The sequence below is a fragment of the Vibrio sp. B181a genome (assembly GCF_030248375.1).
GTDB lineage: Bacteria > Pseudomonadota > Gammaproteobacteria > Enterobacterales > Vibrionaceae > Vibrio > Vibrio campbellii.
The window spans coordinates 1-115,343 of sequence record NZ_JAHGAD010000022.1; the positions used below are offsets into that span (position 1 = coordinate 1).

Here is a 115,343-nt window from a genome sequence, read left to right on the forward strand (position 1 = left end):
AACTATCTTGAAAAACGCCGTAACCGAGTCTTGTAAATGTTCTTTTTTCAACGTTCGATTGAGATAAGCAATATCGCCTTTGCTAACTTCAGCCTCATTAGACTCAATACGAGCAAATACCTGCTGTAGAATCGATTCTGGTTCGCTGATTTCAGGGATAGAGAGGTAATCTAGTAGCTGGGTCAAACTGACATGGTTCGGAAAATCCGCAATCAGCGCTATTGGTAAATATTGAGCGACAACTTTCGATTTTTGATGATCCACAACAGAAAATAGATTCTCGAATTCTTCCTTATTAGGGTTGAATGCTGTCGTAGCACAGAGTTGCACGAATGTTTGAAGTGGGAAAGAATTTGCTAAAACAGGATCAGCTATGACAGCCTTTGCTGCCAATGCCTTAATTTCAGGCGTTAGAATACTTTTCTGAATACATACGGCGACTTGAGCGGGTACGTCATCAAAATTATCAAACAATGTCTTTGCTGCACGGACTCGGATCGCAGAGGGTAACAATTTGTCCCACTGCGTCTTTATAAGCTTCTCTTCAAATAATTCTGGTGTACGAATCTGACCGCTGTTGAGTTGAGCGAGTAAAGTCGGGGATTCTAGCTTTAAAGTGGTGCAATGAGATAAAACCTGTGAAATTTGACGCTCATTGTCCGACTCTGAAGCAATCAACTGACCAAGCTTTTGCCAAACAGCACGCTCCACCATCTTGATAAGGCTAGTGTTACGTTTCACAAATTGAACAAACTGAGTATTGAGCGACGGTGAACAGACTTCACTCATGGCATAGAGTTTAAAATCTGCTTCAGAAATAACCGCAAACGCATCATTGCGCTCGGAAACTAGCTTCGATTGGGTAAAGCAGATGATGTATCTGCCGGGATTTAAATCTTTCGTCGTTGGTGCATGGTAATAGATTCGGCTAAAACCATTTTCAACAGTAAAGTTAAAGCCAGAATTATTTTTAGTGCGCTGAAACGCGACCGAGGTTGTTACATGGAACTTGTCATTCCAATCAAGAAAATGAGGACCCGACAGGATATTTTTCATCATTTTTTCTGCTAATTTGCAGGTCGCTTAAATGAAAGCTAATTGAGTCTTTCAGTGGAGCGTAAGCCTACACGATGGATAAATAATTTTTTTGCTTCATTGCTGAGCCATTATGGCTACCAACCACTCTCTATCCTTGAGGCATCGATTAAAACATATGTAATTTTAATCGCAAACAACACCCCATTCTATATAGTTATTAAGTCACTGAATATAGAAAAAGGGCTTTTGACTAAATTTTGTGAAGTTTAAGGCAGTGAAACCCTCATGCAAATGATACATGAGGGCTAAGTTGTTTACAGTTGACCGGAAAAGGCTTTTTGGGAAAGAGAACTAAATAACTCGTTCAGTTCAGTCAGACTAACTATCTGAGTACTGACACGACTGCGTACTGCCTTGACTATTTCCTCATATCGATTCTGTAACTCAATTGGTGGCAACAATAACTTTATATTTTGTAACTCCTGAGCATTAATATTTGCCATGCCAACAATGCTCTTACACATCCCTGATAGAACTTTCTTACCGTGCCCTGAGTTCAAGTAACCTGATAAATAGTAGGTATTTCCCATCTCGTTTGCACGAACTCTTACCAAGTATCCTGCAAATGCCATTGGTAGCTCTTCTTCGTATACAGCTGTTTTACCTACAAGCTCACGGCTATTCGTCCTATTAAACAAGAGGTCTCCCTTATGAACTAGGTACTTAGGCAGCTCCTTTTCTGTCAGGTCTATATACTTGAGGTCAGAGAAGTCCCAAGAACCTTGATATGTAATGTTGCCCATACGCAACACTGGATACTCGCCCTCAGACTCCGAAGCCTTGCCTGATGTTCCGTAATTAGCACTTTCCACTAAGTCGCGGATCGTACCTAAAGGAAACCCCTTCGGATTGTTCACCGGATCACCAAACATCTCTAAAAACACGCTGCGCAGGAACTCATCAGCTAGAGCTATCGCTTGTTTGCGTTTTTGGCGAATCGCATCGGCTTTATCCAAAATCGTGGCGATGCGTTTTTGTTCTTCTAGTGGGGGGAGAGGTAGCTTAATTGCACCCATTGTTTTCTTATTAACAAATTTAACTGTTCCACCAGTTAAAAAACGATCATAATAATTAATGGAAAGCAAGTAGTCGAAGTAATATTTCAAATAAGAAACATCCAGTTGCTCATGCTTTACTCTAATGAGAAAAACATTCCAAGCAAACATAAAATCTTCACACACACCTACAATAACTGATTTACCAATTGTTCCAATATTGGAGAATAGTAAGTCACCTTTTTGGGGTATATATTTAGATTTGTACTTCTCGTAGTCTTCACTTCCTAAAAACTTAACATCATAAAAGTCAATGTCGTTGCTTTTTAGGTGTTTAGCTTGAATGATAGGAACACCGATATCGGCATAGTTTACTTTATCCGCAGCTGTATTTATTCCTTGATGCATAATCTCAACTAAATCAGATAACTCTACAGCCTCCCAACTCATAGCATCGCCTCCAGCTCATTAAGATCTTTCAGGATCTCATTCTCCAGTGCTTTGAGTTTGTTCAGAATCACTTTCGGGTCCTCAAACGTTTCTTCTTGATAGACCACTTCTTTGTAGCGGTTGATAGAGAGGTCGTATTTCTGCGCTTTAATGTCTTCTGCTGACACCATAAAGGCTTTTTGGGTTTTGTCGCCAAACTCTGCCGTTAGTGCGTCTTGGTTGTTGGCTTGGTACAGCTCACTATAACGCTTCCATTTTGCCAGTGCGTCTGGGATGTCGTTATCTTTAATTGGGTTGCGTTTGTCATCCAACGAGTAGCCGTCCGCAGTCATGTCGTAGAACAGGACGTTATCGGTACTGCCGCCTTTGGTGAAAATCAAAATCCCCGTTGAAACGCCCGCGTACGGTTTGAATACGCCGCTTGGCAACGAAATCATCGCTTCAAGTTGGTTGTTTTCGATAAGGTCTTGACGTAAATCTTTGTGTGCTTTTGAACTACCAAAAAGTACGCCATCTGGCACGATAGTCGCACTGCGACCACCAAGCTTCAACATACGTAGAATTAACGCCACGAACAACAGCTCGGTCTTCTTGGTTTTCACCATAGACAAAACTTTCGGGTTCACCGATTGTTCGTCTAAACTGCCTTTAAAGGGAGGGTTGGCAAGGATCTTATCGAAGAAGTCGTGTTCTTGGTCTTTTTCAACAAAGTTCTTGTTTAAGCTGTCTTGATAAGTGATGTTGGCACTGCTCACTCCATGCAAAAGCATGTTCATTGCCGAAACACGCAGCATGGTGCTGTCAAAATCAAAACCCCAGAACATATTGTTGTTAATGTGGTCTTGGTACTCATGCAGCAAATCACCGGTATAAACTGGGTTACCATCTTCATCTTGGTAGATGCTTTCTTTGCTTGTATGTGTGCGTGTTAGGTATTCCATCGTACGAGATAAGAAACCCGCCGTACCACAAGCAGGGTCACAGATAACATCCGTTGGTTGTACATCGAGCATTTCTACCATCATGTCGATGATATGGCGAGGCGTACGGAACTGACCGTTAATACCTGCAGACGCAAGCTTACTGAGTAGATATTCGTATATATCACCTTTTACATCACTTTGACCAAGTGGCAGTTTATCTACCATATCCACCGCTGATCGAAGTACAGATTCGCTGCGAATTTCGACATCAGCATCTTCCATAAACTGCGCGATGTCAGAACCACTAAGCTCTACTTGAGAAAAGTGTGGGAACACGTTATTGCGCAAATGTGGTAACAGCTCAGCACCAGACATATGAACAAAGTTTTGCCAACGCAGTTGTTGCCCTTCTGGTGTCTCTGGGAATTGACGCTTAAATGGCTGACCAGTACGTTTTGACTTTTTCTCTGCGGCGGTTTCCTGCATGTCTAACATACGAGAGAACATCAAGTAGCTGATTTGTTCAATGACTACCAGTGGGTTAGTCACGCCTCCAGTGTGGAATTTATCCCATAAGCTGTTGATGTCATTACGTAGTTGACCAGTTAACATAGTGTTCTCTTTGTTTGTGATTTGCGGTGCTATTTACGAAGGAGCTGGCTGCGTTTTCGCAAAGTACTCGTGTTCGTAATAGGGTTAAACGTGAATTATCGGATTCTACACCGACAAAAGGAGATCGTAACCTTACAATCTCCATAATTTGTTCGAAGTTCGGGCGGTTAAGCCACCCAAACGAACGGAGGTTAATTTAGGTTGCTGAACAATGTAAATACCGCGGCGCTACTACCGCCTGCAACTAATGCGAAATTGCTGACGAATTAGTGAGGCAGCAAGAAAGGTTCAATCAGCGCTTCTAACTGATCTGCGGTGGCATCATTGAAGATATCCAGCCCTTCCCCATTGGTGAGCTTGTCAAACTGCCCTTCGTACAGGTTCGCCATTTTGATCCGTCCGTGTCGGCAAATAAACCCTTTGAGCTGGTTTAAGAACTGCACTTGAATGTAGGACAACTGGTGAGTCTGCATAAACTCGGTAAATCGTTCATTAACTAACTCGGCATCGAGCCCAACTAACTGAATGAGTGTTTCGCTCAGTTGCTCTGGCGTATTACCATAGAAGGCATTCAACGCATTCACATCAACACCAGGATGCTGGGTAAGAATGGTCGAAGTGAGCGACTTTAACTCTTCTTCAGTCACAGGTTGATTCTGATGAATCTTTTGTAACACAGAGTTGTTTGCGAGCATGGTTTCAAGAATGTCTTTAATACGTTTGCGATACACCATCGCCTCACTCTCATCACCAATCACCACAACGCGATCGTTTTCAATCACATCACCGTCACCCGCGCGTGTTGTTGGCGTAGCATCATAAACGGAGGTTTCTCGCTTCTTGTACTTCATGATACCGCGCAAGTTTCTACGCGTCGTTTCAAGCTGCTCTATAGACAATGAATCCCAGTATTGTTGGGTTTGAACTTTTGCAATCTCATCACCTTGCTTACGAACATCAGTAATATTGACCGCTAGGTTTTGCAATCGTGAAATCAAATCAACTTTGAGGTTTTCGATATCACTACTGCCAGTTAAGTTTGCCTTTTCAACTTGCGCCATCAATCTGTCGAGCATTGAGGCGTCTTTGTCTTTTAATGTGCGCGAGCCCATTAAAGGAGCCATCTTGGTTTCGAGTATGTGTCGAGTCGAACCGTTCATTTCAAGGAGCATATCGGTTTCTTGCAGCTGTTTGACCGTGCGAAGCTCGCGACGAACGGCAATGGCGCCATCAGGCAAGTCACAGATGTCTGCTTTCATCTGGGCACAAGCGAGCTCAAAGGCAGCTACATCGGCTTTTTTCATCGCTTCATCAGCCAGTTCAAGACGCGCCTCAAAGAGCGTTTGCAGTAATGAACGGCTTTGCCCCGTATCAGCTTCGACGTATTCTTCTTCAAAGTAGGCAAAGTTGCCATAATGGTCGAAAATCAAGAACTCTTCTTTGTCTTGCCCCGGGCCAAACAAATCTGGACACAGACGCGTACCACGACCAATCATCTGCCAGAATTTTACCCATGACTTAACCGGGCGAGCAAACACAAGGTTGACTACCTCTGGCACATCAATGCCGGTGTCCATCATGTCGACGGAAATAGCAATACGGAAATCGTTGTTTGGGTTCTTAAACTCGTCGATACGGGCTTCTGGGCGATCCACTTTGTTATGGATGACCTTACAAACTTTGCTACCATATTGTGGATACAACTCTTCACAGAATAGTTTCTCAAGCTGCTCGGCATGCGCTTGGTTCTGGGCAAAAATGATGGTTTTACCCACTAGCGAGTTGGTCGCATCTTTTATCCCGTTTTCAATCAGGTTTTCGAGTATCGCACTGTCAGTTTCGACACTGAAAATCTTCTTGCCAATATCTTTGCCTTTGATGGTGGTCTTTTGTGCTTCTTCTTCGCCTAAGTCTTCCTCAAGTTGCGCCTGTTGCTCTGGCGTTAACTTGCTGTAGTGAATCCCATCGCGAAGGAACTCCGTGGTGAACTCTTTCACTCGAAACGGATTCAAATAACGTGGCTCATGGGAGATGGCTTCAGCTAAGTCAAAGTTAAAGGTTGGGTCGCCATTTTCACAGCCAAACAGATCATAAGTGTTGCGTGCAATGAACTTAACTGGCGTAGCCGTAAGGCCGACTTGAATGGCATCAAAGTAATCAAAGATATCACGGTAGCGATTGTAGATACTGCGATGTGATTCATCGGCAATAATTAAGTCGAAGAAGCCAACATCTAACTGTGAGAATCGGTTCATCATGCCAGGGTACGTGGAAACAAAGACACGTGCAGAGGTGTCGATTTGGTTTTTCTCGCCAATCACGCAACGTGGTTCTGTAGGGAGGTAATCTTTGAATGCACCATCGGCTTGTCGGCGAAGCTCTTTTCGGTCACACAAAAACAGAACCCGTTTTACCCAACGTGAACGCAGCAATAGCTCCACCAGCGCAATGGATACACGCGTTTTCCCCGTACCTGTTGCCTGAACAATCAAGGCTTTTCGACGTTGATTCTGTAACTGACTGGTTACTGCCTTAATCGCTTCTATTTGGTATGGACGACCCGCGATGTCCACATTTGGGTTGAGAACTTCTAGGTTTGGCTCTTTGTACTGGTGTTGGTACTGCAAGAACTGAAGACTTTCTTTCGAGTAAAATCCGAAAATCTGGCGGTAGGTATTGTACTGCTTGGTGTCCCAAATACAGATTTCATAACCATTGGTGTAAAACACAATAGGTACGGCGCAATCGAACTGTTTAGCTAAACCCTCTGCATAGTAACGCGCTTGCTCACGACCTTTTTGTAGATGCTCACGCGCACGCTTGGCTTCGACAACCGCAAGTGGAGTGCCATCATCGTTCCACAGAACGTAATCTGCATAACCAATACCCGTGGCTGTAGGTTGGTGTTTCACTTCTACTTCGATACCAACGCTTTCTTTGTCATTGATGTCCCAGCCAGCTTGTGCAAGTTGAGTATCAATCAGTAACTGGCGGGTTTTGTCTTCATCCCATTCCAAGCTATTTGCTGTTTGTTGACTGCGAGCTTTCGCTTGTTTTAGCTGTTCTTGAGTACGCTCTGCTTTTGATTCTGCAGCTTCTCGAGCTTGGCGTTCACGCTCTAGCTCTTTCAACAAGGCTTCTTGTTGCTTCTCGTTCTCTTCAACAACTTTTTCTAATTGTTTTTGCGATAAGTTTGAGCTTAACGCTGACTCTGGATACTTAAGCTCTTGAAGATCAGATACTTGGAAACCATAGTAGTTGATTGCCATGTATTGAGATAACGAGTGTGCAGTGCCAAGCGCCGCGTATGCTTTACGTACGTTGCCATCTCCGCCATGGGCAGTCTCGTTCCCCTCAATTCTTAAAAAGTGGAGTTGATCTCGTAAGCGAGATTCGGTTACCTCAACAAAAGCGTCATTTTTCAACAACTCCATAAAGGTTGCTTGCGGTAAACGTGGTAAACCATCAATAGAGTAGATCTCTTTAGTCACCTCTTCGGCAAAACCGCGAAGACGCGTTATCGCACTTCCAGGATCAAGGTGGAGTATTTGCTCAGCTAGATGACCTAAATTGGCCAATTTTTCATTGTGTTCACGAATTAGCTCAAAGTTCAGAGATGTCGACATAAGAGAATACCTGTTGATAGAACCTCGTACCTTATACCAAAATTTTGTGAGTGATTCGATGATCTATACGACTTTATATGCCTATGAATTACTATCGTAATGACAAATTGTTTCATACCCTCACAATCGACACATCACAGGTACATTAATGCTCTACGTATTGTCATGTAGATCAGCAAGTGAAAACTACATTTAGAACAAACGCCCCTTAAAGGAGCGTTCATTAGTGGACTGACGATATAGTGACTAGATTAAGCACAGGATGTTCGGTTATTAATTAAGTACGATTCCGCTTTTAAGCTTGCCAACACATAAACGGTTATAAAAAACACCAGAAGTATTGGTGTACGTCATGATATTGCTATTAATAGCAATCGTCGCAATCTCTGCACCACCATTATATGATTGAATAAACAACAAGTTGTGTTTGCTGCCACCTTGTCTTACGTTAAAAAACTGACCAGAGTATAACCCCGTCGTCATTTTGTACCCTTCGTTGTCTTTGGTAATGGAGTAGTTCATTGGACCAAAGTAATTATCTTCCCAAGGTACGTAATCTTGGGGGTTACCTACAGGGTCGTAGCCAACAGCTGTGCATTTAATTGAAACAAATTGCCCTTCACTAACAACCATGTTTGCTGATGTAGTAAAAGCGATGAGGGGCAGCACAAGGGCTGCAAATAATTTCTTTTTCATTTAATCGTCTCTTTAATAACCTGAGAGTGCGCGATCCTGAGACCCGTCTCGCATTGCCGAACGACATTGCATTTGTTCACCGCGAGTTAGATTACGTCGTCCTAGCTCTTCCATTGCCGCTTCTTCTCCACCTTTCCACTGCAGTTCCAACTCTAAATTGGTGTAACGACCTAGTGTGTAGCAGATATCATAGGTTTGGTACTCGCTTGCTTTACGCATTGGTGCAATCAGGGAGCAACCCGAGGTCATTGAAGCAAGAAGAGCAATTACAATCAGTTTGTTCATTGAGTTCCTTACTGATTCTTGATGTTGTTGTAAATCAAGCTTTCAGTCAGGTCACTAGAATAAGCACCTTCATCATTGCCATTGATGTTATTGATCACCGTGTCTGTGGTGTAGTCATAAGAGCCATCAGATGTTGCACCATTTTCCGCCGATGCATTCGTGTACGGGTTGCCATAATCAATAGTGACTTCACCGTTGTTAATAATGACCTCTGCAAAAGCACAGGAAGAGCTCAAAGCAACAAGGAGTAGTGTTTTTTTCATTTAGTAAATCTCAAATAAAGCCAGTGGGAACAGAACACTGTAGCTTTCGATTGATGCCTAACATTAACCATCAATCGAAAACGCTCACCGACAAACTATTGAGTTTGAAGGTTGAAGACTTAGAACGCCCCCATAGCTTGGAAGGAGGCGAATCATAATGAGAATAAAGACTGACAATCGACTTATATTTTCTATAACCCAAATATAAACAACATTAAGTCCTTGTTTATGCAGCTTCCAATCGAGAAATAATCGCTTCCAAAGGCAGGTCTTTCTCTTTAATCATTGCAACCACTTCCGCAATGTCTTGGTCACGGTTCATCGCTAGAGCCTGATTGATATCATCAATAAGCAGCAGTGCCTCTGCTTTGGACAATTGACGTAACAACGAAATACGGTTGTTTGGAGACATAGCCATCAACTCGGAGGCTGAACTACCTTTTTGATGGTTCTTATTGTTGTTCATATTGACCTCCGGTTGTGGCTGTTCTCCCACCAAACTGTTTTCCTTTTTAGGATCTGGTTTGGCAGTACCTTCCAACTTAATGACGTTGTTAGTTAAGGATTCTTTTGTTGCTTTAGATTGAGAATCATTGTTTTGATACTTTGTTTTGCTCTCTAACAATTCTGCGTAATAAGCCAACGTCGGCATCATAAAATCCAAATGCGTTAAGATTTTTGATTCGATCGTCTTCATCTCTTTTGATTTGATGTACACACCCTGCTTACGAGCTTGAAGCGCCAGTGATACTGCGTGTTTGATAGCGGATAGACGATATTCGCCCACTTCATTTAGAGATTTGGTTGCCAATACTTGTTCTTCTTCTTTCGACTTCATCGTGTCGATGCGAGCACGCAATGACTTCACACAGGTTTGGATTAGTCGGTCTTGTGACAATTTAATTGGATTTGGCAATTGCATCTGTGGCGCGAAGTTTTGTGTACTTTCGCCTTCTAGCTTACTTGCCTTCACTTCTCGTTTTACTTCGGCCATGAAGTTGTTTATCGATTTGCAATCCGAGGGCGTCGAACCAGTGAAGATCGGCTTTGCTACCCCATCAATTAATACTTTGAGATGGTTAGTCTGTGTTCTGTCGTAAGAAAATGGGGTATCCGCGCCTAAATAGTCAGACAGAAATTTAATCGCGCGTTTTTGATATTTGCTGAACGTTGCTTGTTTACACATAAAAAATACCTCTCAATGAATCGTTTCGTTGGGAGGCATAATATGAGTTTGAGAGTAATGGTGAGATTCGTAAGCTTGTGATTTTTACTTTTTCAAGGACACATTGCCAAATACAACCAAGATTCAAGGAGGGATTAGTGACTATCAAAAAGGAAGGAATGACTACTATGGCAATAAGTTATAAGCACTAGCTCTTTGTATGCAAACAAAAACGCCCCAAGGTTCACTTGGGGCGTTTTTATTAATTGGTTCTCAGGAAAATTTTGTCTGCTTTATCGCGACCTTATTCCCAATCAAGAATAACCTTGCCTGACATACCGCTGCGCATTACGTCGAAGCCTTCTTGGAAGTCATCAATCTTGTAGTGGTGCGTGATGATTGGTGATAGATCCAGACCAGATTGGATTAGTGAAGCCATCTTGTACCAAGTTTCGAACATTTCGCGACCGTAGATACCTTTGATCACCAAGCCTTTGAAGATAACTTGGTTCCAGTCGATACCCATGTCTGATGGTGGAATACCTAGTAGTGCAATACGACCACCGTGGTTCATTGTGGTTAGCATTGAGTTGAATGCCGCTGGGTTACCAGACATTTCTAGACCTACGTCGAAGCCTTCTGTCATACCTAGCTCAGACATGACGTCTTCTAGCTTCTCTTCAGCAACGTTTACTGCGCGTGTTACGCCCATCTTACGAGCAAGTTCTAGACGGTATTCGTTCACGTCTGTGATCACTACGTGGCGAGCACCAACGTGCTTCGCAACTGCAGCAGCCATGATACCGATTGGGCCAGCACCAGTGATTAGAACATCTTCGCCTACTAGGTCGAAAGAAAGCGCGGTGTGTACTGCGTTACCAAACGGGTCAAAGATAGACGCTAGATCGTCAGAGATGCCTTCAGGGATCTTGAACGCGTTGAACGCTGGGATCACTAGGTATTCAGCGAATGCACCTTCACGGTTAACGCCCACACCAATCGTGTTACGACATAGGTGAGTACGGCCGCCACGACAGTTACGACAGTGTCCACACGTGATGTGACCTTCGCCAGATACGCGGTCACCGATTTCAAAGCCACGAACTTCCTGACCAATCGCAACCACTTCACCCACGTATTCGTGACCGACAACCATAGGCACTGGAATTGTCTTTTGTGACCATTCGTCCCAGTTGTAGATGTGTACGTCTGTACCACAGATAGCGGTTTTCTTAATTTTGATCAGAATGTCGTTATGGCCAACTTCCGGTTTATCAACCTCAGTCATCCAGATGCCTTGTTCAGGCTTTAGCTTTGATAATGCTTTAATTTTCATAGTATTCACCAAACATTGCCCCGCTCTATGCGTGACAAAAAATTCTTTCATCTAATGCGTTTAAAGAAGAAATAAAGGCTTTGCCCATGAGCCGACTCAGAAGAGTTGGGAAAGCCTTTTTATCTTTAAACATAAACTCTTTCTCCTTCCTATTTAATCCCTCCCCTCTGTTTTAGGAGGAGGCTAGGAAGAGGAAACGAAACTTAGATGATGCCCATGTCCTTACCAACTTGGATGAACGCGTCGATTGCACGGTCTAGTTGCTCACGAGAGTGCGCTGCAGACATTTGAGTACGGATACGCGCTTGACCTTTTGGTACAACAGGGAATGAGAAGCCAATTACGTAGATGCCTTTCTCTAGAGCGCGCTCTGCAAATTCTGCTGCTACTTTTGCGTCACCAAGCATGATTGGAATGATTGCGTGGTCAGCACCACCCATTGTGAAACCAGCGCCTTCCATGCGAGTACGGAAGTGTGCAGCGTTTTCCCATAGGCGGTCACGTAGGTCGCCACTCTCTTCTAGTAGGTCTAGAACGCGGATAGAAGCGCTTACGATTGCTGGTGCAACAGAGTTAGAGAATAGGTATGGACGAGAACGCTGACGTAGCCAGTCAATGACTTCCGCTTTACCAGACGTGTAACCGCCTGAAGCGCCACCCATTGCTTTACCTAGCGTACCAGTGATGATGTCGATACGGTCAACCACGTTGTGGTGCTCGTGCGTACCAGCACCTGTTTTACCCATGAAGCCAACAGCGTGAGAATCATCAACCATCGTCAATGCGCCGTACTTCTCTGCTAGGTCGCAGATAGCTGGAAGGTTTGCGACTACGCCGTCCATTGAGAACACGCCGTCCGTTACGATAAGAATGTGGCGAGCACCTGCTTCTTTCGCAGCGATCAGTTGTTGCTCTAGCTCTTCCATGTTGTTGTTTGAGTAACGGAAACGCATCGCTTTACATAGACGAACACCGTCGATAATTGACGCGTGGTTTAGTGTGTCAGAGATGATTGCGTCTTCTTTGCCTAGAATCGTTTCAAATAGGCCCGCGTTTGCGTCGAAACATGATGTGTAAAGAATCGTGTCTTCTTTACCTAGGAACTTAGAAAGCTTCTGCTCAAGCTCTTTATGGATGTCTTGAGTACCACAGATGAAACGTACTGAAGCCATACCAAAACCGTGCTCGTCCATACCCGCTTTACCCGCTTCGATAAGCGCTGGGTGGTTAGCAAGGCCAAGGTAGTTGTTCGCACAGAAGTTCAGAACTTCTTCACCAGTTGAGATTTTAACCGCTGCTTGCTGTTGAGACGTGATGATACGCTCTGCTTTGTAAAGGCCTTCCGCCTTCACTTCTTCAATTTGCTGTTCAATCTGTTGGTAAAATGCAGAAGACATTCGCAATTCCTTCCTGTTTATTTTGTCGAGTTTTTACTCGATTAGAATGAGGTTGAGCCTTTATGTGACGGGCATCACAGGCATTTACTTATCAATTAAGTGTAGTGTAATTCAAGGAAGGAAAAACGATTATCCCTCAAGGTGGAAAAGCATTAATGAATCCGAGGCACGAATCCAATTAATGCTTTTCTATGAGGTTGTAATGAAAGGAGTTATAGCCAAGTTGGCTTAGCTAAAAGCGCTTCAAAGTCCTTAGCGGGTAATGGTCGGCTATAGTGGAAACCTTGTCCGAACTCACAGTTTAGGTTTTTCAGGTAATCCACATGACGCTGTTCTTCGATGCCTTCTGCGACAATCTTTAGATTCAGCGCTTTCGCCATCGCAATAATCACGTTCACAAGCTCACGGTCAGATTCGTTCTCAAACATGTTCTGCAAGAAGCTGCGATCAATCTTAAGGCGATCAAACGGGAACTTCTGTAAGTAACTCAGCGCCGAGTAACCCGTGCCGAAATCATCAATGGTGAGCTTAGCGCCCAGTGCTCGTAAGTTATCTAGCATCTCCATCAGGTCGCTACTGTGATTGAACAACAGGCTCTCTGTCACCTCTACATCAAACAATTCAGGTGACAAACCCGACTCTTCTATGTGCTGCTTGATCTGTTCGAAAAGTCGATCGCAGTATCTAAACTGCACACTTGAGAAGTTTACCGACACAAACAGAGGAGCAACGTCCTGCCACTGTGCCGCCTGTTGGCAAGCTTGACGAATCGCAAAGTCGCCCAGTTGATGAATCAGACCGTTCTTTTCAGCGATGGAGATAAACTCTTCTGGATTCACAAAGCCAAACTTCTCGTCGTTCCAACGCATCAGAGCCTCTGCACCAACAATGACGCCGCTATCGAGATCGATAATAGGTTGGTAATACAGCTCCAGAAGATCATGAGAAATGGCATGACGAAGACGACTTTCTAGCTCTAGGAAGCGCTGCAAATCTTGGTTCATGTTGTGATCATAGAAGCAGAATGCATTACGGCCATCTTGTTTCACTCGGTACATCGCCATGTCCGCACACGCCAGTAGCTGCTCTGCATTGTCGCCATCTTCAGGGAACACCGACATACCGACACTCGCCGATAGGAAGAACTCGTGGTTTTGCCAAACGAACGGCTCGTTGAATACCGACAGCACGGTAGCTGCAAAACGTTTTGCGCTGTCGGCATCTTGTAAATCAGGGATAACCAACAGGAATTCATCACCACCAATGCGTGCCAACAAATCGGTTTTACGTACTGCGTTGTGCAATCGCTCTGCCGCCAGCTTTAACACTTCGTCACCAACGAAGTGCCCCATTGAATCATTGATTTGTTTAAAGTGGTCAAGGTCGATAAACATGACCAGTACGTTTGATTTCATTCGCTCTGCGCGTGACAACTCTAAATCCAAACGTTCAGAACCATAAACACGGTTAGGCAAACCAGTAAGTGCATCATGTTTGGCTTGATATGCCAGTTCCATCTCGGACGATTTACGGCGCTCAATTTCACTGGTTAAACGCTCGTTTTGCTGAGACAAGAAATCTTTACGCTTTTTCTCTTCTTCCAGTTTGATTTTCAGTTCGACGCGAGTGTTATTAAGCGTGAATGCGTACAGTAGCCCAACGACAATCATGATAGCGAGAACACTCAAACCATTGATGAACAGACGAGAGGTGTAGATGTCACGTTCACTTAATGACTCAAACCACGCCATTAATTTAAAGTGATGATGTTCGATCGGAACTTCAAAGTAGATTTTTTGCTTTAACTCTTGAGCTAACGCTTCTGGTGCCGTGATGTTTTCTTGTTCGAGTTTGCGACTGATCGAGTCCCACACTTCCATTTCAACATCATTGATCTTCAGCACCATACGACTGTAGCTGTCTTCGTGTTCCTGATTAGTCAGTTGGGAAATCACCACTTGTTTGTTGATGTCTGCAATCAAGTAGCCAACGGGCTTACCAGAAAACATCACTTGCTTAACCACTTGAATAAGGACTTTGCCGCCCTCTCGTATCGCTCTGACTTCTTCAGGGTGATCGTGCTCGTTAAGCAGTCGGGAAGTGTCTATACGGTGATCGGTTTTTTCGCCAGTGGTCACAATAGTAGAGCCATCTAACCCGATTAGTGTCAGCTTTTTATAGATGATTTGATTATTGACGGTTTTCGCTTCTGCTTTCTCTTGGAGCTTACGCTTCAAATTGATCAAGCTCGCGCCTAACCCGTATTCCATCGACATCCCGGAAGCAAGGTTGGCAAAAAAAGTCTGCACCGTTTTATCGGTGGATAAATGATCGACATCTTCGCTGGCAAGCGTAAATAAATTATCAAGGGTACCTGCGTAACTTTTCACCTTTAAGTCGAGTTCTCGGTGTTGTGAATCTTTTAATTTATTTTGACCTAAACTCGTTACCGTAATAATCATCGCCAAGTAGAGCGACACTAAAATCGCACTAATGGTGATGATTCTTTGGCTTGATATTTTTTTTACAGACTTTCTCATATATCTTTCTTACTATCTTCTAAGAAGTAGTCATTATAGAAATAGTAAATAGATGGGTAGTATTTCTCGACCAAGGCTTGGTAGGTCCCATCTTGCTTAATTGAATTCAAATATTGGTTAAATGCGGCTTTTAGTTCAGGAGAGCCCTTACGGAAAGCCACTGCCATTTTTTGGTTTTCTGAAATTGGACCAATGACTTTGATCTCACCTGGCCACTTCTCTAACGCAATCAATGTGTCTGCCACGTCCAGCAACGTACTCTCGGCATCGTTTTTCATGATAGCAGGCACCATCTCATTCAAACGACGCTGGCCATCGGGCAGGATCACCTTCGCACCGGTGTCATATAAGTTGTAAAGGTTTGGATCTAGGCAAGAGTGCTCCATCGCGAGTACTTCGCGTCCGTTAATGAGCGCTTTCACTTTATCAATGTCTTGTTCCACGGAGCCTGTTGGTGTGATCGGCGTTAACGTTGAATCTGTTCGAGCGATCAACCATACCGCAGAAGGAAAGTAATCATCTGAAAAATCGATCACGTTTTTGCGCCAGTCGAGGATAGTCACACCATTCGCAATCAGGTCACCTTCCACTGCCATCTTCTCACCAACGACAAGCTGCGCATCTTTGTACTCAACTTGCTGGCCTGTCAGCTTACCTACTACGTTGTTCCATTGCGCTGGTACGTATTGATAGCGAACGCCGAGAGATTTTGCGAATCCTTTTATGATATCGACATCAAGACCGGTCAGTGTTTGCATTTCGCCTTGGTCAATGTACGAAACGAAGTTCGCGTAAGGTACACCGATATGACGTAGCACACCTCGATCTTTGATGTCTTGCAGATCGCCAGCCGAGACAGAAGTCGACATAAATGATGCCACCCCAATGGCAAGTGCTGTCATGGTTCGTTTGATTGTTTTCACTGACATGGTGAATATCCCTCTCTTCTACAAAGCGCCCATTAAAGGGCGCTTTGACAGTTCAACAAGGTTAGAACGAGTAGTAAAGATCCGTAATCGCTTCCACAAGACCTTCCACATCTTTCTCATCATGGAATAAATGAGTCGAGATGCGCAGTGCTTGCGTTTCGTAAGCGTCCTCTTTGTACAGCTTGAAGTTTGTTGTACGGATGATGTATCCGTATTCTTCACGAAGACGGTCACGGAACAGAGTCAATCGCTCTTTATCTGTCACATCGCTTAATGGGTTAAACGTTGTTAGACCACTGGTTAAGCCTTCCACGTTTGGCGAATACATCTGAGCATGTGGTAACGCTTCGTTAAGCAGCGTCTTACATAGATCGCTCAGCTCTAGTACACGCTCTTGAATGCGGTCACGGCCAATCTCATCCCACATCTTACAGCTATCAGCAAGTGCTTGTTTTGCTGGGTAGTTGTCGTTACCAATGTATTGCATTTGCAATTGCTTGCCTAGGTGATCAGCGTGAGAAAGAGAAGAGTTAATCAACCACAGTGGATTTTCACGATCGCTCCAGTACTCATTCAAACGGTTGCCGTTATCACGTACGTACAAGATACCTGTCGCGCCCGGACCACACTGCCACTTATGGCCAGATCCTGCATAGAAGTCACAATCCATATCGTGGAAGTCTAAGTCGAACATACCGACAGTGTGCGCACCATCAACTAATGTTGGGATACCGTGCTGTTTTGCTAGAGAACAAATCGCTTTGGCTGGCAGCGTTGTACCTGTTTTGTAGGTAATGTGAGAGAAGACGATGAGGCGAACATTGTGGTGCGCTTCAATCGCTTCACGGAAGGCTTGAATGTAATCTTCTTCTGAAACCTCTTCCGTGCCAGTGAAAACAGGAAGTTGAATTTCAACGACATCGACACCGAAGCGGTGTTTTGCCACATTCATTGGCGACGTTGCAGCAACGTGTTCGTGGTGAGTAGTTAGGATTACATCACCCGGCTCGAAATGTAGACCGTTGATGATTGAACATAAACCGTCGGTAGTGTTACGACTCAAAATGATTTCGTCTGGATTAGCACCAAAGCCTGGTGCAACGTCTGTCACCATTTCAGAAACATGAGGCCAAGCGCCAAACTTGTCTTTCATATCCCACGGGTACTTAGCAACAATTTTGTTGTTGTCTTCGTATCCTTCAAGAACATGTTTTGGCATCGAACCCGTCGTACCAATATTCATGTAAGTCGTTCGTTTATCCAATACAAACTGCTTTTGAACTTTACGCCAAAAGCGCTTATCGTTCTTTTTACCTAGACGGCTCCAGTCGATATTCGGTTCCTTTGCTTGAACAGCACCAGAAAACGCTGAAGCACTGACGCCAGCCACAACTGCACCAGTTGCACCTTTTAAAAAATTGCGGCGGCTGCGATTAGTCTGAATAGATTCCTTGTCGCTCATCTTTTCGATCCTTGTCGGAAGTTTAGCCATATTATAAATTATGAATCCGTAACTATCTGTTACTAAACTATTATTACCTAATAGACCTATAGTTTATGGGTTCTCGCTGCAATTAAGTGACTTTAGTTCCACTTTTTCATCTCGGGTGATGATATAAGCAACATTTTATACAACATTAAATAAACAACTAAACACATAACAGAATATTCATTAAAACACTTATTACCAATATAAATCACAAATCAATTTATAACTTCCCTTAGAAATACAAATTAATAATTTGTAATATTTAAATCACAAATTAGACAACAAGGTTAATATCGCTTCTAGCACGTTAAATATGTAACAATATGTACCTTTTGGTTTAATTTGATTTGCATATAGTCTTTGAAAAAAATTTAATCAATTATTCAAGATAAACATACTAAGTTGTCAAATTAGCTATTTTGGCGAGGCGTTTTTCCTAAAGCGAGAAGCCTTAAAATAGAGGCATAGAAAAACACCCAGTAGGAGGGCTTTTGATGAATGGAGCACAGAGAGACTACGCTGAGAACAAAACGTTCACACGGCTCTCAACGTAAACTTCTGTTGGTACAGACACGGCGTATCACTGGTCTCAAGATAACTGTGATGCAGCATTAATATCGATTGGACAATCTTCGTGCCTATCCCTAAAGAACCGCTCTCTGCTTCGTGCTCGATATGATTAACAAAGGTAAAATGGATACGCGATTTATCCTCACTCAAACGCGCTTGGCAATGAACCTCCGAACCCATAGGACTATGGCGCAGCGCATTTTCTAGCAGATTAAGCACTAGGCGCTCTAGTAGACCTTTATCACCTACGGTTTGAATCTTATCGTCGACATCCATTTTCAATACGACTTCTTTGCGAGAAAACTGGCTCTGCATCGTCTCGGTACATTCGATCATCAGTGCCTCAAGATCGACAGGTCGATACTCGTAGTTTGGTATTGGCGCTTCTTTGCGCGCCGAATCAAGCAATGAGTGCAATTGCGTTGAAAGCTTCTCACAATTTCGAAAAGCCACGTCAATCAGAGGATCGGATTCCGGATGCTGCAAACGCCACGTTTCCAAGTACCCAAGTACGCTCGATAGCGGTGTTTTCAAATCATGGCTAAGTTGCAACAAGCTTTGGCGACGATGAGAAGATTGATACTCTAACTGTAAAAACTGCTGCTGAATGTGCTTCGCCATCATCTGGTAAGAGTTCGCGATCGGCACTAACTCCGGCACTTGACGAGTAAAATCGGGTTGTAGACGAAAATCATGCTCTGCTTGCTGTTGAAGCTGATTAGTGACGCGCTCAATTGGGTTCAACAAGCTGCGCTTTACCAGAACATAAGCGCCCAATGCAAAGCCTAAAATCGACACTAAAACTAACCCCGCTAGCGCAATATAAGGTGTGTCGACCTGTGCGTTGGCGATGGCATCATGTCTGGTACTGCCAATCACAACATAGAGATAACCCAAGGTCGATCCGAGCTCTTCAATCGCGGCAACGGAAAACACTTTGTGCTCACCACGATTACGAGGGTCTTCACCCAAAATAGGAAAGGGTTCGTCATTTAAGAATTGCTTGATGGGCTGGAGATCCACTTTACCCATGATCTCTGCCCCTTCTGGTGCTGCATGGGTAGTGATGTTGCCCTGACTATCAAGAAAGTAAATTTCGAAATCAGGACCGATCAGCATGAGCGTATGAAAGATAGATTTAAGCGCTTTGGGGTTGTAATCGGTCCCTATCATCAATGGGCTATCATCGCGCATATGGCTTGCAAGGTCTTTGTGCAAGCTCTGCTTGGTACGCAACTCAATCGTCTCTTTCTGCCAATTGTAAGTGAGGCCTATCACCATTGCTGCCAACAAAAACCATAAACTTGTGAATATCACTAAGCGAGATTTGAAGCTCATTTTATCGCCTCCCTAAACAGCAACATTGATTGTGAGCGTGATTGAGAACATGACAATAAATAAATTCAACAAGTCATTGTCTAGGTTGAAATTTATACCCAACACCCCAGACGGTCTGGATGAAATGATGATCAGAATCAGACAAAGACAACTTGCTACGTAAGCGGTTGATGGTGCTACACACGGTGTGGTGATAACCGGAATGGTTGGTGTTCCAAACGTGGTCGAGCAATTCATCTTTGCTATAGACTCTACCTGGACGCGTCGCGAGGAATTGAAGCAAAGTAAACTCGGTCGCAGTGAGGGTCACGTCCTTGTCATGCAAAGAGACTTGATGCAACTCTGGAATAATTCTTAACGGACCAAAATCCATCGCATCTTCTACGAGGTTTTTATCTGTTTGCACTTCCGTGGTATGGCTAACACGACGCAGTACATTGCGGACTCGCGCTTGGAACTCTAATACGCTAAATGGCTTGGTAATATAGTCATCCACTCCAGCTTCTAAGCCGTCGACTTTATCCATCTCCCCATCTCTGGCTGTCAGCATAAGTACCGGACTCCAATCTTGTTTCTGGCGCAAATAATGGCAGACGTCGAGACCATCACCGTCTGGCAAACCTCTATCAAGGATCAATAAATCAAAAGATTGCTGTTGATATTGCGCTTTAGCCTCAGCGATATTCGTTGCTCTCAACACTTGATGCCCTTGAAACTTGAGATGCATTTGAACCAGTTCCGCCAAATCATCATCATCTTCCACCAGCAAGATATTCGCGACTAAATTGATTGCCTGTTGTTCCATGGTCCTTTCCTTGCCTTCAAGTATCCTCACTTTGCACATGACCGGAACAGGTCAGAAATCCTTTCAAAAAAGGTTCCGATGACGCCATGAGGGATGCGCTTAGTACAAGCACTTTGGAAAGGAGACGTCATCGGAGCCTGTTTTATTCGACTCGAGTGATGGTGACTTTCGCACCAGGGTTCAAGAAGCGGTGGTTCGCAGAGAGCGCAGAATTTGCTAATCCGTCATCTTGGCTAATAACACCAGCATGGAAAGCAACGACATCATTGTTATCATTACGAGCAGCATTAAAGCCTTCACCACCACCTGCGGGCCCCGGAATGGTGGCTGCAAGCTCATCGTTCAGCTCCGTACCGGCATCCCAAACGTTCATGCTCATTTGATAGCTTTCACCGACCGCTAACGATTTTAGCGACAGCCCTGTTTCACCAACAAAAGCATCGTTGGTATTCACAAACATAGATGCCACAGACAAGTAACCGTAACGACTAGGGTCAACAGTGATGGTGACTGCATCTGAAGCCCCCGGCAGCACCAATCCGTTACCTGACACGCCTTGGTAAACATCGTCATTACGGCTCATCAGATTAATTAGCTCTGCGTTACTGCCACCCTCAGCAAGGTGCTCAAGTTCGACCGATGCGGCTTGGCCAATTTCAAACAGTTGGTAGTCACCGTTATGAGTGAGCACTGCCAGCGGAGACATAGGTTGGTTCGCGGTTAGATTAGCGACGTTGACAGTGTAGCGGTACGACTTAACTACATCGTTATCATCATCGCTTGGACAACCGGCGAGCAAACCGACCGAAGCTGCCACGAGTAAGATTCTGACTTTCATACATCCCCCTTACTTCACAACGATGGTGATGGTCGCAACTGGGTTCAACCAACGATGACTGCTGCTATCTAGATCACTGATGCCGCCTGTTGGGTTGCTGTCACCCAAGTTACCCGGATGCACGTGCACTTTGTCATTTGTTACCGTTGCTTCAACGCCTGTGCCGCCAGAACCAAAGGTAATGAAAGGAGGGTTTGGCATGCTAGACGCAAGTTCATCGTTCGCCTCTGTACCGGCATCATAACTTCTTAGTGTTGCTCGGTATGTACCCGCTTCAGTTGGGATTTTCCAGCTGTCTAGCCCCACAAAACCATCATTGGTTGGCAGCAACATCGCGCTAAGAGAAAGATAACCATGGTCACCACTGTCCATAGTGAAAGTGGTTGCAACGCCTGGGTTTAAAATACCGCTTGCTGGGTTTTCTACCACAACCCCGCCCGCATTACCGATGAGGCTTGCAAGGCCAGAGATATCACCACCTTCTGCCATTGCTTCTAATTCTGGGGTCGCGACTTCACCCGTTCTGAACATTTGAAGATCAGAGCCATGAGCCGCAACAATCAGTGGTGTGAAGTAGATACCTTTGGTTGCGTTGGTCACGGTGATTTCCAATTCCGCCGCGTTCACTGATGCAGAGCCTAGTGCTATCGCGACTGAAGTCATGACGAGTCCAAATTGGGTACGTTTTTTCATTGTGATTCCATCCTTTAACGAGGTTTGAACTACCCAAGCCCATGTGTACGGCTTTACTTCTTTGTTCGTGACTTGGGTAGGTTAAGCATTACGTTTCGAACGTTTTGCGTTCTTGCCTCTAAGAATGACGAGCAAATCTATCAGCAACTTCATCGAAATCTCATAAAATTCTCACAAGTGCTGTTCAATCTCTCTCAACAGTAATTTATTGCGCTAATACCACTATTTACTCTTAACTCACTTACCATCTACAATATGCCATTCTCTATTTACACCCGACTCTCTTCATGATTCAGAACGTGTTGTCTGCCTACTATGGCGAAATCTATGGCATTGCTTTTTTCAACCATTACCTGAGTAACTACGCACGTAGTGAACAGCCACTCCTTTGGCAAACCTTGATTGAAGTGGAAGAACTCACCGCAGAAAAGCTCAAACCTGTTTTGCTTGCAAATGACATGGATATTGAAAACCGACACCAAGAGATGCTGGATAAAGGCTTGGCAGATGCAACCAAGTGGATCGGTTTACCATGGCAAGAGTTGGTGGCGACTCTTTTGAAGTGGGTAGAACCTTATGAGGTCAAGTATCGAGAGTGGTATGAAGAAGTGAAAACTTCACAGCAATATTCAATCACTGAGCGAGAAGCGATCGAGTTGATTGCAGACCATGAAACGGCTATTTATCACTGTTGGCAGCAATACCACTCTGGAGTATCTGGTTTGCCTGCGCTCGACGCGTTTTTGACAAAATATCGCTAAAGAGAGACGGGCACACTTGAACCATGTGGAGTCGTGCAAGACAATGTCTCCATTCATTTGCGCACCACTGACTATTTATGGTTAACCCAAAACTTATCGCCCTACTCCCTGATCTCGCTTCGTTTATCTTAGTGGTAAACGAAGGTAGCTTTACTGCTGCCGCCAAACAACTCGGTGTGACACCGTCAGCACTCAGTAAGCTGATCACGCGCCTAGAACAAGCGCTCTCAGTAAAATTGTTTGAGCGCACCACTCGCAAATTGATCATCACGCAAGCAGGGCAAAAAGTTTACGACCAAAGCATTGCCATGGTGAACGCGGCTCAGCAAGCGGTTGAATTGTCGGCGGAAGATCATGCCGAGCCCACTGGTGCTCTCACAGTGGCGGCTCCCGAAGCCTTTCTTAATTCTGTGCTTCAGCCATTTGTGCTGCCATTTCTAGATCGCTACCCAAATATACAGCTCAAACTGCGTGCTGCCGATGGTGAGATTGATCTGTTTCGCCAAGGCATCGATGTTGCGTTTAAGCTCACCGACAAACCCGATGAGAACCTGGTACTCAAAGAGATCAGTAAGACCAATCTGGTGTTGTGTGCTTCTCCAGATTACCTCGCCAAGCACGGTATGCCAGCGCACCCAACCGAGCTTGAACAGCACGACTGTATTTACCTTGCAGAGAACGACAAAGACAACATCTGGTCATTCTTTAAAGAAGAAGCCTTTCATTCCATTGCTGTGAGTGGCCGTTATGCCGTCAACCATTCACAAATGCGCTTAAATGGCGTTAAGTCCGGCTTAGGAATTGGGATCTTTCATGACTTCGTGATTAAAGACGCGTTAGAACAAGGTGAAGTGGTGGAAGTTCTACCAGATTGGATGATAAAAAGTAATTACCACGGTGCTATCGCGATGCAGTATGCACAAACCAAGTACATGCCTGCTCGCCTGCGCGTGTTTATCGATTTCGTTAAGGAGCATTTAGTCTCCGAGGATACTAACCATGCTTGAGCTAACCATGTTTAAGGCCATTCATCACGTTGCGATCATTTGCAGCGATTACCCAAGGTCAAAACGCTTTTACACTGAAGTGTTGGGATTGAAAGTCATTGCTGAGAACTATCGCGAAGCCAGAGACTCATACAAGCTTGACCTCGCCTTACCTGACGGCAGCCAAGTTGAACTGTTTAGCTTTCCAGACGCACCGGAGAGACCGAGCTTTCCCGAAGCACAAGGGTTGAGACACCTTGCGTTTTTGGTTGATGATGTTGAGCAAGCAAAAGCCTACCTCGAATCGAATGACGTTGAAGTTGAGCCAATTCGGATTGACGAGTTCACAGGCAAAGCATTTACCTTCTTCCAAGATCCAGATGGCTTACCGCTGGAGATTTACCAGAAATAAAAAGAGCCAGCACTTAGCTGGCTCTTTTACTATTCCACTCTTCTCTGTGTTGCTAATTCAACGCTGTTTTCAGCTTCTCGACTCGGTTGAACAGCAACCAATCCAATGCGAGAACCGTCACAATCGCCAAGCCGCCCATCGGGAACGCCAGACACAATACGACTAACGTTGCCAAACCAAGCTTCCAAATGCCATCTTGCTGAAACTTAGGTGGCGCATCCAATGCAGCACTGCGACTTGGTCTACGAATCCACCACATCACCACACCTGTGATTGAGATTAAGATGAACGCCAAACAAAACACTACGTTAAGCACTTTGTTAAGCACACTGACATCGCCTTGGTGCAATGACACACCTGCAGCCATAAACTTAGCGAACAGACTGTAATCTTGCCACGTCACGTCCACCAGCAAACGACCGGAATATTGGTCAAAGTGACTGGTGCGATCTTGCCTTGGATCGGAAATATCACCGCCCATAGAGTTAGCTGCGATGGTGTAAACACCTGTTTCAGAGCGTGGCAAAAACAGCTTATAGCCCGTAAAGCCCATCATTTCCGCTTTATGGACGATGTCATCAATAGATAGCGCGTCTTGGCTGCCTGCGTATACCATCTCTTCCTTCATATTGGCATGATCATGAGCGGGCTTGTCTTTTGACTCAGGCACAGCAGCAAGCTCTAAGTTCCATGGCATTTCTTCAGACGCACCATGATTTAGATCTTTGTGTGTCAGTATCGATTCTGGTTTCTCGCCCCATGTGTAATAAGTTGGGAAGGTATTCCACGCCTGCACCATTTTTGCTCCCCAAACTCCTGCCCAAGACAGACCTGAGATTAAAAAGAACAGCAACACAATCGACAACACGCCACCTAAGTTCGCGTGTAAATCTCGCATCAAAATACGAGTACCGCTGCCGACACGGATTTTCATAAAGCCTGCTCGGCTTGCGTTATCTCTTGGCAGCCACAGGTACAAACCAGACACCAAAAGTAAAATGCCCAAACTTGCGGCAATTTCAATTAAACGGTCGCCTAGGTCACCGATGAGCAACGTGCCGTGAATGCTGTTCATCAGTTCATAGATGCTATCACCACGGTCAATGGTGCCTTGCACGTCCCCTGTGTAAGGATTTACTGCAACAATCAGTGAGCTGCCTTCTTGATTTTGAATTGAGAATCGGTTGGCAAGATCGGCCGTTTTAGCAGGTACAAATTGAGTGACATTAAAATCGGGATAGGTCTGCTTTACGGTTTCTAATTGGGTGGAGACAGGAACAGTTTGCTCTTGTGGTGAAACTTGTAATGTCGCCTCGTATCGAGCCAGTTCGATTTCATCATCAAACAGCATCACGAGCCCTGTAAGGGAAAGAATGAGCATGAACGGGATAACGAATAATCCTGCGTAGAAGTGCCATCGCCACGTCATAAAGTAGATGGACTTTGCGCGCGAGGCTTCCTTGAGTTGAGGCTTTGCCGAGTTTCTCAACATATGTATTTTCCTTTTTTCATAGTTAAACGCCCAAATTTAGCCAAACGCATCCAGCACATACTTCTTGGGTATGCGGCGTTATTTGACTTAGATTCGGGAGTACCACTGCTCGAAGTGGCAGTGTTGTGTGACTTTACTTGTAATTGTTTTTGTTATGAGAAAAGGGAAACAGGTGGCGCGCGAGGAACTGGCGTTTCAAATCGCACACTTAGAGCCAAATAAGTGTAACTGTCAGAAATCACCGAGCTCAGTCGTGAAAGTATCGGTGTCGTTGGAAGTGTATCGTGATGAAAAGTCGAGAAATGGCTAAAAGGACAAGGCTTGCCTTTGTGGCTGACAGAGTTGTCGCCCTCTTCTATCTGAACCAATTCAAAACCGTTAAGCGTACATAGCGTCGCCCACACGCCCATGCTGTTACCATGAGCATTGATAACAGGCATCAGCGTCACTAGCACCCAACTTAGAGCACTAGCAAATAGCATGGAGCGATAAAAAGGAATTAATCTACGCATAACGGTGACTTAACAAATTTCACACAGCGTAACCAATTCTGAGTGGTAGCTCAAAAAGAGAATCAATAAGTGGATTCTGCCTCACAGGTTTTCTTGAACACCTCGATTGACAGGCACAAAAAAGCCCGCCGTAGTGGCGGGCTGATATCGTATTCTTTCAAATAACTCAGTGAGCGATTAGCCGAAAAGCTTGCTCCAAATGCTTGGGTTACGCTTGTCGTGATACTCTTCACGTAGGCTATCGATTTCACGCAGTTGGTCTTTCGCTTCTTCTAGCTTGCCTGCATCAAGGTCCGCTTCAATCTTGTCTAGCGTTGCCGTCAGCTTGTTAAAGCCTTCTAGGTAGATATCGAACTTCTCTGGTGGGTAATTACCACGCTTAGATTGCTCAACGATCGCTTGCAAACTATCAATCGCAGATTTCATGGTGTCAACATCAGACGCTTCTGCCGCCTGTTTGAATTCCATCTTCATCTGCTTCATGTTTTGTTTTAAATCGACGGCTTCTGCCATTGCGTATGTTGAGCCCAACGCAATTACACACCCCAATACTAAAGGACGTAACATCTTCACTTCTCCATTGAATACCGAATTCTCAGTCGGCTTTTTAATGCGAGCAGTGTAAAGCAATCCCTTAACACTTGCATAACCAAAAATGTAATCAAGTTTATGCGTTGCGAATCTCGTCATACTCTGCAATTGGCTTGCGGCCACGTAGCTCTAAGAAGGCTAAGAATTGTTGCGCGGAGTGAGTGATAACCTTGCTGCTGTCGATGCCGACTCTATCCATTAACTCACTAACCAAGCTTAGGTTACCCACATCGTGGCAGAAGTGCGCATCACTGCCCGTAGTGAAGAAGACACCGAGATCCTTACCGATTTGTGCGATCTCATGACAGCGGTCCACACTGCCCACTCGGCTGTTGCCTTTCAGTGTGGTGTTATTGATTTCAATCGCGACATTGTGCTCTTTTGCACACTTCAGCACGACTTCAAAATCAAAGTCAAAGTTGGGGTTACCCAAATGACCTAGCGCATCAACACGACCGTTTTTGATGATGTTCAACAGCGCTTCAGTATGCGTAGCGCTGTCCGCTGGGCGAAATACTGGCTCGTGAAAGCTAGCAATCACCCAATCCAAATTGCGATCAACGCTATCTGGAATATCGATGTCACCCTGAGTATTCATAATGTTGGATTCAACGCCGCGGATAATCGCAACGCCTTCAAGAAAACGAGGCAATATTTTTTGGTTAGAGAAGAACCAGTAATGAGGCGCCCCCGGCATTGACTCAGCGTGATCGGTCGTACAGAACATATCGAGTCCGTTCTCTTTTGCCGATTTCGCGTTTTCAATCAACGTACTATAAGCGTGACCGCTGGCGTACGTATGCGTGTGGGTATCAACCTTAAGTTCCATCATCTACTCTCTTGGTGCGCAAATTGACGGCCATTGTATACCCACAAGCAAGCTGTCGTCAGCCCAATCTTAGTTAGCAAGCTAACCTTACTCTTCGCTGATGGTTTTGATCAAAGGCAGTGCCTTCTCCCAGCCGTGATTGAACATCGACACAAAATCACTGTGAGTATAAATGGTGATACTCAACAATAAGCGATCATCTAACGTGTCGATCTGATAGATCTCTCGTGATCCGATCCACTTTGAGGCTAGGTCGCCATCCAATTGCTGCCGATTATCTGGATTAAAGATGGCAACGTGATGAAACTCGAGTTTGTGTAACGGCTGCACTGTATCAATGACCGCCCTAGTCCCCCCCATATCAGGGTCAAAAAAGGTAATATCACAACCCTCTTCCCATACACCATCAAATCGAGATTGAGGTGAAAAGGCTTGCGCCCATCGTTTGTATAATTCGACATCGGTCAGCACGCTCCATACGCGCTGAGGCGTCGCGGCAATCTCGACGTGATAGTTTAAAGTCAGCATATTTTCTCTCCCAGCACCTTTCTTGACGCTAGTTCAATCTAGTGAAAAATCAAACAGGCACTGACGTTTACACTTCATTTGTCACAGCTTGCTAGGCTAAACCTATCCTTAAGGTGTTTTAGGTCGCAGTAAATGTATACGGCGTGCCGAGAACCGAATCCAGAAGGTATTCATTACCGTCGCTAGGACAATTAAACTGATGCCCATAACCTGAATATCACTCATTTGGTCTTCAAAGAACGCCCATTGCCACACCGCGGTAAACAGCAGGTTGGTGAATATAAGTGGTGCTAATTGAGATCCACTACTTACCAGCTGATACGCTTTTGAACGAAATACCTGCGTATTAATAATCAGCAATGACATCAAGAATATGAGTGCGGTATTGGGCGTTTCAAACGTGTTTATCGACAATGAGTTAGCCAACACACTCGAATCATTGACCAACACGAGTGGCAAGATAAGTAGAGCAGCAACACCAAAGGTCCAAAAATTGATTTCTAGTGGTGATAGACCGCTCTTACTTGCTTTATATAGAGTCAATTGAGAGCCTGAGTTCAATAACCCACCAGCAAGCCCCAGTAATAAGTCAACACGCCACGTAAACTCTCCATCCGCTCCTGCCAACAAAACGACACCAGAAAATGCCATCACAAGTGCGACTATCGTCGAGATGCGGATTTGTCCACGCATAAAAAGCCTCTCCACAATGGGCATAAACAGTGGCCCGGTCGCGAACAGCACTACCCCTTCAACCAGAGTCAACGTTTGTAGAGAGGCGATAAAACATAACTGACACATACCAATGAAAAAAGCACGAAGCAAAATCGGTTTAATGGTATCGATGGTTGGTAAGTTGAGATTCCTAAAGCGCAGCATGACCAATAAAAGGAGAGCTGGAGTAAAGAAGCGTAAAAAACTGAACATGGTCACGGACAAATCGTCACTGAGCTGTTTTGCTAATAGTCCTGTAACAGATAAGCTTAATGTAGACATCAACATAAAGATGACGGGTTTATTTTCTTCTTTCATTGGATACTCCTTAATTCACGGAGTATTTTAAGAAAAGGCACAAGCGAGAAATAGCGAGTATTTTTAAACGCTCATGTAAGTAAAACTTACAAAACAAAGTTGTTTGAAGATGAAAAAAGAAGGCATTAGGAGTAAAGATACCATGCGCAAGTTAGTCCCTTTGAAGTCCATCTACGCCTTTGTCGCGGTTGCCGAGACAGGCAGCATGACAGAAGCCGCTCAACTACTCTCTGTAAGCCATTCCGCTGTGAGTCAAGCCATCAAATCTCTCGAAAGCCAAGTGAATAAACCTCTGTTCGATCGAGTCGGTCGCCAAGTTCGTCTCAATAACGACGGCAAAAAGTATTACCGCAAAGTCGCCCCGGCGCTTGAGCAGATCGTTGATGCAACAGAAGCGCTCCTTCACGACCAAAATTCAAAACGGATTACGTTTAATATGGCCAACTCTCTGGCCCTGCATTGGTGGATTCCTAGAATGTCGAGTTTACAAGATTTCGCTCCGCAACTTGATGTTCGCTTATCCAACCTTATTGGGCAGTTCAGTTTGGAACAAGAAGGTATTGATGCTGCTTTAGTGCACGGTAGCCCTCAAGAGTGGCAAGATTACTACTGCGAGAAGTTGAGCGACGATGAGTTAGTCCTGGTGTGCAGCCCAGAACTATTAGATCAACCAAATAGCCAAGACATCAAACAGCTGTTATCAACCTACCCGATTATTGAAGTCACCAATGACCGCCGCAAGCACGATTGGCAAATCTGGCAAGAACAAACAGGCATAGAAAGGCCAAAAGGAAAAAAACCGGTTACCTTTGACATGTCCATTCAAGCAGTACAAGCGACCATTCGCCGTCTGGGCTTGCTAGTCACACATCGATTGTTCGTAACAGATGACATCAAATACGGCCAGTTGGTAGAACTAGGGCGGCCTATCGTTAATCCATCCCAACAATTCTACTTGATATGTCCACCACATAAACTTAAGCATGAAGCCTTTCATTTGTTACGTTCTTGGCTACGACAAGAATTTAGTCAAACGAAAGTGTAACTTGTTGAGTATTAGCTAGGCATTAAGACATTTATTCGTTTTCTAGGTGAATAGAATAATGCCGGAATTGGTATAAAGTAAGAAGAGTACTTTCAAACCCAAGGACGGTTTTATGCGGTTGTATCATGTTTTTCTGAGTAGCGTTTTACTCATGGGACCACTGGCTGTTTGTGCAGAAACGGCGAATAACGGTGACAACTCTGATTTCACAACATTTATTATTGGCGGCCAACAAGCCTCTGCTAATCAACTCCCTTTCTTTGCTCGCCTAATATTGCACCGCACTGGCTCACGTCAGTTTGCCAACATCTGTGGTGGTACGATCGTCAATGACCGCTACATCATGACCGCTGCACACTGTGTAGAATCGGACGTATTTACTGATGATTGGACAATCAATGAGCTTCGAGTCTTAGTGAAGAACCCAACCATGAATGATGTGTTTGTGGAAGAGTTCAAAGACGTACGTTCGATTACGATTCATCCAGACTACAATCCCAATGACCTGTGGATTAACGATATCGCCATTTTGGAGCTCACTCGTCCAATCACTGATAACGTTCAATCTATCACTTTGCCGCAAGACTTTGGTGACTACAGTAACCAGTCGGTGTATCAGATCTTCGGGCTTGGACAAACGTCAACCGACGACCAAACAGGACCGAATTACCTTCGCTGGGCAGAAATTCAGCCGCTCACCGATAGCCAATGTATTTCACTGGTGCCCGACTTTAACTCGCAAGAAAGTTTGTGTGCGAATGGCTTTCCAGACCGTGATTACACAGGGATTTGTAGTGGCGATTCGGGCGGGCCATTAACCTACCAGGATAACAACGGTAATTATCAGCAAATCGGTATTGTCAGTTATGGCTCTTCTAGATGTGAATCCCCAGCGATTCCAAGCGTATTTACCGAAGTGTTGAATTACACCCCGTGGATAGAAGCACAAACCAGCGCTGGAACAAAAACGACTTATGATGCCTCGCTTGCGGCAACCGAGGATTATCATAGCGAGGGAGACTCCGGTTTTGACCCAGAAGATACCACCAGTAACGACTTTGGCAGCAATGACAACAGTGGGGGTTCTATCGGGCTCGGATGGCTCGCATTAGGCGGTCTACTCACGTGGGTAAGACGCCGAGAAGCCTTGTAGCACGTGGCTTTAACCTTAGTTACACTTTTTAGAATAAAAACTCTATTTATCGAAATTTTCCTATTCATTCCATGCCGATAATCCTGTTATTATCGGCTACCCAACCACTTTCAGATCAAACTCATGAATAATGCTGCATCGGATCGCCGTATTAAAGTTAAAGCGATGCTGTTTCTGACGCTTGGTGTCACCTTCTCTGTGTTTGCCGGATTTGCCCTTTCGCAGATGTTTGTCATAGAAAAAGATGCATTCCAGCTTATCTCGGTGGTGAGTTCGGTTATGGTGGTGAGTTTTTTGCGCTATCAATGGCGAGCCTTGCCTGCAATTGTCTTGAGCTTGTTCGCCTACTATGCCTTTACTGGTCGAAGCCCTGAGCATGCCTTGTTGTATTCGCTCACCGTTCCGATCTTACCTTTTGCGTTTTCAAGCCTATTTCACTATCTAAACAATCGCTCGCTACATCAACCAGCCGCACAGCGGATCAGCCTGTTTTTTGTCATTATGGGCTGTTTATTTCCTTTCGCGAATACCATCAAAATCATGTTGGTGAATACCTTCGTTGATGGCCAGTTTTTAAGTCCTGATTTTCTGTTTTATGCCACGTTAGGCAATTACTTAACTCAACTGTTGGTAACACCTATTTTATACGTACTGGTGAGCCTGTTGACGGATAACGATACCCAGTCTTACCTCGCTTTGGATAAACGTTTAAGAATCTCTAATAGCCGTTGTCGAGGCTATTTAGCGTGGCTCGTGAGTTGCATCGCGATTTTCATTGCTGCCGCGCTTTCTTCCACCTCTTTCATGCTCAATTCGCTCAGCTTCTTCGCCGTGTTGCTTGTCGTCGTTGGCTTGGCAAAACACGGCTTGATTCGGCCACTCTTTGTCGGCTCGCCATTTATCTTGTTGATAATCAATGACGGTATCAGCCACTACAACCAAGCATTAATTGGAGACAAACAGTTCTACGGCTTATTGATAATCATTACTGTGCTTACCACCTTGGCGTATTTACTGGGCGGCTACTCGGTAAAACTGTTTGAGATGACACAAAAGCAGATCCGCTCCGAGCGTATCGATCCATATTCTGGACTATCGAACATTGCTCAGTTGAAAGAAGACATCAGTCACCAATCTCGCTCTTTTCTCATCTATCTTGACTTAACACCCACATTATCGATGTTGACCGATTTGGGCCATGAGGGAAAATCTCAACTTATAATGCAACTCAGTGAGTTTTTGTACTCACGGAACAACAGCATAAATCGTTGTTATCGGCCACCTTTCTCAACGGGTCTACTGAGCTTTACCCATTACTCAGATACCGCAGAAGAGGACCTTAACGAGGTCGCGGAGTACTTAGAGAGCTTCCAATTTTATTGGCGAGGTACATCGGTTGCACTGGTCTCCCCAACCATTTTCTGCACGCTCGTCAGCCAAGATCAGGACATTGAGAAAGTGGTGTCGATTCTGTGCGATCAACCGCCTCAAAGTGATAGCAGCATCCATTGGATTAACATCCAATCTTTCGAAATGGATCGCGTGGACAAACTGAACCACATTCAACAAGTGTTTAAGCGCGAACAATTTGAGTTGTTCTGCCAACCATACATGAAGCTTTCTGAATCGGAACCGTCAAAACACAGCTTTGAAGTGCTCCTTCGTCTTAAAGAGGAGGATGGAAAAGTACTGCCACCTTCGGCATTTTTCCCATTGATTAATCAATTTGGTTTAGAGATCAAGCTCGATCACTGGGTCATTCTCAATACCTTCCGAATGCTGAGTGACAAGGTGAAGAATTGGAATAACATTGGCCACTGCGCCATCAACTTGACCGCCAAAACACTCAGTGCCGAGAACCTTGCAGTGCGCATCATTGAAAGTGCACAAAGCTTTTCGATTCCGCTGAACAAGATTTGCTTTGAGATCACCGAATCATCCGCACTCATCAATGAGCAACAAGCCATTGCGAACTTGAGCCACTTACGAGATCACGGCTGTAAGATTGCGATAGACGACTTTGGAACAGGCTACGCTAGCTTCGCGTACTTGCGCAGATTACCATTGGATATTCTTAAAATTGAAGGGGCGTTTGTTCGTGAGATCACGCAGAGTGAGACGGACCGTTTGATCGTCAGCTCCATTGTAACGGTCGCAAAAGAAATGCATTTAGAGACGGTGGCAGAATTTGTCGAGAGCACCGCACACATAGCGATATTAAGAAACTTGGGCATCGACTTTGCGCAAGGTTATGGCGTCGCGAAACCTATGCCTTTGAGCAAATGTTTAGACGAGCTATTTGAAGTTGAAGTAAAGCCAACACCTCAATCAGAGCTAAGCGCACTATAAGACTTTGCGTTTTAATCGCGAGTTGATGATATCTTCAATCAGCTTTTGTTCTTTCTTGGCTTTTTCGTAGTTTTGTTTAGTGCGCCAACGTTCCAGTACCTTCTCCAAGCCTTGAACTCGGGCATGTTTGTACTCAAGGTGCTTTTGTACCGACGCGCATTCCGCCTGCATCACCGCTTGTTCGTGTTCGTGGTGGCGCAGCATCTTTTGAAGCATTTGGTCTACGCGGTTGAGGTTCATCAAAGCCGCGCTATTGAGCACAGGAGTCGTTAATGCGGATTGTCCGGCATGGTTTTTCAAGGCAGAAAGCTGCGCTAACTGCATCGTAAGGTGAGAGTGACGCTGACGCATAACATCAAGCTGCTGTCCCACTCTGTCACGCTGCTTTTCTTCCATCAGTTGCAGCTTGCCTACTGCCTTAAGTTTCGATTCCATCTAATTCCTTAATCCGCTTATCAAACTGCTACTGCTGTTCACTTTGAAACATCTGCGCTAACGCAGTCAAACTGGTTGGATAGTCCACCGCTTCATTGGCTGACTGTTGTAAATAAGCACGTAAATGCGGATACATAGAAACCGACTGATCCAACTCTGGATCTTGTCCGGGTTGGTATCCTCCCAGTGGTAATAACTCTTTCACTTGCAAGTAGTTGGAGTAAAGCTGACGGAAGTTATTCGCAATAGTACTGTGCGCCTCATGAGTGCAAGCATTCATGCAGCGACTGATAGACGCATTGATATCAATCGCAGGATAGTGGCCTTGCTCAGCCAATTGACGAGACAGCACTACATGCCCATCAAGGATCGCTCGAGCCGAATCCACAACAGGATCTTGTTGGTCGTCCCCTTCAGCAAGAACGGTATAAATTGCAGTCAAACTTCCGTTAGGGTTTTCGCTGTTCCCTGCTCGTTCGAGAAGCTGAGGTAAGACGCTGAATACCGAAGGTGGATAACCACGAGAGGCAGGTGGTTCGCCCAAAGAAAGGGCAATTTCACGTTGTGCCATGGCGTAACGTGTCAATGAATCCATCAGCAGTAAAACGTCTTTGCCTTGGTCGCGAAAATACTCCGCCACACGATGGCAAAGTAGTGTCGCACGCAGTCGCATCAGAGGAGATTCGTCGGCTGGCGCAGCTACGATAATGGCTTTCTTACGCGCTTCTGGGGTGAGATTGCGTTCAACAAATTCACGAACCTCTCGGCCACGTTCGCCAATTAATCCCACCACAATCACATCGGCCTCGGTGTTCTGCGTGATCATGCCCATCAAGACACTTTTACCGACGCCACTGCCCGCCATTAAACCGATACGCTGTCCTTTGCCAACAGTGAGCAAACCATTGATCGCTCGGACGCCAACATCCAAAGGCGTATCAACAGGGCGACGCTTAAGCGGGTTGATCGGTTTAGGTTCAAGTGAAACACGATCTCCCCCCTTAAGCGGTGCACCATCATCAAAAGGTTCGCCAAGCCCATTCACTACACGCCCTAGCCATTGTGAACTGAGCTGGACCGTACTGTCGCCATCAAGAGGAATCACCTTGGCGCCAGCGAACAAGCCACCTAAGCGGCGAATTGGCATTAAGTAGGCCACGGTATGATCAAAGCCAACCACTTGTGCCTCGATCATGTCGCCTTCTGCCGTTTCCACTAAGCAGCGCTGTTCAAGTTTGAATCGGCACCCTACGGCTTGCAGCATTAAGCCGTTCACTTTGATCAAACGTCCCGTCACTCGCGCGACAGGAATCGAATCGAGTGACGCTAATGCATCACTCAATCGTTCGTTTAACAGTTCGTGGCTCAACGTGTTACTCATGCTCAGTGTCTACCTGTGGCATCGAGACTTCGTCAAGTAAGTGTTGCTTCACGTTATCCATACAGGCCTGCAGGCGTGAATCGCAGCTCGCATCCGCCTCTGCATCCTCTGTCACAAGTTGGCATCCACCAACAGGTAGCTCTGCATTAGCGACCAGTTTCCAAGCCGTCGGTAAATCCGCGTTAATTTGTGTAATGCGCTCCAAATCCTGCGGGTTGAGATGAACAATCACGCTCTCTGCTTTGCCCGGCATGGCTGACAAGGTTTCATCGACCAGAGCCAGAATCTGTTGCGGCATCAAGGTGAGCTCCGCACGAATCACTTGCTGTGCGACTTTCTGCACCAATTCGCAGATCATATGACGCTGTTGTTGCTCTTTTTCATTCTGCCAACGAGATAAGGCTTGGAATAGCTCATTGACTGGTTTAGCCGCTTCCACAAAGCCCTGTTTTCCGGACTGCTCTCCAGAGATAAACCCCTTCTGGAAACCTTCTTTCTGCCCTTCCAGCAATCCTTGTTGTTTGCCTTGTTCAATCCCTTGACGGAGCCCTTCATCATGCCCTTGTTGTAGACCTTGCTGGAAGCCTGCCTCAAGCTGCTGTTGAACATCCGCTTGCGTATCTTGCCAACCTTGCTCGTCTAGGGCGAAGTCATCTTCAATGTTCACTGGCTGAGCTAAAGGCGGAAAACGATGTAAACGGTAGCCGCTTGGTGGTAAGCGCATGGCATTTGATCTTCTTTCGCTCATCGCCTTACTCCACCGTTGGTTCTTCGTAGAGTACCAGTTGGATTTCGCCCGCTTCATCAAGCTCTCTTACCAACTGCATAATATCTTGGCGAGCACGCTGTACTCGGCTCAGTACCACAGCACCACGCAGCTCCATGTCATCTTCCAACGCTTTGACCATACGTTGTGGCATAGAGCGTTTGATGGCTTGCTGTAAGGTAATCTCTGCACCTTTCAATGCCACAGCCCACAGCTCTAGTGGAATTTGCTGAACCAACGCGTCCATGGTTTCCTCGCGCTGACGACCGAGCACCATAAAGTCGAACATGTTCTCTTCGATTTCGTTGACCACGTTCTCGTCATGCAATTTGAGCATTTCCATCAGGGATGCGCGGTCACCTTCAAATCGGTTAATGATATCCGCCGCTTGTTTTACGCCCGATAGCGGTGTGCTTTGGCTTGCAGACACTTTATCGATACAGCGCTCCACCAACTCATGCAGATCGTTCGCAACTTGATGATCAATATCTTGCAATTGAGCGATGCGGAACAAGATTTCATCATGATAATCCTGAGGCAAGTGCTTCAAGACCGCTGAAGAGCTGTCCGCAGGCAAGTATGCCAAGAAGATCGCTTGCATCTGAGGGTGTTCATTGACGATGAAACGGGCCAGAGTTTCTGCTTCTACCCACTGCAAACGCTGCATGTTATTGCGAATTTCATCGCCATACAGGTTGTTGAGTAAGCCCTTAGCCAGATCATTACCCAAGGCTTTACGTAAAGTATTCGACAAGTACTCTTTTGATGCGCCGCGAATACCACTGTGTTCACGGAAATCTTCGAAGAAATGTTGAATCACATTGCGGGCAGAATCACTTTTGATGCCATTCAACTTCGCCATTGCACGTGTCACTCGCTGGGTTTCATCGCGGCTAAAATGCTGCAACACTTTAGCGGCTGCATCTTCACCCATGCCCAACAGCACAAGCGCGGTTTGTTCTACATAACTAAGCGTCTGCTTTGACGTCGACTGTGCTGTGTTCATTGATGTTTACCCATTGTTTCAGAATTTCGGCTACACGCTCTGGCTCTTCGTTAGCAATAAGCTGTAGGTGTTTCAATTGAATCTCTAGTGGAGAACCCGCTGGCGGCAGCATGTCGCTGTTCACATCCAAGCCGGACGATACGGCAATGCCTTTCTCCGATAGTTTGCGGTTGAGCAGCTCTTCGCGCTCACGCTCTTCACGAGTCTGGAGGTTATCGTATTGCGGTTCTTCTTGTGGCTCAGCAAATTCAAGTTCTTGAGCAGGCTTATCCGCTCCCGTTAAATGCATGATCAACGGGCGCAGCACAAAGAAGATCATCGCTAGACCTAACACACCGCCAATCACGTAACGCAATGGTTGCTGCACCGTTGGGTCTTGCCACCAAGGCAATGCTGGCGGCGCGTCGATCTCGATTGGGGTGAAGTTAAAGCTCATCAAGCTCAAGCTGTCGCCACGCGCATTCGAGATACCCACAGCGTCCATGATCATGGTTGAGATTTGCGATTTATCCGCTTCACTCCACGCGACACCATCTGGTGCGGCTTGCGAGTTAAGCAGAACTGACACGCTGAGCTTTTCAACTTGACCTTGTTGGTACTGAGTTCGACGCACACTGCTGCCTACCGCATATTGGCGATTCACTTCTGAACGTGCATTGGTGTTCTGGCTATCGTTGGTTGGCGTTTCACCAGTTACGGGAGGTTGGTTACTTAACGAGCCAGGAATGCCTAACGCGATTTGGTCAACGGAGTTGTTTTGAATAGTGTGTTCATTACGAACGACTGGTGCGTTGTCGAGGATCTCTTGTGTCTCTTCGACTTGGCTAAAGTTCATATCCGCCGCAACTTGTACGCGGAAGTTACTTGGCCCTACGATTGGCGTTAGCATGTCAGCCGCGCGTTGGATGATTTGCTTCTCAACGCTCTTTTGGTATTCAAGATATTTCGCGTTCACTTTGCCCGCTTCAGCAGAAGCCACATCCGCACTCAATAGTCGACCGTATTGGTCAATGACCGAGACAAATTCAGGCTTCATTGCTGTCACGCTGCCAACCACCAGGTTGATGATAGCTTCGACCTGCTCAGGCTTAAGATCTTCGCCCGGCTTAAGCTCTAACATCACAGAAGCCGATGGATTCTCTGTATTTTGACGCACAAACAAGGTTTGACGAGGAATCGCAAGATGGACACGTGCATTCGCTACTGCATTTAGCGACATGATAGTGCGCACTAACTCACCTTCTAAACCGTGACGATAACGTGCCGTTTCCATAAACTGGCTGGTACCTAGCGAGCTGTCTTCTTTTAATGAGTCCAGACCCGTTGGCAATTTCGCTTTCACCCCTTTCGAAGCAAGCAGCATGCGGATGCGGGCAACTTCACCTTCAGGAACCAATACTTGGCCGTTTTGCTCTTGCATGCGGTAGCTAATGCCTTCGCTTTCTAATACCGACACAATTTCGCCGATATCAAAACGCTCTTGTTGGCTGTATAACGGACGGAAGCTTTGCGAAGAGCTCCAAAGCGCCACCACGATGATGGCCGCAACAATGGCCGCTAACACCGCGGATAATACGAGGTTACGTTGGCTGCTCGACCACAATTGCTTGATTTTATTGGTTACGTCATCCATCCCTCGATTTGAGGAAGGAGTCTGAGTTGTACCGGCATGCATTGCAGAATTACCGGCCACTTGAGTGGAAAGTTCTGACATGGGTTACACCGGCATCTTCATAATATCTTCAAAGGACATGACCACTTTGTTGCGCACTTGCATCAAAGCATTGAATGAAAGGCTCGCTTTTTGGCTGGCGATCATCGCACCGACCAAATCATCACTTGCGCCCGTTTCGACGGCGGTCATTTTTTGACTCGCTACCGATTGATGCTGATTGACCGTATCCAGCACATTGGTCATCGCTTGTGAGAAAGACAATGGGGCGTTCAAAGATTGTTGATCTAACGGGTTTGCACTCACAACAAATTCTGGCGGCTGAACTTGCGTTCGCATTGCCTCCATTTTAGACAGCATTAATTGCTCTGCTGAGACTGCATTAGTTGGTTGACTTGCCATCTACTTTTCTCCTTTTAGGCAGCCGAGCCAAGCGCCGACTGTAAATCAATACCGTGTTCGCGCATGGCGGCGAGCTTGTAACGTAACGCTCGAGTAGACACTCCCAAAGCGTTGGCCGTTTTGGTTCGGTTTCCACCAAACTGACGTAATTTGTCGAGAATAAACTGGAACTCAGCTTGCTTCTTCGCCTCAACGTGGCCAAAGCTTGAAACCGGTTCCGCGGAAGGCACAGGCGTTAGCAATTCGATTGGCAGCATCAGATCATGCGCGGTGATGTAATCCCCATGACGCATGACAAGCGCACGTTGAATGACGTTTTCGAGTTCGCGAATATTGCCCGGCCAGTGATATTGGCTCAGGGCAGAAATAGCATCTTGAGACAGATGGCAGCGGCTGCCGTCTTGGTATTTTCCAATAAAGAACTGGCTGATCGGCAAAATGTCTTCTTTGCGCTCTCGCAGGGGTGGCCAATGCAATGGCAGCACATCCAAACGGTAGTAAAGATCTTCACGAAATGTGCCTTTTTGCACTTCTTCGCGCAGGTCTTTGTTGGTTGCAGCGATCACTCGGATATCCAACTGAATCGCTTTATGACTACCAACACGTTCCACTTCTCGCTCTTGAAGCACACGTAATAACTTCGCCTGCACCGCTGGTGACATCTCACCAATTTCATCCAGTAGAATCGTGCCACCATTGGCCTCTTCAAACTTACCGCTTTGCGAATTGGTGGCACCAGTAAATGCCCCTTTCACGTGGCCAAACAGCACTGCTTCCAACATAGATTCTGGAATCGCAGCACAGTTCACTGCGACAAACGGACCGTCATCACGAGGAGATTGCTCATGAACGTAACGTGCCAGCACTTCCTTACCCGTACCCGATTCACCAGTAATAAGCACGCTGGCATTGGTGCAGGCAGCGCGGTGCGCGAGTTGAAGCACTTGTTTACTGCGCCATGATTCAGCAACGATGTTGGCCAGTGGTTTGCCCAAGGCTTCCACTCGCTTGAGTAAGTTCAGCAATTGATTCGTTTCAAAGGGACGAAGTAAGTAATCCGTCGCCCCAGACTTCATTGTTTCCGCCGCCAAAATGCCCTGCTCTTGATCAACAATCGCAATCACCACACCAGCACTACGCTGCTTTTGATGACACGCGACAAACTCACGTACACACATGTCCGGTAAGTTTGAGCTGACCAACGTAATGCAAGCTCGCTCTTCCAATAGCGCGCTGCGACCAGTGCGACTGTGTCTTGCGGAATAACCAGCATTCCCAAGTACATCCAGCACTGGTTGAGCGAGGTGTTCATTTGGCTCAACCAACAAAATATCCATTTTCGTCATCATTGAACCTTTACCTTCTCTTGTTGGGGTTGTTGTTTTATTTCTGGGTTGCTTTTGCCTGTCGTGTGTCTGGCCAAGTCATTTTTAGTAATCACACGCTCGTTATCTCGAACCAAACGCAGTGTCACTCGACGGTTTTTGGCTTGCCCTGCTTGGGTGTTATTACTAGCAATTGGGTATCGCGAGCCATGAGCACGAACTTCAATCAACGAACGGTCAACACCTTGTTGAACCAAAGCCTCTGCGACTTGCTCAGCTCGCTGGCGAGATACATTTAAATTCGCCAATTGAGAGCCAACATTATCGGTATGGCCATCGACAAGAATTTTGGTGACGCGATCATCGACAGAAATGTAACTGTAGAGTGCTGCCAAGGTACTTTGTTGGCTGCGGCTTAATGTTTTTTGACCAAACTGAAATGGTAAATTCACATCACGAGCCTGGGAGTAAGATAACTTTGGCAATTGATCTCGACATTGATTGAATGAGGCCAATGCATTTTGTATTTGAATGGTTGGCAGAGTGATACTGCTGAGAGCGGAACCTTCACTTCCACTAAGTGACAGCGTAACCCAGCTTCCGGAAGAAATGGATGCAAGCAGAGACTCTGTACCATGCGAGAAAGCGAACTGATTAGTTGCCGAGGTAAACGCAAGCGAAGCCTCTTCTTTTCTTAAAAGCTCTCCTTCCCACGGTGCACTCTCACTAAGCAATACAGCGCCGTTCCATTTATTGTTGTTATTATGAACGTTGGCAATAAAAGAAACTCGGTTATTTGGTTCCGCGCGGAAATAAAACTTCCCCTCAGGAATATTTGAGTGCATTAAGTTGCATTCGAATCTATTTCCTTTATATAGCCAAGTAGAAAGATCCATTGGAACGGTGATTTTCTCACCTGCCGATGCAAAACTAGGTGAAGTTAAACCAGCTAACAGGAATACTTTAGAAAATATTATCAAACGGCTTCTTTGTAGGTATTTATCACAATTCCCTGACATAGAAGGTTTAATTAAATATGCCATTGGATTATAAAATTTGGCATAGGTAATCATATAAATTCCCTATTCTGAAATATTAAAAGTGGTCATAATTCTGTCACAAAGCTCAAGCAAGCATTCATAAATAGACTTTTTTAGACCAACAAAACAATGAGTTACAAGGCTCAAATTGCAAAGACTGCTGTTCTCTCCATCAGCATTAACTGGTCGAATTAACAACAACTTAGCTAATAATTGTTATATTTTTTATTAACTCTTTTATAAGTCAAAGCTAACTCTTTTTAATTTTCATTAAAAGTACCTATAGTTAGATTCAAATCAACATGTGAACTAAAGTCACAATCTTTAAAGTTGAAACTAAAGGTTCTTAAAAAAGTCTGTGTAGACTGTCCGCTATTAAGTTAAAACAGTTTAGTTTGTTAACGCACGGTAAAATATAAATGGAAAGCAGAGTTAATGAGCCTATTTCCGACATCAAATTGCTTGATGTAGAGTTGCTAGGCAAACCTATTCATATCATTCGTGAGAAGCTCGAAAGTTTGATCTCAGAGTCTTGTTCGGGCCTAACCAATGAATTACAAAATTGGCTCAGCACCAACAAAATTGAAGCGAATTTAGTTGCCGTAGAACTACACAGATTCTCGCCAACTTTATTGGATAAAGACCAAACCTCCACCTATCAACACCAAGATGGTGGCATGGTGTATATCCACGGAGACGCGCAAGCATTAATCAAACTGGCCGATCGCTTTTACGGCGCCGCAACCGAGCGTACTTCCACTTCTTTGACGGCGAGTGACTTACGCCTTCAAGAGCGCATTAGCCGAATCATCATCAACTGGCTTGCACCGCAAGAAATGTGGCAAACCTGCGAGTACGAAACACCACGAGGTATCGGACTGCATGCTGAGCTTTCTATCGCGTTTGAAGATTTCCAAGGTGCTATTCACCTCAAGCTTGATAGCACCATGATTCAAACTTTGATCGAGCAGCTAGCCCTTCATAACGATACGGACTTGTATCAGCCGTTTTGTCGCTCTCTGGAATCAACGCCGGTGCGTCTCAATGTCGTATTGAGTAAGAAAACCATGGCGCTGAGTGATGTGGTCGGATTGCAACCGGACGATATTTTGCCCATCGAGCTTCTCAATACCGTGCCCGTGAGCATCGGTAACCAAACTCTTTTCTCTGGCCGTGTTGCGGAACAAGACGGCCAGCTTGTACTGATTTTTAACCCAGATAAGGAATCGCAGCGATGAGCGACGCGCAAGACAACCAAGCATTCGACGCCGATGATTTAAACTTTGACGATTTTCAATTAGAAGATTTTGAAACTGAACAGGCATTCGCTCCCGAGCCTGTTGCAGAGCGCGACCTCAGTTTCTTTAAAAGCATCCCAGTAACGGTCACGCTAGAAGTCGCAAGCAAAGAGATTCCTTTGGGCGACCTGATGAAAGCCGGTGAAGGCACAGTGATTGAACTGGACAAGCTCAATGGCGAGCCACTTGATGTAAAAGTAAACGGCTCTCTGATGGGGCAGGCAGAAGTCGTGGTTATTAACGACAAATATGGCCTACGCCTGATCGATGTGCATGACTCTGCGCTTAGCGGCGTAGGTCGATAAATTCAGGTGGGTTGTGCGATGAATCTTCTGAGTGACAGTCAGCGTCGGTTGCCGTTAATGGTGATTGCATTCCTCGGTTTACTGCTGTTTGCACTGCCAACCATGGCTGCCGACAATGGCTTAACCATCTTGTCCGTTTCCGACGGGGACACACAGCAAGAGTACAGCGTTAAGCTACAAATCCTGTTGCTCATGACAGCACTCAGTTTCTTGCCAGCCTTCATCTTGATGGCCACCAGCTTTACACGCATTATCGTGGTGTTGGCGATTCTGCGTCAGGCTCTGGGTTTGCAACAAAGCCCGCCAAACCGTGTTTTGGTTGGTATTGCACTGGCATTAACGTTACTTATTATGCGCCCTGTCTGGACCGATATTCACGACAACGCCTTCAAACCGTATGACAATGGTGAAATTACCTTGATGCAGGCGTTTTCGGTGGCCGAAAAACCCGTTCGTAATTTTATGTTGGCACAAACCCACCAAAGCTCGCTGGAGCAAATGTTGCGTATTGCCAACGAGCCCATCGACCAAAACGTGGAAGACATTTCATTTGCTGTCGTGTTGCCCGCTTTTGTAATCAGTGAGCTGAAAACCGCGTTTCAAATCGGCTTCATGTTGTTTATACCGTTCTTGATCATCGACCTTGTCGTCGCCAGCGTGTTGATGGCAATGGGTATGATGATGCTGTCACCCCTGATCATTTCGTTGCCATTCAAGCTCGTCGTGTTTGTTCTGGTCGACGGCTGGGCAATGACGGTCGGTACACTATCCGCCAGCTTTGGGTAGTGGAGGCGCATCATGACACCGGAACTCACCGTTACCCTATTTTCTGACGCCGTCTGGCTGATCATCTTGATGGTGGCCGTTTTGGTCGTACCGGGTTTGATTGTTGGCCTGTGTATTGCTGTATTTCAGGCTGCTACGCAAATTAATGAGCAAACCTTGAGCTTCCTGCCACGTTTGTTAGTCACGCTGTTGATGGTGATTTTTGCAGGCCACTGGATGCTACGAAAAATCATGGAGTTGTTTGATTTCTTGTTCCATAACATACCGGGAATGATCGGCTAATGGCGATCACGTTTGCGGAACTGTCTGTGATTCTAGGTCAGCTTTGGTGGCCATTTTTTCGCGTCGGTGCCGTGTTTATTTCCATGCCATTTTTTGGTGACGCGTTGATTCCAGTTTGGGTTCGCAGCTTACTTGCCCTCTCGATTGTGGTGGTCACCGCGCCACTAATGCCACCGATGCCAGAAGTCGAACTGTTCTCGATGACCTCGCTTTTCTTAGCGTTCGAGCAAGCGATATGGGGTCTGATGTTCGGCTTAATCCTGCACATGTTGTTCAATGTATTCACCATGCTCGGCCAGACTATCTCGTTACAAATGGGCTTGGGTATGGCGATGATGAACGATCCGGTTAATGGCTTGTCTGTGGCGATTCTAGGCCGCATGTTCCTTATCTTTTCAACTTTGCTGTTTCTTGCACTTGAAGGGCATTTACTGGTTATCGATATCGTCATTCAAAGCTTTGTCATTTGGCCTGTAGGCTCGGGGATCACCGCCCTGTCTTTGCAAGGTGTCGTGAATATCTTTGGGTGGATGTTTGCTTCTGCGCTTGCCTTAGCGTTACCAGCGATCGTTTCCATGCTACTCGCCAATATCAGCTTTGGTGTGATGAACCGAGCCGCGCCCTCTCTAAACGTATATGCGTTAGGCTTCCCGATGACCATGCTGTTAGGTTTGTTCAGCGTGTTGATCTCTGTTTCTGGGGTGCCTAGTCGCTATACCGCGTTAGTCCACGACACCATTCGTTTCTTGAATAACTTTATGTTGGGGGGCGCATGAGCGAACAGTCGTCTCAAGACAAAACCGAGAAAGCCTCCCCCCAGAAGGTCAAAAAAGCCCGTCAGGAAGGACAAATTCCGCGCGCAAAAGAGTTCACTACCGCAGTTATCTTCTTAGCCGTTGCGATGTTTTTTTATTCCCAGCTCAACAGTATTTGGGAAAGCATGTCTGGTGTATTCCGTTACAACATGACCCTAACCAAAGCTGACTTAGAAAACCCAAAACAATTGGTGGAACATCTTGGTCAGAGCTTGGCGGTGATCATTGAGATGCTCTTACCTCTCTTCACCGTCATCATCATTGTCACCTTTGGCAGCAGCATGGTGTTAGGGGGCTGGATGTTCCGTCCGGCGAACGTGATGCCAAAGCTCAGTAAACTGAATCCTATCTCTGGCATTAAACGTATTTTCTCTACTCGCTCACTGGTGGAATTGGTCAAATCGACTTTCAAAGTGCTCGTCATCTTCGGCATTCTTTATGGCTATCTAGACAACCATCTTCAGCCGCTACTTGGCATGCAAAACTTACCACTTAGCCAAGGCTTCTCACTGATCATGTCGATTTTGTTTGAAGGTCTGCTGCTGATGGGATTCGCCCTGTTACTGTTTGGAGTACTTGATATTCCTTACCAGCGCTGGGAGCACCTCAAAGAGCTGCGCATGACCAAACAAGAGCTGAAAGAAGAGTTCAAGAACAACGAAGGCCGACCAGAAGTTAAGCAACGCATTCGCCAAATCCAGCAACAGTTTGCGCGCCGTAAAATCGACAAGATGGTGCCCACCGCTGACGTGGTGATCACCAACCCGACTCACTATGCCGTGGCATTGAAATACGAACCATCGTTGTCCGATGCACCATTTGTGGTGGCAAAAGGCGTCGATGAAACCGCAATGCATATTCAACGCATCGCCCGCGAGAACAAAGTCGAGATCATCAACTCGCCGCCGCTGACCCGTTCGATTTATCACACCACGGCCATTGAGCAAGCTATACCAAGCCAACTCTATATCGCGGTGGCCCATATTTTAACTTACGTTTTGCAGTTGAAAGCCTTTCGTAAAGGGGACGGAAAGGAACCGACGCCTTTGCCTCATTTTTCAATTCCAAAGCATTTGCAACACTGATTAACCCGCGTTTACCCAAGGACACCAGAGTATGTTTAACCGGTTAAAACACCTTCAAACTTCCACTAAAGGCTACATTGGTATTCCAATCGTCTTGTTGATGGTATTGGCAATGGTCATCTTACCTTTGCCACCATTGCTATTGGACGCGCTGTTCACCTTCAACATCGTGTTAGCGATCTTGGTATTGCTGGTCAGCACCACAGCGAAGCGACCACTCGACTTTTCGATTTTCCCAACCATTTTGTTGGTCGCAACTTTACTTCGCCTCACTCTAAACGTTGCTTCAACGCGTATCGTATTACTTGAAGGTCACAACGGCAGCGATGCTGCTGGTAAGGTGATTCAAGCCTTCGGTGAAGTAGTGATCGGCGGTAACTACGTGGTCGGTATGGTGGTGTTCATCATCTTGATGATCATTAACTTTGTCGTGATCACAAAAGGTGGCGAACGTATTTCTGAAGTGTCGGCACGCTTTACCTTGGATGCACTACCGGGCAAACAAATGGCCATCGATGCCGACTTAAATGCAGGCTTGATCGACCAAGAAACCGCGCGCCAACGCCGCAAAGAGGTGGCGAACGAAGCGGACTTCCACGGTTCCATGGATGGTGCGTCCAAGTTTGTTCGTGGCGATGCAGTTGCCGGCTTGCTGATCCTGTTCATCAACATCATTGGTGGTATCAGCATTGGTGTGTTCGAGCACGGATTGCCAGCGTCAGAAGCTTTCAAAACTTATGCCCTGCTGACTATCGGTGACGGCCTTGTTGCTCAAATTCCATCACTGTTACTTGCGACCGCAGCAGCCATTATCGTGACGCGTATTAACGACAGCGATAACGGCATGTCAGAAACCATGCACAAGCAGCTGCTTGCAACACCAGCGACCTTGTATACCGTTGCCGCTATCATGGCGATCATTGGTATGGTTCCAGGAATGCCTCACCTTGCGTTCTTCACCTTCGCCGCAGTGCTTGCATTCGCGGGCTGGCGACAGAGCAAAAAGCCAGTGCAAGATACACAAATCGACCAAGTAGAAGCACTCTCTCATGCAATGCAGGAAGAAGAAACCGCACTCACTTGGGACGATATTCCTCATGTCCACACGCTATCTTTAGCGTTAGGCTACCGCTTGGTGCACTTGGTAAACAAAGAACAAGGCGCGCCTCTAGCGCAGCGTATTCGTGGTGTTCGCCGCAATCTCTCTGAGCAAGTGGGTTTTCTACTGCCGGAAGTGCGTATTCGCGACAACCTCAGTTTAAAGCCGAACCAATACACCATTGCTTTGAACGGCGAAGTGATTGAGCAAGGCTTTATCGAGCCAGAACGCTTAATGGCGATTGCTGTGGGTGAAACCTATGGCGAGGTAGATGGCATTCTAGGCAGTGACCCCGCCTACCAATTGCCTGCGGTTTGGATTGAACATCAAGACAAAGCGAAAGCGCTGAACATGGGCTATCAAGTGGTTGACGATGGCACGGTTATCGCCACACACATCAGCAAAATTATGAAAACTAACTTGGCTGAACTGTTTACCCATGACGATGTTGAAGCCATGACTCAACGTCTTACGGCGCAAGCGCCAAAATTGGCAGAAGCTTTGGCAGCAGCTCTGACACCAGCGCAGCAGCTTAAGGTTTACCGTCAGCTTCTGCTCGACCAAGTTCCGCTAAAAGACATTCGCACCATCGCCAACACCATGTTGGAGTCTTCAGAAAACACCAAAGATCCGATTTTATTAGCGGCGGATGTACGCTGCGCGCTGAAACGCACTCTGGTTAACTTAGTTGCGGGTCAGAAGAACGAGCTGAATGTCTACGCCTTGTCTGATGAGCTTGAACAGATGCTGATGACGTCGTTGCAACAAGCACAAGCCGCAGGCACCGTCATGCTCGATAGCTTCCCAATTGAGCCAAACATTCTTAGCCAGTTCCAGCAGAACTTGCCTTTGATTCGTCAGCAATTGAAGCAGCAAGGGCTACCGCCAATCTTATTGGTGATGCCTCAACTACGTCCATTGCTGGCACGTTACGCACGTACCTTTACCCAAGGATTGGCGGTACTGTCTTACAATGAAATTCCAGAAAATAAACAGATCAACGTGGTAGGAAACCTTGGTTAATCTCATCTCAAATAAAGCGATGTATGACTACTTGTGCGATCTCGCACTGCAACACATTGTCACGGACGACGACCAACTGGTGTTTGATGCGCTCAAACACAATGATATTCAACACGCCTGTCAGGCCATCCGTAAAACAAAAACCGGTGAGGTGGAATACCAGCACCTTACCTTGCGCTTTGGTGTACGTGGCGAGCAGAGTGTTTATCAGTTTGAACTGTCTGAGCAAATGCAATATTGCTTAGATTTATACAGCTTGTATTTAGCCCTGCGCCAAACTCAGTTCCAGCTCGATACCTTTCATCCGGACCTTATCAGCAATGTCGTGGTGCCTATTCGGGTCGACGCCTTACTATGGCAAGCAGGGCGTCACTTTTTGAATCAAATGATTCAATTCCACAAAGCAGCATTTCAACATGTCGTGCCCGCTTTGCAAGCCGATGAAACTCTGTGCCTGCATGAACGCGTTGCTGCTTTAGTTGACCAGCTGAAAGACAACGCATATGCCTTGTGGTTTGAAATTGCGACCAGCCAAACACACTTTGAACGCATTGCCGAGTTTGAACCCGACCTGATCAAGCTATCCGTCACGATGGAAAACAAGCAAGATCAGCATGCGTTTCTTCCCATCGCACGCTTCCTGCGTCGTAATCAATTCCCTTGGGTGGCAGGTAGAGTCGCAAGCCAAAACGAGCTCAATCGTTACCGCTTACTCGGTGCGAGTTATTATTTCGGCTATTTCAGTGATATTCCCACTTCATTGTCGTTTAAATCGTTCGGCGATGAATAAACCGGGCTAAAAAAGAAGGGCGAGTTCAGCTGCCAGAACTCGCCCTTTTTCATGTCTAAACTGCCTTAAAACACGAATTTTCTGGAATATACATCACCAAAAACCATCAAAATTGGCGATATTGGCAAAATTTTTAAATTTCCAATTAATCATTAAAACCAACCGACCGCCTCTAGTTAGTGAGCGGGGCGATAGTCCCACATTGAACAATCAAGGAGAACAGATTATGGCTCTATCAATGCACACTAACTACGCTTCGCTGGTTACTCAAAACACGCTAAGCAACACAAACAACATGCTTAACACTGCGATGGAGCGTCTAAGCACGGGTTACCGCATCAACTCAGCAGCTGATGACGCTGCAGGTCTACAAATCGCTAACCGTCTAGAAACTCAATCACGTGGTATGAACGTTGCAATGCGTAACGCACAAGACGGTATGTCTATGCTGCAAACAGCGGAAGGTGCTTTCGATGAAGCAACTAACATTCTGTACCGCATGAACGACCTAGCAACACAAGCAGCGAACGGTACTAACTCTCAAGCAGACCAAACTGCACTTGATAAAGAGTTTGCAGAGCTTGAAACAGAGCTAAACAGCATCATGACTAACACTAAATTTGCTGGCGACGCTTTGTTTGCGACTGGTGGTGTTAAAGGCGGCGGTCTTACTCTTCAAATCGGAGCTTCTGGTGCAGAGACACTAAGCCTAGCAACAACAGTTGACGGTGCAGTTGGTACAGCGTTTGACACTCTTACTACAGGTTTCACTAACTTCAGCGGCGGCGCAGACGTTGCAGCAGACCAAGCAAACGCAAAAACGGCTATGGGTGAAATCCAAACGGCAATCGACCAAGTGGGCGCAGCTCGTGCAGGTATGGGTGCAACAATCAACCGCCTAGACCACACAGTAGTGAACCTAAGCAACATGGTTGAGAACACATCTGCAGCGAAAGGCCGTATCACTGACGCAGACTTTGCTGTTGAATCTTCAAACATGACGAAGAACCAAATGCTAATGCAAGCTGGTACAACGGTTCTTTCTCAGACTAACCAGCTGCCAGGCATGGCAATGTCGCTACTGCGCTAATAGAGACTCACTATTCGCGAATAAAGCGCAAAATTTAGTTCGTCCGAAAACTCAAAGCCTCCCTCGTATCTGGGAGGCTTTTCTTTGTCTGAAAAAGCGCTTGGAAAAGCGTTCTAGCGACGGATGTAGATGGAAGTGGCTTCGTTGGTGTGGCTAGAAGGAATGCGAAAGCCTGCTTTCAGCATGGTGTTATGTAGAACTTTGTTGAACAGCTCCAGCTCGGCAGATTCCACACCTCGATGTGGCTCATACGCTTTGAGCTCGGGAAATCGAGAGAGCGCCTCTACACGAATGTTCGCCAGTTCCTCAGCATTAATGTTCTGTTTACTGCGCAGTTTGGTGCCAATGAAAGCCTCATATGCACGGGCACACTTCATCAGTCGTAAAACAAAGTCATTCATTATTGTCGTTCTTTTTTTAGTCGAATTAGGGGGAATAGCCAGCCGCTAGCAACCACAAAAATTGCAGGGGCATAAGATAGCAAACCTTTGCATTCAAACAGGATCAGAAAAATCTGAATCCTTTAGCAGTAAACGCCTAAACTTTCGCATGATGCGTATCGCTACATGCCTGTCTTTTCTTCCCTCCATTGCATTAAATCTTTCACCACTTTTGGTCGCCTTTTTTATTTGGGAACCCCTTTAACTATCAAGGGGAAAGCGGAACCAGCAAGGTGGAAAAGCCGCTTCCTCCCAACACACAAAATAGAACGTAAGATACTGTTTTATATAGGTATAGATATCAGGCACACATCTTGCGATTGAGTATTTATTACTGGCATAGAAAAGCCAAATACAGATGAGAGAGGGAGCGACCTCATGAGTTCGTTAGATCCAATTACCATGGCAACCCAGTTCGCCACGTTAGATGTTCAGCCATTTCAACAGCGCTACCAATTGCAAGCCGATCGATACCAAGCGCAGCTTACTGCTTTAGGTAAGGTGGAAAGTGCACTGCGTGAATTCCGTACTGCGGTTAACGAGATGAACAGCAGCACAAACAGCATCATCAAGAATACGGCAACAACCTCTCAAGATGGCTTTTTCACCGCAAGTGCCGATGCGAACGCGTTAGTCGGTAACTACCAGATCTTTGTTGAGCAAGTCGCCACTTCACATCAGATTTCTACGGGTATGCCTGCAGACTTGGAGGCCACTACCGAGGTCCCAACTACCGGTACGTTAGAGTTCACCATCAACGGTGAAACCATGACGTTAGATATGTCGACGGTGGATACTGACGGCGATGGTAAAGCGACCATGACGGACCTAGTCAGCGCGATCAACAACAACCCTGATAACCCAGGCGTGAATGCCACACTTGTTCGCTCAAACGGGCAAACACACTTCATGCTCTCTAGTACCGAGACAGGCGTGGCAAACACAATCAATGTCAGCGCGACGGGAACAGGACAAACTTGGTTTGAAGATGCGTTCACCAACACGACAGAAATCAGCAAACCGCAAGATGCTGTTATCTGGCTTGGCGCGGAAGGAACCGGTCTTCAACTCACCAACTCAAGCAATACTTTTGAAGGCGTGATTGATGGTGTCGACATCACTGTCACCAAAGCACAAACCTCAGGAGAAGCACCGATCTCAATGGAAGTTGGCGCAGATAGCGAGGGCACGAAAGAACAAATCACCAAGTTTGTCGATACCTATAACGCATTGATTTCGACCTTAGATGAATACACTCAAATCGGCGGCGAAGACCAAGCTCGTGGAGTGCTCGCCAGTGACCCTACCTTGCGATCTATTGAGAGCCAATTGAATACGCTCGTTCGTGGTGAGCATGGTGGTATGCGCTTAAGTGAAGTCGGCATCACTATTGATCGTGACGGCAAAATGAAGGTCGATCAGGATAAGTTTGCCGAAGCACAGAAGAACAACAGCGCTGCACTAGAAACCATGTTTAACGGTGATGGTGCCCTGCTCGACTCACTTGATGACATGGCAGAACCGTTCTTGAAATTCTCTACAGGCACGTTCAATTCTCGCAAAGATGCGCTGCAAGCCAACTTAGACCGAATTGAAGACAAACAAACCTCTTTACAGCGTAAGTACGAGATGTCGTACAACCGCTACCTCACCCAATTTACTCAAATGAACACCTTAATGACGCAAATGAACCAAACCATGTCGATGTTTGGCTAACGCTTTTAGGAGAAGTACTTATGCTAATGGATTCCGGCTACGACTCATACCAACAGGTCGATCTGGATGCTCAAGCAGCATCCGCCAACCCACATCAACTCGTTGTCATGCTGATCGACGGGTTGCTCGATGAAATTGAACGTGTCCGCGGCCATTTGGCTGCCAATCGTCTTGCTGAGAAAGGAATTGGCATTAACAAGTGCATGAACATCCTTATCGGATTAAGCAGCGCATTGGATGAAGAGAATGGCGGTGAGATCGCTGAGAACTTACGTCAGCTCTACGACTTCTGCCAAGTCGAATTGTATTACACCAGCGTACAGAACGATGCGACACGTTTAGACAATGTAGAGCGCGTAATGGGTAACATTCGAGAAGGATGGATGAACTTTGGACAGCAAGCATAAAGTGTCGCCGGAGCGATTTCGCCACTTATCAAAACTGATCCAAATCGCCACTAAAACGGCCGATTGGCAAGCACTCAAACGCTACGACTTACAGTTGCGAGAACTGCTTATCAGCCATAAGCCTTTCTTGAAAGATCCGAAACTCGCACCGGAAATCCAGCGAGCAAAAGCGGTGCATGCTACTGCGTTTGCTGCGCTTGAGAAAGCCACCAGCGAACTACAGCAGGAGATGAACATGGTGAACGACCAACAAGAACGAGCCATGGCATATCAACTTGCGATGACGATGGAGCTAACGCAATGATGGTTACCAACTCAATACCTGCGAGTTCACCTTCTCAATCGACAGCCGCAGGGAAGATCTCTCACGCTCGTTCAGAGCAAGGCGTTTCACCAGCAAATTCAGCCACGGTCACTCAACAGGGCCAAACCAACGCGCCTATCACCGTTGCCGGGTTTCGCTTAAATACGCAAGCCTCACCGGCGGAAGTGATGCGACCTGACGCCAGCTCACCAGAGCTCCACACAGAAGACACCTCTGACGAAACGTTACTAGGTAATGCTTCATCAGAGGTGAATCTGGCCACCCAAGCGCAAGCTCTCATGCAGGGAATCAGTAAGGCGGCCACTAAGCAAGGCGATACCAACCAGCTTGCACAAGTGTCGGCAAATAACACATCGCAAAGTGCAAACATGGGCGCTCAAGCCAACCCAATGCTTACAGCCCCCGCGCAAGAAAGCCAAAGTGGTGTGCAAGCGAGCGTGGTAAATTCACTTAAAGTTTCTGCTTCTGATTTGCAAACGTTGCTGAATCAACCTACTCATGGGCAAGCATTCGCAGCCAACACGCAATCGCAGACACCAAACGCGCAACATTCAAATCCAACCTCACCGCTTGCAGCAACTCAAGCTCAAGGTGCGGAGTGGGCGGCGGTTCGCGTGGATACCAGCTCTGGTAGATGGGGCGAGCAGATGATGCAAGTGCTGCAAGATCGCGTGACATTACAAGCTCAGCAAAACCTACAAGAAGCTAAAATCCGTCTCGATCCACCAGAGTTGGGCAAATTGGATTTATTGGTACGCGTGGAAGGTGACCGCTTGAGCGTGCAGATCAACGCCAATACTGCCGCAACTCGTGAAGCCTTAATGCAGGTATCTGAGCGCCTTAGAACTGAACTGCAAGAGCAGAACTTCGTTCACGTAGACGTCAACGTCGGCTCAGATCAAGGTCAAGAGCGACATTCTCATGATGGCTCTCAAGAAGAAGCAACCGTCTTCGCCGCGCGTGAAACCAACGCCTTTCAATCTAATACAACAACAAACTATTCAGAGCATTGGCTGAACACTCAAGCCTAATGAATCATCGAGGAAAAAGGTTATGACCAAACAACAAATGATCGCCCTGTTTATCACCATGATCATCACCAGTGCCCTCGTTTCCGCTGCCACTGTGGTCGGCGGTATTTGGTACCTCAACAAAAGTTCAGAGTCTTCATCGTCAGAATCCAGCGTTAGCGCCTTCTTGGAGGACTCACCGCTGGCATTCCTAACTTCTGAACAACCAACAACAAAAGGCCCAAGCTTTCATCCATTAGATAAAGTGGTGCTGACCATCAAAGGCAAGAAGCAAACTCATTTTGTGATGCTGGAACTTGCGGTGGAAACACGCCGCCCAGAGCGTATTAAGGATATTGATGCTTACATGCCGATGGTTCAAAACTCACTGCTAAAACTGTTCAGCGACAAAACCTTTGATGAGCTTCAGCAGGCGGGTGCCATTGATATCCTTCAAAGCGAAGTCAAAGAGACTCTGCTGCTTGCGTTCGCAAAAACCGACATCGTTCGTGATATCGATGATGTTCTGCTAACCAAGTACGTTGTGCAATAACGGAGCACAGCCATGTTGGAGATGAACTTACAGGAAAGTTATACCGCGACGGAGGAAGTGAATACGCCGTCGCGACCGATTGATGAAAATGCACTGCTGCAACGTCACCAAGTCATGGTTAAGCGCGTGGTCAACCAACTGCGCGTTCATGCGACCTCGCACTGCAGCATTGAAGACATGCAGCAAATCGGCTTGATTGCGCTTGTCGAAGCTGGGCGTCGTTATGGGGATGTGGATGATCCACACTTCCCCGCTTTTGCCGTTTGTCGTGTTCGTGGCGCGATTTTGGACGAGCTTCGTCGTTTGGATTGGCGCTCACGCAAAACCCGCCAACAGGCGCATGAGCTTAACGATGTGACACGAGATCTTACTCGGGCACTGGGCAGAATGCCCACCGATGCTGAAATAATCAAAGCGCTAGGTACTGATGAGCAAGACTACTATAACCGCCAAAACGCCGCACTCGCGGGCGAAATGCAAAGCCTCGACCAATTGATGGAAACTGGCGGAGACAGCCACCTTGGCGGCCAATATGACGGCATGGAACATGAGCACATTCGCCGTAGCTTAGACACTGCGCTGGGCAAAATGTCGAAACGCGACCAACTGTTGCTCACCTTGTTCTATCAGCATGAACTCAACCTCCATGAAATCGCGCTCGTGCTCGATCTGACACCACCTCGCATCTGTCAGTTGCACAAACAAGCGCTTAAACAACTCAACCAATTAATGTCCTCTTAGGAGTCACAAGATGCAAAAGTTTTTTGGAGCCATTACTGTACTGATGTGTGTCTTCGGCGGATACATGTGGGCAGGCGGTAAACTCGGCGCTATCTGGCAGCCAGCCGAGTTCTTGATCATCATCGGTGCGGCAGCAGGTTCACTGATCATTGGCAACCCGCCCCAAGTGTTAAAAGAGATGCGTCAGCAAGTACGTGCGACCATCTCTGGCCCGCGTCAAGAGTATGAGTACTACATGGAGCTGATGGCGCTGCTTAATAACCTACTCGAAACCGCACGCAGCCGCGGTTTTAAATTTCTCGATTCGCACATTGAATCACCAGAGCAGAGCTCAATTTTCCTCGCTTATCCAAAAGTCAGTAACGATCATCGTCTAATTTCTTTCATTACCGACAATTTTCGTTTAATGGCAATGGGACAAATGTCGCCTCATGAATTAGAGGGACTGTTAGAACAAGAAATCGAAGCGATTCAAACCGAGATGCTTTTGCCTTCACGCTCCATGCAGCGCACAGCAGAGGCTCTTCCTGGGTTCGGTATTCTTGCGGCAGTCGGTGGCATCATCATTACCATGCAAGCCATTGATGGCTCAATTGCATTGATTGGTTATCACGTTGCCGCCGCCCTCGTTGGTACATTCATTGGTATTTTTGGTTGTTACTGTTGTTTAGATCCACTCAGTAACGCCATGGCTCAACGAGTTAGACGAAACATGACGGCTTTCGAATGTGTACGCGCCACTCTGGTTGCTTACGTTGCGAAGAAGCCTACCTTGCTCGCTATCGACGCTGGCCGTAAACACATTCAGTTAGACATCAAACCAACTTTCAACCAAATGGAGAAGTGGCTAGCTGAACAGGAGGGATAATGCAAAAACAAGAGCATGTGGTGTTCAAACGCGCGAAAGCACATAACCATGATGAGTTTCATGGTGGCGCGTGGAAGGTCGCGTTTGCCGACTTCATGATCGCGTTGATGGCGCTGTTTCTTGTCCTTTGGGTCATGCAAGTGGTCGACAAGGAAGAGCGCAAAGCCATTGTGGCGCACCTTCATAGTTCGAGCGTTTTTGATAAGAGCTACGGTAACCCTTTCGATACCTCACAAAGTATCTCTCCTATCGACTTGGCACAGGACTCTTCTGTGCCAAGTAAGCACAACTCTAACCACGTCGTCAGCTCTTTCTTCCAAGGTGACGGCGATGGCCCAGAGATTGACTCGCTTATCCCAGGCAATTTCGATACCCAAGAGCAACTCGCTCTGCTGGCCAAAGTGATTGATGAGGTCGTCGGGCAAATCAGCGCGCAGGGTAACGTTAATGTCACCATTACCCCGCAAGGTCTGCGCATTGTGCTGCAAGATGACTACAAGCAACACATGTTCAGCCGTGGCGGCGCAGAATTAACCCCTTTCTTTGAGGATTTGTTACTTGCGCTTGCTCCCGTTTTCGAACGCATCAGCAACCCATTGATCATCAGTGGCCATACCGATTCGACACCGTTCAAAAAGCGTTTTGGTCGACAATCAAACTGGGCGTTGTCTGCCTCTCGTGCTGATGTTGCAAGAAATACCTTAGTGGAAGGCGGCATGCCAGACGATCGCGTCATGCAAGTGACTGGGATGTCAGATCGTGCCTTGCTTAACCCAAAAGAGCCCGACTCTAGCGAGAACCGCCGAATTGAGTTATTCATACTGACCACACCAGCAGCACAAGTTTTGGAAACCTTCTTCGGCAATCAAGAAGACAGTGAGCTACAAAAAGCCAAACAGCAAGCAGAGTTTAACCAGCCAGTGATTAGGCAAGAAGTGATTCGTTACTCAGTCGAACCTGACGATACCAAACCTCAGATTCAAGACCTATAACCCCCTAAAAGGTCACCAGTTTCTACCCTCTGCGTGACCTTTTCCCCAACGATAATATTGCTGAAATTTGTGTAGTTGAGTTCGATATGTCCGTACCTGCGCCCAATAAATCCAAAAATGACTCGCTCAAAAAAGCCTTTCTCTGGCTGATCATTTTCGACTACCTATTGCTGACATTTTTTCTCACTCAACTATCAAGCCTCAATCTCAACAGCGGCACCATGATTAGCCTACTGCTCGTGGTTTATAATATTTTGCTGGTTTCGCTCTGCTACCAGCGTACCAGCAACCATGATTCTTACATCATCTATCCAGTGCTTTCAGCAACACTATTAGCGTTCGTCTGCTTTCTGTATTTTTTCTTTCTGGTGTAACTCGTTAGCTTTACTGCTCTCTTAATCGCGCTGATGCAGATATCACTAACGTATCAGAGCTGAGTTTCGCGACTTGGAAAAAGCCGCCTTTTGAGGAAAGTTGACTCGCATTGAGGTTATCTACATCCAACTTCTTAAACCAATAGGGAGCGAGTGAGCACTGTGCTGACCCTGTTGCGATATCCTCATTGATGCCGATTTTTGGCGCAAAGTAACGCAAAACATAATCGTTAGGCCCACTTTGAGCGGTGACCATCACAGCATGAAAGTCTCGGATTTGGCATAGGCGACCAAAATCCGGCTGGTACTGTTTCACTTGCTGCTCAGACGCTAACACCACCACAAGATCTCGGGTAGTGACAACATCTAACACTTGCACACCAGATTGCTCTAAGTTTAATAACTGTAAATCTAAACTGGCAGGAACAGGACTGGCATCCCATGCAGGCAAAGCCATTTGGTACTGAGTGCCATGCTTAGCAATGGTGATGTCCCCATAATTACTGTGCAACTTAACAGAGCGTTGGTTTAGATGAGCAATCAACGCAGCGCCAGCGCCCATACTGCCATGACCACACAAGTTGATTTCACTGGCCAAAGAAAACCAACGAATCCACCAACGCCCATCCACACAACAAAGGAATGAGGTGATAGGTTGGCCGATACTTTGAGTTATCTCCAACATCTCTGAGTCACTCAACCACTCAGACAAAAACACTACGCCACAAGGATTACCTTGCGCATCCTCAGAGCAGAATACATCATAAATTTGGGTATCGATAACTCACCTCATATCGCCATTCAAACATCAAATTGCTCGGTAATAACAAACATCCCTAAACGATGGAAATGCTACTTTTACCTAACAGAAGGTGAAAATATCGTGCGACAAATCATTACGCAAGCACGCTCATATCATTAAGTGACCTTAAGCGACGATTTATCTCTGTAAAGGTATAAACCAAATGAGGGGAATGAAAAAGGAAGCCGTGAGGGCTCCCCTTAAAGGTGGTGATTGAATTCTGAAACGTTAAGTATCGAAGCTCAGATTAACGAATCATCAGATAAAAGATCACTCCGGCCGTAAATCCCAATATAGCCAGAAGATGTTGAGTCGGTGTTGAATTCTCTTCACTCTTCTTCTCTTTCAAATCACTTCGCACTGCCATACTGACTCCTTGTCTTTGGCCTGTCTTTAATTCCTGCGAGAATGCCTAGGCGAGGACATGCTCACTGATCATTTTGTTGAAAGAAACCAAGTCGAATGAGCCTCTGATCTCAAAGCGCACTCGGCCTACTTCACTTAGGAATAGTTCAATCTCACAATCCAGATCAAGCGTACCAGATGTTTCAATCGAGAACGCATTGATCTTGCTGTATGGCAAAGAAGTGTAGTCGACTTTTGATCCCGTAATCCCTTGCACATTGGCCGCAATAACGCGCTTGTTGGTGAACACGACTTGGTCACGCACCGTTTTGAAACCTGCAAAAATGCTCTCCCCATCAATTAAGAATTTATGGAAGTCCTCTCGTACCTTTGAAGTTTCAATCGGCTTGAGTTTAAATATCGATGAGTTTTCGAAATCGATCATGGCGTTCCCTTAGAACATAAATAAAAACGTTCATCAATTAATAGCAAAGTCTCTACCGCGAGCCTATTGATTTTGGTGACTTTTCTAACGCCATCTCGTTTTTGGTCTTTGCGCCAAGATTACTTCCACCCTTGACGCCATTTTTGTGAGTCTTTTAAGTCGTGCCAATCCAACTCTCGTTCTCGCTTCGTCATGACCGCTTCAATAACGCACCTCACTACGTTGCCTTCTTCATCAAACTCCATTTCTGAAATGATGAAATGCTTTTCTTTGTTTACTGGCTCTGCTGCTGTCCATTTGCTTTGCAGTAGCTTTTTAGGGTGAACTCGATTCATAACACTCTGCCATTCATCAGAAAAAGTTTGCTTTTCATACGTATAAACTCGCAAATGCAATCACATTTAATATTGGAAAGTTTTTCTTCAATATCGTGTATTTTCCAATTGGTTTGATCTGTTTTACTGACACTTCCTGTTACTTTGAGTCATGCACACAAACACAACACATCAAAAGAATGATTATGAATAAAACAACACTTTTACTTGCTTCCGTAGCACTGGCGCTTTCCGGCGTGGCTCAAGCCGATAAGCTGGAAGATATTCAAAAATCAGGCACGTTACGTGTCGGAACCACCGGCGACTACAAACCGTTTTCTTACTACGATGGCAAGAACTACTCAGGCTATGATATTGATGTCGCTAAGCACGTCGCGAAACAGCTCGGCGTAGAGCTAGAGATCGTTCGCACAAGTTGGAAAGATCTTCTGACTGACCTGAACCAAGATAAGTACGACATCGCCATGGGCGGCATTACCCGCAAAATGCAGCGCCAACTAAATGCAGAGCAAACACAAGGTTACATGACATTTGGTAAGTGCTTCTTAGTCGCCAAAGGGAAAGCCGAGCAATACAATACCCTAGATAAAGTGAACCAAGCCTCAGTGCGTGTGGGCGTGAATATTGGTGGCACAAACGAAGCCTTCGCCGATGCTAATTTACAAAAGGCCAGCTTTACTCGTTTCGAAAATAACTTAGACGTGCCGAAAGCCGTCGCAACAGGTAAAGTGGACGTGATGGTTACCGAGACACCTGAAGGTTTGTTTTACCAAGTTACAGATGAACGTTTAGAAGCCGCTCGTTGTGAAGACCCGTTCACCAAAGGTCAGTTTGGCTACTTGATCCCGAAAGGTGAGCAGCGTTTGTTGAACACAGTGAACTTCATCATGGATGAAATGAAACTCAAAGGCATCGACGAGCAGTTTATGCACCATAACTCGCTCAAGTAGCGGACTAAAGCCTAGGAAAGAACGAGCAAGTCAGTATCAAACCGGAAGCTCAGCAGCTTTGTATGGATTACTTCCAGCAAGAGCTGAAAAGCGAGTAGAGTTGGCACAGCGTAGAAACAACAAAGGGGATATCACTATCCCCTTTTTCATTGGTTTGATTCACTGAGAGCGATTACATCACGCACTCTTTTGCTGCTTGTGCTTTCTCAATGCCTTCTTCAATCAGAGATTTGGTTTCTTCGCTGCCAATGGATGACATTACTTTGTTCATCACCTTATCCACTGTCGATTCAGAAGACGCCTCCACCAAACAAGCGTACGCATTGGCAATGTGTTCTTTGGCTTCAATTAAGGCCTGTGGATCACTGAAATCCACATTCATTGCTTCTTCAACCGATGCCGCTAACTCCTCTGCTGATTCAGCAGCGTCACCAAATTGATCAAGGTTGAATGCGTCTTCTACCGATTCCATCTGCTCTTGAACTGTATCAATCGCTTTGTTTGCGGCTTCTTGTGCTTGGTCAATGGCTTTGCTTGCGTCATCACAGCCGGCCAACGCCATTGCCAAAACCATTGTTGAGAGTGTTTTTTTCATATTTGTTCTTCTAACAAGTGAATCGCTAATCATCACAATACGTGATTAGCCGAGAGATTTTAATTTAAGAGTTGTAAGAAGAGGAAACAGAATCGCTTTACAGCCCTAAAAAACAAAGCCGCTCTAGAAAGCGGCTTTGGTGTTTAATAAGACGTTATACGTATCAGGCAATCCTACCGTGGCTGATTGCCATCATGTCATCGTAGGTGCGCTGTAGAGCTTCAAATGTCCATTCGAAGTAAACACGACGCTCCATAAGTGGTGCAATTTGGTTAGCATCAAACGATTCGATGGTGAGATCGGAATATTCCACTTGAAGGCTATTGCCATCTGTTCCCCAATCTTCGTATTCGCGATTGCCAATGAGATCATAAAGGTTGTTGCTCAAGAAGCTGTAGACCACTAGGAATGATTGTACAGTGTCTTCGGAGAAGTTAAGCATGCTCGCAATCTGCGCCACTTCATACGACTGCTCCTTATCACCTTGGTCAATATCAAGCCTTACTAACTGTGTTTCCCACGTTGCCATTTCACCGAAGGAATCAAAGACATGTTGATTCAAAGCTTCAAAGACCTGAAAAAACTCCTGGATCATTGAGATATATTTATCAGACATAATGTCCCTTATTGTATTTAGTTAACGGACGATCTTCGCCGCCGTGTTATTGCTCACCTAGCCAGTGATGGTTAAAAGTTAGACTAAAAGTTGCAGCATTACATACTGTACGTGTCATTTTGTTGTAATTTTTGAGTGATTAGTCAACTATTAGCGTTGGTTCGTCGATTCCCATATAGTCACAAAGCTCTCGCTTAATTCGATGAAACTCTTGAATTGAGACAAAGTAATCGGCGTAATCTGTCTTACCTTTTATACCAATATGAATCGACGTAAACGCTTGAATGGTCGAGGTAACTTCAATGGTTTCATTCGCTAATGAGAACGTCACTACATGATCCATATTTAAGTAACGACCTGATTCGATTTTTAATGCTTTCGCCATCGTTGGGTCCTAATGTATCGAGATAAATTGATGTTGGGAGCAGCACTTTTAAATGAAGAGAGAAAAGGTGCTTCATAGCAATGAGTATGCTGCTCAATTGACGTGAGCCTATCATAAGCACTCGCCCTAAAAATTAGATGTAAGACGCACTTTCACTCGGATTTACTTACAAATAAAACAGTTACAAAAATTCTGACTGCAAATTGACCAACAAAGAGAGACAAGATGTTGTTGACCTTAAAAAAGAAAAGAGCCACTCTCTTGAATGGCTCTATCTCTCTACGTTAAAGGCTTTTTAATTTAGCGCAGCGCTCGGCCTTAAACCAACTTATAGCTTAGGCGCAGCTTCAAATTGCTTAAGGTCATCAGTAATCTCATTCCACGGTGCTTTAGAGCCCACAAAAATATGAAAGCTGGGTTTGTCACAAGGGGAATCATCAAGGATGCCTAGACGAACATTCACTAAACCGTTGTTCTTCTTCGAGTAAAGGCTAGAGCCGCAGTGACGGCAGAATGAGAGTTCGGTATTGGCGCTCTTCTGATAGATTTGGATGTGTTCCGCGCCCTCAATCACAATCAGTTTATCCAAGGCAACGCCACCCGCTGACGAGTAATCGGATCCGGTAAATTTGCGGCATTCAGAGCAATGACAATTGCCCATGTATTTGAATTCATCCGCCACTTCGAGTTTTACCTTGCCACACAGACATGAGCCTTTGAGTACTTCCATTTTTTAGTCCTTCTCTTATTGGAATTACGACAACCATGCCAGTCCAATAAGACGAAATAAAGATAAGTAAATCAGGTTTGCAAAAATGGAACGAAAAATTGAGAGTCAACAGACAGATACAAGAAAGCCGAGCGTAATGCTCAGCTTTGGTCAGCCTTGCTCTTTAACGTATCACTGGCAAATTCTTCCATGTTCTATCATGAAGTAGTTCACAACCACGCTCGGTTATGACGATGTTTTCTTCATGAACCATCATTTTCCCCAGAGCAAACGCCATTCCCGGCTCCAGTGTGAGTACCATACCCGGTTTCAATATGACGTCACCGTCTGGAACATGAGAAGGCCATTCTGTCAGTTGCATTCCAAGCCCATGCCCCATGCGTCCGACATCATTACCTAATGCACCGTTTTTCTCGAGCACAGACCACATTGCTTGCCAAATATCACCTGTGGTTCGCCCCGGCTCTGCTATTTTTAGCCCCGCTTCGGTAGCTTGATAGACCGCATCATACGCCAGCTGAGTCTCTTCATCTATTTGACCAAAGGCATAGTTTCTGTCGAAATCACTGAAATACCCATCATAGTTTGCACCGGTATCAATAATCAGTAAGTCTCCCTCCGTTAGCACCCTATCACTCGGCCCCATAATGATGCTGTCATAGCCGCCGATTCCCGATCCAGATATTAAATAAGGGCAGCTGTCAGCCCCCAACCGCAGCATTTCTATATGCATTGCTTTACACGCTTCGCGCTCGGTCATTCCTATTGCGAGACGATGCTTCAAAAACTCAAACCCCGCAGCAGTCACCTGACAAGCAAAACGAATCTTGTCGATTTCAGCTTTCGATTTAATGCTGCGAATATCACGAACAATCAAAGAGACATCAACAACATCATGTTGACTCAACTTACTTTGTAGCAATTGAAAGTTTTGAGCAGGCATACGCAAGTGCGTTTCTGGACCAATCATGGCACCAATGCTTCGTGTGCACGTACTCACTTCAGCTAACGTCGCTGCCAATAGAGAAATGCCATCATCTTCTGGTCGAGGCGATGGCCAGCTTCTTACATCATCTACCCATGTACCTTCAAAGCCTGACGCGCCGATCTCCGGAACCACGGCAACAGGTTTACCAGTACTCGGGACAACGAGAAACCATGGTCGTGTAGGGCTCTCCCAAAACTGAGATTTAAAACCACTGAAATAGCGAAATTCAGGTTCCGTTGTAAAGAAAGCGGCGTCAATTTGCTGCTCTCTCATGCGCTTTTGTAACTCGTAAGTACGCTGTTCAAATTCCGCTTTTTCAAAGCCCCTGGGTGGTGCAATTAAAGGTAATGTACTCACTTTTAATCCTTTTTAGTGCGCTAAACACAGCGTTAGTTAAACAAAATGTCTCTTGGTAACAAGGCGATCTCAGGGAAGAAAATCAGCAACGCAGACATCAATATTAGGATGAGAAAGAAAGGCAACGTGCCACGTATCACTTTCATATACGGCTTTTCAAAGATGGCAATGGCGGTAAAGATATCGCAACCGAAAGGAGGGGTAGCGGAGCCAATTGCCATTTGTAGCGTCACCATAACACCCACCAAAATCGGATCGATTCCTGCGGCATTGACGATAGGCATAAATATCGGTGTGAGTATCAGTAACACCACAAGCGAATCGACAAACATACAGCCCACAAAGAAAGTTAACGCGATGATAAACAGGATGTATTCTGGTGACGCATTGTCCAGTTCAAGAGGTGCAAGTAATTCTTGAGGTATTTGTTCGAATGAGATGTACCATGAAAAAGCTTGCCCAATACCAACCAAAACAAACACAACCGCAGTAATCAGCCCTGTATTTAAAGCCGCATCACAAATGTCTTTGACGCCCAGTTTTCGGTATAAAAGGCATTCAACAATAATGGCATACAGCACCGCAAACGAGGCGGCTTCTGTTGGCGTGACAATACCAGAATAGATACCGCCAATAATCAACGCAGGGAAACCAAGAGGCAAAATCGCTTGTTTAATCGCGAGCAGCTTTTCCGCTTTGCTGGCTTTCTCTACCAAGGTAAGGCTGTCACTGTGTTTTACGCTGTAGGCATAGCTATACAGTGAAAACAGACCTGCCAAAACTAGCCCTGGGCCAATACCGGCGATAAACAATTCACCAACACTGGCATTGGCGAGGGTGCCATAAAGGATCAGACCAATACTTGGTGGGATTAAGAACGCAATGTCGCTTGCATTGATGATCAGCGCCATCACGAAGCTGTCTTTGTACCCTGCTTGCAACAGCTTAGGTCGCATGATTTGTCCAACAGATACAACGGTCGCTTGAGTCGAGCCTGAGACTGAACCAAACAAGGTACAACTAATACAAGTTGTGATCGGAAGACCGCCGCGCAGATGCCCAACAAAAGCCTGAATTAATCCCAGCAAATTGTATGCAGTGTGCCCTCTGGTCATGATGTCCGCAGCCAAGATGAACATCGGAACCGCAATCAAAGCGTTTGGCGAAATGCCAGTAACCATCTGCTGAATGACAACACCGGGTTCCACCTGAGAAAAGTGGATGAGGCCAATTAAAGCGCCCACTGCTAGAGGAACGATCATAGGAAAACTGAGAAACAGCAGGATAACCATCACCGTGACTAAGGTGAAGGTCATGACATAAATATCCGGCTCTCCAGCAATGATGTCAGAGATAAACTGTGTCACGCTACTCATTCGAATTCACCTTTGGTTTTATTTTTCGTTTCAATAACATCGAAGGACACGTAGATCTCTTGGTGTAGCAAGTTCATGATAAAACTCATTGAATATTGCAAACCGGCAATCGCAAATCCGATAGGAATGATTGAGTACACCCAATAAACTGGAAACTGCAATGCGGGACTAAGTCGGTTGATAGATTTAAGCTCTTCAACATAGAGCAAACCTTGGTACGCTAGATAGAACATCAGAAGCGCAGTGCACAACGCGATCATTGTGGTGAGGATTTTTTGAGCACGAAAACTCAGCGAGTCATAGACTGCTGTCATTCGTATGTTGCGACCTTGCCTTACCGCGTAAGCAAAACCCACAAAGGTCACCGTCACAATCAAAAACTGATTGAGCTCTTCAGAAAAAAATAGACTTTTATTAAAAGCATAACGGCCAATCGCATTAGCCGTAGAATTCGCCATCATGGCAAGAATGGCTATCATGATAAGAAAGCGTTCCAGCTTTTCCGTCACAACACTCATTTTATGTAACAGATCTTTCATCGCTCGCTGAGCTCCATACGTCCTTGAGCATTACCACCCTTTCTACCCTGATTGATAGGCAGAAAAGAGGGTTATCCGTTTCACTTACTCAAACGGATAACCGTTACCTTATAAAGCGTTATTGCGTTTTAGATGCCACACGCACTTCATCTAAGATATTTTCAAGAATGACTTTTGCTCCTTGGCGAGCTTCAGCCTGCTGGTCTGTCGGATAAGCATTCGCGACAACATCAAAATAGGTATCATGAAGCTGCTCACTCAGCACTTTAAAGCGCTCTCTTTCTTCTTCAGATAGAATCACCACTTCAAGATCTGGGCGCTCTTTAAGGATCTTCTCCATGTTTTCTTTGTTGATGCGAATTTGGTAATCGTAGGCAGCCTGATCTGCGGCTTTGATCGCTTTATCAACCATGGCTTGCTTCTCCTTAGACAAGCCGTTGTACCACTTGCTGTTGGTCGATACGGTACTCACATAAGGCTGCTGCCCTGGGAACATCAAATAGTCCTGAACTTCATGCCATTTCGCGTTGTATATGAAGTAGATTGGGTTGACCATGCTATCAATCGTTTTCAGTTGAAGAGAGCCATAAACTTCTCCCCAAGACAATGGCGTTGGAGTTGCTCCAAAGGCTTTATAAGTTTCAACAGGAATGGTTGAAGTGAACGTTCGGATCTTCTGATTGGCAAAATCCTCTGGCGTACGGATCGGTTTGTTGCCTCCCCAAACCATCTCGCCTTCAGACATCATGGACAGCAATTTTAGGTTCACACTCTCAAACTTAGGAGCAAGTTGATTATAAATCGTCGGGCTTTCCGTTAAGACTTGATGCGTGATTTTCTCATCCGTCCCCAGCACATAGGGTAAGCTCACAGCTTGTACTTCAGGCACGTAAGACCCCAAATGCCCAGCCCCAACGGAAACAAACTGGATGGTACCTTTCGCGGCAAGCTCGACTATGTCGTTTTCCGTACCCAACTGCCCGTAGTAATAAATACGAACACGAATGTCACCATCCGACTCTTTCTTGATCACCTCGGCAAACTTCTGAGCGTAAATATCTTGAACGTCAGTTTTGTCCTCTTCTGAAGCAAACTTCCATGTTTCGGCATGAACACCAAACACAACACCTAAGCTTAAAATTGCCGCGCTTAATTTTTTCATCCTTTTCTTCCTTTTCCTTCCAAGTGATACGCAAAATGAAACCCCTCATTTTCGCGCTTATCTTGAACTCACAGAGGACGACCACTTTTCAAAACCTCCGCCAGTCATTCTCCTTACGATGGGTTCAATCGATTTCTAACCAATTGAATCCAGTAGCTCGTACCGAGTTTCAAAATCCGATCGTTAAAATCGTATTTAGGGTTGTGCAATGCACATCCACCAACAGAATCAACGCCATTACCGAGCAACACATAACAGCCCGGCTTAACACGTAACATGCTGGAGAAGTCTTCCGAGATGGTTATCGGGTCACAATCGCCATCAACGTTGTTAATTCCCAACACTTGCTGCGCAGTCGACACGGCATAAGCGGTTTGTTCATGGCTGTTGATGGTCGGATAAAATGTATTGATGAATTCAAACGTGTAATCCGCACCTGCCGCTTGGCAAAGCCCTGCCACAATTTGTTCCATGCGCGTTCGGATAGTATCTAGGCTGCGCTCGGTAAAGCAGCGACAGTCTCCTTTAATGGTCACCGTTGTAGGGATAACATTCACCGTGCCGTCGGTGATAAATTCCGTTGCGGATACCACCGCAGAGTCATGAATTGCGCTTAAGCTTCGCGAAACGATGGTTTGCAGCCCCAAAATAACCTGTGCACCGACCACGAGAGGATCTACCCCTTGGTGTGGTAGAGCGGCATGCCCACCGACACCTTTAATCACAATTTCAAAGCTTGTCTCACTCGCCATCAATGAACCGGGCCTGACCATCAATTTCCCTTCCGCTAGTCCCGGAAAGTTGTGAATGCCATAGACTTCATCGATGGAGAATCGCTCAAACAACCCATCGTCAATCATGGCTTGCGCCCCTTTTCCATGCTCTTCATCGGGTTGAAATATGAAGTAAACTGTCCCGTCAAATTCACCGTATTCGGCAAGATAGCAAGCGGCACCAAGCAGCATGGCAGAATGTCCATCGTGGCCACAGGCGTGCATCTTCCCATCATGCTGAGAGCAGTAAGAAAAGGTATTTTTCTCATGTACATGAAGCGCATCCATATCGGCTCGAAGACCAATGCTGGCCTCACTTTGTCCGTTGCGCAGTATCCCAACTAAGCCGGTTTTTCCTATATTCCGCACAACTTCAATACCAAAGCTTTGTAGCTTGTTCGCGATAAAGTCTGCGGTCATATCGACATCAAACCCGCATTCAGGGAATCGATGTAGATGTTGACGCCACTCCATCATGTTCTGAATCAATTCAGAGGAGAGCTGGTTAGGGTCGATAGGCGTAGGTGAATGCATAACAGAAAATCCCTTAAAATCAGTTTTAAAAGCGAAGTAATTAAAGGTTGAGTGGCAAGTGCTGCTCTAAAAGGAGACCAAAACCTTCGATGTGCTTGGGGTAGTTAAGAAGTGCCAAAGCGTGCCAAGCCAGTACTTGATTACTGGATAACACTGGCTTGTTTATTGCAGCTTCAATATCGTGAATAACCGTGGTCGCTCGCAGCGCGGTACAAGAAATGAAAACGGCGTCAGCATCGGGATGACAAGCTTGTATTGCCGCATGAGCAATATCATTTGGCGAGATGAACGTCATCGCGGTGTCATCTTCAAAATCAAAGCCTACGATGTTCAGTACTTCGATACCTACCGTAGAGAAAAAGGCGGCCACGTCTTGGTTTACTGCTTGCGTATAGGGCGTAACAATGGAGACGCGCTTTATGTTCAATCGTTCAAACGCAGCGAGAGCTGCAGTGACTGGGTTTGTCACTTTTGCATCAGGGTGATGTGCCTGAATAAGGTCGGTAATGCGCTCTTCTCCGATCGCAATAGTGCCCGATGTACACGCATAGATAACCACATCTAGCGCTGTCCCAGGAAGAATCGTATCCGCCACCTCTTGGATTCCAGGCTCCATACGACGCAGATTCTCTATGGTTAGCGGATTGTAGTTGCGCACCCGACTGGTAAATGAAGCGACATCTTGTGGGAATAGTTGGCGTAAATCGTTCTCGATATTAAAGTCTGTCGCCAGCGAAATAACACCCACACGACCTGCACTCGCAAGATAATCCAGTTCATTCTGTAGCGCTACTGATCCCACTTCCATGCTCGCATCCTATCCATCAATATCTTGCTGAAACTTGACGTTTTGGTACTGCCAATTTGCCTTTCGTTTCGATTTATTATTGCTTTACATTTTGTTTACAAGATTAATAATGCCTTGACGACAACAAGGAATTTCATCGAATGACTCCAGTATTGTGCGGATTTTCTGCATTTTTGGTGAGCTATAGTGGTTTTCCTTTAATTAGTAAAAACAAGACATTCGCTCATGAGTGAGGTCACAATTCGGAGCCAGAGCATGATTAGCTCACAATATGGCTTCCATCCATTACAGGCAGAAAGGAATCGATCGTCATGACGTCAACGCCACCACTTTCCGTCGATAGTTTCGACCGCAAAATTCTCGACATTGTCCAGCATTCAAATAGAGCGACATCAGACACTATTGCTGATCAGGTAGGGCTATCACCAGCAGCGGTGCAGCGTCGATTAAAGCGCATGAGGGCTCAAGGGGTAATACAAGCCGATGTCTCTGTTGTGAATCCCAAGGCTGTAGGCCAAACCATGACTTTTGTTGTGCAAGTGACGTTGGAAAGAGAAAGAGTCGACTTGATGCACAATTTTAAGAAAGAGATGACCGCAAATCGTTCGGTACAACAGTGTTACTATGTGACTGGAAGTTCAGACTTTATTCTTATTGTCACTGCGGCAGACATGGAAGGTTATGACAAATTTACACGAGAAGCGTTTTTCGACAACGCCAACATCAAAAGCTTTCAAACCAACGTGGTGATGGATAACGTGAAAGTGGGACTTACAATCCCAATTGATGATCAATGATGAAAACAGAGAAAAGCAGTCAATAGTGGATATAAAAACGGCGCTTCCTTGAAAGCGCCGTTTAATGATTTCACCCATCAGGTGGTTTGAAACAAACTCGGGGCTCATTTCACCAACTGTTGGTAGAGTTCAGGGTCCGTTGCCCCCTCTGTACCTATCACTAGTACTTTACTTTCTGCCCCCAAACCAAGTGCTTGTGAATAGCTACCATCTTGACGAGCGATTACTGCTGCCGCAAACCCCGGAACCGCAGACTCCCCTGCTTCGATACGATTCTCTCCATGGGCCAAAAATCGCATGGCCTGAGGAATGGCATCTTCACTCAGCGTCATAAAGTCATCGGCACCATTATGAAGAATGCTCCACGCTAAGGTAGAGACTTCGCCACAAGCCAAACCGGCCATCAAGGTCTCTAAATCGCCTTCAACCACTACAGGTTTGCCAGCTTGCGCGCTTTTCTGCAGGCAATTAGCTTGCTCCGGTTCGACAATAATAAACCTTGGGCGCTGCGCCCCCCAAAGATCCCAGAAGTATCCACAAACCGCTGAGGCTAACCCACCAACGCCACCTTGCACGAACACATGAGTTGGAATATCCCCATCAAGTTGCTCGACAATTTCCGACAGCATCACTGTGTAGCCAAGCGCGACATCTTTAGGGATCTCCATGTAGCCTTCATAAGAAGTGTCAGAGACAATCACACGATCATGAGCTTTGGCTTCACTGTCAGCCAAACGTACCGATTCATCATAGTTACCGGAAATTCTGACAACTTGTGCACCGAAGGCTTCCATGGCCTGTTTACGACCCTCGGAAACATCTTTGTGAATATAAATGACGCACCCGCAGCCAAACATTTGCGCTCCCCATGCGACAGAGCGTCCATGATTTCCATCGGTGGCACAACTCACCACGATTTCGGCAGCTTCAGACTTCCACTCACCTTGTAGCAACGCTTGTATCGTCGGCTTCTTACCATAACGCTGCATAATCACATCTTGTAATTGACGAGCTACGGCATACGCACCGCCTAATGCTTTAAAACTTTTAAGACCAAATCTTTGCGATTCATCCTTGTACCAGAAGCACGAAACGCCGATCTGATCCGCGACTGATTTTAATGAATGTAAAGGCGTGGCCACATAACCCGGCCATTGAGAAATACTGTCGATCGCTAGTCGTGCGTCTTCTAGATTAAGAATCTCTCTTTGTTCGTCAGAATACGTAAGACTAGAACGCGATAAGGGATTGGAGAAGTGGCTCAGTTTACCCGTCAATAACTGCATAGATGCTCGTCCTTAAATTGTTCTATATTCAACTTCATACGGCGATGCGATATGAAATTGCCAACCATTAAAGTTTAACGAGCTTAGATGCAGCTTAAATGCCTTGTGCTAGGGTAAAACGCGGTTTTCGATGATTAACTTGATACAGAGTGAGGAAAATCCGCACAAGGGCTTTCTTTTATTAGATACAAAAAATCCACCGTATTAATTCAATACGATGGATTCCATTGTTACTTTCCATTAAAGAAGTGATGTGCGAAGAGATTTAAAACACGCAGTGCTTAGCAAAACCTGTTGCTTCGTTTGCCGTCCATTCACCTTTTGGTTTTTCTTTTAGGTCTTCACACCACTGCTCGCTACCGATGCCATCTTGCAGAACACAATGCTTCGCGAAATCAACTGCGTTGTCTGTTGTCCATTCTGTCTTTGGCTTTTCACGCATGTCTTTACACCAAGCTTCTGTACCTACTTCGTCAGAACATGCTGTTAGCGCTGTTGCCGCTAGCAGTAGCATTACCAGTTTTTTCATAAATTCAGGTTCCACTTTCAATTGATGAATGAACTATACCCAAAATATCACTGCTCGTGTTAAGCCAACGACAATTTATCGACTCTCGCTCCGTAAAGGAGGCAAAATTCAGCAAATGCAATCTAACTGCATCGATAAGTCAGTGAATGTGAGTAATGAAGTTTAAAGACGACGAGCTTGAGTCAGGGCTTGAAGGTTCGCAGAACCTGTACCAAAGCACGCTAAACGCAACTCTAATGCCATTTGTTCAAAATGCTCGACGATCGATTCTGTGCTGATTGTTGCGGCTTTTAATACCGCACCAGCTTGCCCAACAAGGTTGGCGCCAAGATGCACCGCTTTCGCTACTTCTAAGCCGTTATACACGCCACCAGATGCAATTAAAGGTAAGTCAGGATATTGGCCGCGAATTTGCTCTAAGCACTTAGCCGTTGGAATGCCCCAATCACGGAACAATTCAGCTGCGCGCTGCATTTTATTGTCTGTCTGACAGTAACCCTCAACTGCAGACCAACTTGTACCACCAGCGCCCGCGACATCAATCGCATCCACGCCCGCTTCGACGAGTTGTTTAGCCACCACTCCACTGATGCCAAAGCCCACCTCTTTGATGATCATCGGTACATCGACGCGCTGTTTTAGTTGCTCAATCGATTTAAGTACACCAATCCAATCATGATCACCATTCTGCTGAAAGGCTTCTTGCATCGGGTTAAGATGCACGAATAAAGCGTCTGCTTGGATAAAATCCACCGCACGCTGAGCATTATCGAATCGCTGTTTGTCTCTCAATTGAGCGGCACCCAAGTTGGAATACAAAGGCACGCCTTTAGCGAGATCACGAATGGTTTTGCCCAAACCTGAGTGAAGGCTGTCTTCTAGGCTCACTCGCTGCGAGCCAACCCCCATCGCAATGCCCATTTCACTCGCGGCTTCTGCCAAACGGCAGTTGATGATCTCTGCATCTTTTGCGCCACCAGTCATTGAACTGATCAAAAATGGCAGTGCCAATGAGTGACCAAGGAACTCACTCGAAAGATCGACGGCGTTAAAGTCACATTCAGGCAAAGCGCAATGCTCAAACTCGACAGACTCAAAGCCCGCCGTTTTGCTTTTCATGTTCATGTCATGATGTAAAACAGCGTCTAGATGTAAGTCTTTGCGATTAGATTGCGGAGCCATAATGTCACCCTAAAGTAAAACAGTCGCGCAGTATTGCGATCCTTGTCATTGCCGTCAATGCGAAAATTCGGAAATTGAACAATTTATTTACCGAATCGAGCCTTGTCTGCTCTCGCTTTATGACTAAGAAAGCATATCGAGGCGCTGCGTTTAAAACACTGCGCCTCACTGCTCTATTAAGCTTGGGTAACGATTAACAATGTTGCCACTCCGATGTGCCAAGAGTGGCAGTTCTAGATGTCATTTAGGCTATTGAGTCTCGACTGATTGAATAAGCGCCACCACCGTGCTGGTTATAGGTGGCGTGAACTGGTCTGGATCATCACAGAATTGAATTCTGCCTTTCTCTTCAACATGGAAAAGCGGAATTACCAGGTTGTCTTTGTGGTGCTCAAGGTAATCTTGGTAGGTAAAACTCTCACTTAGTTTGGTGTGTTTGATTTCTGCACCTTGGCTCAACAAACTGGCCATTTGGGCGTAACTGACATTGCCACCCATCAGCAGTTTGCCGTGATACTCTTCCGCAACCGAGTGTTTTTCACTGCCGTTGGTTTTATTTTTCTGCAGACAATGTACTTTATCTTCGCCAAACTCGCCGACAAACTGCATACAAGCCATGATGTTGAAATGTTGATCTGGCGTCAGTGCCACCACTTGACCAATACCAATTAGGTTCAAGTTGTCATCGGCGTGGCTAGAAATCGGATTGCCGTAGTAATGGTCTATGCCCAACATGCGAACTTGGCTAATGTAGTCCCAGTTCGAATCGGTGAGCAGAACTTTGCGATCGTATCTCGCCAGCGCTTTACCTATCTCTTGCGCCACTCGGTTTGCGCCAATCAATAGGAAGCCTCTTGGCGCCGGCTCAGCAACTCCCAACGCTTTCGCAACAGACCGAGCCGTCGCACTTTGCAGCACTACCGTGCCGATGATCACCATGAAGGTCATTGGCACCAACAGCATAGCTTCTGAAATACCGTATTCTGTTAGCTTGATAGCAAACAGAGACGAGATGGACGCGGCCACGATACCGCGCGGCGCAACCCATGAGAGGAACAGCTTATCTTTGAAGGTTAAGTTACTACGAATGGTTGAAACGAAAATTGAAAGTGGACGTGACACCAACTGCATGAAAACAAACAGCAACACCGCACCGCTACCAAGCGCAGCGAAATCATCCAGACTGATGCGTGCCGCTAGGAAGATGAACAATCCGGTGATCAACAAGATGGTTAAGTGCTCTTTGAAGTGGAGGATCTGCTGAATGTTGATGCCCTTAGCGTTCGCTAACCACATCCCCATCACGGTGACCGTCAGTAGGCCCGCTTCCGATTCCATCTGATTAGATATCGAGAACACACCGAGTACCACCATCAATACCGCAAACGGCTGAAGGTACTCCGGCAACCAAGCTCTACGCAAAATGGTGGCCACAGCAGCACCAGACAAAGCACCAATAATCAAACCTACCGCAATGATAGTAGCAAACACTTCAACGCTATTAACCGCATTGTGCGAAACAATAAACTCGTACACCATCACCACAAACAGCGCACCTAACGGGTCAATGAGTATGCCTTCCCAACGCAGAATATTGGCCAGTTTTGAGGTTGGCCGCACGGTTCGCAGCAACGGCACAATCACCGTTGGACCAGTAACCACGGTTAAACTGGCGAACAAGATTGAGAGCTCCCAAGTAAAATTAAGAAAGTAGTGCGTTGCCACACTGGTGGCTACCCAAGAGATGATCGCGCCAACAGAGACAATGCTCCAAACAGAGCCACTTACGCCACGAATTTCTTTAAAGTTAAGGGTTAAACTGCCCTCAAACAGAATCACTGCCACCGCGAGGGAAACTAAGGGGAAAAGTAAGTCCCCAAGAATCTCGTCTGGGTTTAGCCATTGCAGGATCGGCCCAACAATGATGCCCGCTAACAGTAAGAAGAGAATGGCAGGCAAGCGCATTCGCCACGCTAACCACTGACAACCTAAACCTATTACCCCAACCGCCGACAGCACCAGCGCTTCGTTGCCCACTTGCATTTATCATCACCTAATTTGTTATTGTTCTGGTGAGCTTTCACTCAAAACCGATTAACTCTATAAAAAAGATTAGTTTAGTGTGGATGCTCCGCCAGTTTTCGTTCAAATATGCGACTTCCTCTCAAATTTCTTGTTCAGTGTTGTATATCCCGTTAGCTTGTCACACAGTGAACTAAGCTTAGCTAAGTTGCTCAAAGTTAAGGATTCTCAAACAACGGATAGGGAGTGCAGCAGTTGTTTATCTCATTAGCGGTTATCTTGGCGATTTTCGCCATGCTCATCACGTTGAAAGCTGTCAGTCGAATATCGAGGCTAGAGGACGAAGTGTCTCAGCTTCATAAAGAGCTGGCAGAGCTTCGTGCGCGTTGGTTTGAGAAAGGCGCATCGCCGACTTTTAAACCTGAGCAACACGATACTCCTCAGTCACAACATGTTCTAACGCCAACTGAAAACGCGACACAACCCAATAAACCAGCACCGGAGTCTGAGTCGGAAGTTACACCTCTAGCAGCGAAACAAGCGCCACAGCCAATTGTTGAACCGAGCCTCCCTTCAGCCGATGAAGTCCATATCGGTGAGCTGGCGCAGAGCAGTGAATCCGTGTTCGAGAAACAAGCCAATAAACTGCTGACCAACATCCAAGAAAACTGGTTGGTTTGGGTTGGCGCGCTCGCCATGTTGATTGGTGGCGGTTACCTCGTACAAGTGATTGGCAGTCACATTGAGTTCTCTCCAATCATGCGCGTGACCATCGCATTCTCCATCTCTCTTGCTACCGTGATAGCTGGTGAATGGTTCCACCGCCGTGAACAAAAATCCCCAGACCGAGCAGGACGAGCGAAAGGCTTTACTTACGTTCCTGCCGCCATTACCGGAACAGGGTTAACTGGCATCTACTGCACGGTGATCTTTGCGTTTGTCTTCTATCAGCTCTTATCACCAGGTGCGTCACTGGTAATTTTAGCGGGCGCGGCATTTTCGAGCTTAGCGCTTTCTCTGCGCCAAGGGCCTTTGATGGCCGTGCTCGGCTTAATCGGTGGCTATTCAGCACCACTTTGGATTGGCGGTGCAGAGCCTAACTATTACTTACTCGCTGGTTACATCACTGCGATTTCAGTTGCCGCAACGCTACTGATGCAAAAGATCCGACACGCTTGGATTTCACCATCGATTACCGTGCCGCATATTTTGTGGATGTTATTACTGATTGAGAGCATACCGATAGAGCAACTTTTCTCATGGCTTGCGATCTTCCTATCACTCAGTTTGTATCTGCTGTTTGCGGTGCCAAGAATGGGTTGGATGCTCAAACCGCGTTACCGTCATTGCCAAGGCAAATGGACACATCCACCTACAGGTATTGCTCTCGCGATTACCTTGTTAGGGCTGTCGGCACTGGCTCGCATGTCTAGCGTTGATACCGCTGAGATGATTTACTTCTATGCCTTCTTTACTGCCATGATTTGGCTACCCGCCGCTCGTAAAACTTGGTCGTTAAGAATCTATTTACCATCAATATTGGTGCCTTCTACCGCGATCATGCTGCTTTCTATTGCGCTTGAATCTATCTATATGGCTGAAAGACAAACGCCAGTACTGGTCGCGCTCGGCATTAGTATTGTGTTGATTGCACTGCGAACATTATTCCAGACACTGGCAGGTGACCGCTCTCAACTGACAGGCATTCTCTTCCTTGTGCTCGCCCCTGCGATGACCTTGATTACCCTGCTGTACACCTACGAGTTCATGAGCCGTCATGTTTTAGGTTGGACACTCTTCACCGCTTCAATTGCGGTTTACTACGCCATGCTCGGACAAAGGTTCAAAGCGCTGGCACTGGAATGCTCTGCCATCATGCATGCCATTATTGCCGGAACGGCTTTTGTCTGGCTGAATGATACGTGGCTCACCACTGCCATTTCGATTCAAGTGGCGGTTATGGCGTTGCAGACTCAAGCCAATGTTTTCCGCCCAGCGAGTTGGGCAGTCAAAGTTGCAATGGGCATCTTAGTCGTACGTCTAACGCTGTTACCGTTTATTCCAGAGTGGCAGCCTGTTAATGCGGAACACTGGGCTTGGGTGCTGATCAGTTACCTGCCTTCTTTGGTGATTCTTGCTTACGCTCGCACTCTGTTACATCGCTCAGATACAGAACTCGCCAATTGGTTTGAAGGGGCGTTCTTACACGTCTTCTTGGTGGCGGTGTTCACCCAGACCAACTACTGGCTGACGGGGCAATACGGCTATCTTGGCTACATCGATTTCACTTCGACGATTGTGTTTGCTAACCAAGCATTAGTGATGGGTTTGGTTTACAGTTATCGCAGCCAGTTTGCACAGCAACTAGAACGAGTTTATCAAGCCTACAGCTATCTACTTTGGGGCACTTTTGTTGTGCTGATGATGTTGCTCAATAGCCTTGAATCGCCGTTGATGGTCAATAATGTTTCCGCGGAATCCATGCCTGTGTTCAACATGCTGTCTCTTGGCTGGTTGCTGCCTGCGATTATTTTGCTAGTAACCACTTACAAGCGTTGGAACACATTGCAGATCCCTCGCCCTGTTGTTGCCAGCTTTGGTCTTATCTTAGCGGCCGTTTGGCTAGGTATGTCGATTCGCCAGTTCTGGCAACCTATCTCTATGACACTAGCTCAACCAACTGGCATGGCAGAGCTGTTTACTTACTCGATTGCTGGTTTGATTGTCGGAGGCTTGCTGACTTGGGTTGGCGCAACACGCAAAGCAATGACGATTCAACGCATTGGCCTAGCCGTGTTGGCGTGCGTCGCGCTTAAGGTGTTCTTGTGGGATGTTCGCTCATTGGATGGCTTCTGGCGTGCGATCAGTTTCTTGGGTCTAGGCGCATCACTGATTGGATTAGGATGGTTATTCCAAAAACTCCACCGCTCGGTCGCAGAGCCTGTCGAGCACGCGGAATAGGGTTTGAGCTTAGAAAGAGATTCCCGACGTCGCTCCTTCGTCGCTCTCGAGAATGACCCAGAAGAGTATTGAGCGGTTGACGAATTCTAAGGCGGAATGCGTGACTGACGAAGTTCATAGAACTCAATATCCAAAGATCGTCATTCCAGAACTGAGGAACGAAGTGTCTGGAATCTCTCTTTTAATCGCGAACTAGAAAGGTGATTCCCAACCCTTTTCTGGGTTACGCAACCACCGATGAATTGAGAAGGGAATCTTGGAGTGTTCTTAACGCGCTATTTCAACTGGGTCTATTTCAAATAAAGAGTTATTTCAGCAGCGCCACAACCGTATGGCGACGAACATTCGCTTGTGCATTCAGCGCTTGGAATGTCGAGCTAAACTTACCGGAAGTGGCCATAAAGCCATCGAGTTTCGCATTGACATCAGCAGCACTTAACTGCTTGGATTGGCTCTGCACAGTGCGCATTTGAGAGTTCAACTCACCGTGAAACGCTTTGGCTTCTTCCAAGCTGGTTTGCACTTGTCTTATGTGCTGATTCACTTTGGCGATGGTTTGCTTGATTCCATCACGAGAGCCTAAATCAAAGCTCAACTCAGCGATGCCATCTGGTTCTGATTTTAGGTTCAGAACATTCGCTTGCCCTGCAGGAAAGCGATGACCTTCGCCCGTCACTAGCACCTTTTGCTGCATTTGTTGATATGCCGTATCGCGCGCTTCAAACAAAATGGTGCCGTCTTCTGCCAGTGAAGCTCGCATGCCCATCGCAATCAAACTGCGGTCGAGCATTTTCACAGTGCGCGCACCATCGGCTTGACCATCAAATTGGATCATCACCGATTGGCCTTGGGGAAAGTCTAAGCGGATTTGCTCGGCTTTCTCACTCAAACGATGCACGTTCAAACCGGGAATGGAGAAACGGCGAATATCCGCTTTATCCAGTTTGAGGTGCAGTTCGTTATCAATCACTTTCTGACCGTCAAAGCGTGCCTGTTCAACCACTTGTTTAATCGACGCTTTAGAACGTACTAACCCTTCTTGCAGACCGGGAACATTCTGTACGCCTTGGTTGACAGCTTGGGTCAAACCTCGCTTGATTTGAGTCAGCTCTTTACCGATCACTTGCAACGATTTAGAAGCGATTTGCACTGCAGTTGCTTGTTGCTGACCTTGAGTAAGCTGAATGCCAGAAACGGAATAGGCTGACGCGGTGTCAGCCTGAACTTGCGTAGGACGCGGCTTGATCGCACTGCTCGAATCCGCTGAGCGGGTTGGCATGATAGAGGCTTGTTCTTGCCCACCTAAGCGTATGCTATGGGGTCTTACCTCTACTGTGCTCATCACCATACAAAACTTCCTTAAATACGATCAAACAGGTTGAGATCGTTGATCTTCACGTAGCTAGCTTGCGTTGCTTGTAACGCCGCCATGTAGTTGCTTAAACGTACTGACGCCTCACCGTAATCCAATGCCGATAAGTCACTGGTCACCTTATCAACGAACAGCTTGTTTTCGCCGTGTGCGCTATCCATTAGGTCGAGGTTGTTATGGCGACCACCGATTTCTGTCATCGCCCCCAGTACGTTCGCCAAGGTATCATCAATGGCAGATAAGCTAGCGTCTACTTCCGCTTGAAAATTCGGACTCGGGTTCTCAAATTCTGCAATCAAAGCATCGATTTGGTTCAATACGTTATCGCCACCACCAAGCTCCAGAATCTCTTTCGCCGTCATGTTGGAATCCATGGTCACGCCTTTCGCGACGGTGACCACGCGCTTGTCGCTGTTGCCATCAACTTGGTACGCACCGCCTGCATTACTCACCGCTGGCGTGTCCGTCTGAGTACCAGAAAACAGGTATTGGCCTTCTTCGTCTTGCGCGTTGAATGAGGATTCAATGGAATCACGGTAGCTTTTAAGCTCGATGATCATGCCACTACGATCTTCATCGGTTAATGTGCCGTTCGCGCCCCAAAGCACCAAATCACGCACACTCTTCAAGCTCTCGTTGACCGAATCCAAATGGGTTTCTTGAGCAGAAAGTGTGGTTTTCAGGTTGGCGATATTACTCTGGTACTGGCCGATCGCGCTGTTTTCACGCTCAAGGTTCAGCAGCTTAATCGACGCCATAGGATCATCAGAAAGCTTGGTTAGTCGGTCACCCGTGGCCATTTGTTGAAGGACATGCCCCAAACCTGCGTTGTTGGTTTGTAGGCTTTGCAGCATCATTTGGCTAAATTGACTGTCACTGATTCGCATCTCGGGTTCCTTTTAGAATAACTGCAATACAGAGTCGAAAAGCTGGTTGGCGGTGCTAATGACTTTCATGTTGGCGTTGTGTGCGTTAGCAAATGTCATCAGATTCGCCGCTTCTTCATCGCTGTTCACCGCACTGACGTTGTCGCGCGCGGCATGCGCTTGTTTGTTCATTGCCGCTTTAGCTTCATAATCCGCTTCTGCTTGGCGTGCTTTGATTGCCGTTTCACCGACCATTGCGGTGAACGCATCGTTTAAGCTAAGCGAGCCATAGCCAGTGACTGAAACCGGCTTATTGCTCAGTTGAATCAGGTCATTCAATACATCCGCATTACCCGGAGTGCCATCACTGGAGAACGCTAATTCTTCAGCGCTGATATCGGTAATGGTAAGGCTCGCTGCTGGGTTTGCCGGATCGTAGCTAAACAGCGGTTTGCCCGGATTGCCGTTGAGATCTTGCCCTGTCGCCAGCACAGCGTTGTATTCATCCGCCAATGCTTTTGCCATGTCATCCAAAGCGACTTGATTTGGCTTAAGAACATCGGTTTGATAATCGTTAATCGCGCCCAACTTGCCGCCTACAGAGTGGTCAATGACAAAGCTTTGCGAGGCGAATTCGACACTCAAATCCGCAAGGTATGGGTCGCTTGGGTCTGGCTTCGCTGCCAGCTGACCATAATCCGATCCCATTACCAAAGGCTGACCAGAAGCGAGCGTCACTTGCATGCTGCCGTCTGGTTGGTCGGTAGTTTTGATTTCAACGATTTGAGAAAGCTCACCAATCAACACATCGCGAGTGTCCATCAACTGCGCTGGGTTACCACCTGTGCCTTGCATTTCGACAATCTGCTTGTTTACCTGAGCAATGTTCGCCATCAAGCTATTGGCATGGCTCAACGCGGCAGAGCGCTGGTCACTCATGTCTTTATGCTGATTATGAAGGGACTCGGTTAACGTATTGAATCGACGCGCCAACGCTTCGGATTCATTAATGATCTGCTGACGGTATGGGATTGATTCTGGTTTTACTGTGGCATCATTAAGCGCAGCATTAAGGGAATCTAACCCCGCAGAAACGCTAAAACCATCAGCACCAAGCGTGTTTTCAAGCTGGCTCATGGCGGTGGTATAACCTGCCGAATAAGCCGCCAAACTGTTGGTCGACCACGTTTGCTTCACCAAGAATTGGTCAGTAACACGGCGAATGCTCGTCACTTCAACACCCATGCCAGGGCTGAGCTTGTTGTACTTACCGTCACCAACAGAAGCCATCAATGCTTGTTGTCGGCTGTATCCCGGCGTGTTGATGTTAGCTACGTTTTGCGCGGTCACATCCAACGCCACACGGTTCGCGTTTAAGCCTGAAAGGGCGATATTAACAAGGTTCATTTACAGCTCCATTTTCCTGATCAGCGGCTGAGTAAACGCGGTCGTCATTCCGGCTTCACCGAGCACTTGTTTAACAGAGGCGACCGCTTGTAGCGTGGGATTAACTGCGTCGGTCTTCATCGCGATTTCATCGTTTTCAAGTTGTGACGTGCGTTCAAGGCTGACCACTTTTCCATCGTTCGCCGGAGAGACATTACGTGACTGGTCGAACGCCACTTCGCGCATTGAAGGGCTAAGTTGTTGGATCAGCATATTGGCGATACCAGAGTTCTGTTTTTTCGCCAACTCCATCGCTAATTGCCCATCGTACATATCGCGAAACACACCTTGTTGCTGGCTAGCAAACGGGCTGTCTTTGTCGGCCAATACATCACTGCTGCTGCGCATTTGACGTAGCACCATTTGTAGGAACATCGCCTCGAATTGACCCGCAACCACTTCAAGAGCGCCTTCTTGATCGCGACTTTTCTTAATGCTCGCTAGGGCGCTGTTGTCGTGATACAGCATGGTATTGAGTTGTGCTTGATCGCCGCTCGTGTCTAACTTCATCGCTAACTCCTTAAATCACCACAAGCTCAGCATTCAGCGCGCCCGCTTCATTCAATGCTTGCAGAATCGACATCAGATCCGTTGGCGTTGCGCCTAAGCTGTTTACAGCGTTGACGATGGTGTTCAGTTCCGTGCCCGGAGGCCAAATCACCATTTGCGCTTGTTCTTCGTTCACATCGATTTGGGTTTGATCCACCACTTTGGTTTCACCATCAGCAAACGCGTTCGGTTGGCTGACTTGTTGAGATTCAGAGATTCGAACAGTCAAGTTGCCGTGGCTTACTGCCGCTTCACCCACTTTGACATTTTTACCGATGACGACGGTGCCAGTACGTGAGTTGAAGACGATTCGAGCTGGTTTACGACCTTCTTCCACGCTCATCTCTTCCAACATCGACATCATGGTGACACGCTGTTGGGTGTCCATTGGTGCTCGCATTTCGACGCGCGCTTTGTTGATGGCTTTCGCCACGTTTGGACCAAACGTATTGTTGATTTCACGGGCGATGTTTTTCGCCGTGGTGAAGCTAGGTTTGCGCAGATTCAACGTGATTTCGTCACGCTGGTTAAAATCAGTTTCGATTTCTCGCTCCAACGTTGCTCCATTAGGAATTCGGCCAGCGGTTGGTGTGTTTACTTCTACTTTAGAGCCGCTTTTACCCTCAGCGGATAAGCCCCCCACCACCACACTACCTTGAGCGATGGCATACACTTCGCCATCGATACCGCGCAGTGGCGTCAACAGTAACGTGCCGCCACGTAAGCTTTTCGCATCACCAATAGAGGAAACCACTACGTCCAGTGTTTGACCCGGTCCCGCCATTGGGTCAACGGATGCGGTAACACTTACGGACGCCACGTTACGTAATTTCGGGTTCATGCTGTCATCAATCTGAACCCCAAATTGGCGCAGCATGTTGGTAATCGATTGGGCGGTGAATTTCACTTGGTTACGGTCGCCTTGACCGGCCAAGCCCACCACTAAACCGTAACCGACCAATTGGTTTTCTCGGATGCCCTGCACATCCACCAAGTCCATGATCGGAATTTCCACTTCGGCATGTGAAGTAGCAGGAAGCCCCAAGGTCAGAGCCAATAGGAAAGAAGTAAAGAATGCGTTGATTGGCTTCATTAGAATGGTACCCATGGGCTGTTGAAGAACTGCGTCAGCCACCCGGCTGCGTTGCTGTCGGCTAATGCGCCGCGACCAGCGTAGGTAATGCGAGCATCCGCGATACGTTGAGAAGACACTTGGTTGCTGCGGTTGATATCATCCACGCGCACAATGCCCGTTAGGCGAATAAACTCGTCGCCTTGGTTAAGTCGAAGCCACTTTTCACCGCTAATGCGAAGCACGCCATTTGGTAGTACCTCATGTACCGTCACGGTGATCGCACCTTGTAATTTGTTACCTTGCGAGCTGGATGCGCTGCCATCAAAGCTGCGACTGCCATCGACACTCACACCCAACTCTTCAATGGTCTTGGTGCCAATGGTAGGCGCGGCAAAGTCTACGGTTGAGCTTTTGCCAAACTGTGTGCCCGCTTTCTTGCTTGAAGAGGTTTCTTCAGAGAGCTGCACGGTCAAAACATCACCGACTCGGTAGGCTCGGCGATCTTGAAATAACGTCATGGTGTATTGGTGACGATAAAGGCTGCCGGACTTGGTCTCTGGCAAGGTGTAATCCAACACTGGTGGCGCGTATTCCTCTGTGTTTGGTTCAGGCGGAATAAACTCATCACGACCTGCACATCCCACCAGCAACACGACGGCAACTGCCCAACTCTTCGAAAGCCATTTCATTGCTTTTTCCTTCATCATCACCAATTTCTTACTTACATCGACTGCGCGACAAACTTCAACATGTCGTCAGCGGCAGAGACCACTTTGGCGTTCATCTCGTACGCGCGTTGAGTGGTGATCATGTCGACCATCTCTTCCACTACCTGCACGTTTGAGCCTTCTAAAGCGCCCTGTTTGATGCTGCCCGCACCGTCTTCGCCCGCAATTAACTCATCAGCAGGACCACTTGCTTCTGTCTCACGGAACAAGTTACCGCCAACGGCTTCTAGACCCGCTGGGTTGATGAACTTCGCCAGCGTGATTTGACCCAACTGCTGCGGTGTTGGATCGTCAGCCGATGTGGTAGTTACCGTGCCATCCACACCTACAGAGAACGAAATCGCGTTGTCTGGGATTTGAATTTGTGGTTCTAGTGGCAAGCCTTGGCTGTTGACCATCAAACCCTCTGAGTTGATGTGGAACTGGCCATTACGCGTGTACATGATCTGACCGTCAGAATTTTCGATTTGGAAGAAGCCTTGCCCCATCACCGCTAAATCCAACTCTTGAGTGGTGTTTTGTGTGTTGCCTTGGGTGAAGACTTTCTGCGTACCGACTACGCGAACACCAGAACCAAGCTGAACACCGCTTGGCAGTTCATTCACTTGGTCTACTTGCGCGCCCGGCTGACGCTGAATGCTGTAAAACAAGTCTTCAAACACCACGCGGTCACGCTTAAAGCCGACCGTGTTAACGTTCGCTAGGTTGTTAGAGATGGCTGTCATTTTGGTATCTTGAGCTGCCATGCCCGTTTTACTTACCCATAATGCTGAATGCATTGATTATCTCCTTTGGACGAGAATCCCTTGGTGAGAGGGTTATCTCGCCGCCATCAATTTGTTTCCGGCTTGCGCCAAGGTTTCTGCGGTTTTCATCATGCGAACTTGCATTTCAAAGTTACGTGTCAGCGACATCACGCTAAGCAACTCATCAATGGCAGACACGTTACTTCCCTCAATGTGCTCTGGAGAAAGCTGCACGGTTTCATCCGCAGGGAAAGGCACGCCATCTACGCTGTGTAGCAAGCTGTCGCTCTCTTTTTGCAGTTGATTGATTGCTGGTTTCACCATCTTCAAGGTGCCCACTTCTACTTCTGCACCACCACCCGGAGGAATCACAGAAACGCGGCCACGTTCACTGATTTCAATCTTCTGAAAATCAGGTACAACGATGGGGCCGTTTTCACCGACAACAGGGAAACCATTGATGCTCATTGCGCCAAAGGTATCGACTTTGATGTTGCCTGCTCGGGTGTACGCTTCATTGCCAATTGGCGTTTCGACGGTGAGATAGCCCTCACCCATGATCGCCACATCGAGAGGACGACCGGTTTTCATGATGTCGCCAGAATCAAAACGCGTTGCGGCTGAGTTGGTCACCACCATGGTGCGGCCATCAAAGCCCGCACCTTGTAGCTCAACGCTGCGGACGCGTTCCATATCGGCACGGAAACCTGCGGTGTCAGCGTTCGATAAGTTGTTCGAACGTACGTGCTGAGCCTTAAGAACTCGACTCGCACCCGACGTGGCAGTAAATAACAAGCTATCCATGCGACTCTCCCATTACACCGCGTTGAACAGAGCCTGAGTCAGCTTGTCATTGGTCGAAATGGTTTTCGCGTTCGCTTGGTAGTTACGCTGCGCCGTCATAAGCGCAACCAGCTCGCTGGTTAAGTCAACGTTAGAGCCTTCTAGCGCACCCGGTGTTAAGTCACCCAACGTGCCCGTCCCCGGAACACCCATGATTGGTGCGCCTGAACTAAAGCTTTGTGTCCAAGCCGTGCCGCTCACTTTCGATAGACCTTGTGTGTTAGCGAAATCCGCAAGCACAACCTGACCTTGCAGCTGAGATTGACCATTGGTGTAAGTGGCGTAAACCATACCATTGTCTTCCACTCGAACGCCCGCAAGCTCACCTGAAGTGTAACCATTCGGGTTGTTGGTGCTCACGCCAAACGCAGCGCCAAACTGAGTGCTACCGTTCAAGCTGATATCAATGCTCATTGCGTTTGCGCCCGCTGCTGGGAATGCAACGTTGAAAGAACCTGTTGGAGAAGCTAGCGTGCCGTCAGTATTGAATTGAACCGTTTGAGCCGTTGCTGGCGTCGTTGGTGCACCGTCGACTTCCACGTTCACTTGCCATTCGTTATCTGATGTCTTCGTGAAGTACTGAGTTACCGTGTGCGAGTTGCCAAGTGAGTCGTACACCTTAGTGGTGTAAGAAGAGTTGAATGAGTTTGGATCGGAAGAATCGAATGGGTAAATCGCTTGGTCGACTGCCGTTGCGCTCGCATCAAAGTTCGCCACAAAGTCCAGATTGTCGGTCGCTTTTGCGTTAAGTGAAGAGGTAGAAACCTTGATGTCGCCAACAGAGCCAGTTTGAAGATTCGCATTGTTGTCTACGCTGTAACCTTGCAACTTGGCACCGTTATTTGCGGTCACAAAGTTGTTCTTATCAGTGCCAAACACACCTGCGCGAGTGTAAAGCATCTGACCCATGTGATCTTTCGTCACGAAGAAGCCGCTGCCGTTGATCGCCAAGTCCATTGCTCGGCCCGTGCCTGTCACCGAACCATTCTTATCGAAGTTCTGAGAAATAGACGCCACTTCTACGCCGCCCGGCTGCATGCCGTTGTAAACCGCCGCAAATTCTGTGCGGCCACCTTTAAAGCCGTACGTTGATGCGTTGGCAATGTTGTGGCTGATGGTGTTTAACTCTGTGTTGGTCGCGTCCAGACCACTAAGTGCGATGTTAAAACTCATAAATAACCTCTGATTTCCTTATTTGGTTAAGCACCAAACTGAGTGATTTGATAGAAAGGAACGTTGCCAACGCCTTGAACATTGACCAGTGCTGCGCCACCTGAGCTAGGAATACGAACCTGCTCAACCGTGCCTGCTAGCAAAACATTTGGGCTCTTTTGCCCTTCTTGAACTTCCACCGCGACGGTGTATTTACCCGGCTTCAAACCAAGCTCTTCTGGATTGATCGAGAACTCGACGTCACCCGCACCGTGCGCACCTAAAGGCACTTTGGTCGATTGGCCGAATTCATCTTTGACGACTAACGTCACCTGGTTCGAACCGTGTTCTAGCTCGACCTTGCCGCTTTGCACGCCTTCACCAAGTTCAAATTCATTCGAAGAGACATACACGGTTTGACCAACCAACCCCGCCGTTGAAAGCACCTGCATGTTGTCGAGCAATACCATGCTGTTTTGCATCAGCATCGACATGTTTTCAGTACTTTGAACTTGCGAAAATTGGGCTAGCTGGCTGACATACTCAGTGCCATCAAGCGGGTTCAGCGGATCTTGGTTTTGAATTTGCGCCACCATGAGCGAGATAAACTCGTTTTGTAGTGACGTTGCACTGTTCATATCCGATGGGTTCGCTGAAATGCCGCCCGTATCACCACTAGCGGTAGTTGCGACTGGTGCATCAGAAGAGAGCGCAGTGTATTGTGCGAGACTCATTAATTACCCTGCCCTAGTCGAAGCAGACCTTGCTGCATACTTTTCACATTCGTCAGCACTTCCACGTTAGTTTCAAAGCTGCGCGTTGCGGACATCATGTCGGCCATCTCTGACACCACATCAATGTCTGGGTAGTACACGTAGCCTTCGTCGTTCGCTAACGGATTGTTAGGTTCGAAGCGTTTTTCTGCCTGACCCGCGTTCTGCACCACATCTACAATGCGCACTTCCGCATTCGGATAAACACCGTTTTCTGTCGCCATCTGCGCTTTTTGATACACAGTGGCGAACACAGGTTTGAGTGCTTTGTAGGCATCATCCGGATTGGCAGACACCGCATCGGCGTTGGCAAGGTTACTGGCTACCGTGTTCAGGCGAACGGTTTGCGCCGTCATCGCCGAGCCAGTGATCGAATAGATATCAGTAAATGACATGTTTAACGTCCCTCAATCACTTTCGCCAAGCCACTGAATTTCATGTTGAGAAACGTCAGGCTGGTTTGAAAGTCCATGTTGTTTTGCGTGAACTTGGCTTGTTCAACGCCCAGTTCCACAGTGTTGCCGTCTTTGCTGTTTTGGTAAGGCACCGAATATTGCGCCTCAACCTGAAACTTCGGCACCGGTTTGTTCACACTGCCCGCTGACATTTGGTTCATCACGGTGGTGAAACTTAGGTCCTTTGCCAAGTACCCTGGGGTATCAACATTTGCTAGGTTACTGGCGAGGACTTTGGTACGCTGAACGCGAAAATTGAGTGCCTCTGGATGTACACCTAACGCATTTTCGAATGTGATCGCCATGCATCTTTCCTTAAAATCGGCTCGAATACACCGAATAACAAAACAAGATGCATGCCATAAAATTTAGTTATATATATCAATGAATTACAAACAAGGAAGGAAGCCTCGCTTCCGGTTTACGGAAACCATTCAAACCAAGGGGAAAGGTCAATTTCCCTCAATCATGCTGCTTTGTGGTTTGGTTTTGAGTGCAAGCTCACTTAGTGCTTTAGCGAATGAGAAAAACCTCACCGCAGACGAGTTAAAAGCCATCGTCGGCGAGCAATTTGAGCAAGAGGTGGCGCAAGTGGCACACTCTCGCCAATGGGGTGCTTACCAACTCGACTATCAGATATGGGTACCAGGCTCTGCCAATCACCTGCCTGTTTGTGACACACCTTTGGCAATCGCAGGACGCGATAATCGCCCGTTGCCTGTTGGTAATTTAAAACGTGCGGTCAGTTGCGAAGACGTTAGCTCTCCATGGAGAATTAATGTGACCATTAAATCGGCGGTGACACTTCCCGTTCTCATTGCCACCAGTACGATTGGACGTAACGAATCCATCTCAGCCTCGAACTTAAAAACTGAAACGCGCACAATTTCACGCCAAGACGATTTCTTCACAAAAGCAAACCAAGCCATTGGGCTTGAGACCACTCGCCGAATTCGAGCAGGCCAAATCATTGCCCCAACCAACTTAAGTTCCCCGCCATTGATCGAGAAAGGCAACGAAGTGATCATCATCGCCAGCAAGGATGGGTTTAGTGCCAGCACCAAGGGAGTCGCCTTAGAACAAGGCAAGAAAGGTCAGCAGATTGAAGTAGAAAACATCAGCTCTGGCAAGGTGATACGAGCGGTTGTGACAGGGCTAAACCAAGTGCATACCCAATTTTGATTTTGGACTCAGGTTATCATTTTTCGATTTAGATGCTCGTCAGCGTAGGTGAACTTCGAGTACAAAAATAAATATTTAATGTTCATCACACCCTAGTCGCCTATTCGATTTAGAACATGATGATTGAGGACAACAGCATGAAAATCGACAAGGTCGCGGGCGGTCATGTCCCACAAACTAAATTCCAGCAGGCGAGCAAAAAGCCAGTCGACACCGTCGCACAGAGCAAGATTAACGAGCCTACATTCCAAGCGAATACAGCCGCGATCGATCGCGCTCAAGCTGAAATGAAATCCTTACCAGACGTAGACATGGTGAAGGTTGAACAAATTCGTAATGCGTTAGCTCGTGGTGAACTGAATCTGGATACCCAAGCATTATCCAAAGCAGTAATGCAATTTCACACCGGTCACGAGTAACGCAACGCACTAGGAGTCATGCATGGCAACGACGGCATCGCAGCACATTCAGCAGTTTGTTCGCTCTATCGCTGAAGACGTCAAACTCTACCAGCAACTATCGGGGTTGATTCAACAACAAAAAGCACTGTATTTGAAGTTCGATGGCGAAGCGCTCAATGAGAACATTCAAAAACAAATGCCGATTTTGAATCAGCTTGGCCGTTCTGCAAGTGAAAGAAGCCAGTTAATGCGCAAACTCGGATTGCCTTGTAATGAGACCAGTGTGAATCGTATTTTCAATGCTCTGCCACCGAAAATTGGCACACAAGCAAGAAAGCAATGGGCGCTGTTGGAATCCTTGGTGAAACAATGCCAACAGGACAATCAGAGCAATGGCCAAAGCTCTGCAGCGTTCCAAGAGTTAGTCAGTCAACTCAAACAACCTATGCAACACACTTATGAAGAGCGTTCGTTCTAAGCAACGATTCTCGCTTTGCCTACAGAGTCTTCCGCCATCCCGGTCGATTGCTGTGGGCTTTTTTGTTTTTTGCTTGACCTTCTTGTCTCCATTGACTTTGGCCAAGCCGCACAACAAAACCATCGAGCAACAATTCCAAGTACTCGCTCCTTACCAAACACAAATTAACCAACGTCTCGATTCCGTTAGCCCGCTACTCGATCATATTTTTAAGCAGCTTAAGCAAAAATCTCTGCCTGCAAACTTTGTGCTGGTGCCGATGCTGGAATCCTCCTACAACCCCAAAGCGGTCTCGCACGCCAATGCTGCGGGCCTCTGGCAGTTGATCCCTGCCACGGCAACACGCTTTGGTTTGCAAGTAACGAACAGTCAGGATGAGCGTTTTGATACCAAAGCCAGCACGAAAGCCGCATTGGCGTATTTGGCGTTTTTGTATAACAAATTTGATCAGGATATCGCACTAACCCTTGCGGCTTATAACGCAGGTGAAGGCCGCGTCGCTAGAGCGATAAAAAAGGCTGGCAGTCAAGATTTCAAAGCACTCACATTGCCGAAAGAGACTCAGCAATACGTCAATCGCTTTTACGCGCTGGAACGTTTGGTCAATATTCAGAAACTGCGCACCGATTCTTTCCAACCACTACTTTTGTTTGCGAATCATTCCTCGACCTACACCGAACCGCTTATAGACCTTAGTCGATTACCGCCACTCGTGGAATTGTGAACATTCTCACTAAAAGCTACCAATGTCAGAAGCACGTAAAAACACAAGATCCTATTCCGCCAATTTACAAACTCGTGATCTCGATGCAAACGCGTGCATAAAAGTTACGGTAATGTATCTCAAAGATAAGAAAGAGCAGTGGTTTGCTGATAATTTACCAACTTGCACTTGTATATTGCCTAGATATCCATCACATTACGCGTGCAAACAAAGTGAAAACCGATAGTTAGACCTATTAATTATTTACACAACAAATATAAAACAGCTATTGTTTTCACAGATTGATACAAAAAAACAGAATATCGAGATGACGCTTCGCTTGCGCGTCTGGAATAAGTCCGGGTTCCGGGGGGGAGCTCGGACTTTTTTATTGGCTGATGTTTACAAATTGAAACGTTAAAAAGCCGTTTCGTAAACGAAGACCGGAAATTTGAGAAGAGTGAAGAGTACTGTCGCCGAATAAGCGTGAACTATAGAAGCTCTTTCGAGATCAACTGGAGCAAGAAGGTTTCACGTTCGATGCTCATGCCTTTCTTCGGGCTTTCTGCCATCGTCTTTTCATTGTGCGCGATCGCGTCGTGTACATTCATCCAAACTGGGCGCATGCCATTTTTCACTTCGTAATCCTCATAAGACGTTTCACCCAACTCACGGTCGATCTTGCACGTGTAGCAGTATGACGTCATGTGCATCACATCCGCATCGTCTTTGTACCATGGACGAAATTCTTCGAAGATACCGAAAGGCTTGATGCTGTGAATGTTCTTCGCACCGGTTTCTTCTTCCAGCTCACGAACCAAACCTGCAATCACATCCTCACCGTCATCGATGCCACCGCCAGGCAGCGTGTAATCGTGATAACGCTCTGTGTAAAGAAGCAGGACATCTTCACCGTCTAATACAATGGCGCGAGCCGCATTGCGTTGGAAGATGATTTTGTCATCGAGATGCTCGATGTCTGGGTGCGTAGTGGTTTTCAAATGTCTCATCGCAGGTTCCGCTGTGAATGTTTTGCGCGCATACTACCGAAATTCATGCGCATTCCCAAGTTTCAATTTGAGGCCTATTGAAACAACTTTCACTGAACAGTGAGCGAATTCTAAGATTGCACATAATTCCCTTACAAGCTTCGTGCTTTTAACAAACATAAGACAATATTTTTCTGAAACTCTCCTATAATCAACACACTACTCGTTAATCCCATGCGGAGATCAAGAATGAAAAAGACAACTTTAGTAACGGCAGTGGCAGCAGCGATTGTGTTGGCAGGTTGTTCAACTTATGAAGGTGCAACTCGCTCAAATGAATACACGGCAGCAGCAAACCCAGCAGCGGTATACTGCGTGCAACAAGGCGGCGAGCTAGATACTGTTACAGAAAATGGCGAGCGTGTAACGTACTGCCAATTGTCTGAAAACGAGCGTTTTGAGCAATGGGAATACTACCGCAACAATCATAAAGAAGATGGCGAATCGTAAACACCGTTAACATTTGCGCAATCTAAGATTACATTATTATCAATAAAGGAGCTTTGAGCTCCTTTTTGTTTACCGTAAATTCCCCTACTTTCTGGTACTTACTCCTTTATCCATCAGCCTTACCGCACAGCGATACGATATTGAACGGCGTTTTATTCCTGACATTTCTCTGACATTACTTTCCAACCGGTCAATAAAATTCCTCGCGCACATCACGAAATTTCACGTTTTTTCCACATTTTTATTGGAGCGGGTGGTCAGGATGAAAACAGATACTGTCAAACAAGCCGAATCGGCACAATCCAACCTTGTTGCTGAAAACTCAAAAGTGACTGAAGAGTCAAAACGCATCATCTACAAATCGATGTTGAGTGCGTTGACCATCGTTGCAATTAGTATTCTAGTGAACTTAAGTATCCGCGTGGATTACGTTTTACTAGGCTCAACCTTGGGTGAAACGTCCGTCACTGAAACATTGCAATTGATCATGCTGGCCGTTGCGTCTTGGTCTTTCTTCCGCGTCTCTAGACAAGAAAGCCATGTATCCCATGCTGCCATTCTTATCTCAGGCTTCTTCGCTGTATTGATGATCCGTGAGATGGATTACTGGTTTGACATGATTCACCACGGCTCTTGGGTATTCCCTGCTCTTGCGGTAACCGCGCTGGCTTGTGCGAAAGCTTACCAAGGCGGTAAAGGTACCGTAAATGAAATGGCAACCATCTTACAATCACCATACATGAAGCTGCTTATCGGCTCGGTGATCTTATTGTTGGTGTTCTCTCGTCTATACGGAATGGGCAGCTTCTGGCAGCACGTAATGGGTGAGCACTACGTACGCGATGTGAAAAACATCTCGGAAGAAGGTATTGAGCTACTTTGTTACAGCTTAATCGCGCTCAGTGCGGTACGCACACGCCGCGAGCTAAAACGTCAATAAGTTACGCTCGTTGGCCTAGGTATTTGCCTCAGGATCAAGTCGCAGGTTCAGCGACGTAAGAATCGGATGGAATACCGCTAGCGCTTGCTCTGCGGCACAAACCGAATCATCAAAGGCTGTCATTTCGATGGCCTTTTTCATATCTGCAATTTGCCTTTGAACATCTTGTCCTAACTGCAACACTTGCAGCCTCTCTATAGCTTGACGAGCGATTGCTAATGGCTTTGCTCGTACCTCAGCCAAATCACGCTTAAATACGTCACGCTTTACGCCTTCTAGATACACTCGGTAGGTCGTAAGCTCATCAAACAGCAGAAACGCCTCAGCTAACACGCCTGTATTAGGGTAAGGCACACTAATGTGTTTAGACACTTTGAGGGGAATATTGAGGTGAACCCCCATTTCCTCGCAGCGCGATTTCAACACTCTCAATAGGCCTTGTTCGTCCATCAGCGTTTGAATCTCAATAATCCGTTCCAAGTGGTAGTCATTGGAAAGCAGCGTAACTTCAATGGTTTGGCCTGTTTGACAAAGGCCACTCTGTAATAGTTCTGCGGCGGCATTCTGCATGTTCTGCACCGTATTAAGTGAACGGTTCTCGATGATCACTTGCTGCTCTGGAAAGTCGACGCCTTTTACCTCCATCAGATGACGAAAGTAACCGTACATAGCATCCGCTTCAGATACTGTCTGACTTTGAGTTATCCCGCCACAGAACACCAATGCCGTAGTATCAAAGCACAGCTCGTTTAAAACATTAGCCAATGCTTCAACACGGGAGCAGCCCTCAGCGCTTAGCTTATCGTGTACCAAGCGTTTACCCAGAATGATCACTACTTTGTTTAACTTCATTACCGAGATCTCAATTACTCATACTTTAGCGAACAATTTGTATACAAAAAATTGCTTTGCCAATACCCTCTCAGGCATTAACATCTAATTAACAATGTCATTCTAGAGACCTGAATAAAGGTCCGTAGAGAAAGGAAGTCAATTATGCTGTCGATTTTCGATATTTTTAAAGTCGGTGTCGGTCCATCCAGTTCCCACACCAATGGCCCAATGCTCGCAGGTTACCATTTCACTCAACTACTTAGCGACTCTATGGCGAAAGTGCACAAGGTGCAAGTTGACCTTTATGGTTCTTTATCGCTGACAGGCAAAGGTCACCACACTGACCGTGCTACCGTACTTGGCTTGATGGGCAACAAACCCGATACCATCAAGATGACCAGTGCCAAGAGTGCACTGCAACATACCATTGAACATGGCACGCTCTCTGTCGCTGGCGTGCATGAGATCGTGTTTAGTTATGATCACGATATCGTCTTCCACAGCGACAACCTCCCATTGCATGAAAATGGCATGACCATTACGGCTTTTGATGCTGCTGGCGATCAAGTCGCGTTTGAGACTTATTACTCCATTGGCGGTGGCTTTATTGCAACCGCTGCCGAACTGGAAAACGGCAGCAGCGAAGCGGAAGTGCAAGTGTGTTACCCGTTCAAATCAGCCGATGAAATGCTAGAGAAAGCAGAACAAAACGGCTTGAGCTTAGGCGGAATGATTCTGCAAAACGAACGCGCGTTTCGTGAGCAGGAAGAGATCGACCAAAAAGCCGAACAGATCTGGAAAGTGATGTCGCTGTGTATGCAGCGTGGCTTCGATACCGAAGGTATTCTTGAAGGCGGGTTGAATGTGACACGCCGTGCACCAAACCTACTTAAAAAGCTCGAAGCGAATGCGGCCGTAGAAAACGATCCAATGGAGATCATGGATTGGATTAACCTATTTGCTTTCGCGGTGAGTGAAGAGAACGCCGCAGGTGGTCAAGTGGTTACATCCCCAACCAACGGCGCGGCCGGCGTTATCCCTGCGGTACTGATGTACTACCACCGCTTCATCAAAGAGCTGGACAACAAACAGTTGAAGGACTTCTTAGCGGTCGCGGGGGCGATTGGTATTTTATACAAAACCAACGCTTCTATTTCCGGTGCTGAGGTAGGTTGCCAGGGTGAAGTCGGTGTTTCGTCTTCGATGGCAGCAGCAGGCTTAACCGCACTGCGCGGTGGCAGTAATGAACAAATCTGTATTGCCGCAGAGATCGCCATGGAGCACTCACTAGGCATGACCTGCGACCCAATCGGCGGGTTGGTTCAAGTTCCGTGTATCGAACGAAATGCGATGGGCGCGATGAAGGCCATCAACGCATCACGCATGGCACTGAAGCGCACCAGCAAATGTCTTATTTCATTAGATAAAGTTATCGAAACCATGTACCAGACTGGTAAAGACATGAATAAAAAATACCGTGAAACATCACTTGGTGGTCTGGCAGTGATTCATATGGCACCACCATGCGAATAGCATACTTTATATCAGCTATCGCTAATTAATAATTCTCATTGTTGGCGGACAAAGTTCCGCCAATGTCTTCTTTCTTCCGCCCAAATTACATCATCTCCTGCACCACTCCCTATTGCATATTATTTCAGCGACATTTCAAAACCTTAAAAACCACCTTAGAACAATCATCTTATAAATTGTTACTTTTTGGTCATTTATTCACTTAATTTCGAGTTGATCTAGAACAACATATTAGTAAGGCAAACGTTTCGCATTAGAAATTTTGGTGCATTAAATTCGTTTTATGCGACAATTGTTTCAATATGTAACATACCGTTTAAGTAACATTTAACAGAAATAATAACTACCTTTCTCGCAATAGTGAGTATTTAATTATGTGGAATAAACTAAATAAATCTATGATGTTCTGCCAAATGATGTTTGGCTTATCATTTTATGGTGTGTTGGTCAGTCTAACGCGTTTTTTCTTAGAGGATCTGAATTACAACGAAGCTGATACCATGATGATCGTGGGTGCCTTTTCGGCGATTGGCCCCCTATTTGCGATTGCTGGCGGTTTCATCGCTGATAAATTTTTAGGTGCTTACCGTTCTCTATCGATTGCCTTCCTAGCATTCGCATCTGGTTACGTACTGCTTGTTCTTGGGGCTTCGGCAACCAACGTACCGCTTTCTATGTGTGGTATCGCACTAGCAAGTTACGGCCGTGGTTTAATGTCACCTTCTTACCCTAGCCTGTACAAACGTACCTTTAAGTCTCAAGAAGATTTCGAGAAAGGTTATCCAATCAACTACTCAGTGAACAACGTGGGCGCTTTCCTAGGTCAATACTTGTTCCCAATGATTGTGCTGATCATCGGCTTTAATGGTGGTTTCACTATTTCAGCAGTGATGGCTGGCGCAGCATTGATTATGCTACTTGTGTTCCGCAAAGGGTTGGTTAGCGTTGCTTCTGATCTGGATCGTCAAAGCGTTAGCATGAAGAACTGGATTTTCTTCGCGATCATCTCAGCAGCGATGATTGCACTGGTATTCTTCATGTTCTCTAACATGGATATCGGTCAAAACATCGTTTACGCCATTGGCGGTGCAGCAATTCTTTACTTTGTTTCTTTGATGTTGAAAGCAAGCAAAGCGGAATCATTGAAGATGGGTACCATCCTTATCGTTACCTTCCTAACCACTTGTTTCTTCGTTTACTACGGTCAGATGATGACTTCAATGAACATGGTAGCGATCAACACACTAAAAGGCTCTCTGTTTGGCTTCATTCCACTAGAGCCTGAAGCTGCAATGGCGATGAACCCGCTATGGTGTATGGTTGGTGGCCCTATCGTTGCTGGCTTCTTTGGCATGCTAGAAAAACGCGACATTCACCTATCAACAGCAACTAAGATTGCATTGGCATTCGTGCTAACCGCTATCGCATTCGGCATCCTAACCTTCGCGGTAACGACCGTTGGCGAAGACGTCATTATCATGCCTGAGATCTTCCTAGCGATTCACTTCTTCCAAGCGATCGCAGAAGTTATCGTAGGTTCAATGGTAGTAGCATTCATCCTATCGGTTGCACCTAAGCACATTGAGAACTTCTCTGTAAGCTTGTTCTCAGTCGCTATCGCGCTAAGTGGTATCGTTGGTGCCGCGTTCTCGACTTCTATCGCACTAGAAAAAGGTCAAGAGATCACCCAAGAGATCGTACAACACGTTTACGGCGAATACTTCCAACTGCTGACTATCCTAGCGGTGGTAATGGTGGCTATCGCACTTGGTGCATCGTTCATCATTCGTAAGATGCTTGAAGCGGCAAAACAAAGTGAAGCTGAATTAGAAGTGGTTGAGCAAAACTAATTCTCTCTCAGCATCAAACAAAAAACGGAAGCCAAGTGGCTTCCGTTTTTTATCGACAGAGAAAAGGATAGAGAAATCATTAAGCAGTTAAAGTAACCATCAGATAGCCGTTGAGTGCCAGTACCAAAGTAACGATAACCATACCTGCGTAAGAGACCCATTTGTTGTTCTTGAACTCACCCATCAAGCGTTCGCTGTTGGTAAAGATAAGCAATGGGATAATCGCCAGCGCAATACCAAAGCTCAATACCACTTGGCTCATCACCAAGATATCTGTGGTGTTCATGCCCAAACCAATCACCACAAACGAAGGTGCCATAGTAATAAAGCGTCGTACCCACATTGGGATAGAGAAGCGTACAAAGCCCTGCATCACCACCTGACCTGCCATTGTACCAACGACGGTAGAAGACAAGCCTGAAGCAATCAACGAAACACCAAACAACACAGAAGCAGCTTTACCTACCAATGGCGTTAGCGTCATATATGCTGTTTCAATTTCCGCCACATGTTGGTTGCCTGAATAATGGAAGACCGCAGCTGCCATCGCCACAATCGCGATATTCACAAAACCTGCAATCACCATCGCAATCAATACATCAATACGAGTGGTACGAAGGCGGTTTTTTGTACTTTCACCGTAACTGTTTTTGAACAATGCTGAATGAAGATAAATCACATGAGGCATCACTGTTGCGCCAAGAATACCGGCAGCAAGGTAGATTTGATGCGAATCAGTAAAAGTTGGAGTTAGCAGACCTTTGACCATTTCACCGCCCGCAGGGTGCGCAAAAAATAGTTCAGCAATGTAGATAACCGCCACCAACATCAAAAGTGAACCAATCACCACTTCTAGTGGTTTTTGACCTTTCTGGTTAAGCATCAGAATCATCACAGTAGCAACTGCAGTGATCATCGCTCCTTCCATCAAGCTGATGCCAAACACCAACTGAAAGCCCACCGCCGCACCGATAAACTCAGCAAGATCTGTCGCTATCGCAACGATTTCCGCTTGGATCCAGTAGAAGCCTACTGCCCACTTATTCGGTAGGTGGTCACGTAGATGCTCTGCGAGATTTTTGCCTGTGACAATACCTAGCTTGGCGGATAAATACTGAATCAACATCGCCATTAGGTTCGCCCATAACACTACCCAAAGTAGCTGGTAACCAAATGAAGATCCCGATTCAATATTCGTCGCAAAGTTGCCTGGATCGATGTAGCCAATCGCTGCAATAAATGCAGGACCAAGCATCATTAATTTGCGTTTAATCTTACTGAACGCCGAAACATTCGATACAGCCGCGTTCTCTAACTGTATGGATGCATGATTTATCGATGCATTACTCATGGTGGTATTCCTCTCTTGTCGATGAGAAGAATCATACCCTTACGCAAATGAGAATCAATATCACCTAGATATCTAAAAGTGGTAATTAAGATTTCGGCAATTAATTTTGAGCTATCGATAAACAAAAACTATCAAGGAAACTCCATTCGATAGAAACAACAATGCCGCGATAAACGCGGCATTGAGAGCGGGGATGATTTCGTGTGCTATCGATCAGTCGCGGCGGCCACGTAATTGAATCGGTTGATTAGAAGCGTCGGTTTGAATCATAACACCACCGTAAGTAGCATCATTTCGACCTTTAAGCGTTAGGTTAGAATCCGCGCGTTCCACATCAACTTGGTTTGCTTGGCTCATTGTCATATCAATTGTACCTGTGTATGACCCATCACCAGCGAATGCTACATTTACAGAACAAACCATTAAGCCTAGTGCGATTAGTTTTTTCATACGTCACCTCGATTTCTGTGGTACATCGTTTCGATATAGAAACTCTAGCAACGCATGCTAAGTAGCACGAGGAAAACCCGAATTTACCAAATGGAAACCCTAGGTCAAAAAACGCTTTTCTACCATAAACTTAGAATTGACCATCCCCTGTCTTTTATTACGAGAGGCGGAGTTATGATGCCGTAGCAACGTTGGCTGGAGTAGAAGAATGACAATCAATCTGGATATGCAAAACGTCTTGGTATTAAAGCGTATGTATGAGCTACGTAACGTGCGCTTGGTGGCAGAATCCCTAGGAAAAACATCTGGCGCCATCAGCAAAAATCTCACCAAAATGAAAGCGCAACTGGACGATCCTCTCTTCATTCAAACCAAAAATGGTTTTGAGCCGACCTCCTTTGTTGAAGCCAACATGCCGCACTTCGAGCAGATATTAACCAGTGTTGACGCGATCAAACCGCAAGAATTTTCTCCGTCTCTCTTCACCGGAGACGTTGCTATTTACGCGAATACGCTATTCTGGGATCGATACGGGGATAAGCTTTACTTGCAACTGCTAGAGCAAGCTCCCAATGCGAACTACTCGTTTTTAAGATGGGGAGCGGATGCACGAAACCGTATAATCGATGGGGAAAACGCAATCGCGATCCACTACTTCGATGAAGATCTCCCTCAGTCCATTGCTCAAAAAGAGCTGGGCAAGGGTAAAGCAGTGTTCTTTGTTCGAAAAGATCACCCAGCGCAAGATTTCCAATCCTTAGAAGATTACACCTTCATACTATTCAAAACTCCCGGCTGGAACGATCACAAATACCCATTATTGGATCGTTTGAAGAACATCGGTTTTGACGTGAAGCCCAAAGTCGAGATCGAACACCCAGCAATGATCCACAACATCATCATGAAAACCGATCACTTCGGTATCACCATGAGCGGGAATGTGCCCGAATGTTGTCGAAGTATCGAACTACCAAACGGGCTGGAACTTGGGGTTAGCTTTGTGATGAGCTGCCGTCGCTCACAACAGCACGATCCGCAAAACCAATGGTTGTTCAGCGTGATTCAATCCATCATTAAGCAACACTCTAAACTCGATTAGAACTTGATTTCACCAAGCACACCAAGTGTGATGGCTTGTTGGTGTTTGTTTATGTATTCAATATCCTGCAAATACGCTCGGTGATGACCTTCTTCCAAATTAGCTTGGAACTGAGCGTCACCGTGGGCGGCCATTGCACGCATGTGATCAACTAAAGCCGTCAAACGTGACGTCATCATTTCCACTAATTCTTCACGCTCTAATCGGCTGCAACCATAGGCATCGCAAAAGATCTTCGCTCGACGAATTTGCTCTTCCAGTGTACCCATTTTGTCATTTTTATCGGTTTTGAACGGTGCCCAACCGTAAACCGAAAAAGCAATATCCCAGATACGTGGGGCTGGGTGCGCCGTATCAAAATCAAATACCCCCACTACAACATCGTCTTCTAACGCCACGTTATAAGGCATGAAATCACCATGACAGATCACCTCTTGCGGCAAGCGGGCGGGTAGCATCCAATGATGCACGTCTTGTGTATTTTTCTTGAGGAAACTTTCTGATGCATCATGAAAACGACGAAGCAACTTTGCTGCAGATTTCAATGCGGTCAGTGAGGCAATTTCACCTTCGAGCGGGTAATTGTAGGTTTCTCCTTCCACGAACGTCAGTAGCTCTTTGCCACCCTCAATTGCAATCGCCTTTGGGCATGCAGTAAAGCCATGACTATGTAGATGTTGGAGTAATTGATGAACTGTCATTGTCCAATGACTGGCAGGCCGACTGACTCGATCCCCCTTGCGATAAATGGCATTCTCCCTGCCCCCTTCTAACGCTTCCATTACTGCTCCTTGATAGCCAGAGCGCGAGCTCCGTGAGTGATGACGACATGAAACGTACTCGATCATCTTAGCACTCGAATTCTACTCATGAAGGCTGATAATGTTTCAGATTGTTAGCTTAATCGCAGTCATTATTCGTCTTGTGATTGGGTCCTAAGATTACGCTTATAAACTTTGCATAATCCAATCAACAAAAGCTTTCACATGAGGCTTTTCTTCATCTCGAATGATCATGTAATGAGCTCCTCGACTTGGCATCGACCACTCACCGACTTTCACTAATGTGCCTTGCTGCAAGTGGTCTTCAACGAGCAAATCACGCACCAACAACACACCAAGCTGATTCACAGCCGCTTCAATGGCGAGCAAAGAGTGCTCGAATTCCCCCGTTAGTTTTATGCTTGTGCCTTGATATCCTTGCTGTTCCAGCCAACATTGCCAAGTTTCCTGATAGCCACCTGTCGCGAGCTTTGGTAAGCGAGTCAAATCGGCCAAATCACGGACAGGATTGAGATGCAAAAAGCCTGGGCTTGCCACAACGATCCAGTTTTCTCGCGTCAGTTGAGTCGCTTTTTGACTTTGCCACTCTCCATAACCATTGATGATCTCCACATCCGCAATATCGCTGTTACTTGGCATCGCGTTAGCCGTAGTAGAAACTTTGAAGCTGATTTTAGGATGTTGACGGTGAAAGTCTGCCAATCGCGGCATGAGCCATTGAGAGCAGAAGCTGTGTGCCACATGTAACGTTAGTTGTGCTTGTTGTTGTCTAGAGAACAGGTGCTGAGTTGCCGCAGACAAGCTTTGGAAAACATGACTTACCACAGGTAAATATTCATGAGCTGCTTGGGTCAGATTGAGCTGGGCGCCATTGCGTTCAAATAAGGTGGCATCCAAATACGCTTCGAGGGATTTAACTTGCTGACTCACCGCCGCACGGGTGACATTGAGCTCCTCTGCCGCCTTGGTGAAGCTTTGCAATCGGGCGGTCGCTTCAAACGCTTTCAGAGAATTTAATGGCGGTAGGTTTTGCATATCAGGCTCCAGACAAACTAGTAGAAGATACTATGACGGAGCTGTGACAAATTAATGAAGGGAAACAAAAAAGCCAGCGTCAGACGCTGGCTTTTAAAGTCACTGATTCAATAATGAATTATTGAGCAGCTTCTTCAGTTTGGTATTGGAAAGCTGGAACAACAACTTCTACACGACGGTTCTCTTCACGACCTTCGCGAGTTTCGTTGCTAGCTACTGGGTTAGCTTCACCCATACCTTTAACAGTCATACGGTCTGCAGCGATACCTTCAGCTTGGAAGTGCTCAGCAACTGCTTGTGCACGCTTCTCTGTTAGCTGTTGGTTGTAAGCTTCAGAACCAGTTGTGTCACTGTAGCCGTTGATTTCAACTTGAGCTTGTGGGTAAGTGTTCATTAGCTCAACAGTACCGTTGAACGCAGAAGCGTCTTGTAGTTCAGCGCTTTCTAGGCCGAATTGTACTGTTGTAGATTGAGCTGGGTACTCGTGGTCAACGATGCGAGTCGCTGGACGAGTTTCAACTACTTCTTCTTGAACTACTGGCTCAGAACCGAACTTGTAGTTGAAGCCGATACCGAAGAAGTCAGCATCCATGTCGTCGATGATGTCATCAGACATGTCTTGGTAACGTTGGTACTCAGCGCGTAGGCTCCAGTTGTAGTTGATTTGGTATTCAGCACCTAGAGAGCCAGTTGGTACGAAATCTTTCTCATCACCAGCCATCATGTATGCAGCACCTACTTTAGCGAATAGGTTCCAAGAATCATTTAGTGGTAGGTTGAACTTAGGAGCAAGAGTTAGTGCCCATAGGTCACCATCAACTGTGTTTAGGCCAGCTTTGTTGAAGTTAGCAGTGAAGTTACCTAGGTAATCTACGCCGTATTCAGCAGCTACGTATTCGTTGAAGTTGTAACCGATGTGCATGCCAGCAGCAAAGCTATCGTCATCACATGGCGCGTCTAGGTGACATGCGTCGTTAAGAGCGTTGTAACCTAGCTTACCGCCGATGTAAGTGTCAGCAAGAGCAACATTCGACATTACGCCACCAGCTAGAACGGTAGCCACTGCAAGAGCGATTTTTTTCATTATTTTTACCTTTAATGCGAAGGTGACCCGACTACTCTCTTACCACCTTAAAGCGGTCATCACGACAGTCAGTACCTACACTGTTTCAAGTGATTACAAATTACGTCAACAATCTGAACTAATTCACCTTAACGATGTCTTAACTTGAGATTATCCATTAAACCATTGATTAAGATGCTCATCCGAAGATTTCCAAGTTTTGAGCACACTGCTTTACCAGCGCATGAACAAATTGAGTCAATCTCTTAAAGCACTAAATTCCGAAGCAAGGATTATCCAACTTAATTTGCATACATACATAGCAGCTAAAAGAAACTTTTAGTTGCAGTGCCTACATACAGACCGGATACATATGATTTGTAAATGGTTGAGATTAGATAACTTTTGTGACGTAAATCTCAAAAGCGACTTTAACAGAACAACTCTCTTTATCATAAATTAGATTTATTGTCGTAACGATTAGTTTTTCTAATCAATGGCCACGTAAGCACCAGAAACTGAAGGATTTTTGTTTTAGGTGACGAAAAAATTGACACAATCCACACATAAGGCAAGGAAAAAACCTACAAAGAACACAGCTCGCGCAGTGCGAGCTGTGAACTAAATGGCTTAAATCTTGTCCGAAACCGCCAATGTTGCAGCCAAAACATCCTGTCCAAACAACACACTACGTTCTGGTGACCAACCGTAAAGTGGGTCTGGATGGTTGTTATTATCTTTGAATGGCATCTCGATTGTGTAAGACAAACACTTGAACTGCTCCGCCACCCAATTAGAGCCAACCGTCAGATTCGCTTTACCCGGCTCATCTTTGTCGTAGCCGATCTCGTCTTGGAACTCTGGTGTAATCGTCAGAAGTGCTTGTTTAAACGCGTTTTCCAACTCAGCCATGCTTTCATTATAAGAAGGAATACCTTCAGAGCCCGCCACAAAGTTGTAAGGGATAGCTTCATCACCATGAATATCTAGGAACATATCCACGCCAGTTTCTAGCATGCGCTCACGAACCAAGAAGACTTCAGGACTCTTTTCCATTGATGGCGTTTGCCACTCTCGGTTGAGGTTCACACCCACTGCGTTAGTACGCAAGTGACCACGCACACCGCCGTCTGGGTTCATGTTTGGTACCACGTAAAGTACTGCTTTTTCAAGCAATGCACGCGCAACCGTGTCGTTCTCATCGAGCAGACGTTGGATCATGCCTTCCATAAACCATTCCGCCATCGTCTCACCTGGGTGTTGGCGCGCAATCATCCAGATTTTCTTTTTGCCTTCTTCTGGCTCACCAAACGTTAGCAAGCTCATGTCATTACCATCTAGCGTATGACCAAGCGTCTCTAGTTGGCAGTGGTGCGCGCTTTGTGCCATGTGTAACAGGTCTAGGTGACGGTCGTACGTGTAAGGTGCAAAGTACGCGAAGTAAATTGAGCTGCGCTCAGGGATAACAGTGAAAGTCAGCGTATCGCCATCGAACTCTGCCGGTACTCGGAACCACTCTTCACGATCGTAAGACGCAACCACGTCGTAACCTTGCCAACCTTCCGGGTAAGCCGATTTCGCAAGATCAAGAAGTTTGATTGTGTGTGATTGCTCGGCTTCTGTCTCTAGACGGAAGTGGAACCACTGGTAGAATTCCGACATGTTGTCGTTAGGAATTTTGAGTTGGATGTCGTTTTTGTCGTCCGCTTTCACTACGTGAATGCTGCCGCTGTCAAAGTTGCTGAATACTTTCATTTTATTACTCACCTTTTGCATCTGAGCTTGAAAGACTGAGGCTAACACAAAGGGAAGAGGTGCCTCTAACACTTTCATCTCTTCCCCATCTGTTTGCGATCAAAATATTCAGTTTAGTCGAGCTTATCCGCTTTGCCTGCTGGTCCCGCGAGTTTTGCTAGCCACTTATCCCAGATAAATGGCGTTTTATCGTTATCTTCTGCTTCCTCTTTGCGACGAACCGCGTTGCGCACCATCATTGCGCCCGTCCAACGAAATGGCTCTGGCGGGAAGTGCCCTAGAGGCCCTTTGGCTAAACCGCTTTTCGTCCATTCGTTTTCTAGCCCTAATACCAATGAAGATAAAATCTTTCCGCCCATTCGCGTCTGCGCAACGCCGTTGCCCGAATAACCAAAGCCGTAGAAGACATTACTTTGCTCATCAATCTGACCAAAAAATGGAAAGCCTGTTGCTGAACGATCGGAACCACCCGTCCATGAATAAGCAAACTCTGCGCCTTTCAAGCGCGGGAACAACTTATCGAACGACTTACGCAGTAGATCTTGATAGCGCGTTGGCTTGTTGAACATCGCATCAACGTGGTTGTTGAAAGAGAACTGATTACCACCTTTCCCTAACATCAAACGGCCATCTGGCGTATCTCGGTAATAGTGCACAAAAATACGAGAATCTAAAACGCTAGAGCCTGCCTGCCAACCAGATTGAGATAGCGCGTCGCCAAGCGGTTTAGTGATCACCATATCGGAAGAGACAACGACAATACTATTTTTGAATTGCTTAAATTGCTCAACCATCCAAGCATTTAATGCCAGCACGACTTGCTTAGCCTGAATACTCCCTTTAGGCGTAGAAACAGTGGCCGGTTGCCCATAATCTAAACGGGTCATTGGCGTATTCTCATAGACCTCAATCCCCAATTCGATTGCAACACGTCTTAATCCTCTTGCTAATAAGGCGGGCTGAACACTGGCTGCGACTGGAGAATGAAAGCCCTCCACATTACGCGGCGACCCTGCATTCGCTCGTAACTCCTCAAATTGGCAACGACGCCAACTGTTCACATCCAAACGCTTTAGCTCATCCACAACAGGCTGCATTCCTCCCATCTGAGCTTGGTTGGTTGCGGTGTAATAAACCCCTTTCAACGATAATTGCGCATCGATCTTGTGCTGCTTACAAAAACCGTCGATCTCTAGCACTGCTTGCTCCGACTCTTTTACCAACCAAGCGGCGTGTTCTTCACCGAATAAGCGTTTCAAGGTCGGAAATTTTGTCGACCAAGTCAGCATACAACCGCCATTTGCGCCGGATGCACCACTGCCACACAAGCCTTTTTCAATCACAACTACCTGTTTTTCTGGCGATTGCTGCTTAATCATGATCGCAGTCCAAAGGCCTGTGTAACCACCGCCGACAATAGCGACATCTGCTTGGATATTTTGCTGAAGTGGTATTTCGGTTTCCGGCGGCTCAATTTCAAGTGCTTGCTTAAACCAATATGAAGGGTGAGTCATTCGATATCCTTTGTAAAAGTGACGCACACAACTGTGCTTTATCACCACTTTACAAACCTAGCGAATATCCAACGAGCAAGAAAAACTTACGCTGAGCGTTAGAAAATATTTATTAAATATTATATTAAAGAAACACATTCACCAGGAATATATATTTTAATAAAAAAAGGGGAGCAAATGCTCCCCAAAAATAATAGAACGAATATACAACAAGGATTAAACAGGCAATAGAGTTATAAATGCTAGCGAATAAATAGATTAGCGGTTACCAGGTTCACGCATACGGTATTCGTATTTCACATTTAATATCGGTTGATATGCGATTTGACCATTGTCTTGTAGAAACTCATCAACCGTTACTTTCGCATTGGTAATAGAGAAAGACTGGCGGTCTACGATATCAAATGAGCTTTTGAATTCATCTCTGAGCTGCGCCGAGGACTTGCTTTGATAGTCCTTAATCATTTCAAACCCCATGTCGTAAGCCGCTTGCTTACTATCAACAACCTCACCTTGGATAGTTTTAGTGTTATTGGTCCATTGGTAACCACCAGCAATCGCAGCGAGTGGTGTAGCAGTGAGTGCGATAAGACTTGCTAGAGTAATTAAACGTTTCATAGTGTGCTCCTTTACTTACCTTTTAAATATCGAGTTCCAAATGCTCGATGAATGTAGAGTACCTATAGAGACCTAACGCCAATCATATTAATTTCAGAATTTTTTAATTAATTTAAATTTAATTATAAACGTGTTTTAAGGCTCGATTTTTGCTAATAATTTAAGATGAGAAAAAACAAATAAAAACCAGACATTAGGATTATCTCAATTCCAGTGATGCTGATTTTCGTTTTTACTCACCTGTTTTAATATACCTAAATGCTATAAAGATGCTGATTGCGAGAATAAGCACCTTTACTCCGACGATTTGCTTGCCTTTACTCTCTTACGCAGTGTCATCCTGACACTCTCATACTAAGCCTTACAATACCTCTTCTGATTTTTCTCATAGAATCTCACCCAAAAGAACACTGTTCAAAACTTATGCCTGTCATCGCCTGAGCAAAACGAGTAACCATTTTGATTGCCCTCCTTTCGCGCTCCACAACCAGCGCTCATAGCCACTTTGACAGAGCCAACACTTTTGGAAATGAGACTGGAGTGAAATGACCATGAACAAATCCATCTTGCATCAAAGTAAGACCATTTACTCAGACCAGTTCGCGGAGATCTATCACCCGATCTGGAGTTACCGCATTAAGTTTATTGCGCGCGCATTGTTCTACAAGAAAGCATTCAACTACTTGGCTGACAACATTGAAGCGTCAACATTAGAGATGCTGTGTACACGCACACATCGCTTTTTGGAAAAACCTTTTCGCCCGTACATCATTAAAAATAACCCAGCGATCGATCGCTCAGAGCTTGTTGTTGACCACTACAAAACCGCGTCAGAACTCGTCTCTCCAGCCTTAATGAAGCAGATCTATACCGATCCGAAAGGGCTTACTCTCATGACCTTTGAGATTGATGAGATCTTATATACGGTGAGATTAGTGTATGAGGCTCGCTATCAAAAAGAAGGCGATATGAGCTTGGTCCTGCACAGTCAAGAGGACGGTAACTTCTACACCATCTCTTTTATCCTCGGACATGAGAACGGTACTCGCTGCATTAAGGTTGGTGGCCTGCAAGGACCACGCAGTAATGAGACCAGCAATGAGAAGATCAAAAAGCTGACTCGCAAACTTTATGGTCAACGTCCAAAAAGCCTGATGGTCAGCCTACTGAGTATCCTTGCACAGATCTGGGGAGCTGAAACCATCCTTGCAGTGAAGACTCAATCGCACACTTACGCAGCTAGACGCTACAGCAAAGGACGAATCAAAACCGACTACGACGCATTATGGATTGAATTAGGCGGCACCGAATACGACCGTCACTTCTACTCTATCGACGTGAATGCGCCGCGTCGCGACATCGAAGGTATGTCTCGTTCTAAACGTTCTATGTATCGTCGTCGTTATGAATGGCTAGACAACACTAAAACGACATTCGAAGAAGTATTAAAAAACTAACACGCTAAAAGACTCAGGAGAAACGTCCCATGCGTTATTCATTCGTAACTGCTTTGGTGTTGTCGACCTTTTCGTTGTCAACCTACGCAGCAACCAGTACACATGTCATTGGCACCAACCTAGGTTACGGTATGGTCAACTACGACGCGCCTACCAGCGAAGAATCTGGTGACATGTTCTTAGGTGAAATCTATTACCGCTACATGCCAACACATAACTTTGGTATCGAAGCCGGCTATAAAGGGGCGTTTGATGGTATCGGCTCGATACTCGTTAGCCCAATTTCGGAAGTCACCAACACCAGCTTCTCTGGCCCTCGTTTGAGTGGTTACGCCAGTTATCCGCTTGGTGCTGGATTCGAGGTATACGGAAAAGCAGGCATGACTTACTACACGCTGGCGTACACCTATTCAGTTAACGATCAAAGCCGTGATATTGAGAAATCGAGCCTAGGCGGTGAAGCTGCCGCTGGCTTGGGTTGGAGCTACAAGCATTTTGGATTGAATGCTGAGTATGTGTACTCGAAAAACAGCGATTTTGATTCTGGTGGCGTGATGTTCGGAGCACAATTGCGTTTCTGACGTCCGCTATACCTACCCCTTCCCCCAAAAACTAAAAAAAGAAAAAGGCAGCGGTTGCCTGAGTCGTTGCCCTTTTCTTTCATCAATATGGATCAGTTCGTCAACGCAAGAATGATCCCCGCCACGATAGAAGTAACGCCAAGCCCTCGGGTGAGATACCATTTCTCTGACAGAAACCAAATCCCCATAAACAATCCAAACACGATGCTTATTTGCCTTAGTGCCACGACCAAGCTGACGTTGTCTGTCATGGTCATCGCAAACAACACCAAACCGTAGGTGGATGCCATCATTACCCCTGCCATGCTGGCGGTTTTGCGGATCTGCCACGCTGTCTTAATCTCATCTGGCTTACCCGTAACTAAGCACCATACAAGGGCAGGAATACCAATTGCCCAAAACTGCACGCCCAAGTAAAAGATCGCACTGTACTGATCATTCAATATCTCTGATGCTTGTCCTGTGAGTAAACTCAGCGCTTCTTTGTCGACCACCGAGTAACCCGTTGTGCCTATTGCGGCAATCAATGCCCAGAACACACCAACGTTCAAATAAGAGCCCAATGTCACCTGACGAAAATTCGTCAGTGGTACCAGCATACAACCAAGGGTAATCAGCAAGAATCCAAGCCACTGCTGACTAGATAATTCATGTCCCAATGCCACACTGATTGCGCCGACCATCATCACAGGCAGTGCCCGAGCAATCGGATAAACCACACCCACATCAGCGTGCTTATAAGCGACAATCAAACCAACCAGGTAAACCATTTGTGAAATGCCGCTAATGAACAGCAATCCCCAAAACTCACTCGGTAATGATGTCCAGCCAATGGTTGCCAAATACCAAATCAAATAAGGGGTAAGAATGAAACATGCAGAAAAGCTGGCGGCCATGGTAAACGCGAGCCCTGACCCAGAGTTGCTTTTGCCAAGGATATTCCAGCCCGCATGAAGAACAGCAGAGAAAACGACGAGACCAATCGCCAACAAATCCATTTCAACGTTCCTGTCTGAATAAAATAAAGGCCCCGAGATGGAGCCTTAGATAATGAGAAAATCCACTTAACGATTGAGTTCCGCCAGAGATTCAATGCTGATGGCATCGTGTCGCCAATACTCGATATCGCAATCAATCAACTCACCGTGCTGGTTATAGTTGATACGCTCCACCACCATCGCTGGCGTGCCGGCTGTCGCGCGCAATGCCTGAGCCATTTCACCCAACAAAGTGCTGGTTGAAATGCGGTAGCGAATCTTTTGATACGTCACGCCATAATGATCGCGATAAATGTCCGTCAATGAATTTGATAAATCGTAGTCTAGTAGGTTCGGAAACAGCTCTGGGCGAATGTAGTTTGTTACGAACACCACAGGTCTGTCTTCAAGGTATCGCACACGGTCGACTCGATACACGTCCGAGAAAGGTTGCAAGTCCAGCAAGCGTGCTGCCTGTTTGTTTGCCAGAGTCCCTTTTGCTGCGACCAACTCCGTTTTTGGCACGCGATTTTGCGCTTTCGCCATGTTCGGGAAGTTCAGCGTTTGGGTAGGGTCGTAACGCAATGGCTCAGGTGAGATAAACCAACCTCGGCGATCTTCGCGATAGATTCGACCTTCTGCTTCCAGCAGTGATAAAGCTTCACGCAGAGTGACGCGTGTAGTATCGAACGACTCCGCCAACTTACGCTCTGCTGGCAGTTTTTGACGCGGCGATAGCATGCCCGCTTCAATCTGTTCAACAATCGAATCTTTAATTTTTACGTATTGCACGAAGTGTCCTTATCTTTTGCGCCAAGCTTGTGTGCGATTCTCTAACAATTTACCCAAAGTCATCTGAACAATCTTCGCAATTGCGGCAGCAATCATGATCATCACCGCCATTGCCGCTGCAGCGCCAGTTTGACCTGCATCATCCATATTCAGAATCGAGACCGAAGCCGGAATCGTATCGGTTGAGTAAAGGAATACTACCGCAGAAGTGGTGGTCAATGCATTAACAAACAAGTAAGTCGCAATGTCCAAAATCGCAGGTAAGCACACAGGTAATGTCACTTTAAAGAACAACTTGTATTGAGGAAGCTTCACCGATGCTGCTGTGGCTTCAATCTCCGATGGTAACTGCTTTAGCGCTGTCAGGGCTGTCATGTGACCCACGGTGTAGTAATGCACTACCGTGTTAATCACCAAAAATGCCATGGTGCCATAAAGCACGTTCAAAGGATTGTTCGCATCATTGAAGTAAAAGATGTAACCCAAGCCAAGCACCATACCAGGAACTGCCATTGGCACCACGCTGAGCATTTGCATCACCTGACGAATTGGACCAAACGCACGCCCTTTCTCAATGCAGTAAGCACCGACAAAGATGATGGCTGTACCGATCACTGCCGTCCAGCCTGCCAGCGTTAGCGAGTTGAAGAATGGACTCCAACCGTAAGTGCTCATTTCAGCAAAGTTGTAATTGTTTAGCGTCAGTGCTTTGTTCCAAGGCCAGAACGTCACTAACGAGCCATACACCGCCATGCCAAGCACTGCCAGCACTGCGATAGAAATGATGCTGCAATAAACCAAACAAATGCTGTCGCGCGCTTTGTTAGGCTCTGGCTGATAAGGCACCGAGCGCGTATCGAATAAGCTCTTTTGCTTTTTCTGTACCCAGCGGTCTGCGCCGAACGCCATTACCGCAGGGAATAGAAGCATAATGCTGGTCACCGCACCCATGGCAAAGTTTTGTTGTCCCACCACTTGCTTGAAGATGTCAGTCGCCAGAACGTTGTAGCTTCCACCAATCACTTTCGGCACACCAAAGTCCGTGATAACCAGCGTAAAGACGACAATAAGCGTACTGATCAAACCGTATTTCGCCGCAGGTAACGTCACCATAAAGAAGGTTTTGATTGGTGAGGTTTTCAGTGCGCGGGCTGCTTCATACAAGCGGGCATCTGAAGTGCGCAGCGAAGTGGTTAAGATCATCAATGCATGAGGAAAGGTCCAGAAGATCAAACCCATCGAGATACCAATCACGCCGTAAACCGAGTTTCCTAACAACATCTCTTTGGCAATGCCTTGATTACCAAAAAGGAAGATCAAACTGATCGCCGGCAACAACGAAGGCGCAAGGATTGGTGCAGTTCCTAGGATTTGAAACAAACCTTTAAATGGCATACATGAACGAGTCAGCGCGTAGGCATAGCCAAATGCAAGCACACCCACTGCCGAGGTCACTATCACGCCCAAAGTGAAGGTGTTGCCTACCGACACCCACAAGCTTGAAGAGGAAAAGTACGTCGCAAAGTTTGCCAACCCGACAAATTCGCCATTGGCATTTTGCACACTCTTGGTCAACATTGCCCAAAGCGGCATTAAGATGAACAGCACCATCATGGTCGACAAACCAGCGAGCAAACCGAACAACACTAGGTTATCGCGGCTGACACGTCCGAGTAAGGATTTTGCTTTGTCTTGTGTGGTCAGGCTATTCATCGTCATTGTCTTCGCATCCATGTTTACACCTACGCCGCTAGCGCTTTATCAACCGAGGGCACGGCGTAACCATGCAGCCCTTCTTCAGCAAACTGGATGTAACGTACATCGCCCGCCTTGATATTGAGTTTTTGAACCGTTTCCACAGGCACATCCACGACGATGGTTTTCGTTGAGCTGTCGTTTTGCAATACGCAATCAATGCGGAAAAACGCCCCCAAAAACTCGGTTGCGGTAACTCGCACTGGTAGAGAGTTGGTATAGTTTTCAACGAACTTGATGCTTTCAGGACGCACCGCAAGGTCGAAGCGGTCACCACGTTGGATCTTACGATTAGTCAAGCTTGGCGCTGGCATTAGGGTTTCTGCAATGCGTACTTGGGAGTCCGTTGCGGCTGAGGTTTCAATAAAGTTCATGCTGCCGACAAACTCAGCGACAAAGCGCGTTGCTGGTTGTTGGTAGATTTCTTGAGGTGTGCCAACTTGCTCAATCACGCCATGGTTCATCACCACAATACGATCCGCCATCGATAATGCTTCGTCCTGATCGTGCGTAACCATGATGGTGGTGATGCCAAGCTTGCGTTGCAGCTTACAAATCTCGTCACGTAAGTGAACACGCACTTTTGCATCCAGCGCTGACAGCGGCTCATCAAGTAGCAGTAGACCCGGAGATAGCGCCAAGGCTCGAGCCAGAGCAACACGTTGTTGTTGACCACCAGAAAGTTGGTTAGGAAATTTCTCGCCAGAGGTTGGAAGACCAATGGTTTCTAACCAGTAATCCACCTTCTCTAACGCTTCTTTGGTCGACATGCCTTGGTTCTTCAAACCCACCGCAATGTTCTCTTGCACCGTTAGGTTCGGAAACAAAGCATAAGATTGGAATACGATGCCGAAATCGCGCTTCTCTGGTGGTAGGAATGTGGTCTCTTGACCGTTTTGAAAAATCGCACCAGACGTTGGCAAGTCTAGACCTGCAATGGCACGTAGCAGAGTGGTTTTACCGCAGCCAGAAGGACCAAGAAAACAAACGAACTCGCCCTTTTCAATCGCTAGCGAGATTTTCTTTAATGCAGTGAACTGTCCGAATTGCTTCACTACATTTTCGATATTAAGGTAATGTTGGTTAGTTGACATAACACACGCTCCAAATGGTATATACCAACTTTAGTTTTGGAGTGTTACGTTCCAATGACAAATTTATAGCCAGAAGATGACAAATAGATGAAGGGAGGTGAGGTTTGTTAAAGTGGTAATTAGAGATTCCCGACTCACTCCTCCGTCGCTCTCGAGAATGACGTGGTGAGTGTGGATCATAAATTCTGAATCACACTCATTGCCTAGAATTACGAACTTTGACTTTCGCGCCATACGCTTAAGATCGTCATTCCGGACGAGCCTAAGCGAGCCATCCGGAATCTCTTACAAGCACAATGCTAAGAAATCTCCAACGAACGGCTTTGCTACGTTCAACTTTCACAACCCCCTCCAACTCCCCCTTTTCTCGACATGGTTTGCCAAGCATTTGAATGTGGTTATCAAGGGGGAGAGCTATTCTTTGCTGCGGTAAGCTCTGTGCTTTCCCGACGTCATTCTGAAGGAGCCTAGGCGAGTATTTAGAATCTACTTGAAGCGCGTTGGATGTTGCATTGCGAATTAAACTATCCGCGAATGCAGAACCAGTCCCTCCCCTTTACCAGCATGACTGTTGTAGTCCTCTAAAGTTGAAGCCAAGGGGAGGTTAGGTGGGGTTGCTGCTTTAAGGCTTTTGACTCTCGCCTCTTCCAAAAACAAAAAATCCACCTCAACCGAGGTGGATTTCAGCATTCAAATTAGAGCAAATTCAATTAAGACTTTGGCTCTGATTTCGCGTCGAACTTCTCAGACCATGCCGCTAGAATCTCTGCACGCTTGCTGCCCATTTGCGCGAAGTCCATCTTCGCCATGTTCTCTTGAACGTTCGGGAAGTTAGAAACCTTAGCTTTCACTTCTTTATGTGCAACCACTGGGTACATTTCTACGTAAAGCTCGTTTGCCGCTTTAGAGATTGACCAGTCGACAACGCGCTTCGCTGCATCCGACTCTTTTACTAGACCAACCGCTTCTGATTCCCAGCCGATGCCTTTTGGTGTGATAACCGCTAGTGGTGCACCTTGTGTTTTCAGCTTCGCACCGCGGCTTGCCATCGAAATACCGATAGCCACTTCACCCATACCCGCTTGAACACATGGCTTAGAGCCCGAGTGCGTGTAGTGTGCAATGTTCTTGTCTAGGTCACGCATGTAGTTCCATGCCTGATCTTCACCCATGTTTTGTAGCCAAGCAGAAACCTGCATGTAGCCAGTGCCTGAAGAAGCTGGGTTCGGCATTGCAATGTGGCCTTTGTAAACTGGCTTCGTTAGGTCTTCCCAAGACGTTGGTTTCGGTAGGTTAAGTTGTTTCGCTACCGCT

Annotated in this window: 114 protein-coding genes (1 of these 114 running past the window's edge); 38 read left to right on the plus strand and 76 right to left on the minus strand. The window is 46.4% G+C overall.

Annotated elements, in window-relative coordinates; translation table 11 throughout:
- The 17 genes from KIO97_RS10725 to KIO97_RS10805 form a co-directional block, all read right to left on the minus strand.
- Positions 1–1,059: hypothetical protein (locus tag KIO97_RS10725; RefSeq protein ID WP_285382440.1), on the minus strand; the 1,059-nt coding region annotated here is incomplete at its 3' end.
- 293 nt (positions 1,060–1,352) lie between these two features.
- Positions 1,353–2,543 carry a restriction endonuclease subunit S gene (locus KIO97_RS10730; RefSeq protein WP_285382441.1) on the minus strand — a complete coding sequence of 397 codons (1,191 nt, stop codon included), beginning with the start codon at positions 2,541–2,543 and terminating at the stop codon, positions 1,353–1,355.
- Complete coding sequence (locus KIO97_RS10735) at positions 2,540–4,078, minus strand: class I SAM-dependent DNA methyltransferase (protein ID WP_285382442.1); 1,539 nt, start codon at positions 4,076–4,078, stop codon at positions 2,540–2,542. The genes KIO97_RS10730 and KIO97_RS10735 overlap by 4 nt, the downstream gene beginning before the upstream one ends.
- Positions 4,079–4,344: 266 nt before the next feature.
- A complete protein-coding gene (locus KIO97_RS10740) occupies positions 4,345–7,704 on the minus strand; it encodes a DEAD/DEAH box helicase family protein (protein WP_285382443.1) in 3,360 nt (1,119 codons plus the stop codon).
- A gap of 273 nt (positions 7,705–7,977) precedes the next feature.
- The gene (locus KIO97_RS10745; RefSeq protein ID WP_122020845.1) at positions 7,978–8,400 is read right to left on the minus strand and encodes a hypothetical protein; all 423 of its coding nucleotides are present in this window, start codon (positions 8,398–8,400) and stop codon (positions 7,978–7,980) included.
- A gap of 12 nt (positions 8,401–8,412) precedes the next feature.
- On the minus strand, positions 8,413–8,685 hold the full coding sequence (locus tag KIO97_RS10750) for a hypothetical protein (protein WP_285382444.1): 273 nt from the start codon (positions 8,683–8,685) through the stop codon (positions 8,413–8,415).
- Positions 8,686–8,693: 8 nt separating this feature from the next.
- The gene (locus KIO97_RS10755) at positions 8,694–8,948 is read right to left on the minus strand and encodes a hypothetical protein (RefSeq protein ID WP_038868430.1); all 255 of its coding nucleotides are present in this window, start codon (positions 8,946–8,948) and stop codon (positions 8,694–8,696) included.
- 226 nt (positions 8,949–9,174) lie between these two features.
- Positions 9,175–10,134: a hypothetical protein gene (locus KIO97_RS10760; protein WP_285382445.1), complete on the minus strand. Its 960-nt coding sequence runs from the start codon at positions 10,132–10,134 to the stop codon at positions 9,175–9,177.
- Between the two features lie 283 nt (positions 10,135–10,417).
- A complete protein-coding gene (gene tdh / locus KIO97_RS10765) occupies positions 10,418–11,449 on the minus strand; it encodes an L-threonine 3-dehydrogenase (RefSeq protein WP_038891494.1) in 1,032 nt (343 codons plus the stop codon).
- Positions 11,450–11,652: 203 nt separating this feature from the next.
- Positions 11,653–12,846 (minus strand): glycine C-acetyltransferase, encoded by a 1,194-nt coding sequence (locus KIO97_RS10770; RefSeq protein WP_285382446.1) that lies wholly within the window; start codon positions 12,844–12,846, stop codon positions 11,653–11,655.
- Between the two features lie 212 nt (positions 12,847–13,058).
- Positions 13,059–15,386, minus strand: coding sequence for a bifunctional diguanylate cyclase/phosphodiesterase (locus tag KIO97_RS10775; protein WP_077201992.1), 2,328 nt, complete (start codon positions 15,384–15,386; stop codon positions 13,059–13,061).
- Positions 15,383–16,315, minus strand: coding sequence for a transporter substrate-binding domain-containing protein (locus tag KIO97_RS10780; RefSeq protein ID WP_005432277.1), 933 nt, complete (start codon positions 16,313–16,315; stop codon positions 15,383–15,385). The genes KIO97_RS10775 and KIO97_RS10780 overlap by 4 nt, the downstream gene beginning before the upstream one ends.
- A 61-nt stretch (positions 16,316–16,376) precedes the next feature.
- Positions 16,377–17,777, minus strand: coding sequence for an aminotransferase class V-fold PLP-dependent enzyme (locus KIO97_RS10785; RefSeq protein WP_050913212.1), 1,401 nt, complete (start codon positions 17,775–17,777; stop codon positions 16,377–16,379).
- 561 nt (positions 17,778–18,338) lie between these two features.
- Positions 18,339–19,712: a HAMP domain-containing sensor histidine kinase gene (locus tag KIO97_RS10790; protein WP_285382447.1), complete on the minus strand. Its 1,374-nt coding sequence runs from the start codon at positions 19,710–19,712 to the stop codon at positions 18,339–18,341.
- A gap of 73 nt (positions 19,713–19,785) precedes the next feature.
- A complete protein-coding gene (locus KIO97_RS10795; RefSeq protein ID WP_045396423.1) occupies positions 19,786–20,517 on the minus strand; it encodes a response regulator transcription factor in 732 nt (243 codons plus the stop codon).
- Positions 20,518–20,659: 142 nt separating this feature from the next.
- Positions 20,660–21,355, minus strand: coding sequence for a spondin domain-containing protein (locus KIO97_RS10800; protein WP_285382448.1), 696 nt, complete (start codon positions 21,353–21,355; stop codon positions 20,660–20,662).
- A 9-nt stretch (positions 21,356–21,364) separates the two neighbouring features.
- Positions 21,365–22,048: a spondin domain-containing protein gene (locus KIO97_RS10805; RefSeq protein WP_285382450.1), complete on the minus strand. Its 684-nt coding sequence runs from the start codon at positions 22,046–22,048 to the stop codon at positions 21,365–21,367.
- Positions 22,049–22,335: 287 nt separating this feature from the next.
- On the opposite strand from KIO97_RS10805, the gene KIO97_RS10810 reads away from it, so the two are divergent.
- From KIO97_RS10810 to KIO97_RS10820, 3 genes are all read left to right on the plus strand, one after another.
- On the plus strand, positions 22,336–22,809 hold the full coding sequence (locus KIO97_RS10810) for a hypothetical protein (protein ID WP_285382451.1): 474 nt from the start codon (positions 22,336–22,338) through the stop codon (positions 22,807–22,809).
- A 77-nt stretch (positions 22,810–22,886) separates the two neighbouring features.
- A complete protein-coding gene (locus tag KIO97_RS10815; RefSeq protein ID WP_005432290.1) occupies positions 22,887–23,816 on the plus strand; it encodes a LysR family transcriptional regulator in 930 nt (309 codons plus the stop codon).
- Positions 23,817–23,823: 7 nt separating this feature from the next.
- Positions 23,824–24,207 (plus strand): VOC family protein, encoded by a 384-nt coding sequence (locus KIO97_RS10820; protein WP_038891480.1) that lies wholly within the window; start codon positions 23,824–23,826, stop codon positions 24,205–24,207.
- Positions 24,208–24,259: 52 nt separating this feature from the next.
- On the opposite strand, the gene KIO97_RS10825 is transcribed toward KIO97_RS10820, so the two are convergent.
- The 6 genes from KIO97_RS10825 to KIO97_RS10850 form a co-directional block, all read right to left on the minus strand.
- On the minus strand, positions 24,260–25,699 hold the full coding sequence (locus tag KIO97_RS10825) for a PepSY domain-containing protein (RefSeq protein WP_285382454.1): 1,440 nt from the start codon (positions 25,697–25,699) through the stop codon (positions 24,260–24,262).
- A 152-nt stretch (positions 25,700–25,851) separates the two neighbouring features.
- Complete coding sequence (locus KIO97_RS10830; RefSeq protein WP_079401910.1) at positions 25,852–26,211, minus strand: hypothetical protein; 360 nt, start codon at positions 26,209–26,211, stop codon at positions 25,852–25,854.
- A gap of 177 nt (positions 26,212–26,388) precedes the next feature.
- On the minus strand, positions 26,389–26,778 hold the full coding sequence (locus KIO97_RS10835) for a cytochrome b562 (protein ID WP_285382456.1): 390 nt from the start codon (positions 26,776–26,778) through the stop codon (positions 26,389–26,391).
- Positions 26,779–26,878: 100 nt separating this feature from the next.
- Positions 26,879–27,631, minus strand: a complete 753-nt coding sequence (locus KIO97_RS10840; protein WP_285382602.1) for a phosphatase — start codon at positions 27,629–27,631, stop codon at positions 26,879–26,881.
- Between the two features lie 87 nt (positions 27,632–27,718).
- Entirely contained in the window at positions 27,719–28,159 is a 441-nt protein-coding gene (locus KIO97_RS10845; protein ID WP_005532223.1) for an SRPBCC domain-containing protein, read from the minus strand.
- A gap of 108 nt (positions 28,160–28,267) precedes the next feature.
- Entirely contained in the window at positions 28,268–29,191 is a 924-nt protein-coding gene (locus KIO97_RS10850) for a DMT family transporter (protein ID WP_285382457.1), read from the minus strand.
- A 142-nt stretch (positions 29,192–29,333) separates the two neighbouring features.
- Here KIO97_RS10850 and KIO97_RS10855 point away from each other — a divergent pair, with 142 nt between their 5' ends.
- From KIO97_RS10855 to KIO97_RS10865, 3 genes are all read left to right on the plus strand, one after another.
- Positions 29,334–30,236 (plus strand): LysR substrate-binding domain-containing protein, encoded by a 903-nt coding sequence (locus KIO97_RS10855; protein WP_050905495.1) that lies wholly within the window; start codon positions 29,334–29,336, stop codon positions 30,234–30,236.
- Positions 30,237–30,387: 151 nt separating this feature from the next.
- Positions 30,388–31,389 (plus strand): trypsin-like serine protease, encoded by a 1,002-nt coding sequence (locus tag KIO97_RS10860; RefSeq protein WP_285382458.1) that lies wholly within the window; start codon positions 30,388–30,390, stop codon positions 31,387–31,389.
- A 123-nt stretch (positions 31,390–31,512) separates the two neighbouring features.
- The gene (locus KIO97_RS10865; protein WP_285382459.1) at positions 31,513–33,738 is read left to right on the plus strand and encodes an EAL domain-containing protein; all 2,226 of its coding nucleotides are present in this window, start codon (positions 31,513–31,515) and stop codon (positions 33,736–33,738) included.
- On the opposite strand, the gene fliJ is transcribed toward KIO97_RS10865, so the two are convergent.
- Genes fliJ through KIO97_RS10905 form a run of 8 tightly spaced genes read right to left on the minus strand, consistent with a single transcriptional unit; the run spans position 33,733 to position 41,798 of the window.
- The gene (gene fliJ, locus KIO97_RS10870) at positions 33,733–34,173 is read right to left on the minus strand and encodes a flagellar export protein FliJ (protein ID WP_005432325.1); all 441 of its coding nucleotides are present in this window, start codon (positions 34,171–34,173) and stop codon (positions 33,733–33,735) included. The genes KIO97_RS10865 and fliJ overlap by 6 nt on opposite strands.
- A gap of 28 nt (positions 34,174–34,201) precedes the next feature.
- The gene (fliI, locus tag KIO97_RS10875) at positions 34,202–35,554 is read right to left on the minus strand and encodes a flagellar protein export ATPase FliI (protein ID WP_005532229.1); all 1,353 of its coding nucleotides are present in this window, start codon (positions 35,552–35,554) and stop codon (positions 34,202–34,204) included.
- Positions 35,547–36,302, minus strand: a complete 756-nt coding sequence (gene fliH, locus KIO97_RS10880) for a flagellar assembly protein FliH (protein WP_043883495.1) — start codon at positions 36,300–36,302, stop codon at positions 35,547–35,549. The genes fliI and fliH overlap by 8 nt, the downstream gene beginning before the upstream one ends.
- 4 nt (positions 36,303–36,306) lie before the next feature.
- Positions 36,307–37,326, minus strand: a complete 1,020-nt coding sequence (locus KIO97_RS10885) for a flagellar motor switch protein FliG (protein WP_005432330.1) — start codon at positions 37,324–37,326, stop codon at positions 36,307–36,309.
- Positions 37,289–39,040, minus strand: coding sequence for a flagellar basal-body MS-ring/collar protein FliF (fliF, locus tag KIO97_RS10890; RefSeq protein WP_038890678.1), 1,752 nt, complete (start codon positions 39,038–39,040; stop codon positions 37,289–37,291). Before fliF ends, KIO97_RS10885 begins: the two co-directional genes overlap by 38 nt.
- Before the next feature lie 3 nt (positions 39,041–39,043).
- Complete coding sequence (gene fliE, locus KIO97_RS10895; protein WP_005532233.1) at positions 39,044–39,400, minus strand: flagellar hook-basal body complex protein FliE; 357 nt, start codon at positions 39,398–39,400, stop codon at positions 39,044–39,046.
- Positions 39,401–39,414: 14 nt separating this feature from the next.
- Positions 39,415–40,746 carry a sigma-54 dependent transcriptional regulator gene (locus tag KIO97_RS10900; RefSeq protein WP_038890689.1) on the minus strand — a complete coding sequence of 444 codons (1,332 nt, stop codon included), beginning with the start codon at positions 40,744–40,746 and terminating at the stop codon, positions 39,415–39,417.
- Positions 40,746–41,798 carry an OmpA family protein gene (locus tag KIO97_RS10905; RefSeq protein ID WP_285382463.1) on the minus strand — a complete coding sequence of 351 codons (1,053 nt, stop codon included), beginning with the start codon at positions 41,796–41,798 and terminating at the stop codon, positions 40,746–40,748. The genes KIO97_RS10900 and KIO97_RS10905 overlap by 1 nt, the downstream gene beginning before the upstream one ends.
- A 386-nt stretch (positions 41,799–42,184) precedes the next feature.
- Here KIO97_RS10905 and KIO97_RS10910 point away from each other — a divergent pair, with 386 nt between their 5' ends.
- From KIO97_RS10910 to lafA, 9 genes are all read left to right on the plus strand, one after another.
- The gene (locus KIO97_RS10910; RefSeq protein WP_045396475.1) at positions 42,185–43,003 is read left to right on the plus strand and encodes a FliM/FliN family flagellar motor switch protein; all 819 of its coding nucleotides are present in this window, start codon (positions 42,185–42,187) and stop codon (positions 43,001–43,003) included.
- Positions 43,000–43,368: a flagellar motor switch protein FliN gene (fliN, locus tag KIO97_RS10915; protein ID WP_005432338.1), complete on the plus strand. Its 369-nt coding sequence runs from the start codon at positions 43,000–43,002 to the stop codon at positions 43,366–43,368. Before KIO97_RS10910 ends, fliN begins: the two co-directional genes overlap by 4 nt.
- An 18-nt stretch (positions 43,369–43,386) precedes the next feature.
- Positions 43,387–44,154, plus strand: a complete 768-nt coding sequence (gene fliP / locus KIO97_RS10920; RefSeq protein ID WP_274291648.1) for a flagellar type III secretion system pore protein FliP — start codon at positions 43,387–43,389, stop codon at positions 44,152–44,154.
- A 12-nt stretch (positions 44,155–44,166) separates the two neighbouring features.
- A complete protein-coding gene (gene fliQ, locus KIO97_RS10925; protein ID WP_005375036.1) occupies positions 44,167–44,436 on the plus strand; it encodes a flagellar biosynthesis protein FliQ in 270 nt (89 codons plus the stop codon).
- Entirely contained in the window at positions 44,436–45,212 is a 777-nt protein-coding gene (gene fliR / locus KIO97_RS10930) for a flagellar biosynthetic protein FliR (RefSeq protein ID WP_285382466.1), read from the plus strand. The genes fliQ and fliR overlap by 1 nt, the downstream gene beginning before the upstream one ends.
- Positions 45,209–46,336 carry a flagellar biosynthesis protein FlhB gene (flhB, locus tag KIO97_RS10935; protein WP_045370773.1) on the plus strand — a complete coding sequence of 376 codons (1,128 nt, stop codon included), beginning with the start codon at positions 45,209–45,211 and terminating at the stop codon, positions 46,334–46,336. Before fliR ends, flhB begins: the two co-directional genes overlap by 4 nt.
- A 31-nt stretch (positions 46,337–46,367) precedes the next feature.
- Positions 46,368–48,458, plus strand: coding sequence for a flagellar biosynthesis protein FlhA (gene flhA, locus KIO97_RS10940; protein WP_005432348.1), 2,091 nt, complete (start codon positions 46,368–46,370; stop codon positions 48,456–48,458).
- Positions 48,451–49,248: an EAL domain-containing protein gene (locus KIO97_RS10945; protein ID WP_285382469.1), complete on the plus strand. Its 798-nt coding sequence runs from the start codon at positions 48,451–48,453 to the stop codon at positions 49,246–49,248. Before flhA ends, KIO97_RS10945 begins: the two co-directional genes overlap by 8 nt.
- A 226-nt stretch (positions 49,249–49,474) precedes the next feature.
- On the plus strand, positions 49,475–50,338 hold the full coding sequence (gene lafA / locus KIO97_RS10950) for a lateral flagellin LafA (protein ID WP_285382472.1): 864 nt from the start codon (positions 49,475–49,477) through the stop codon (positions 50,336–50,338).
- Positions 50,339–50,451: 113 nt separating this feature from the next.
- Here the strand turns inward: lafA and KIO97_RS10955 are convergent, their stop codons facing one another.
- The gene (locus tag KIO97_RS10955; protein ID WP_005432352.1) at positions 50,452–50,739 is read right to left on the minus strand and encodes a hypothetical protein; all 288 of its coding nucleotides are present in this window, start codon (positions 50,737–50,739) and stop codon (positions 50,452–50,454) included.
- Between the two features lie 417 nt (positions 50,740–51,156).
- Between KIO97_RS10955 and fliD the strand changes: the two genes are divergently transcribed.
- The 9 genes from fliD (at position 51,157) to KIO97_RS11000 (ending at position 57,764) form a co-directional block, all read left to right on the plus strand.
- Complete coding sequence (gene fliD, locus KIO97_RS10960; protein ID WP_045396491.1) at positions 51,157–52,494, plus strand: flagellar filament capping protein FliD; 1,338 nt, start codon at positions 51,157–51,159, stop codon at positions 52,492–52,494.
- 20 nt (positions 52,495–52,514) lie between these two features.
- The gene (fliS, locus tag KIO97_RS10965; protein ID WP_038890671.1) at positions 52,515–52,901 is read left to right on the plus strand and encodes a flagellar export chaperone FliS; all 387 of its coding nucleotides are present in this window, start codon (positions 52,515–52,517) and stop codon (positions 52,899–52,901) included.
- Positions 52,885–53,205 (plus strand): hypothetical protein, encoded by a 321-nt coding sequence (locus KIO97_RS10970; protein WP_038890670.1) that lies wholly within the window; start codon positions 52,885–52,887, stop codon positions 53,203–53,205. The genes fliS and KIO97_RS10970 overlap by 17 nt, the downstream gene beginning before the upstream one ends.
- Positions 53,202–54,257 carry a flagellar hook-length control protein FliK gene (locus KIO97_RS10975; protein WP_285382476.1) on the plus strand — a complete coding sequence of 352 codons (1,056 nt, stop codon included), beginning with the start codon at positions 53,202–53,204 and terminating at the stop codon, positions 54,255–54,257. The genes KIO97_RS10970 and KIO97_RS10975 overlap by 4 nt, the downstream gene beginning before the upstream one ends.
- Positions 54,258–54,279: 22 nt before the next feature.
- A complete protein-coding gene (fliL, locus tag KIO97_RS10980; protein WP_005432357.1) occupies positions 54,280–54,789 on the plus strand; it encodes a flagellar basal body-associated protein FliL in 510 nt (169 codons plus the stop codon).
- A gap of 12 nt (positions 54,790–54,801) precedes the next feature.
- Positions 54,802–55,530, plus strand: a complete 729-nt coding sequence (locus KIO97_RS10985; protein WP_285382478.1) for a FliA/WhiG family RNA polymerase sigma factor — start codon at positions 54,802–54,804, stop codon at positions 55,528–55,530.
- Between the two features lie 10 nt (positions 55,531–55,540).
- Positions 55,541–56,398 (plus strand): flagellar motor stator protein MotA, encoded by an 858-nt coding sequence (gene motA, locus KIO97_RS10990; protein WP_285382479.1) that lies wholly within the window; start codon positions 55,541–55,543, stop codon positions 56,396–56,398.
- Positions 56,398–57,390 carry a flagellar motor protein MotB gene (locus tag KIO97_RS10995; RefSeq protein ID WP_285382480.1) on the plus strand — a complete coding sequence of 331 codons (993 nt, stop codon included), beginning with the start codon at positions 56,398–56,400 and terminating at the stop codon, positions 57,388–57,390. The genes motA and KIO97_RS10995 overlap by 1 nt, the downstream gene beginning before the upstream one ends.
- Positions 57,391–57,476: 86 nt before the next feature.
- On the plus strand, positions 57,477–57,764 hold the full coding sequence (locus tag KIO97_RS11000; protein WP_050905982.1) for a hypothetical protein: 288 nt from the start codon (positions 57,477–57,479) through the stop codon (positions 57,762–57,764).
- 10 nt (positions 57,765–57,774) lie between these two features.
- Here the strand turns inward: KIO97_RS11000 and KIO97_RS11005 are convergent, their stop codons facing one another.
- The 3 genes from KIO97_RS11005 to KIO97_RS11015 form a co-directional block, all read right to left on the minus strand.
- Positions 57,775–58,533, minus strand: a complete 759-nt coding sequence (locus KIO97_RS11005) for a PhzF family phenazine biosynthesis protein (protein WP_080991949.1) — start codon at positions 58,531–58,533, stop codon at positions 57,775–57,777.
- Between the two features lie 445 nt (positions 58,534–58,978).
- Positions 58,979–59,356, minus strand: a complete 378-nt coding sequence (locus tag KIO97_RS11010) for a PH domain-containing protein (RefSeq protein WP_005432371.1) — start codon at positions 59,354–59,356, stop codon at positions 58,979–58,981.
- A 119-nt stretch (positions 59,357–59,475) separates the two neighbouring features.
- A complete protein-coding gene (locus KIO97_RS11015; RefSeq protein ID WP_005432373.1) occupies positions 59,476–59,691 on the minus strand; it encodes a TIGR02450 family Trp-rich protein in 216 nt (71 codons plus the stop codon).
- A gap of 185 nt (positions 59,692–59,876) precedes the next feature.
- On the opposite strand from KIO97_RS11015, the gene KIO97_RS11020 reads away from it, so the two are divergent.
- Positions 59,877–60,641: a transporter substrate-binding domain-containing protein gene (locus tag KIO97_RS11020; RefSeq protein ID WP_228904376.1), complete on the plus strand. Its 765-nt coding sequence runs from the start codon at positions 59,877–59,879 to the stop codon at positions 60,639–60,641.
- 172 nt (positions 60,642–60,813) lie between these two features.
- On the opposite strand, the gene KIO97_RS11025 is transcribed toward KIO97_RS11020, so the two are convergent.
- The 10 genes from KIO97_RS11025 to KIO97_RS11070 all read right to left on the minus strand — a co-directional run bounded on the left by KIO97_RS11025 (position 60,814) and on the right by KIO97_RS11070 (position 69,504).
- Positions 60,814–61,236 (minus strand): hypothetical protein, encoded by a 423-nt coding sequence (locus tag KIO97_RS11025; RefSeq protein ID WP_285382481.1) that lies wholly within the window; start codon positions 61,234–61,236, stop codon positions 60,814–60,816.
- Positions 61,237–61,399: 163 nt separating this feature from the next.
- Positions 61,400–61,852, minus strand: coding sequence for a hypothetical protein (locus KIO97_RS11030; RefSeq protein ID WP_285382483.1), 453 nt, complete (start codon positions 61,850–61,852; stop codon positions 61,400–61,402).
- A gap of 139 nt (positions 61,853–61,991) precedes the next feature.
- The gene (locus tag KIO97_RS11035; RefSeq protein WP_005432384.1) at positions 61,992–62,237 is read right to left on the minus strand and encodes a hypothetical protein; all 246 of its coding nucleotides are present in this window, start codon (positions 62,235–62,237) and stop codon (positions 61,992–61,994) included.
- A 328-nt stretch (positions 62,238–62,565) separates the two neighbouring features.
- Positions 62,566–62,967 carry a GFA family protein gene (locus KIO97_RS11040; RefSeq protein ID WP_285382484.1) on the minus strand — a complete coding sequence of 134 codons (402 nt, stop codon included), beginning with the start codon at positions 62,965–62,967 and terminating at the stop codon, positions 62,566–62,568.
- A 163-nt stretch (positions 62,968–63,130) separates the two neighbouring features.
- Positions 63,131–64,312 (minus strand): Xaa-Pro peptidase family protein, encoded by a 1,182-nt coding sequence (locus tag KIO97_RS11045; protein WP_050905986.1) that lies wholly within the window; start codon positions 64,310–64,312, stop codon positions 63,131–63,133.
- 32 nt (positions 64,313–64,344) lie between these two features.
- Positions 64,345–65,688, minus strand: a complete 1,344-nt coding sequence (locus KIO97_RS11050) for a TRAP transporter large permease (RefSeq protein WP_050905987.1) — start codon at positions 65,686–65,688, stop codon at positions 64,345–64,347.
- A complete protein-coding gene (locus KIO97_RS11055; RefSeq protein ID WP_045370783.1) occupies positions 65,685–66,227 on the minus strand; it encodes a TRAP transporter small permease in 543 nt (180 codons plus the stop codon). The genes KIO97_RS11050 and KIO97_RS11055 overlap by 4 nt, the downstream gene beginning before the upstream one ends.
- 118 nt (positions 66,228–66,345) lie before the next feature.
- On the minus strand, positions 66,346–67,389 hold the full coding sequence (gene dctP, locus KIO97_RS11060; RefSeq protein ID WP_045376052.1) for a TRAP transporter substrate-binding protein DctP: 1,044 nt from the start codon (positions 67,387–67,389) through the stop codon (positions 66,346–66,348).
- A 113-nt stretch (positions 67,390–67,502) separates the two neighbouring features.
- Positions 67,503–68,696 (minus strand): M20 aminoacylase family protein, encoded by a 1,194-nt coding sequence (locus KIO97_RS11065; protein WP_285382485.1) that lies wholly within the window; start codon positions 68,694–68,696, stop codon positions 67,503–67,505.
- Between the two features lie 40 nt (positions 68,697–68,736).
- On the minus strand, positions 68,737–69,504 hold the full coding sequence (locus KIO97_RS11070) for an aspartate/glutamate racemase family protein (protein WP_050905989.1): 768 nt from the start codon (positions 69,502–69,504) through the stop codon (positions 68,737–68,739).
- A gap of 311 nt (positions 69,505–69,815) precedes the next feature.
- On the opposite strand from KIO97_RS11070, the gene KIO97_RS11075 reads away from it, so the two are divergent.
- A complete protein-coding gene (locus KIO97_RS11075) occupies positions 69,816–70,301 on the plus strand; it encodes an Lrp/AsnC family transcriptional regulator (RefSeq protein ID WP_045376038.1) in 486 nt (161 codons plus the stop codon).
- 104 nt (positions 70,302–70,405) lie between these two features.
- Here KIO97_RS11075 and KIO97_RS11080 read toward each other — a convergent pair whose 3' ends face one another.
- The 4 genes from KIO97_RS11080 to KIO97_RS11095 form a co-directional block, all read right to left on the minus strand.
- Entirely contained in the window at positions 70,406–71,587 is a 1,182-nt protein-coding gene (locus KIO97_RS11080) for a diaminopropionate ammonia-lyase (RefSeq protein ID WP_050905990.1), read from the minus strand.
- Positions 71,588–71,852: 265 nt separating this feature from the next.
- Positions 71,853–72,116, minus strand: a complete 264-nt coding sequence (locus KIO97_RS11085) for a DUF3012 domain-containing protein (protein WP_005432388.1) — start codon at positions 72,114–72,116, stop codon at positions 71,853–71,855.
- Positions 72,117–72,278: 162 nt separating this feature from the next.
- On the minus strand, positions 72,279–73,298 hold the full coding sequence (gene fni, locus KIO97_RS11090; protein WP_005432391.1) for a type 2 isopentenyl-diphosphate Delta-isomerase: 1,020 nt from the start codon (positions 73,296–73,298) through the stop codon (positions 72,279–72,281).
- A 249-nt stretch (positions 73,299–73,547) separates the two neighbouring features.
- Complete coding sequence (locus KIO97_RS11095; protein ID WP_285382489.1) at positions 73,548–75,341, minus strand: sodium:proton antiporter; 1,794 nt, start codon at positions 75,339–75,341, stop codon at positions 73,548–73,550.
- Between the two features lie 225 nt (positions 75,342–75,566).
- Here KIO97_RS11095 and KIO97_RS11100 point away from each other — a divergent pair, with 225 nt between their 5' ends.
- The gene (locus KIO97_RS11100; protein WP_285382491.1) at positions 75,567–78,281 is read left to right on the plus strand and encodes a DUF2339 domain-containing protein; all 2,715 of its coding nucleotides are present in this window, start codon (positions 75,567–75,569) and stop codon (positions 78,279–78,281) included.
- A 307-nt stretch (positions 78,282–78,588) separates the two neighbouring features.
- Here the strand turns inward: KIO97_RS11100 and KIO97_RS11105 are convergent, their stop codons facing one another.
- Genes KIO97_RS11105 through flgB form a run of 12 tightly spaced genes read right to left on the minus strand, consistent with a single transcriptional unit; the run spans position 78,589 to position 88,591 of the window.
- Positions 78,589–79,629: a flagellin gene (locus KIO97_RS11105; protein WP_285382493.1), complete on the minus strand. Its 1,041-nt coding sequence runs from the start codon at positions 79,627–79,629 to the stop codon at positions 78,589–78,591.
- Positions 79,630–79,640: 11 nt separating this feature from the next.
- Positions 79,641–80,540 carry a flagellar hook-associated protein FlgL gene (gene flgL / locus KIO97_RS11110; RefSeq protein ID WP_285382495.1) on the minus strand — a complete coding sequence of 300 codons (900 nt, stop codon included), beginning with the start codon at positions 80,538–80,540 and terminating at the stop codon, positions 79,641–79,643.
- 12 nt (positions 80,541–80,552) lie between these two features.
- Complete coding sequence (flgK, locus tag KIO97_RS11115; protein ID WP_285382496.1) at positions 80,553–81,926, minus strand: flagellar hook-associated protein FlgK; 1,374 nt, start codon at positions 81,924–81,926, stop codon at positions 80,553–80,555.
- Positions 81,927–82,475, minus strand: coding sequence for a rod-binding protein (locus tag KIO97_RS11120; RefSeq protein ID WP_005432415.1), 549 nt, complete (start codon positions 82,473–82,475; stop codon positions 81,927–81,929).
- Between the two features lie 10 nt (positions 82,476–82,485).
- Positions 82,486–83,607, minus strand: coding sequence for a flagellar basal body P-ring protein FlgI (locus KIO97_RS11125; protein ID WP_212583088.1), 1,122 nt, complete (start codon positions 83,605–83,607; stop codon positions 82,486–82,488).
- Positions 83,607–84,278 carry a flagellar basal body L-ring protein FlgH gene (gene flgH, locus KIO97_RS11130; RefSeq protein ID WP_285382499.1) on the minus strand — a complete coding sequence of 224 codons (672 nt, stop codon included), beginning with the start codon at positions 84,276–84,278 and terminating at the stop codon, positions 83,607–83,609. The genes KIO97_RS11125 and flgH overlap by 1 nt, the downstream gene beginning before the upstream one ends.
- 32 nt (positions 84,279–84,310) lie before the next feature.
- Positions 84,311–85,096: a flagellar basal-body rod protein FlgG gene (gene flgG, locus KIO97_RS11135; RefSeq protein WP_005432423.1), complete on the minus strand. Its 786-nt coding sequence runs from the start codon at positions 85,094–85,096 to the stop codon at positions 84,311–84,313.
- Between the two features lie 39 nt (positions 85,097–85,135).
- On the minus strand, positions 85,136–85,867 hold the full coding sequence (gene flgF, locus KIO97_RS11140; protein ID WP_005432425.1) for a flagellar basal-body rod protein FlgF: 732 nt from the start codon (positions 85,865–85,867) through the stop codon (positions 85,136–85,138).
- Between the two features lie 12 nt (positions 85,868–85,879).
- Complete coding sequence (gene flgE / locus KIO97_RS11145) at positions 85,880–87,079, minus strand: flagellar hook protein FlgE (protein WP_005535960.1); 1,200 nt, start codon at positions 87,077–87,079, stop codon at positions 85,880–85,882.
- 26 nt (positions 87,080–87,105) lie between these two features.
- A complete protein-coding gene (gene flgD / locus KIO97_RS11150; RefSeq protein ID WP_005535962.1) occupies positions 87,106–87,792 on the minus strand; it encodes a flagellar hook assembly protein FlgD in 687 nt (228 codons plus the stop codon).
- A complete protein-coding gene (gene flgC, locus KIO97_RS11155) occupies positions 87,792–88,226 on the minus strand; it encodes a flagellar basal body rod protein FlgC (protein WP_285382501.1) in 435 nt (144 codons plus the stop codon). Before flgC ends, flgD begins: the two co-directional genes overlap by 1 nt.
- A 2-nt stretch (positions 88,227–88,228) precedes the next feature.
- Positions 88,229–88,591: a flagellar basal body rod protein FlgB gene (gene flgB, locus KIO97_RS11160; protein WP_005432433.1), complete on the minus strand. Its 363-nt coding sequence runs from the start codon at positions 88,589–88,591 to the stop codon at positions 88,229–88,231.
- 79 nt (positions 88,592–88,670) lie between these two features.
- Here flgB and flgA point away from each other — a divergent pair, with 79 nt between their 5' ends.
- From flgA to KIO97_RS11180, 4 genes are all read left to right on the plus strand, one after another.
- Positions 88,671–89,468, plus strand: coding sequence for a flagellar basal body P-ring formation chaperone FlgA (gene flgA / locus KIO97_RS11165; protein WP_285382503.1), 798 nt, complete (start codon positions 88,671–88,673; stop codon positions 89,466–89,468).
- Between the two features lie 137 nt (positions 89,469–89,605).
- The gene (flgM, locus tag KIO97_RS11170; protein ID WP_010645334.1) at positions 89,606–89,887 is read left to right on the plus strand and encodes a flagellar biosynthesis anti-sigma factor FlgM; all 282 of its coding nucleotides are present in this window, start codon (positions 89,606–89,608) and stop codon (positions 89,885–89,887) included.
- Positions 89,888–89,909: 22 nt separating this feature from the next.
- Complete coding sequence (flgN, locus tag KIO97_RS11175; RefSeq protein ID WP_285382505.1) at positions 89,910–90,347, plus strand: flagellar protein FlgN; 438 nt, start codon at positions 89,910–89,912, stop codon at positions 90,345–90,347.
- A gap of 46 nt (positions 90,348–90,393) precedes the next feature.
- A complete protein-coding gene (locus KIO97_RS11180; protein WP_285382606.1) occupies positions 90,394–91,071 on the plus strand; it encodes a lytic transglycosylase domain-containing protein in 678 nt (225 codons plus the stop codon).
- 470 nt (positions 91,072–91,541) lie between these two features.
- Here the strand turns inward: KIO97_RS11180 and KIO97_RS11185 are convergent, their stop codons facing one another.
- Complete coding sequence (locus KIO97_RS11185) at positions 91,542–92,060, minus strand: NUDIX hydrolase (RefSeq protein ID WP_005432446.1); 519 nt, start codon at positions 92,058–92,060, stop codon at positions 91,542–91,544.
- 228 nt (positions 92,061–92,288) lie between these two features.
- On the opposite strand from KIO97_RS11185, the gene KIO97_RS11190 reads away from it, so the two are divergent.
- Complete coding sequence (locus KIO97_RS11190; protein WP_285382507.1) at positions 92,289–92,549, plus strand: DUF333 domain-containing protein; 261 nt, start codon at positions 92,289–92,291, stop codon at positions 92,547–92,549.
- Between the two features lie 262 nt (positions 92,550–92,811).
- Positions 92,812–93,489, plus strand: a complete 678-nt coding sequence (locus KIO97_RS11195) for a hypothetical protein (protein WP_038890647.1) — start codon at positions 92,812–92,814, stop codon at positions 93,487–93,489.
- Between the two features lie 15 nt (positions 93,490–93,504).
- On the opposite strand, the gene KIO97_RS11200 is transcribed toward KIO97_RS11195, so the two are convergent.
- Positions 93,505–94,341, minus strand: a complete 837-nt coding sequence (locus KIO97_RS11200) for a YdcF family protein (RefSeq protein ID WP_285382509.1) — start codon at positions 94,339–94,341, stop codon at positions 93,505–93,507.
- Between the two features lie 144 nt (positions 94,342–94,485).
- Between KIO97_RS11200 and KIO97_RS11205 the strand changes: the two genes are divergently transcribed.
- Positions 94,486–95,856, plus strand: a complete 1,371-nt coding sequence (locus tag KIO97_RS11205) for an L-serine ammonia-lyase (protein ID WP_045396612.1) — start codon at positions 94,486–94,488, stop codon at positions 95,854–95,856.
- Positions 95,857–96,230: 374 nt separating this feature from the next.
- Positions 96,231–97,706 (plus strand): peptide MFS transporter, encoded by a 1,476-nt coding sequence (locus KIO97_RS11210; RefSeq protein WP_285382510.1) that lies wholly within the window; start codon positions 96,231–96,233, stop codon positions 97,704–97,706.
- 79 nt (positions 97,707–97,785) lie between these two features.
- Here KIO97_RS11210 and KIO97_RS11215 read toward each other — a convergent pair whose 3' ends face one another.
- Entirely contained in the window at positions 97,786–99,057 is a 1,272-nt protein-coding gene (locus tag KIO97_RS11215; RefSeq protein WP_285382511.1) for an Nramp family divalent metal transporter, read from the minus strand.
- 213 nt (positions 99,058–99,270) lie between these two features.
- On the minus strand, positions 99,271–99,507 hold the full coding sequence (locus KIO97_RS11220; protein ID WP_005432461.1) for a hypothetical protein: 237 nt from the start codon (positions 99,505–99,507) through the stop codon (positions 99,271–99,273).
- 208 nt (positions 99,508–99,715) lie between these two features.
- Here KIO97_RS11220 and KIO97_RS11225 point away from each other — a divergent pair, with 208 nt between their 5' ends.
- Positions 99,716–100,606, plus strand: coding sequence for a LysR family transcriptional regulator (locus tag KIO97_RS11225; protein WP_005432464.1), 891 nt, complete (start codon positions 99,716–99,718; stop codon positions 100,604–100,606).
- On the opposite strand, the gene KIO97_RS11230 is transcribed toward KIO97_RS11225, so the two are convergent.
- The 6 genes from KIO97_RS11230 to KIO97_RS11255 form a co-directional block, all read right to left on the minus strand.
- Entirely contained in the window at positions 100,603–101,388 is a 786-nt protein-coding gene (locus tag KIO97_RS11230; RefSeq protein WP_285382513.1) for a phosphotransferase enzyme family protein, read from the minus strand. The genes KIO97_RS11225 and KIO97_RS11230 overlap by 4 nt on opposite strands.
- A gap of 165 nt (positions 101,389–101,553) precedes the next feature.
- Complete coding sequence (locus tag KIO97_RS11235; RefSeq protein ID WP_285382515.1) at positions 101,554–102,423, minus strand: LysR substrate-binding domain-containing protein; 870 nt, start codon at positions 102,421–102,423, stop codon at positions 101,554–101,556.
- 118 nt (positions 102,424–102,541) lie between these two features.
- Positions 102,542–103,507: an OmpA family protein gene (locus tag KIO97_RS11240; protein WP_005432472.1), complete on the minus strand. Its 966-nt coding sequence runs from the start codon at positions 103,505–103,507 to the stop codon at positions 102,542–102,544.
- 609 nt (positions 103,508–104,116) lie between these two features.
- Entirely contained in the window at positions 104,117–105,241 is a 1,125-nt protein-coding gene (locus KIO97_RS11245; RefSeq protein ID WP_081233752.1) for a M14-type cytosolic carboxypeptidase, read from the minus strand.
- 113 nt (positions 105,242–105,354) lie between these two features.
- Complete coding sequence (locus KIO97_RS11250; RefSeq protein ID WP_285382518.1) at positions 105,355–106,755, minus strand: FAD-dependent oxidoreductase; 1,401 nt, start codon at positions 106,753–106,755, stop codon at positions 105,355–105,357.
- Positions 106,756–107,013: 258 nt separating this feature from the next.
- Entirely contained in the window at positions 107,014–107,373 is a 360-nt protein-coding gene (locus KIO97_RS11255) for a DUF3316 domain-containing protein (RefSeq protein WP_005432476.1), read from the minus strand.
- A 545-nt stretch (positions 107,374–107,918) separates the two neighbouring features.
- On the opposite strand from KIO97_RS11255, the gene KIO97_RS11260 reads away from it, so the two are divergent.
- Both KIO97_RS11260 and KIO97_RS11265 read left to right on the plus strand, forming a co-directional pair.
- Complete coding sequence (locus KIO97_RS11260; RefSeq protein WP_050906658.1) at positions 107,919–108,830, plus strand: VirK/YbjX family protein; 912 nt, start codon at positions 107,919–107,921, stop codon at positions 108,828–108,830.
- Positions 108,831–108,859: 29 nt separating this feature from the next.
- Entirely contained in the window at positions 108,860–109,411 is a 552-nt protein-coding gene (locus KIO97_RS11265; RefSeq protein WP_005432481.1) for an outer membrane beta-barrel protein, read from the plus strand.
- A 92-nt stretch (positions 109,412–109,503) separates the two neighbouring features.
- Here the strand turns inward: KIO97_RS11265 and KIO97_RS11270 are convergent, their stop codons facing one another.
- The 5 genes from KIO97_RS11270 to KIO97_RS11290 all read right to left on the minus strand — a co-directional run.
- A complete protein-coding gene (locus KIO97_RS11270; RefSeq protein ID WP_050906657.1) occupies positions 109,504–110,409 on the minus strand; it encodes an EamA family transporter in 906 nt (301 codons plus the stop codon).
- Positions 110,410–110,475: 66 nt separating this feature from the next.
- Entirely contained in the window at positions 110,476–111,180 is a 705-nt protein-coding gene (gene phnR, locus KIO97_RS11275) for a phosphonate utilization transcriptional regulator PhnR (RefSeq protein ID WP_005442366.1), read from the minus strand.
- A 9-nt stretch (positions 111,181–111,189) separates the two neighbouring features.
- On the minus strand, positions 111,190–112,914 hold the full coding sequence (locus tag KIO97_RS11280) for a putative 2-aminoethylphosphonate ABC transporter permease subunit (protein WP_285382523.1): 1,725 nt from the start codon (positions 112,912–112,914) through the stop codon (positions 111,190–111,192).
- Between the two features lie 8 nt (positions 112,915–112,922).
- The gene (locus tag KIO97_RS11285) at positions 112,923–114,029 is read right to left on the minus strand and encodes a putative 2-aminoethylphosphonate ABC transporter ATP-binding protein (protein ID WP_009705055.1); all 1,107 of its coding nucleotides are present in this window, start codon (positions 114,027–114,029) and stop codon (positions 112,923–112,925) included.
- A 710-nt stretch (positions 114,030–114,739) separates the two neighbouring features.
- A protein-coding gene (locus KIO97_RS11290) for a putative 2-aminoethylphosphonate ABC transporter substrate-binding protein (protein WP_038890633.1) crosses the window boundary here: on the minus strand, positions 114,740–115,343 show its 3' portion. It continues 407 nt past the right edge of the window; the window shows 604 of its 1,011 coding nt (coding positions 408–1,011); its start codon lies beyond the right edge, outside the window; it ends in the stop codon at positions 114,740–114,742.

Excerpts from the sequence above, each read along its gene's own strand:
- KIO97_RS10905 (WP_285382463.1), bottom strand. The coding sequence starts at position 41,798 with ATGATTACCTATGCCAAATTTTATAATCCAATGGCATATTTAATTAAA.
- KIO97_RS11230 (WP_285382513.1), bottom strand. The coding sequence starts at position 101,388 with ATGGAAGCGTTAGAAGGGGGCAGGGAGAATGCCATTTATCGCAAGGGG.
- fliD (WP_045396491.1), top strand. The coding sequence starts at position 51,157 with ATGAGTTCGTTAGATCCAATTACCATGGCAACCCAGTTCGCCACGTTA.
- KIO97_RS10840 (WP_285382602.1), bottom strand. The coding sequence starts at position 27,631 with ATGGAACTTAAGGTTGATACCCACACGCATACGTACGCCAGCGGTCAC.
- KIO97_RS10770 (WP_285382446.1), bottom strand. The coding sequence starts at position 12,846 with ATGTCTTCTGCATTTTACCAACAGATTGAACAGCAAATTGAAGAAGTG.
- flgG (WP_005432423.1), bottom strand. The coding sequence starts at position 85,096 with ATGCATTCAGCATTATGGGTAAGTAAAACGGGCATGGCAGCTCAAGAT.
- KIO97_RS10850 (WP_285382457.1), bottom strand. The coding sequence starts at position 29,191 with ATGAAAGAAGAAAATAAACCCGTCATCTTTATGTTGATGTCTACATTA.
- KIO97_RS11285 (WP_009705055.1), bottom strand. The coding sequence starts at position 114,029 with ATGTCAACTAACCAACATTACCTTAATATCGAAAATGTAGTGAAGCAA.
- KIO97_RS11000 (WP_050905982.1), top strand. The coding sequence starts at position 57,477 with ATGTCCGTACCTGCGCCCAATAAATCCAAAAATGACTCGCTCAAAAAA.
- KIO97_RS10730 (WP_285382441.1), bottom strand. The coding sequence starts at position 2,543 with ATGAGTTGGGAGGCTGTAGAGTTATCTGATTTAGTTGAGATTATGCAT.
- KIO97_RS11235 (WP_285382515.1), bottom strand. The coding sequence starts at position 102,423 with ATGCAAAACCTACCGCCATTAAATTCTCTGAAAGCGTTTGAAGCGACC.
- KIO97_RS10755 (WP_038868430.1), bottom strand. The coding sequence starts at position 8,948 with ATGAAAAAAACACTACTCCTTGTTGCTTTGAGCTCTTCCTGTGCTTTT.
- KIO97_RS11195 (WP_038890647.1), top strand. The coding sequence starts at position 92,812 with ATGAAAACAGATACTGTCAAACAAGCCGAATCGGCACAATCCAACCTT.
- lafA (WP_285382472.1), top strand. The coding sequence starts at position 49,475 with ATGGCTCTATCAATGCACACTAACTACGCTTCGCTGGTTACTCAAAAC.
- KIO97_RS11185 (WP_005432446.1), bottom strand. The coding sequence starts at position 92,060 with ATGAGACATTTGAAAACCACTACGCACCCAGACATCGAGCATCTCGAT.
- flgD (WP_005535962.1), bottom strand. The coding sequence starts at position 87,792 with ATGAGTCTCGCACAATACACTGCGCTCTCTTCTGATGCACCAGTCGCA.
- fliS (WP_038890671.1), top strand. The coding sequence starts at position 52,515 with ATGCTAATGGATTCCGGCTACGACTCATACCAACAGGTCGATCTGGAT.
- fliR (WP_285382466.1), top strand. The coding sequence starts at position 44,436 with ATGGCGATCACGTTTGCGGAACTGTCTGTGATTCTAGGTCAGCTTTGG.
- KIO97_RS11035 (WP_005432384.1), bottom strand. The coding sequence starts at position 62,237 with ATGGCGAAAGCATTAAAAATCGAATCAGGTCGTTACTTAAATATGGAT.
- KIO97_RS11215 (WP_285382511.1), bottom strand. The coding sequence starts at position 99,057 with ATGAGTAATGCATCGATAAATCATGCATCCATACAGTTAGAGAACGCG.
- flgK (WP_285382496.1), bottom strand. The coding sequence starts at position 81,926 with ATGAACCTTGTTAATATCGCCCTTTCAGGCTTAAACGCGAACCGTGTG.
- flgH (WP_285382499.1), bottom strand. The coding sequence starts at position 84,278 with ATGAAATGGCTTTCGAAGAGTTGGGCAGTTGCCGTCGTGTTGCTGGTG.
- KIO97_RS11105 (WP_285382493.1), bottom strand. The coding sequence starts at position 79,629 with ATGGTGATGAGCACAGTAGAGGTAAGACCCCATAGCATACGCTTAGGT.
- KIO97_RS11065 (WP_285382485.1), bottom strand. The coding sequence starts at position 68,696 with ATGCATTCACCTACGCCTATCGACCCTAACCAGCTCTCCTCTGAATTG.
- flgC (WP_285382501.1), bottom strand. The coding sequence starts at position 88,226 with ATGTCATTTACTGATATCTATTCGATCACTGGCTCGGCGATGACGGCG.
- KIO97_RS10805 (WP_285382450.1), bottom strand. The coding sequence starts at position 22,048 with ATGAAAAAACGTACCCAATTTGGACTCGTCATGACTTCAGTCGCGATA.
- flgL (WP_285382495.1), bottom strand. The coding sequence starts at position 80,540 with ATGCGAATCAGTGACAGTCAATTTAGCCAAATGATGCTGCAAAGCCTA.
- flgF (WP_005432425.1), bottom strand. The coding sequence starts at position 85,867 with ATGGATAGCTTGTTATTTACTGCCACGTCGGGTGCGAGTCGAGTTCTT.
- KIO97_RS11205 (WP_045396612.1), top strand. The coding sequence starts at position 94,486 with ATGCTGTCGATTTTCGATATTTTTAAAGTCGGTGTCGGTCCATCCAGT.
- KIO97_RS10985 (WP_285382478.1), top strand. The coding sequence starts at position 54,802 with ATGTTGGAGATGAACTTACAGGAAAGTTATACCGCGACGGAGGAAGTG.
- KIO97_RS11030 (WP_285382483.1), bottom strand. The coding sequence starts at position 61,852 with ATGTCTGATAAATATATCTCAATGATCCAGGAGTTTTTTCAGGTCTTT.
- KIO97_RS10800 (WP_285382448.1), bottom strand. The coding sequence starts at position 21,355 with ATGAAAGTCAGAATCTTACTCGTGGCAGCTTCGGTCGGTTTGCTCGCC.
- KIO97_RS11055 (WP_045370783.1), bottom strand. The coding sequence starts at position 66,227 with ATGAAAGATCTGTTACATAAAATGAGTGTTGTGACGGAAAAGCTGGAA.
- dctP (WP_045376052.1), bottom strand. The coding sequence starts at position 67,389 with ATGAAAAAATTAAGCGCGGCAATTTTAAGCTTAGGTGTTGTGTTTGGT.
- KIO97_RS10975 (WP_285382476.1), top strand. The coding sequence starts at position 53,202 with ATGATGGTTACCAACTCAATACCTGCGAGTTCACCTTCTCAATCGACA.
- KIO97_RS10740 (WP_285382443.1), bottom strand. The coding sequence starts at position 7,704 with ATGTCGACATCTCTGAACTTTGAGCTAATTCGTGAACACAATGAAAAA.
- KIO97_RS10910 (WP_045396475.1), top strand. The coding sequence starts at position 42,185 with ATGGAAAGCAGAGTTAATGAGCCTATTTCCGACATCAAATTGCTTGAT.
- fni (WP_005432391.1), bottom strand. The coding sequence starts at position 73,298 with ATGGCTCCGCAATCTAATCGCAAAGACTTACATCTAGACGCTGTTTTA.
- KIO97_RS11080 (WP_050905990.1), bottom strand. The coding sequence starts at position 71,587 with ATGCAGTTATTGACGGGTAAACTGAGCCACTTCTCCAATCCCTTATCG.
- KIO97_RS11240 (WP_005432472.1), bottom strand. The coding sequence starts at position 103,507 with ATGAAAAAAATCGCTCTTGCAGTGGCTACCGTTCTAGCTGGTGGCGTA.
- KIO97_RS10995 (WP_285382480.1), top strand. The coding sequence starts at position 56,398 with ATGCAAAAACAAGAGCATGTGGTGTTCAAACGCGCGAAAGCACATAAC.
- KIO97_RS11255 (WP_005432476.1), bottom strand. The coding sequence starts at position 107,373 with ATGAAACGTTTAATTACTCTAGCAAGTCTTATCGCACTCACTGCTACA.
- KIO97_RS10735 (WP_285382442.1), bottom strand. The coding sequence starts at position 4,078 with ATGTTAACTGGTCAACTACGTAATGACATCAACAGCTTATGGGATAAA.
- KIO97_RS10810 (WP_285382451.1), top strand. The coding sequence starts at position 22,336 with ATGATTCAGAACGTGTTGTCTGCCTACTATGGCGAAATCTATGGCATT.
- KIO97_RS10860 (WP_285382458.1), top strand. The coding sequence starts at position 30,388 with ATGGGACCACTGGCTGTTTGTGCAGAAACGGCGAATAACGGTGACAAC.
- fliL (WP_005432357.1), top strand. The coding sequence starts at position 54,280 with ATGACCAAACAACAAATGATCGCCCTGTTTATCACCATGATCATCACC.
- KIO97_RS10750 (WP_285382444.1), bottom strand. The coding sequence starts at position 8,685 with ATGAACAAACTGATTGTAATTGCTCTTCTTGCTTCAATGACCTCGGGT.
- fliE (WP_005532233.1), bottom strand. The coding sequence starts at position 39,400 with ATGGCAAGTCAACCAACTAATGCAGTCTCAGCAGAGCAATTAATGCTG.
- flgN (WP_285382505.1), top strand. The coding sequence starts at position 89,910 with ATGGCAACGACGGCATCGCAGCACATTCAGCAGTTTGTTCGCTCTATC.
- fliI (WP_005532229.1), bottom strand. The coding sequence starts at position 35,554 with ATGAGTAACACGTTGAGCCACGAACTGTTAAACGAACGATTGAGTGAT.
- flgA (WP_285382503.1), top strand. The coding sequence starts at position 88,671 with ATGAATTACAAACAAGGAAGGAAGCCTCGCTTCCGGTTTACGGAAACC.
- KIO97_RS11015 (WP_005432373.1), bottom strand. The coding sequence starts at position 59,691 with ATGAATCGAGTTCACCCTAAAAAGCTACTGCAAAGCAAATGGACAGCA.
- KIO97_RS11120 (WP_005432415.1), bottom strand. The coding sequence starts at position 82,475 with ATGAAGTTAGACACGAGCGGCGATCAAGCACAACTCAATACCATGCTG.
- KIO97_RS11050 (WP_050905987.1), bottom strand. The coding sequence starts at position 65,688 with ATGAGTAGCGTGACACAGTTTATCTCTGACATCATTGCTGGAGAGCCG.
- KIO97_RS11070 (WP_050905989.1), bottom strand. The coding sequence starts at position 69,504 with ATGGAAGTGGGATCAGTAGCGCTACAGAATGAACTGGATTATCTTGCG.
- fliJ (WP_005432325.1), bottom strand. The coding sequence starts at position 34,173 with ATGGAATCGAAACTTAAGGCAGTAGGCAAGCTGCAACTGATGGAAGAA.
- fliP (WP_274291648.1), top strand. The coding sequence starts at position 43,387 with ATGAATCTTCTGAGTGACAGTCAGCGTCGGTTGCCGTTAATGGTGATT.
- fliQ (WP_005375036.1), top strand. The coding sequence starts at position 44,167 with ATGACACCGGAACTCACCGTTACCCTATTTTCTGACGCCGTCTGGCTG.
- KIO97_RS10830 (WP_079401910.1), bottom strand. The coding sequence starts at position 26,211 with ATGCGTAGATTAATTCCTTTTTATCGCTCCATGCTATTTGCTAGTGCT.
- KIO97_RS11190 (WP_285382507.1), top strand. The coding sequence starts at position 92,289 with ATGAAAAAGACAACTTTAGTAACGGCAGTGGCAGCAGCGATTGTGTTG.
- KIO97_RS11245 (WP_081233752.1), bottom strand. The coding sequence starts at position 105,241 with ATGAAAGTATTCAGCAACTTTGACAGCGGCAGCATTCACGTAGTGAAA.
- flgB (WP_005432433.1), bottom strand. The coding sequence starts at position 88,591 with ATGGCGATCACATTCGAAAATGCGTTAGGTGTACATCCAGAGGCACTC.
- KIO97_RS10790 (WP_285382447.1), bottom strand. The coding sequence starts at position 19,712 with ATGAGCTTCAAATCTCGCTTAGTGATATTCACAAGTTTATGGTTTTTG.
- fliH (WP_043883495.1), bottom strand. The coding sequence starts at position 36,302 with ATGAGCGAAAGAAGATCAAATGCCATGCGCTTACCACCAAGCGGCTAC.
- motA (WP_285382479.1), top strand. The coding sequence starts at position 55,541 with ATGCAAAAGTTTTTTGGAGCCATTACTGTACTGATGTGTGTCTTCGGC.
- KIO97_RS10900 (WP_038890689.1), bottom strand. The coding sequence starts at position 40,746 with ATGACGAAAATGGATATTTTGTTGGTTGAGCCAAATGAACACCTCGCT.
- KIO97_RS11095 (WP_285382489.1), bottom strand. The coding sequence starts at position 75,341 with ATGCAAGTGGGCAACGAAGCGCTGGTGCTGTCGGCGGTTGGGGTAATA.
- KIO97_RS11265 (WP_005432481.1), top strand. The coding sequence starts at position 108,860 with ATGCGTTATTCATTCGTAACTGCTTTGGTGTTGTCGACCTTTTCGTTG.
- KIO97_RS10825 (WP_285382454.1), bottom strand. The coding sequence starts at position 25,699 with ATGTTGAGAAACTCGGCAAAGCCTCAACTCAAGGAAGCCTCGCGCGCA.
- flhB (WP_045370773.1), top strand. The coding sequence starts at position 45,209 with ATGAGCGAACAGTCGTCTCAAGACAAAACCGAGAAAGCCTCCCCCCAG.
- KIO97_RS11260 (WP_050906658.1), top strand. The coding sequence starts at position 107,919 with ATGACCATGAACAAATCCATCTTGCATCAAAGTAAGACCATTTACTCA.
- KIO97_RS10780 (WP_005432277.1), bottom strand. The coding sequence starts at position 16,315 with ATGTCAGTGAAAACAATCAAACGAACCATGACAGCACTTGCCATTGGG.
- KIO97_RS11085 (WP_005432388.1), bottom strand. The coding sequence starts at position 72,116 with ATGAAAAAACTGGTAATGCTACTGCTAGCGGCAACAGCGCTAACAGCA.
- flhA (WP_005432348.1), top strand. The coding sequence starts at position 46,368 with ATGTTTAACCGGTTAAAACACCTTCAAACTTCCACTAAAGGCTACATT.
- KIO97_RS11280 (WP_285382523.1), bottom strand. The coding sequence starts at position 112,914 with ATGGATGCGAAGACAATGACGATGAATAGCCTGACCACACAAGACAAA.
- KIO97_RS11010 (WP_005432371.1), bottom strand. The coding sequence starts at position 59,356 with ATGATCGATTTCGAAAACTCATCGATATTTAAACTCAAGCCGATTGAA.
- KIO97_RS10865 (WP_285382459.1), top strand. The coding sequence starts at position 31,513 with ATGAATAATGCTGCATCGGATCGCCGTATTAAAGTTAAAGCGATGCTG.
- flgE (WP_005535960.1), bottom strand. The coding sequence starts at position 87,079 with ATGAGTTTTAACATCGCACTTAGTGGTCTGGACGCGACCAACACAGAG.
- KIO97_RS10835 (WP_285382456.1), bottom strand. The coding sequence starts at position 26,778 with ATGTTACGTCCTTTAGTATTGGGGTGTGTAATTGCGTTGGGCTCAACA.
- KIO97_RS10745 (WP_122020845.1), bottom strand. The coding sequence starts at position 8,400 with ATGAAAAAGAAATTATTTGCAGCCCTTGTGCTGCCCCTCATCGCTTTT.
- KIO97_RS10795 (WP_045396423.1), bottom strand. The coding sequence starts at position 20,517 with ATGGAACAACAGGCAATCAATTTAGTCGCGAATATCTTGCTGGTGGAA.
- fliN (WP_005432338.1), top strand. The coding sequence starts at position 43,000 with ATGAGCGACGCGCAAGACAACCAAGCATTCGACGCCGATGATTTAAAC.
- KIO97_RS11125 (WP_212583088.1), bottom strand. The coding sequence starts at position 83,607 with ATGAAGCCAATCAACGCATTCTTTACTTCTTTCCTATTGGCTCTGACC.
- KIO97_RS11210 (WP_285382510.1), top strand. The coding sequence starts at position 96,231 with ATGTGGAATAAACTAAATAAATCTATGATGTTCTGCCAAATGATGTTT.
- KIO97_RS11040 (WP_285382484.1), bottom strand. The coding sequence starts at position 62,967 with ATGGAAGTACTCAAAGGCTCATGTCTGTGTGGCAAGGTAAAACTCGAA.
- KIO97_RS11250 (WP_285382518.1), bottom strand. The coding sequence starts at position 106,755 with ATGACTCACCCTTCATATTGGTTTAAGCAAGCACTTGAAATTGAGCCG.
- flgM (WP_010645334.1), top strand. The coding sequence starts at position 89,606 with ATGAAAATCGACAAGGTCGCGGGCGGTCATGTCCCACAAACTAAATTC.
- KIO97_RS10845 (WP_005532223.1), bottom strand. The coding sequence starts at position 28,159 with ATGCTGACTTTAAACTATCACGTCGAGATTGCCGCGACGCCTCAGCGC.
- KIO97_RS11020 (WP_228904376.1), top strand. The coding sequence starts at position 59,877 with ATGAATAAAACAACACTTTTACTTGCTTCCGTAGCACTGGCGCTTTCC.
- KIO97_RS11200 (WP_285382509.1), bottom strand. The coding sequence starts at position 94,341 with ATGAAGTTAAACAAAGTAGTGATCATTCTGGGTAAACGCTTGGTACAC.
- KIO97_RS10815 (WP_005432290.1), top strand. The coding sequence starts at position 22,887 with ATGGTTAACCCAAAACTTATCGCCCTACTCCCTGATCTCGCTTCGTTT.
- KIO97_RS11025 (WP_285382481.1), bottom strand. The coding sequence starts at position 61,236 with ATGAAAAAAACACTCTCAACAATGGTTTTGGCAATGGCGTTGGCCGGC.
- KIO97_RS10855 (WP_050905495.1), top strand. The coding sequence starts at position 29,334 with ATGCGCAAGTTAGTCCCTTTGAAGTCCATCTACGCCTTTGTCGCGGTT.
- KIO97_RS11220 (WP_005432461.1), bottom strand. The coding sequence starts at position 99,507 with ATGAAAAAACTAATCGCACTAGGCTTAATGGTTTGTTCTGTAAATGTA.
- KIO97_RS10785 (WP_050913212.1), bottom strand. The coding sequence starts at position 17,777 with ATGAGCGACAAGGAATCTATTCAGACTAATCGCAGCCGCCGCAATTTT.
- KIO97_RS10885 (WP_005432330.1), bottom strand. The coding sequence starts at position 37,326 with ATGAACACAGCACAGTCGACGTCAAAGCAGACGCTTAGTTATGTAGAA.
- KIO97_RS10820 (WP_038891480.1), top strand. The coding sequence starts at position 23,824 with ATGTTTAAGGCCATTCATCACGTTGCGATCATTTGCAGCGATTACCCA.
- fliF (WP_038890678.1), bottom strand. The coding sequence starts at position 39,040 with ATGTCAGAACTTTCCACTCAAGTGGCCGGTAATTCTGCAATGCATGCC.
- KIO97_RS10760 (WP_285382445.1), bottom strand. The coding sequence starts at position 10,134 with ATGTGTAAACAAGCAACGTTCAGCAAATATCAAAAACGCGCGATTAAA.
- KIO97_RS11075 (WP_045376038.1), top strand. The coding sequence starts at position 69,816 with ATGACGTCAACGCCACCACTTTCCGTCGATAGTTTCGACCGCAAAATT.
- KIO97_RS10955 (WP_005432352.1), bottom strand. The coding sequence starts at position 50,739 with ATGAATGACTTTGTTTTACGACTGATGAAGTGTGCCCGTGCATATGAG.
- KIO97_RS11225 (WP_005432464.1), top strand. The coding sequence starts at position 99,716 with ATGACAATCAATCTGGATATGCAAAACGTCTTGGTATTAAAGCGTATG.
- KIO97_RS11270 (WP_050906657.1), bottom strand. The coding sequence starts at position 110,409 with ATGGATTTGTTGGCGATTGGTCTCGTCGTTTTCTCTGCTGTTCTTCAT.
- tdh (WP_038891494.1), bottom strand. The coding sequence starts at position 11,449 with ATGAAAATTAAAGCATTATCAAAGCTAAAGCCTGAACAAGGCATCTGG.
- KIO97_RS10775 (WP_077201992.1), bottom strand. The coding sequence starts at position 15,386 with ATGAGAAAGTCTGTAAAAAAAATATCAAGCCAAAGAATCATCACCATT.